We start from the raw sequence: 115343 nt of genomic DNA, 5'->3' as shown, positions 1-115343 counted from the left end.
CCACGACGGTTCCCGTCCCGCCGACCGTGCGGTGTAGGCGGTGACGAGGTCCCGGACGAGCGGCCCCAGCGACGAGCCGTCGCCGGCGATGTGGTGGAGGACCACGGCGAGCACGTGCTCGTCGTCGGCGATCCGGAAGAGCCGGGCGCGGACGGGAACCTCGCCGGTGACGTCGAAGCGCCTGCCCGCGAAGCCGGCGAGGCGGGCCGGGGCGTCGGAGTCGGTCGCGTCCTCCGGCCCGAGGTCGAGCGGAACGTCGCCGACGGCGAGGATGCGCTGCTCGCCGACGCCGTCGACCTCGGGGTACACCGTCCGGAGCGTCTCGTGCCGCGCGACGACGTCCCGCACGGCCGCGCGCATCGCGTCGACGTCGAGCCTGCCGGACAGCCGCACGGCGAGCGGGATGTTGAACACCGCCGAGTCCGGATCGAGGCGGTTGAGGAACCACATGCGCTGCTGCGCGGGAGAGAGCGGGATCCGGTCGGGTCGCGGGCGCCGCGGCAGCAGGCCGCGGGCGGCCGCCGGCGCGGCCTCGACCCGGGCCGCGAGCGACGCGACCGTGGTGGCGTCGAACAGGTCGGCGGCGGAGACGGTGACGTCGAGCGCCGCCCTGATCCGACCGATCACGCGAGTGGCGAGCAGCGAGTTGCCGCCCAGGTCGAAGAAGTCGTCGTCGACCGAGACCCGCGGCACCCCGAGCACGTCGGCGAACGCCTCCGCGACGGCCGCCTCCGCGACGGTGGCCGGCGCCCGGTACGGGGCCGACGCGATCTCGGGCTCGGGCAGGGCCGCGCGATCGAGCTTGCCCACCGGCGTCAGCGGAATGGCCTCCAGCGCGATCACCGACGACGGAATCATGTGCGACGGAAGCCGTTCGGCGACGAAGGCCGTGAGCGCGGCGGCGTCGATCGCGGAACCGGGGGCGGCGTGCACGTAGGTGACGAGACGGGTCTCCCCCGTCGCACCCCGGTGACCGACGGTGGCGGCGAAGTCGACCGTGGAGTGCGCGGCGAACGCCGCATCGATCTCACCGAGCTCGATGCGGAAGCCACGCACCTTGACCTGGAAGTCGTTCCGGCCCAGATACGAGATGCCCTCGCGGGCCGAGCGCGGGGACCGCACCAGGTCACCGGTGCGGTACCTCCGGGCGCCACCGGGCGCGGCGACGAAGCGCGCGGCCGTGAGTCCGGGACGATCGTGATAGCCGCGGGCGAGGCCGGGCCCGGTCAGGTACAGTTCGCCGGCCGTGCCCGCCGGCACGGGCCGAAGGCGGGAATCGAGGACCTCGGCGGCGACTCCGCGAATCGGCCGGCCGATCGTGACGGGTTCGCCGGGCCGAAGCGGCCCGGAGATGTTCGTCATGATCGTGGTCTCCGTGGGGCCGTACCCGTTGTGGAACCGGCGGCCGGGCGCCCAGCGCGCCACCAGGTCCGGCGGGCACGCCTCGCCGCCGACCACCACCACCCCGAGGTCCTCCAGGCCGGCGGGCTCCACCGAGGCGAGGGCCGCCGGGGTCACGAAGGCGTGCGTGACCCGCTCGCTGCGCAGCAGTCCGGCCAGCTCGTCGCCGCCGTACACGGAGGGCGGGGCGACGACCATCGTCGCCCCGGCACCGACGGCGAGCAGCAGCTCGAGCACCGACGCGTCGAAGCTGGGGGACGCGAAGTGCAGGGTGCGGGCGCCGGGGGTGAGGTGGTAGCGCTCGACCTGCTCGGCGCAGAAGGCGGCGAGCCCGGCCTGGGTGACCACGACGCCCTTCGGCTGTCCCGTGGAGCCCGAGGTGTAGATGACGTAGGCGGGATGGTCGGGGCGCAGCGGCCGCACCCGGTCGACGAAGGCGAGCGGGTCGGCCGGGCAGGCGTCGAGTTCCGTCCGGATCTCGGCGCCGTCCAGGACGACGGTGTCGAACCCCTCGGGGACGACGTGCCGGTGCCCGGCCACCGTGAGGGCGAGGCGGGCGTTCGAGTCCGACAGCATGTAGCGGACCCGATCGGCCGGGTAGCGGGGGTCCACCGGGACGAACGCCGCGCCCGTCTTGGCGACCGCCCAGACGGCGAGAACGGACCGGATCGAGCGGGTGAGCAGCACCGCGACGCGGTCCTCGGGGCCGATTCCCCGCGCGATGAGCAGGCGGGCGAGCCGGGACGACTCGGCGTCGGCATCGCGGTAGGTGAGGGTGCGTCCCTCCGACGTGAGCGCCGGCGCGCCGGGATCGCGTTCGACGGCGGCCGACAGCAGGTGCGGCAGCAGTGCCGTGGGCGTCCGGCGGCGCGAACCGCGGAGATTTCCGCGGACGGTTCGGTCGATCACCTTCATCGGCTCTCCCCTCCGAATTCCGGAGCCGTTGCGCGCGTGCGCATCCCGGCTCCGTTCACCGCCGGGGTGTCAAGAACTACGGCGACGCCCGCCCTCCCCCGGCGGTCGCCGCTCCACTGCGCCTCGCGCACCGGAACCCCGACGATTCCCGGCGCTAGAGCACTTCGTCACCATTCCACACGAAAACAAACCGTGCCACCTGTACGTATGTCCGGTAACTAAGTTACCGACGGGTAGACCGGCATTCCGGACAGGAGTCGCCGGCCCGGCGAGAGCGTAGGCGCGGCCCCGGCGCGACGTTCGTCGCGCGACACAGCGTCGCCCCGCACGGGACGAACGGCCCGGACCGCCGCACCCGACCGCGGCGGGGAGATCCCGGCCCTCGCGCCGGATCCGCCTCGCCGCCTGCAGGTTCCGGCGGCGCGAGGCGAAGGACCTCGGCACCGCCTCCGGGCCGTTCGGCACCGCCTTCCGGCCGTTCGGCCGTTCCGACCGCACCACGAACCCCGCCAAGGCTAGACAATGCACACGTTTCATCCAACTGTTGGACAGCAGACGTTCGATGTCGAATGTGAGCTCGAACACGGCCGCCGCTCACCCATGGGTCAGCGATCCACGCCGTCGCATTCCGGGCAGGAGCCGCCGGACGTCCAGCGCGCCAGCAGCGGCCCGAGACGAGCGCACGCACTCGGCCCGGTCATCTCCCAATGCGAGGTCGGCAGGTCGTGCCGGTGCACGCCGCCGGAGACGTACGGTGACCAGTCCCGGCCCGATTCGGGATCCGGCACGGTCTGCGGCGCGGCGCCGACGAAGAGAATGCGTCCCTCGTACCGGGCCGGCACGTGCCGCTCGAGCGCCTCGAACGAGCAGTCGATGCTCGTGAGGACGGACGAGGCGAGGGTGGGATCGATCTCGTCGGCGAGCATCCCGATGTCACCGAGGGCGTACGCCGGTTCCCCGCCGCCGGCGCGGTTCGCACCGAAGGCCGCCGCAGCCACCGCGACCGGATCCACCGGGCCGCGCACGGCGTCGGGCAGATAGGCGTCGAGCAGCACGAGCGAACCGACCTCGAGTCCGGCTCGCTGGAGCTGGACCGCCATCTCGTGGGCGATCACCCCGCCGAGGGACCATCCGACCAGGTGGAAGGGACCGTCCGGATGGACCCGCCGGACCTCCGAGACGTACCGCGCCGCCCAGGACTCGATCGAATCCGGTAGGTCCGACTCCCCGGACAGCGCCGGGGACTGCAGTCCGTAGACCGCACGGCCCGGCTCGACGTAGCCGGCGAGCGAGGCGAAGCTCCAGGCGAGGCCGATCACCGGATGGACGAAGAACACCGGATCGCGTCCGTCGTCGCCCTCGCGCAGCGGCAGCAGCACGTCCAGGGAGGAGTCGGCGGACCCGCTCGCCGGCGGCTTCTCCCCCGCCGACTGCTCGATCCGGGCCGCAAGGTCCCCCACCGTCGGATGGGCGAACACCCACTCGAGCGGCACCGGACGGCCGAGCCGGCGCGCGAGCTCCCGCGTCGCCCCCACGGCCACGAGCGAGGATCCGCCGAGGACGAAGAAGTCGTCGTCGGATCCGACCCGGTCCGCAGCGAGGACGTCCGCGAACACCTGCGCAACCGCACGCTCGACGGGCGTCGCCGCAGCCCGGTAGGACGCCCGCTCGGGCATCGGCGCGGGCAGCGCGCCGCGATCGACCTTGCCCGTCGTTCCGACGGGGAGCCGGTCCAGGCGCATGATCGAGGCCGGCAGCATGTAGTTCGGCAGCTCGTCCGCGAGCGCGCTCCGCAGGGCCCCCAGGTCGAGGTCCGACTCACCCTGCGCGGCAACGACATACGCGACGATCCGAGCGCCGGTCGCGGCGTCGTGGTGCACCGTCGCGACCGCGGCCGCCACGGCGGGCAGACGCAGCAGCGCCGCCTCGATGTCTCCGAGTTCGATCCGGAAACCGCGCAGCTTGACCTGGGAGTCTCCGCGGCCCACGTGCTCGAGGACGCCCGCAGGGGTCCACCGGGCCAGATCACCGGTGCGGTACAGACGGCCCCCGGCCCCGAAGGGGTCGGCAACGAACCGGTCCGCGGTCGCCCCGGGGCTGCCGCTGTAGCCCCGCGCGAGTTGCCGGCCCGCCAGGTAGAGCTCTCCGGTCACTCCCACCGGCACGGGCCGCAGCCGCCGGTCGAGTACGTACACGCGGGTGTTCCACCCGGGCACCCCGATCGGCACCTGGTCGGTGTCCGCGCCCGTGACCCGGTGCGCCGTCACCGACACGGCCGCCTCGGTGGGTCCGTACAGATTGACGAGCTCCGCCCGGCTCGACCGGCGCCACGCCCCGGCCACGGCACCCGGTAGCGTCTCCCCGATCGAGAGCACCCGCCGCACCGAGGTCGGCAATTCTCGGTCTGCACCCGCGATCAGGGCGCTCAGCAGGGACGGAACCAGGTACAGCGTCGTCACGAACTCGCGCTCGACGAGCGCGAGCAGGCGGAGCGGATCGCGGCGAGCCTCGGGATCCGCCACCACCAGCCGGCCGCCACATGTCGTGGCGCCCCAGAACTCCCACACCGACAGGTCGAACGTCGCCACCGTCCGCTGCACCGTCACCTCGTCCGGACCGAACCCGAACTCCGCATGCATCCAGCGCAACTGGTTGACCACTGCGCCGTGGGCCACCGCCACGCCCTTGGGCACCCCGGTCGATCCCGACGTGAACAGTATGTAGGCGAGGTTCGAGGGCCGCAGCGGCGCACTGCGATCGGCGTCGGTCACCGGGGCGGCCGAGTACCGCGACAGGTCCACACTCGAGGTATCGATCACCGGGATCGGCTCCGGCACAACCTCCCTCGCGACGCGCGTGGACACCGCCGTCGCGAGCACCGTCGCCGGCCGCGCCGCCTCGACCATGCGGGCCAGCCTGGTGATCGGCAGCGACGGGTCGAGCGGAACGTACGCGCCCCCGGCGGCGGACACCGCGTACATGGCGACGACGAGGTCCACGGAGCCGGGCATCATCAGACCGACCCGGGTCTCCGGCCCGACGCCGGCCGCCACCAGCGCGCGGGCCAGCCGGGCGACGCGAGCGCCGAGTTCCCCGAAGGTCAGCTGCACGCCGTCCCCGACGAGCGCGACCGCCCCCGGGCGTTCGTGCACCTGGTGCTGGAACAGCTCGGGGAGGCAGCCGCCGCCCGCAACCTCGACCCGGGTGTCGTTCGCCGCCTCGAGCAGCGCCCGCCGCTCGTCGGCGCCGAGCAGATCGGCGTCGCCGACCGCCCGGTCGGGAACCGAGACGAGTTCGCCCAGGATCCGAACGAACCGGTCCGCGATGGACGCGGCCGCGCGTACGTCGAAGAGATCGGTGGCGTAGGACAGATGCCCGCCGATACCCGCGGGCGTCCCGTCTGCGCCGTAACTGTCGCCGACGATCAGGTGCAGGTCGAACTGGGCGATCTCCCCTGCGACGTCGACCGGAGCCGCCACCAGGTCCGGGAGTTCGAAGGCGACCGCTCCGAGGTTCTGGAACGACAACCCCACCTGGAACAGCGGATGCCGCGCCATGGACCGGGCCGGCGCCAGCGCCTCGACGAGTCGTTCGAACGGGACGTCCGCATGGGCCAGGGCCTGAATGTCCTGCTCCCGGACCTGCGCGAGCAGCGACGCGAAGGAGACGGCGGGATCGACCCGCGTGCGGAACACGAGGGTGTTCACGAACATCCCGATCAGGTCGTCGAGGGCCGCCTCACCCCGACCGGCCACCGGGGTGCCCACCGCGACGTCCTCGGTGCCGGACAGCCGGGCCAGCAGCACCGCGAAGGCCGTGTGCACGACCGTGAAGGGAGTGGTCCTCGTGGCCGCCGCGAGCGCGGCCACCCTGCCGTGAAGGTCCGCGTCGATCGTGACGGGAACCCGGTCTCCCCGGTAGGACTGCACCGGAGGCCGCGGCCGGGTCGTGGGCACGGGCAACTGGTCGGGCAGCCCGGCCAGTTCGTCGGCCCAGTAGGCGAGCTGGCGGGAGACGCGCGAGGCGGGATCGGCTTCGCTGCCCAGCACCTCCCGCTGCCACAGCGTGTAGTCCGCATACTGCACCGGCAGCGGCCGCCATGCGGGTTCGCGGCCCTCCCGTCGCGCGCTGTACGCGAGGGCGAGATCCCGCACGAGCGGCGCCACGGAATAGCCGTCGGCGGCGATATGGTGCACCACGACGAGCAGGACGTGTTCGGCCGGGGACACCCGAAACAGCCGCACGAGAACCGGAACGGACCGGGTGACATCGAATCCGACCGCCGCCGCCGACCGGACGGCGGCCTGGAGCTCCGATTCGTCGACGTCCGCCGGGCGCAGGGCCGGCACACCGGCGCCCGCGGGCAGAATCTGCTGGACCGGGACCCCGTCGACCTCGGGGTAGACGGTCCGGAGGACCTCGTGCCGGGCGACCACGTCGGCGACCGCCGACTGCAGCGCGGCCGGATCCAGCCGTCCGGTCAGCCGCACGGCCATCGGGATGTTGTAGGCCGCCGCGGTCGCCTCGAACCGGCTGAGGAACCACATCCGCTGTTGGGCCGGCGACAGCGGGATCCGCTCCGGACGCGGCCGGGCCGCCAGGGCGGGCAGGCCGCCGGACCCGACGTGCCGTTCCACGGCTGCCGACAGCGACTCGATCGTCGACGCCTCGAAGATCACGCGGACGGGCACCGACGCGCGCAGCGCCGACCCGATCCGGGCGACCACACGCGTGGCGATCAGCGAATTCCCGCCGAGCGCGAAGAAGTCGTCGTCGAGACCGAGCCGCTCCGCGCCGAGCACTTCACCGATCACCGAGGCGACGGTCTTCTCGATCGCGGTGGTGGGCCCCCGGAACTCACGGACGGCCGGGACCGGTTCCGGCAGGGCCCGGCGATCCACCTTTCCGGATGTGGTGAGCGGGAGTTCCCCGAGCACGGTCACCACGTCGGGCACCATGTACCGCGGCAGCAGGCGCCCCACTGCCGCGCGAACGGCGTCCGCGTCGGCCTCGGCGCCGTCCGCGGACACGACGTACGCGGCGATCTGCGCGCCGTGGGGCCCGTCGTGGACGGTCACGACGGCCTGCGCCACCTGCGGCTGCGCCAGCAGTGCCGCCTCGATCTCCCCCAGCTCGATCCGCAGACCGCGCACCTTCACCTGGAAGTCGTTGCGGCCCAGGAACTCGAGCGTACCGTCCGGCAACCACCGGACCCGGTCACCGGTGCGGTACAGCCGCGCCCCGCCGGGGTGCGCGACGAACCGCTGCGCGGTCAGATCCGGGCGGGCATGGTAACCGCGGGCAAGTTGCACCCCACCGAGATACAGCTCCCCCGGCACCCCGATCGGCACCGGGTTCAGCCGCTCGTCGAGAACATGCGTGGTGGTGTTGCGGATCGGACGGCCGATCGGCACGGTGCCGGCATCGGTGCGACGTCCGGCACAGCGCAGCACGGTCGCGGTGACGGTCGCCTCGGTCGGGCCGTACGTGTTGTCCAGCAGCGCATCCGAGCGTTCGGCGAACCGGGCCGCGAGCTCTCCCGGCAGCGCCTCGCCACCGACGGACAGGTACTTCAGCGTCGCCGGCAGTTCGAGTGCGGGATCGGCGAGGAACACGGCGAGCATCGCCGGAACGAACTCGAGGATGCCGACGGCCCACTGCCGCGACAGGCGGGCCAGGTACTCCGGGTCGCGATGGCCTCCCGGTGCCGCGACCACGAGCCGCGCACCGACCTGCAGCGGGAAGAACAGCTCCCACACCGACGCGTCGAACGTGATGGGGGTCTTCTGCAGCGCCGTGTCCCCCATGCCGAATTCGTAGCGCTCGCGCATCCACGTCATCTGGTTGACGACGGCGCCGTGGGTGACGGCAACGCCCTTGGGCCGGCCCGTCGACCCGGAGGTGTAGATCACGTAGGCGATGTTCGCCCGATGCAGCGGCGCCAGGCGCTCGTGGTCGGCGAACTCGGTGACCGGCGCCGGGGCGAAGTCCGATTCGTCGACCACGAGGGCCGGGACGGAATCGGGGAGCGTGCCCCGATCGCGCGTCGTGGTCAGCACCACCACCGGCTCGGCGGTGGCCAGGACGTATGCCGTTCGCTCGGCGGGGTGTTCCGGGTCGAGCGGCACGTACCCGCCACCGGCCCGGAGAACCGCATAGATCCCGACCATCATCTCGACCGATCGGCTCATGTGGACGCCGACCAGCCGATCGGGCCCGACGCCGCACGCGACGAGGCGCCGGGCGAGCCGGTCCACCCGAGAGGCGAACTGCGCGTAGGTCAGCGCGGTGTCCTCGAAGACGACCGCCGTCGCGTCGGGGGTGCGCCGCGCCTGCCGGGTGAACGCGTCCAGCACCAACCGGTCACCGAGCGGCGCGGCGGTCCGGTTCAGCTCGTCGAGCCGGGCACGTTCCTCCGCGGTGCGCAGGTCGATGCCGCCGACCGGAACGCCCGGATCGTCCGCCGCCGCCTCCAGGATCGACGCGAGTCGCGCGGCGAACGTCCGCACGGTGTCCTCGTCGAACAGGTCACACGCGTAGACGACGGATCCGGCGACCCCGTCCCGCCGCCCCTGCTCGTCGCGCATCTCGGTCAGGTGGATCTCGAGATCGAGTTTGGCGCCGCCCGTGGCCGTCCCGACCGGCGCGATGTGCAGGTCCGGCAATGCGATCTCGGAGCGGGTGAAGTTGTGCACCACGAGCAGCACCTGGAACAGGGCCGAATGCGCGGTGGACCGGACGGGATCGAGGATCTCCACGAGCCGTTCGAGCGGAACGTCGGGGTTGCCGAAGGCGGCGAGGTCGACCTCCCGCACGCCGGCGAGAAGCTCGGAGAAGGTGGCGTCCGGGTGGATCCGAGTGCGCAGCACGAGGGTGTTGCCGAACATCCCCACGAGATCGTCGAGCGCCTCCTCGCCGCGGCCGGCGACCTGTGCCCCGACGGGAATGTCGTCGGTACCGGACAGGCGGGCCAGCAGGACCGCGAGCGCGGCGTGCGCGAGCATGAAGAACGTCACGCCGTGATCCCGGGCGAGCCGATCGAGCCGGGCGGCCAACGCCTCGTCCAGGGTGAAGTCGACGCTCGCGCCGCGCCCGGTCTGCACGGCGGGCCGCGGGCGGTCGGTGGGCAGTTCCACCAGGTCCGGCAGGTCCGCCAGCGCCGTGGTCCAGTAGTTCAACTGGCGCGCGAGCACCGACTCGGGGTCGTCCTCGGAGCCCAGCACGTCCTGTTGCCACAGGGCGTAGTCGGCGTACTGCACCGGCAGCGGAGTCCACTCCGGTGCCCGGCCCGCTCTGCGGGACAGGTACGCGGTGGCCAGATCCCGGGCCATCGGGGCCCGGGATCCGCCGTCGCTCGCGATGTGGTGAACGACGACGACCAGCACGTGGTCCCGGTCGGTGAGCCGCAACAGGGCCGCCCGGACGGGTACCGCACCGGTGACGTCGAACCCCCGGGAGACGAGGGCGGCGATCCGCGGGTGCAGGTCGTCCTCGGCCACGTCCTGTGCCGCCAGATCGAGCGGTACGTCCTCGAGCGGAACGATCACCTGGAACGGTCCGGAGTCGGAGTCGGGGAAGACGGTGCGCAGGGCCTCGTGCCGGGCGAGCAGGTCGCGCAGGGCGGCCTGCAGCGCCGGCACATCCAGCGCCCCGGTCAATCGCAGCACGAGCGGGATGTTGAAGGCGGCGGAGTCCGGGTCGAACCGGTTGAAGAACCACATCCGCCGCTGCGCGAGCGACAGCGGAATCCGCTCGGGGCGCGGCCGGGGGCGCAGGGGCATCCGGGACGGGACCGCGACCGGATCCCCCATCCGCGCCGCCAGGGCCGACACGGTCGGCGCTTCGAACAACGTCCGCACCGGGACCCGGACGCCGAGGGCGGCCTCGAGCCGCGCGATGACCTGCATCGCGAGCAGCGAGTTGCCGCCGAGCGCGAAGAAGTCGTCGGCGCGGCCGACCCGCTCGACCCCGAGCACCGCCCCGTACACGTCTGCGACCGTTTGCTCGTCGGACGTGGCGGGGGCGCAGTACTCGGCCGACTCGGGCAGCGGCACCGGCAGTGCCCGCCTGTCCAGCTTGCCACCGGGAGTGAGGGGCAGGGCGTCGAGCACGACGATGTGGCCGGGCACCATGTGGTTCGGCAGTTCCCCGGCGAGGAACTGGCGCAGGTGCGCCGGGTCGGGCACGGCGCCGGCCGCGCCGACGACGTAGCCGACGAGCCTGTCCCCGCCGCGCGGATCGGTGTGCAGCACCGTGGTGGCCTGCGCGACGGAGGGGTTCCGTTCCAGTGCGGCGTCGATCTCGCCGAGTTCGATCCGGAATCCACGCAGCTTGACCTGGAAGTCGCTGCGCCCGAGGTACTCCAGTTCGGCGACCGCGCCGGTGCTGCGCCATCGGACCATGTCGCCGGTCCGGTACATCCGCGTGCCCGGCGCTCCGAACGGGTCCGCCACGAACCGTGCCGCCGACAACCCGCTGCGCCGGTGGTAGCCCCGCGCGAGAGCGGCCCCGGCCAGGTACAACTCGCCGGCCACGCCGGACGGCACCGGCCGCAGCCGGGAGTCCAGCACCAGGGCGGCCACCCCCGGTACGGGCCGGCCGACGGTGACCGGGCGCCCGGGCTGCAGCCGCGCGAACGACGAGATGATCGTCGTCTCCGTAGGCCCGTAGCCGTTGAAGTAGCTCCGTCCCGGCGCCCACCGCGCCAGCAGTTGCGGCGATGTCACGTCCCCGCCGACGGACACGACCTCGAGACGGTCGAGTCCTGACGGATCGACCGTCCCCAGCACCGCCGGCGTGACGATGGTGTGGCTGACCCGTTCGGCCCGAAGCAGTTCCGCGAGTTCGGGTCCGCCGACGATCGTCGAGGGCACCACGACCAGGGTCGCGCCCTGGGAGAACGCGGCCATCCACTCGAGCACCGACGGATCGAAGCTGGGCGAGCACACGTGCAGGAACCGCGACCGTGACGTCACGCCGTACAGCGTCACCGCGGCACCGAGCAGCGGGTCGAGACCCGCGTGGGTGACCACCACACCCTTGGGGTGCCCGGTCGACCCCGACGTGTAGATGACGTACGCCGCGTGCTGCAGCGACAGCGGCCGTACCCGCTCGGCGTCGGACATCCGGGCGGCGGATCGTGTCGCGACGGCCCGCACGACCTCGGGATCGTCCAGTTCCAGCCGGGGCGGGGACGCGGGCAGCGCGGGGGCGTACGAGGTGGTGGTCAGGCACACCGCCGCACCGGAGTCGGCGAGCATGTACCGGACCCGCTCCGCCGGATAGGACGGATCCACCGGAAGGTGCGCGGCGCCGGCCTTCGCGACCGCCCACACGCCGAGCACCATCTCGTAGGAACGCGGGAACGCCAGCGCCACCACGTCCTCGGGGCCGACGCCGCGTGCTGCCAGTTCCCGCGCGAGCCGGGACGACGACTCGTCGAGTTCGCGGTAGCTGATCGTGCGGTCCTGGTACCGGACGGCCGGCGCCTCGGGGTCCCGGGAGACCGCCGCCGTCAGGATCTCGGCGAGCGTGCGGGCACCGCTCGGTGCGTCGTCCGGGGCACGGGTGAGCCGGTCGGCTTCGTCGTCGGCAAGGAGCGCCAGGTCACCGACCGGCACGGCCGGGTCCGCCACGGCGGCGGCCAGCAGCCGCACGAACCGCCGCGCGAATCCGGCCACCGTCTCGTCGTCGAACAGGTCCCTGGCGAAGACGAAGTCCGCCGACATTCCCGCCGGTCCCCCGCCGGGGTCCGTGTGTTCACGCAGCGTCAACGACAGATCGAACTTCGCGGTGGTCGCATCGAACGGCACCGCCGCCACGCTCAGGTCCGGCAGCTCGAGACCCGCGGGGGGCAGGTTCTCGAAGGCGATGGCCACCTGGAACAGCGGGTGCCGCGCGGTCGAACGCTCCGGAGCGAGCAGTTCCACGACGCGCTCGAAGGGGATCTCCGCGTGGGTGAACGCCTCCAGGTCGCTCTCGCGGACCCGCGCGAGATGCTCCGCGAACCCGGAACCGGGATCGACCCGGGTGCGCAGCACCAAGGTGTTGACGAACATGCCGACCATCTCGTCCAGCGCGGCGTCACCGCGGCCGGCGACCGCGGTACCCACGGCGATGTCATGCGACGACGACATCCGGGCGAGGAACACCGCGAGCGCGGTGTGCAGGACCATGAACAGGGTCGACCCGCACTGCTGTGCCAGTTCCCCCGCCCGCCGGTGCGTCGGGGCATCGATATCGAACGCGACCCGGCCGCCGGCGAAGGACTGCACCGGCGGGCGGGCCCGATCCGTCGGGAGGTGCAGTTCCGCGGGGAGATCCGCGAGGACCCGCCGCCAGTACTCCGCCTGTGCCGAGAGGGGACTGTCCGCGTCCCGCTCCGATCCGAGCACCTCACGCTGCCACAGCGCGAAGTCCGCGTACTGCAGCGGCAACGGCTCCCATCCGGGCTCCCGGCCGGCGGCCCGCGCGGCGTACGCGGTCATCAGATCGCGCGTCAACGGCGCCATCGACCAGCCGTCGGCGCTGATGTGGTGTGCCACGAACACGAGCACGTGCTCGTCGTCCGCGACCCGGAACAGCCGCACCCGGAACGGCACCTCGGCGGTCACGTCGAATCCGGTGGCCACCACGTCGGCGATCCGGTCGGCCAGCTCCGTTCCGGGCACCGATTCCGACGCCCAGTCGGGCGTGTATCCGGCGGCGGGAACGACCGTCTGGTACGGGCGCCCGTCCGTTTCGGGATACCTGGTTCGCAGGATCTCGTGCCGGACCGCGATGTCGGACACCGACTTTCGCAGGGCATCGACGTCGAGCCGGCCCGTCAGCCGGATCGCCACCGGGATGTTGTCGGCCGCGGAGGCCGGATCGAACCGATTGAGGAACCACATCCGCTGCTGCGCGAACGACAGCGGTACGCGGTCCGGGCGCTCCCGCGCCACCAGCGGAACAGCGTGTGCCGCCGCGCCACCCGACTCCAGATGCGCCGCCAATGCCGCCACGGTCGGCGCCTCGAACACCACCGGCACCGGCACCCGGGTCTCCAGGGCCGCACCCAGGCGCGCCACCAACCGGGTCGCGAGAAGCGAATTTCCCCCCAGTTCGAGGAAGGAGTCGTCCACGCCGACGCGCTCGCGCCCGAGCACCTCGGCGAACACCGACGCGACCGTCTCCTCGACCGGGGTGCGCGGCGCCCGGTATTCCCGCTCGGCGAACACCGGTTCGGGCAGCGCCGCCCGATCGAGCTTGCCCACCGGGGTCAGCGGCACCGCGTCGAGCACCATCACCAGGGCCGGCACCATGTGGCCGGGCAGCGTCTCGGCCAACCCGGCGAGCACCGCCGGCGCGTCCATCCGGGTTCCGGCCGCGGGCAGCACGTACGACACCAGTGCCGTCTCCCCCGACGGCAGCACCTTCCCGACGGTCGCGGCGAACTCGATGTCCGGCCGGGCCGTCAGGGCGGCGTCGATCTCACCCAGTTCCACCCGGAACCCGCGGATCTTGACCTGGAAATCGCTGCGCCCGAGATACTCGATCGGGCCGTCGGCCGCGCGGCGCACCAGGTCTCCCGTCCGGTACATCCGGGTTCCCGGATCCGACCCGAACGGATCGGCCACGAACCGCTCCGCCGTCAGTCCCGGCCGGCGGTGGTAGCCGCGCGCCACCTGGGCGCCCGCCAGATACAGCTCACCCACCACACCCGGCGGCACCGGCCGCAACCGGCCGTCGAGCACGTACGCCGCCAGTCCCGGGATCGGGGTGCCGATCGTGATCGGCTCGCCCGCCACCAGCGGCGCGCTGCTCGTCGCCAGGATCGTCGCCTCGGTCGGCCCGTACGCGTTGAAGAACCGCCGGCCGGGACCGGTCCACCGGCTCACCAGCTCCGGCCCGAAGGCCTCCCCGGCCGCCACCACCACCCGCAGGTCCGTCAGGCCCGTGGGATCCACCGAACTCAATGCCGCCGGCGTGATGAACACGTGGGTCACCGCGTCGGCCGCCAGCACCTCGGCCAGGTCGGCACCGCCGCCCACCGACGCCGGCGCCACCACCACCGTCGCACCCGCGGAGAACCCGATCAGCAACTCGAGCATCGAGACGTCGAAACTCGGCGAGCACACATGCAACACCCGCGCGTCCGCGCCGACCCCGTAGTGCTCCCGCTCGGCGGAGATCACGCCGGCGATCCCGGCATGGGTGACCGCCACCCCCTTCGGGCGGCCCGTGGAGCCGGACGTGTAGATCATCCAGGCGAGGTCCGGCCCTTCGAGCGCGCGCGTCCGGTCGGCGTACGAGACGGGATGCCCGGGCAGCTGCCCGACCTGCCCGGCCACCGCCGCATCGTCGAGCAGCACCTGTTCGACTCCGGCCGGCACCGCGGCCGCGAAATCGCGCACCGTCATGCACAGGGCCGCGCCGGAGTCTGCCAGCATGAATTCCACCCGCTCGAGTGGGTAGCGCGGGTCGACGGGGACGAACGTCGCGCCCGACTTCGCCACCGCCCACAACGCGAGCACCGACTCCACCGAACGGGGTATCGCCACCGCGACCACGTCGCCCGGCCCGACGCCCCGGCCGATCAGCCACCGCGCCCACCGCGACGACCTCTCGTCCAGCTCGCGATACGACAGGGCGGGGCCACCGGCGGCGCCCACCACCGCGGGATGGTCTCCGCGTTCCTCCACCGCGGAGGTCAGCAGAGTCGGCAGCAGTGCCACGCGCGTGGCCCGGCTACGCGACCGGCCCGGTTCCCTGCGCCGCACCCCCGGCTCTCGCCTCACGCGCCCGGACCTCGATCTGCCCGGACCGGGCTCCTGCGTTGCACTACGGATACAGCTCCTTCCACACGCGGGAAGAGCATGGAGAACTCGTCCCGCCCGGGAGGAATCTACCGGCCGGTATTCAGTTCCGCATACTCCATGGGTCGACGGCGGCCACTGTCGTCCACTGCCCACCCGCGGCAACGGACCCCGGCGGGACCTCGTCGCGGTCGGTGACGACCACGACCCCGAGGTCGTCACCCGGTGCCTCGTTCAACGCGTCTACCAGCGAAGACGGCACGAACGCGTGGGTTACCCATTCGTCGGCCACGACGGCGGCGAGGTCGGCGCCGGGCTCGGGCACGATCACCACCGCCCCCGCGATCCCGGCAGCCAGGATCGCGAAGATGCGCCACTGCTCCGCCGTGAGGTCGCACACCAGCGACCGCGATTCGTAGTCCAGCTTCAGCGCGGCCGCACCGCCGCGGACCACGGCGACCAGTTCGCCGTGGTAGAGCACGCGGCCGGCCACCCACAGCGCGGGGTGCTGCGGCTGCAGGACCCGGACCCGCTCCGAGTAGTCGACCGGCCGGTGGGACAGCGTGTCCACGGCGGCCACCGTCGCCGGGTCGTCGAGGCACACCCAGCGCGCGGCGGCGGACCGACGGGCGTCCGACCCGGTCGTCGTCAACCCGAGCCCGGGTGTCTCCGCAGGCGTGGCGGAGCCGGACACGGCGGGCACGATCGCGGCACCCGCCTTGGTCACCGCCCAGAGCGCGGTGATCAGCTCGGGGCCCGCCGGCACGGCGACCGCGACGCCGTCGCCGGGCCCGACGCCCTCGGCGATGAGATACCGAGCCCACTGCGACGACCGGCGGTCGAGGTCGAGGTAGGTGACCTCGACGCCGTCCGCGACGAACGCCGGGGCCTCGGGATCGGACTCCACGGCGACCTGCCACTCCTGCGGCACCGTCCGCTCGACGCGGTCGGGGACCGCCACCGGCTCGGGCTCGATGACCGTGGGCGCCGTGCGCTCGGTCTCGGTGCGGATGTCGATGTCCCCGACCACCGCGTCGGAGGTTTCCGCGACGGCGCGCAGGACGGTCACGAAGCGTTCGGCGAACGTCGCGACGGTGCCGGCGTCGAACAGGTCCACGGCGTAGGTGAACCCGACGTGCATGCCGGCGGCCGAGCCGCCCGGGTGCTCACGCGGATCGACGGTCACCTGCAGGTCGAACTTCGCGGCGAGTTCACCGGCGTCGAGGGCCTCGACGGTGAGACCCGGCAGTTCGAGGCGCGCGGCCTCGGTGTTCTGGAACGACAGCACCGTCTGGAACACGGGATGCCGGGCCGGGGAGCGCACGGCCACCACGTCGTCGACCACCCGCTCGAACGGCACGTCGGCGTGGCCGAACGCCTCGAGGTCGACGGCGCGGGCCCGGTCGAGCAGCTCGGCGAAGGTCGCCGCCGGGTCCACATCCGTGCGCAGGGCGAGGGTGTTGACAAACATCCCGACGAGGTCGTCGAGGCGCCGGTCACCGCGGCCCGCGACAGGCGTGCCGACGACGATGTCGTGGGTGCCGCTGAGCCGGGCGAGCAGCACGGCGAGCGCCGCGTGGACGACCATGAACAGCGACGCCCGGTGCTCGAGCGCGAGGGCGTCGAGCCGCTGCCGGATCTGCGCGTCGACCTCCACCGCCACCGTGCCGCCGCGCAGCGACGGCTGCGGCGGCCGGGGCCGGTCCGTGGGCAGATCGAGCAGTTCGGGCACCCCGGCCAGGCGCGAACGCCAGTAGGACAGCTGGGCACCGGCCGGCGACTGCGCATCGTCGGCGTCACCGAGGACCCGACGTTGCCAGAGCGCGTAGTCGGCGTACTGCACCTCGAGCGGCGCCCAGGCCGGCGTGCCGCCCGACAACCGCGACGCGTAGGCGGTCATCAGATCCCGTGCCAGCGGCGCCAGCGACGCACCGTCGGCGGAGATGTGGTGGACGACGAGAGCGAGCACGTGGTCGTCGGCGCCGACCGAGACGATCCGGCCGCGCACCGGCACCTGCGCGGAGACGTCGAAGCCCTCGGCGGCGAGGGCGACGACCTCGGCGAACGCCTCCTGCTCGGACGCCACCTCGACCGGCACGACCGCGGGCACCACCGCGTCGGCGTCGAGGACGTGCTGGTAGGGCCCCGTCTCGTCCTGCGGGTACCGGGTGCGCAGCGACTCGTGCCGCTCGATCACGTCGCGCACCGCGGCGGTGAGCGCCGCGGTGTCGAGGCGGCCACGCAGCCTGATCGCGAGCGGGATGTTGTAGCTCGCGGAGGCGGGATCGAGCTGGTTGAGCACCCACATGCGTTGCTGGGCGAGCGAGAGCGGCACCCGATCGGGGCGGGGCCCGGCGGTCAGCGCGGGCCGGGGCGCCGATTCCGCGTGCGCGTCGGCCCGGGCCGCGAGTTCGGCGACGGTCGGTGCCTCGAACAGTTCGCGGATCGCGAGGGCGGTTCCGAGCGACTCGTTGATCCGCGCGATCACCCGCGTCGCGATGAGCGAGTTGCCGCCGAGCTCGAAGAACGAGTCGTCCGCACCGGCCCGCTCGACGCCGAGCACGTCGGCGAACACCTGCGCGACGGCGCGTTCGGCGGCGGTGGCCGGTTCGCGGCGCCCGCCCGCGGTGGTGGCGGTCGCCTGCGGCACCGGCAGGGCGCGCCGGTCGAGCTTGCCGTTGACGGTGAGCGGCAGCTCGTCGAGGACGACCACGAGGTCCGGAATCATGTAGCCGGTGAGGAAGGCACCGAGCTGCTCGCGCACGCGGGCCACGTCGACGTCCGCGCCGGCGCGGGGCACGACGTAGCCGACGAGCCGGTCGCCGAGACCGTCGTCGCGGACCACGGCGACCGCCTGGGCCACCGCGTCGGCACGCAGCAGCGCCGCCTCGACCTCGCCCAGCTCGATGCGGAAGCCCCGCAACTGCACCTGCGCGTCGCTGCGCCCGGCGTACTCGAGCTCGCCGTCGGCGTTCCACCGCGCGACGTCGCCGGTGCGATACAGCCGGCCCGCCCCGAAGGGGTCGGCGACGAACCGCGCGGCGGTCAGTCCCGGCCGACCGAGGTAGCCGCGGGAGAGCTGGTCACCGGAGACGTACACCTCGCCCGGCACCCCGACCGGGACGGGCTGCAGCCGCCGGTCGAGCACCCGCAGCCGCAGCCCCGGCAGGGAGCGGCCGATCCGGCTGGCGGCACCGGGGCGCGCGGCGCCGCGGTCGAGGGCCAGGAACGACACGTGAACCGTGGTCTCGGTGATGCCGTACATGTTGACCAGCGTCGGCGCCACGGGCCGGCGCCCGTACCAGCCGTCGAGCTTGCCGAGGTCGAGCGCCTCGCCGCCGAACACGACGTATCGCAGTGCGAGCGGATCGGCGTCGGGACGCTCCACGGACGCGACCCGGTCGGCCTCGTCGAGCTGAAGGAACGCCGAGGGGGTCTGGTTGAGCACGGTGACCCGCTCTGCCCGCAGCAGCTCGAGGAACTGTTCGGGCGAGCGTGAGGTCAGGTAGTCGACGACGACGAGCCGGCCGCCGTACAGCAGCGGTCCCCACAGCTCCCACACCGTGAAGTCGAATGCGTAGGAGTGGAACAGCGTCCACACGTCGTCGGCACCGAACCCGAACAGCGGTTCGGCGTTGTCGAACAGGGTCAGCACGTTGCGGTGGGTGACCGCGACGCCCTTGGGGAGGCCGGTGGAGCCGGAGGTGTAGATGACGTAGGCGCGGTTGTCCGCATGCAGCGGCGCGCTCCGCTCGGCGTCGGTGAGCGGCCCGGACGGCGCGTGCGGGTCGTCGTCCTCGATGTACACCCGGGGCAGGCCGACGTCCGGCAGAGCGTCGCCGTCACCGGTGGTGGTGGTGACGACGCAGCGCGGACGTGCGTCCTCGAGCATGTACCGCAGCCGCTCCGCCGGATACGTGGTGTCGGTGGGCAGATACGCGGCACCGGACTTGAGCACCCCCAGCAGCGCCACGATCAACTCGGCCGACCGGGGCAGCGCGACGGCCACGAGCTCCTCCGGGCCCGCCCCGGCCGCGACGAGCCGGCGGGCGAGGCGGTTGGCGCGCGCGTCGAGCTCGGCGAACGAGAGGGTGCGTCCGGCGAACGTGACGGCCGGGGCGTCGGGGCTGCGGCGGACGACGGCGTCGAAGCGGTCGGCGAGGGTCGCCGCTGCGGGCACCCGGACCCCGGACCCGAGCGTGCTCCACTCGGTGAGGATCCGCTCGGCCTCGGCGTCGTCCAGGAACGGCAGCGCGCCGACCGGGGTGGCGGCGTCCACGGTGACGCCGCGCAGGATCCGGGTGAACCGGTCGGCGAGGGACCGCATGGTGGGGGCGTCGAAAAGATCGGTGGCGTAGGCGAGTTCGACGGTCATCCCGCCGGGGGCGCCGCGCTCCGAGAGCTGCTCGGCGACGGTGACCTGCAGATCGAACTTCGCGATGGCCGTGTCGAATTCGACCCCGGAGATGCTCAGGTCGGGCAGCTCCAGGGCGGACTGCGGCAGGTTCTGGAAGGTGAGCATCACCTGGAACAGCGGGTGCCGGGCCTGCGAGCGGGGCGGGTCGAGCACCTCGACGAGCCGTTCGAACGGCATGTCGGCGTTCGCGAACGCCTCGAGATCCGTGCCGCGCACCCGGGCGAGCAGGTCGGCGAACGGCTCACCGGGTTCGACGGCGGTGCGCAGCACCAGCGTGTTGACGAACATGCCGATCAGGTCGTCCAGGGCGGCCTCGCCGCGGCCCGCGACGGGGGTGCCGACGGCGATGTCGTCGGTGCCGGACAGCCGGGCCAGCAGCACGGCCAGCGCCGTGTGCACCACCATGAACACGCTCGCGTTGTGGGTGCGGGCCAGGTCGGCGAGCGCCGCGTGCAGTTCGGCGTCGATCGGGACACGAAGGGCGGCACCGTGATTGGACGCAACGGCGGGACGGGGCCGGTCCACCGGGAGGGTGAGTTCCTCGGGCAGGTCGGCGAGCTGCGCGCGCCAGTAGGCGAGCTGCCGCGACAGCACGGATTCCGGATCGTCCTCGTCGCCGAGCACCTCGCGCTGCCAGAGCGCATAGTCGGCGTACTGAACCGACAACGGCGGCAACGGATTCGGCTCGTCACGGGTGCGCGCCCGATAGGAGGCGACGACGTCACGGGTCAGCGGCGTCATGGAAAAACCGTCGCCGGAGATGTGGTGCACGACGAAGACGAGCACGTGCTCCTCGTCGGAGATCCGCAGCAGCGCGACGCGCCACGGCACGGCGGCGGTGACGTCGAACCCGGTGCCGACCAGCTCGAGGACGCGAGCGGGAACGTCCTCGGCCGCAACCTCGACGGGGGCGAGATCCGGCAGTACCTCGGCCACCGGCAGTACCACCTGGTAGCCGTCGCCGTCGGTCTCCGGGTAGACGGTGCGCAGCGACTCGTGCCGGGCGACGAGGTCGGCGACCGCGCCGCGCAGGGCGTCGACGTCGAGACGCCCGGCGAGCCGGATCGCGACGGGGATGTTGTCCACCGCCGACTCGGGCGCGAACCGGTTCAGGAACCACATGCGCTGCTGGGCGAGCGACAACGGGATCCGCTCGGGGCGGTCGCGGGCGACCAGCGCCACGGCACCCGAGCCGGCCTGCGACTCGAGCCGCGCCGCGAGCGCCTCCACCGTCGGCGCCTCGAACACCAGCGGCACCGGCACCCGGGTGTCGAGGGCCGCGCCGAGCCGGGCGACGAGCCGGGTGGCGACGAGGGAGTTGCCGCCGAGGTCGAGGAACGAATCGTCGAGACCGACCCGCTCGACGCCGAGGACGTCGGCGAAGACGTCGGCGACGGCCTGCTGGGCCGGGGTCTGCGGCGCCCGGTACTCCCGGACCGCGAACACCGGGGCGGGAAGGGCCGCGCGGTCGAGCTTGCCGACGGGATTGAGCGGCACCTCGGCGATGGGGACGACCGCCGCCGGGAGCATGTAGTCGGGCAGGAAGCCGGCCGCGAACTCGACGAGAGCGCCGGTGTCGAGGTCCGCGCCCCCGGCGGCCGGCACGACGTAGGAGACGAGCGCGGTCTCCCCGGAGGGCAGGGCGCGGCCCACGGTGGTGGCGAACTCGACGTCCGGGTGCCGGACGAGGACCGCGTCGATCTCGGTGAGTTCGATGCGGTAGCCGCGGATCTTGACCTGGAAGTCGGAGCGGCCGAGGTACTCGATCACACCGCTGTCGTCCCGGCGCACGAGGTCGCCGGTGCGGTACATGCGCGCCCCGCCGTCCGCGAACGGGTTGGCGACGAACCGGTCGGCGGTCAGGCCCGGACGGGCGTGATACCCCAGCGCGAGCTGTGCGCCCGCCAGGTACAGCTCACCGGTGACACCGGCGGGGACCGGGCGCAGGTGCGTGTCGAGCACGTATGCCCCCACGCCGGGGATCGGGGTACCGATGCGGATCGGCTCGCCCGGGTGCAAGGGGGCACTGCTCACCGCCAGGACGGTCGCCTCGGTCGGCCCGTATCCGTTGAAGAAGTCGCGGCCGGGCGCGGCCCAGCGCTCGACGAGATCGGGACCGAAGCTCTCCCCCGCCACCACGACCACGCGCAGGTCGTCCAGGCCCTGCGGGTCGACGGACCCCAGCGCCGCCGGGGTGATGAAGGTGTGGGTGACGCGCTCGGCCGCGAGCAGCTCCGCCAGGTCCGCGCCGCCGACGATCGTCGGCGGCGAGACCACCAGGGTCGCGCCGGCGGTGAAGGCGCTCAGCAGCTCGAGCATCGACACGTCGAAGCTGGGCGAGCAGATGTGCAGCACCCGCGCCTCGGCGGTGACCCGGTAGTGCTCGCGTTCGGCGGTGATCAGGCCGGCGATGCCGGTGTGCGGGACGGACACGCCCTTCGGCAGGCCCGTCGACCCGGAGGTGTAGATCATCCAGGCCGGGTGCAGCTCGGACAGCGGCCGGATCCGATCGGCGTACGACACCGGGTGGCCGGGGCGGGCGGCGATGTCACCGGCCACGCCGGGATCGTCGAGCGCGGTCCACCGCACCGAGCCCGGCAGGTCCGCGGCGAAGGCCGTGAGGGTCAGGCCGACGGCCGCGCCGGAGTCGGACACCATGTGCAGGACCCGCTCGGCCGGGTACTTCGGGTCGACGGGCAGGAACGTCGCCCCCGACTTCGCCACCGCCCACACGGACAGGACGGACTCCGCCGAGCGGGGCACGGCGACCGCCACCACGTCGCCCGGGCCGATGCCCCGCTCGATCAGCAGCCGCGCCAGCTGCGACGACTTCTCGTCCAGCTCCCGGTACGTGAGCGTCGCCCCGCCCGCCGCGACGACCGCCGGGTGATCGCCGCGTTCCTCCACGGCCGATACCAGCAGTTGCGGCAGCAACGTCGCCTGGGTGCGGGTGCGGGAGCCCCGCTGGGGGCGGGTGGGGGCGGGACGGCGGCTGCGGGCGGGGCGTTCGCGGCGCTCGACGGCCGGCGACTGGGGAGCGATCGCCGGATCGCTCCCGCCCAGGCTGCCGTCGTGTCGAGAAGACCGCATGTAGATGCCCACATCCTTCGCTTCGGTTCCGTTGCTCGCGCGCGAACGAGCAAGCATAGTCACTGCGCCCGGCGCCCTCGGCGGGACCGTACCGGCCGGTAGCCGCCACTCGTTCATCCACCGATGCGCCCGCGACGTTACCCTCGGGCCCCCGCCGGGACCGGACGCGGTGAGGCTCCCCCGACGAAAAGGGGAGCCTCACCGCGGCGGGCCGGACCTCAGGCGACGACGACCCGATGGGCCGTGCGCCACCGCTCGAGCAGGTCCTCCGGCGCCCGATCGACCACGACCACCACCGCCAGATCCTCGAGCCCCCCGGGTTCGAGTGTGTCGAGCGCGTCGGCGGTCAGGTGGGCATGGGTGACCCACTCGTCGTACAGGGCGGCGTCGAGTGCCTCCCCCGAGTCGGCGCCCTCCGGCACCACGACGACCGTCGCGCCGGTGGCCGTGACCAGCAGCGGCTCGAGCGCACCGGCCTCCGCCGCGGTCGACCCGACCGCGGCGCTGCGCGACTCGTAGGTCAGGCCGTACTGCTCGCGCAGCTCGCCGATCCGGTCGATCAGCTCGGCCTGGGTGAACGTGCGGGTCGCGGTGACCAGGGCCGGGCTCTCGGACCCGACGACCCGGAGCCGGTCCGCGTACGAGACGGGGTGTGCGGCCTGCCCCGCCTGCTCGGCGCGCAGCTGCTCGTCGTCGAGCGGCAGCCACGTGACGGTGCCGGGCAGGCCGGCGGTGAGTTCCGCCACGGTCAAGCCCAGCGTCACCCCTGCGGCGCCCGGCGCCCCGACGAACGGGCCGCCGGGATCGACCATCAGCAGGGCCGCGCCGGTCTTGGCGACCGCCCACTGCGCCACCACCGACTGCACCGACCGCGGGACGGCGACGGCGACGACGTCGCCGGTGCCGATGCCGCGCGCGATGAGCAGCCGCGCCAGCCGTGACGAGCGCGCGTCCAGCTCGCGGTACGGCACCTCGGTGCCGTCGACGGCCACGGCCGGGGCTTCCGGATCCTCCTCGACCACGTGGGCCAGCACGGCGGCGAGCGTGCGGCCGGTGCTCGCGGCCGGAGCCTGCGCCGGCTCGGCCTCGGCGACGAGGTGTGCCCGCTCCGCGGCGTCCATGAGGTCGATGTCCCCCACCGCCGCCTGGGCGTCGGCCACGAAGGCGTCGAGGACCCGCACGAACCGCTGCGAGAGCACGGTCACCTCCGTCTCGTCGAAGTACCGCTCCAGGTACTTGAAGGTGAACACGATCTCCGACTGCGCGAGGGTGAGCAGCGTCAGCGGGTAGTGGGTCGCGTCATCGAGCCGGACGTCCGTGACGGTCATGCCGTCGAGGTCCGTGGCGGCGGAGGACAGCGCGGCCCGGTCGATCGGGTACGACTCGAACACGAGCAGCGTGTCGAATCCGATCCGCCCGCCCGCCCGCTGCTGGATCTCGGTCAGACCCAGGTAGTGGTGGCCGAGCAGTTCCGCCTGCTGTGCCTGCACGCGGCGCAGCAGCTGCGCGACGGTCTCGTCGTCATCGGTGTCCACCCGCACCGGCAGGGTGTTGATGAACAGGCCGACCATCGACTCGACGCCGGGCAGCTCGGCCGGCCGGCCGGACACGGTGGCGCCGAAGGTCACGTCGGAGCGTCCCACGATCCGGCCGAGCAGCACCGCCCAGGCCGCCTGCACCAGGGTGTTCACGGTGACCCCGAGGCTCGCGGCCAGGGCGGTCACCGCCGCGGCGCGTTCCTCGTCGAACACCACGTGCACCGAGGAGATGGCGTCCGCGTCGGGATGCCGCACCGACGGGGCGAGGACGGTCGGCTCCTCGACGCCGGCGAGTGCCTTCGCCCACACCTCGAGCGACGCCTCCCGGTCCTGCTCCGCCAGCCACTCGAGGAACTCCCGGTAGGAGCGGACGGCCGGGAGCGCGGTGGTGTCCCCGTGCGTGACGTACAGCGCCATGAGGTCCTGCATGAGGACCGGCATGGACCAGCCGTCGAGCAGGATGTGGTGGACCGTCACCGCGAGCAGCGAGCGGCCCTCGGCCACGTCGACGAACAGGAACCGGATCAGCGGGGCGGTGCCGAGGTCGAAGCGCCGGACCTGCTCGTCGCGCAGGATGCGGGCCAGCTCGGCGTCGCGGGCGTCCTCGGCGAGGCCGCCGAGGTGCTCGTGCCGCCACTGCACCTCGACGTCACCCAGCACCAGCTGCACGGGATCGCCGCTGTCGGTGACGAACACCGTCCGCAGGTTCGGGTACCGGTCCAGCAGCGCCTGCGCCGCGGCGCGCAGCCGCTCCGGATCGACCGCACCGCCGAGTTCGAGCACCGCCTGCATCGTGTAGACGTCCACGCTCGCCTCGGTCATGAGCGCGTGGAAGTGCAGACCCGCCTGCAGCGGCGACAGCGGCCACGCGTCGGTCACCGACGGGTACCGCGACTGCCACACGTCGAGGTCGTGCTGAGCGACCGACACGAGCGGCACGTCCGACGGGGTCAGGCCCCCGGCGCCCGGCTCGCGGACGTGGCGGGCCAGCGCAGCCAGGGCCTCATGCCAGTGCTGTGCCAGCTCCTCGATCTCCGAGCGCTCGACCACCCCGGCGGGGAAACCGAAGCGCGCCTCGAGCTGCGGGCCCTCCGGGCGGTACGACACGGTCGCCGCGACGTCGATCGTCGCGGTGACGGGCAGGCCGGCGGGGCGGACCGTGAGGTCGCCGAACGCATCGGCCGGCGCCCACGCACCGCCCGGGACCGGCTCGCCGTAGTGGAACGCAACCTGCGGCCGCGGAGCGCCGAGCTCCCCTGCGGAATCGGGGTCGAGGTGCCGCAGCAGACCGAAGCCGGCACCACCGTCGGGCAGGGCCCGCAGCTGTTCCTTGACCGCCTTGACGGCGGCGCCCATCGCCGGTCCCCCGGCGAACGCGTCGTCGAGGTCGATTCCCTCGAACCCGGCACGGAACGGGAATACGGTGGTGAACCATCCGACGGTCCGGGACAGGTCGGCACCGGGGACCACGGCCGCATCGCGTCCGTCCCCGTCCACCGCGAGCAGCGTGGACGTCTCGTCGATGCCCCGGTCCCGGCGCCACCGCACCAGCGCGAGGCCGAGCGCGGTGACCAGACCGTCGCGGACGGTGCCGTGGAACCGCTCGGGCACCGCGGTGAGCAGCGCCTCCGTGTCCGCGGCGGGGACGGTGCCGCGCACGTGCTCGACCGTGGCGCCGAGATCGACGGCCGGGTCGAGCGGGCGGTTCCCGATCGGGAAGTCCGGTCCGTCGAGGATCGAGCGCCACAGTGCGAGTTCCGTGCGGCGCTCGGGCCGGCCGGCCGCCTCGACCAGCCCGTGCGCCCAGCGGCGCAGGGAGGTACCGACCGGGGGCAGCACCACCGGGCGTCCGGCCGCGAGGGCGTCGTACGCGGCGGCCAGATCGTCGACCAGGATGCGCCAGGACGCGTCGTCGGCCACGAAACGGTGGGCGACGATCAGCAGCGTCTCGCCGCGCCCGTCGTCGATGCGGACGAACTGCACCATCCGGCCCGTGGCGGGGTCGAGTCGCTCGACGGCCGCCCCGAGGGCCCGCTCGGCGCGGGCCCGCACGTCGTCGGCCGCGTCCGTTTCCGGTTCCGCCTGCGCCAGCAGGGTTTCCGGGTCGACGGTGCCGGTGGCACGCACCCGCAGGGCGACGGCGCCGTCGGCGTCGTGCTCGACGATCGCACGCAGCGCGTCGTGATGGTCGACGAGCACGCCGATTGCCCCGGCCAGGGCGTCGTGGTCGACGCCGGAGGGCAGGGTCACCGCCGTGGCCACGGCGAGTCGTTCGACGTGGCCGGCGGCGTCGAGCGCGTCACGCATCGCCGGCGTCAGCGGGACGTCGCCGACACCGCCACCGGGCAGTTCCGCGGGTGCACCCGCCCCACCGCCGGTGAGGGTGGCGACCTCCGCCAGACCCGCGACGGTCTTGCGTTCGAACACGTCCCGCGGGGTGAACACCACCCCGCGGGCCTTCGCGCGCGAGACCAGCTGGATCGAGACGATGCTGTCGCCGCCGAGGGCGAAGAAGTCGTCGTCGAGACCGACCTGTTCGAGACCGAGCACCTCGGCGAACACCCGCGCCACGGCCTCCTCCGTGACGGTGGTCGGGGCCCGGAACTCCCTGGCCTCGAACACCGGCGCCGGCAGCGCCTTGCGGTCGAGCTTGCCGTTGACGTTCAGCGGCAGCGCCTCGAGCAACACGAACGCCGCCGGCACCATGTACGACGGCAGGTCCCGCCCGAGTTGCGTGCTCACGTCGGCGACGTCGAGCACGACGCCGGGCTGCGGCACCACGTAGGCGATCGCCTGCGGTCCGACCCGGTCGTCCTCGCGGACGATCACCGCCACGTCCCGGATACCGTCGACGCCGCGCAGCGCGGCCTCGATCTCGCCGAGCTCGATGCGGAAACCGCGAATCTTGACCTGGAAGTCCGTGCGTCCGACGTACTCCAGGCGACCCGCCGGATCCCACCGCACCAGGTCACCGGTGCGGTAGAGCCGTTCGCCGTCCCCGAACGGCGAGGCGACGAACCGCTCCGCCGTCAGATCCGCCCGGCCGTGGTAGCCGCGCGCCAGCTGCGCACCCGCCAGGTACAGCTCACCGGGCACGCCGGCCGGGACCGGATTCAGCCGCGCGTCGAGCACGTACACCCGCGAATTCCACTCCGGGACACCGATCGGCACCGACACCCCGGTGGCGTCGTCGACCTCGTGGAAGGTCACCGACACCGCGGCCTCGGTCGGACCGTACAGGTTGTCCAACCGGGCCGTGTTGTGCGCCAGGAACCGTCGCGCCGTCGCCGCCGGCAACGCCTCACCGATCGCGAGCACCCGTCGCACCGACGCCGGGAGCCGGTCCTCGCCGTCGACGAGGAGCGTCTCGAGCATCGACGGCACCACGTGCAGGGTGGTCACGGACCGCTCCGCCGTCAGGGCGTTCAGATAGCCCGGGTCGCGGTGCCCGTCCGGCGCGGCGATCACCAACCGGCCACCGGAGACCAGCGCCGACCAGAACTCCCACACCGACAGATCGAACGTCGCCGCCGTCTTGAGCAACACCGCATCGTCGGCACCGAGCGCGTACTCCGCCCGCTTCCACACCAACTGGTTCACGATCGCCCCGTGCGGCACCGCCACACCCTTCGGCCGACCCGTCGAACCCGACGTGAAGATCACATACGCCGTGTTCGACGCCCGCAACGGCGACCGCCGCTCCGCATCGGTGACCGGAGCGTCCGACAGTTCGTCGAGGTCGAGGGTGTCGAGAGTGAGCGTCGGGATCGTCTGTCCCGGTACCACGAAGCCGTCGCGCTCGGTGGTCAGCACCACCACCGGAGCCGCGACCTCGAGAATGTACCCGGTCCGCTCCGCCGGCTGATCCGGATCCACCGGCACATACGCACCACCGGCCTTGGCCACGGCGTACATGCCCACCAGCAACTCGACCGACCGGCGCATCGCCAGCGCCACCGTCGACTCCGGCCCCACACCCAGCGCAACAAGCTGCCGCGCAAGACGATTGACCCGGGCATCGAACTCGCCGTAGGTGAGCGTCACACCCTCGAACACCAACGCCGGCGCGTCGGGAGCGCGCCGCACCTGCTCGTCGAACAGATCCACCAGCGTCGCCGGCCCCCCGACCGCACGAGCGGTCTCGTTCCACGCCTCGAGCACCCGCACCCGCTCGGCCACCTCGAGAATCTCGATATCCCCCAGAGCCACCGACGGATCCGCCACGACCGCCTCGAGCACCCGCACGAACCGCTCCGCGAACACCACGACGGTCGGCTCGTCGAACAGATCCGTGGCGTACGTGAGCACGCTCGTGATCCCCTCGGGGGCGCCGTCGTCGGCGTACCGGTCGGTGACCACGAGATGCAGGTCGAACTGCGAGGTCTGCAGGTCCGCGTCCACACCGGAGACGGTCAGTCCCGGCAGCTCGAGGCTCGTCGTCGCGAGGTTCTGGAACGACAGGCCCACCTGGAACAGCGGATGCCGCGCCGTCGACCGCTCCGGATTGAGCACCTCCACGAGCCGCTCGAACGGCACGTCGGCGTTCGCGAAGGCCTGCAGGTCCCGCTCCCGCGCCTGGTCGAGCAGGTCGGCGAAGGACTCGCCGGGCTCGACCCGGGTGCGGAAGACCAGCGTGTTGACGAACATGCCGATCAGATCGTCGAGTTCACGCTGACCGCGGCCGGCGATCGGCGTGCCGATCGCGATGTCGTCGGTGCCCGACAGCCGCGCGAGCAGCACCGCGAACGCGGCGTGGACGGCCATGAACAGCGTCGCCCCCCGGCCCCGCGCCAGCTCGACCAGTCGCCGGTGCAGGTCGGCGTCGATCGTGAAGTCGATCTTCCCGCCCGCGAAGGACTGCACCACCGGCCGCGGCCGGTCGGTCGGCAGATCCAGCTGGTCCGGCAGATCCGCCAGGGCCTGCTTCCAGTACGTCACCTGCTTCGCGGCCACCGACGCCGGGTCGTTCTCGTCGCCGAGCACCCGCCGCTGCCACAGGGCGTAGTCGGCGAACTGCACCGGCAGCGGTGCCCAGTCCGGAGCGTTCCCGGTCGACCGGGCGACGTACGCCGCCACGAGATCGCGGGTGAGCGGCCCCATCGAGGAGCCGTCCGCCGAGATGTGGTGGACGACGAAGGCGACGATCATCTCGTCCTCGCCGACGGCGAACAACCGCACCCGGATCGGGGCCTCCGACGTCACGTCGAAGCCGGTGTAGGCCAGCTCGCGGATCCGATCGGCGACCTCGTCCCAGGTGGTGACGACCGGTGTCAGGTCCGGGACCACCGCCGTCACCGGCAGCACGACCTGGACCGCGCCGTCGTCGGTCTCCGGGTACGCCGTGCGCAGCACTTCGTGCCGGGTGAACACGTCCCGGATCGCGTCCTGCAGCGCCGCGACGTTCAACCGGCCCGAGAGCCGCAGCGCCACCGGCAGGTTGTAGGCCGCCGACTCCGGGTCGAAGCGGTTGAGGAACCACATGCGCTGCTGGGCGAGCGAGAGCGGCACCCGTTCCGGCCGCGGCCCGGCCACCAGTGGCACGGAGCCGCCGGATCCGGCGTGCTGCTCGACGTGCGCCGCGAGCGCCTCGACCGTCGAGGCGTCGAACAGCACCCGCACCGGCACCCGCGAATCCAGCGCCGCACCCAGGCGCGCCACCAGCTGCGTGGCGATCAGCGAGTTACCGCCGAGCGCGAAGAAGTCGTCGTCGAGACCGACCCGGTCCACGCCGAGGACCTCGGCGAAGATGCCCGCGACGATCTCCTCGATCGGAGTCGTCGGGGCCCGGAACTCCCGCGCGGCGAACGTCGGCGCGGGCAGCGCCTTGCGATCGAGCTTGCCCGAGGTGTTCAGCGGGAACTCCGCGAGCACCACGATCGCCGCGGGCACCATGTACGACGGCAGCGTCCGCGTCACGAACGCGATCACCTCGCCCGCGTCCACCTCGTGGCCCGGCGCGGGAACGACATAGCCGGCGAGCTGGTCGCCGGTCGGGGTCGGCACCACCAGCACCGCGGCCTGGTTCACCGACTCGTGCGCCAGCAACGCCGTCTCGATCTCGCCGAGCTCGATGCGCTGACCGCGGAACTTCACCTGGAAGTCGGTGCGGCCGATGTACTCGAGTTCCCCGGTTTCGTTCCAGGTGACCAGGTCGCCGGTGCGATACATCCGCTCCCCCGGCGCCCCGAACGGGTTCGCGACGAACCGGTCGGAGGTCAGGTCCGGGCGGCGGACGTAGCCGCGGGCCAGCTGCACGCCCGCCAGATAGAGCTCACCCGGGACCCCGACCGGCACCGGCCGCAGCCGGCCGTCGAGGACCAGCACCCGCACGTTCCACTCCGGGACGCCGATCGGCACCACGTCGACCGGACCGGTGGCCGGCGCCTGCCAGAAGGTGGCCGACACCGCCGCTTCGGTCGGGCCGTAGAGGTTGTCGATCGCGGCCGTGCTGATGCGCCGCACGCCCTCGATCGTCTCCGGCGGCAGGGCCTCGCCGATCACGAAGATGTGCCGCAGCGTGGCGCACGACTCCCGGTCGACGTGGGCGGCGAACACCGTGAGCATCGACGGTACGAAGTCGGTGATCGTCACCTTCTCGCGGGCGATGACGTCCGCGACGTACACCGGGTCGCGGTGGCCGTCGGGTGTCGCCACGACCAGCTTCGCCCCTACGCTCAGCGGCATGAAGAAGCCCCACAGCGACACGTCGAACGTCGTGGCCGTCTTCTGCAGGTAGACGTCCTGCGCCGTCATCTCGAACTCGTCGAGCATCCACGCCGTCTGGTTGACGATGGCGCGGTGCGTGACGGCGACGCCCTTGGGCCGGCCGGTCGAGCCGGACGTGAAGATGGCGTAGGCCGTGTTGTCCGGGCGCAGCGGCGCACGCCGGTCCCGGTCGGTGACGGGCGCGTCCGAGACCGCCGACAGATCCAGCTCGTCGACGAGGACGGCGTCGACGGTGAGCCCGTCGGGAACGGTGAACTCGTCGCGGGCGGTCGTGACGATGCACACCGGGTCGGCCGTGTCGAGGATGTGCCGGACACGGTCGACCGGGTGATCCGGATCGATCGGCACCCATGCGCCGCCGGCCTCGACGATCGCGTACATGCCCACCAGCAGGTCGAACGACCGCCGGATCGCCAGGCCCACCAGGGACTCCGGCCCCACCCCCTGCGAGATCAGGTGCCGCGCGAGGCGATTGACGCGGGCGCCGAATTCGGCGTACGTCAGCTCGGCACCTTCGTAGGCCAGCGCCACCGCATCCGGGGTGCGCCGGGCCTGCGCCTCGAACCGGGACAGGAGCAGTTCGGTGCCGTCGAGGGCGTGGTCCGAGTCGTTCCACCCGTGCAGGATCTGCTCGAGTTCGGCCGCGTCGAGCAGATCGACGTCGCCGACGGGCAGCGCCGGCTGCTGTGCGATCGCTTCGAGGACCCGCACGAACCGCGACAGCAGCGTCTCGACCTGCTGCACGTCGAACAGCCTGCGCTGGTAGCGCAGGTCGAGTTCCATGCCGGATCCGACATGGATGAACAGGCTCAGCGGGTAGTGGGTGGCGTCGTTCGTGCCGACGCCGGTGACCGACATGCCGTCGATCGACGCCGCCTGGTCGGCCAGGCCCTTCTCGTCGAGCGGGTAGGACTCGAACACCGTGAGGGTGTCGAACGCCACGGTCGGCCCGGCGACCCGCTGGATCTCGGTGAGACCCAGATGATGGTGTTCGAGCAACTCGGCCTGCTCCTGCTGCAGGCGCTGCAGGAACCGCTCGATCGGCTCCTGCGGATCGAACGTCACCCGCACCGGCAGGGTGTTGATGAACAGGCCCACCATCGACTCCACGCCGGGCAGGTCCGCCGGCCGGCCCGACACGGTGGCGCCGAAGACGACGTCGTCGCGTCCGGTCGACCGGCCGAGCAGCACGCCCCACGCCGCCTGGACGAGGGTGTTGACGGTGACGCCGAGCCGGGCCGCGGCCGAGGCGATCTCGGCCGTGCGGGCGTCGTCGAGCAGCAGCCGCACGCGGTCGGCGCCCTCGGCGCCGGGGTGCCGGTCGGTCGCCGGAGCGAGCAGCGTCGGCTCCTCGAACCCGTCGAGCACCCGGGCCCACGTGGCGCGGGAGGCGTCGAGGTCACGCTCGGCGACCCACGCCAGGAACGACCGGTAGGAGCGGGCCCGCGGCAGCGGCGACGCATCCCCGCGGGTGGCGTACAGCATCATCATGTCCTGCATCAGCAGCGGCATCGACCAGCCGTCGATGAGGATGTGATGCACGGTCACGCCGAGCTGGTAGCGGCCGTCGCCGAGCGACGCGAGGACGAACCGGATCAGCGGCGCCTCGTCCATCGCGAACCGGCGCGCCTGCTCCTCCCGCCAGAACGGGACCGTCGCGCGCACGCCCTCGGCGGCGACGAGCTGCGACAGGTCGGCCTCACGCCACGGCACCCGCACGTCGGAGAGCACCACCTGCACCGGGGCACCGGCGGCGTCGGTGACGAACACCGTCCGCAGGTTCGGGTACCGGTCGAGCAGCGCCTGCGCCGCACCGCGCAGCCGCTGCGGATCGACCACGCCGTCGAGGTCGAGCACGGCCTGGATCGTGTAGACGTCCACGCTGGATTCGTCCATGAGGGCGTGGAACAGCAGGCCCGACTGCAGCGGGGACAGCGGCCATACGTCGGTCGCCGACGGGAAGCGCGCCTCCCACGCCTCGAGGTCCTGCTGGGTCACCGACACGAGCGGCACGTCCGACGGGGTCAGGCCGCCGGCGCCGGGCTCGCTCGCGTACCGGGCCAGCGCCGCGAGCGCGTCCACCCAGTAGGCGGCGAGGGACTCGATCTCGTCCGGGCCGAGAAGGCCGGTCGGGAAGGCGAATCCGGCCGCGAGCTGCGGTCCGTCCGCACCGTCGGACACGATCGCGTTGATGTCGACGACGGCGTTGGCGGGCATGTCCGCGTCGAGGGCGGCGTCGACCCCACCGAGCGCGTCCGTCGGAACCCAGCCGATCGCGGCGAGTTCCTCGGGCACGTCCGCGGCGGACACCCGGCCGAGGTAGTTGAAGCTCACCTGCGGCTGGGTGGTGTATGCGGACAGGATCTGCGAGCCGACCGGATCGAGGTGGCGCAGCAGGCCGTAGCCCATGCCCTTGTCCGGGATCGCCAGGAGCTGTTCCTTGACGGCCTTGACGGCGGATCCCATGGCGGTGCCGCCGGCGAAGGCGTCGTCGACGTCGATGCCGGTCAGGTCCACCCGCACGGGATGCGCGCTGGTGAACCAGCCGACGGTGCGGGACAGGTCCGCACCCGGCACGACCGACTCCTCGCGGCCGTGACCCTCGAACTTCAGCAGCGCGGACGTCGCGTCGACGCCGCGGTCGCGCCGCCACCGGGTCAGCGCCAGGCCGAGCGCGGCGATGAGCCCGTCGTTGACGCTGCCGTGGAACAGCGCGGGCACCGCGGTCAGCAGCGCCTCGGTGTCGGCCGCGGGGATGTTCACGTCGAGACGCTGCACGGTCGACGCGACGTCGACCGCCGGGTCGAACGCGCGGCCGCCGAGCAGCGGGTCCGGCCCGTCGAGCACCGACCGCCACAGCTCCAGCTCCGCCCGGCGTTCGGGCGCGCGCGCGGCGTCCACCAGACCGTGGGCCCAGCGGCGCAGCGACGTGCCGACCGGCGGCAGCGCGACGTCCTGTCCCGCCGCCACCTGGCCCCACGCGACGGCGAGGTCGGGCAGCAGGATTCGCCAGGAGACGCCGTCGACCACGAGATGGTGGGCGACGACGAGCAGCACGCCGGGGCGTTCGCCGGGTCCGAAGTCGAACCACACGAACCGCAGCACCCGTCCCTCGGTGGGCGCGAGCCGGTCGAGCGCGGCGTCGAGCTCGCGCGACGCGACCGCGGTGAGCGCGGCGGCGTCGATGTCGGCGGGCACCTCGACGCGGGTGACGAGTTCGTCGGCGTCGACCGTGTCCGCGGCACGCACCCGCAGCACGGGGGCGCCGTCGGCGTCGTGCTCGAGGATCGACCGCAGCGCGTCGTGGTGGTCGACGACGGCGCCGATGGTGCGCACCAGCACGTCCCGGTCGATGTCCTTCGGCAGCGTCACCGCCACGGACTGGGAGAAGCGGTCGAACCCGCCACCCCAGCCGAGCACCTCGCGCATGATCGGCGTGAGCGGCACCTCGCCGACGCCGCCGCCGGGCAGTTCCTTCAGACCGCCGGGGCCCTCGCCCGCGGTGGTGCGGGTCGCGACCTCGGCGAGACCGGCGACGGACCGGCGCTCGAACACGTCACGCGGCGTGAACACGACGCCGCGGGCCTTGGCGCGCGAGACCAGCTGGATGGAGACGATGCTGTCGCCCCCGAGCGCGAAGAACGACTCGTCGACGCCGACCCGGTCGAGGCGCAGCACCTCGGCGAACACCTCGGCGATGATCTCCTCGAGATCATTGCTCGCGGCCCGGAATTCGCGCTCCTCGAGCTCCGGTTCGGGCAGCGCGTCGCGATCGAGCTTGCCGACGGGGGTCAGCGGGATCTTGTCGAGCACGACGAGCGCGGAGGGCACCATGTGCGTCGGCAGCGAGCGGCCGACGAACTCGGTCAGCGCGGCGGTGTCGATCGTCGCGCCCGCCTTCGGCAGCACGTAGGAGACGAGCACGGTGCCGCCGGAGGGCGTCGTGCGGCCCAGCGTGGCCGCGAACTCCACGGTCTCGTGGGACGTCAACGCCGAGTCGATCTCGCCGAGTTCGATGCGGAAACCGCGCACCTTGACCTGGAAGTCGCTGCGCCCGACGAACTCGAGTTCGAGCCGGTCGTCGTCCATGACGCGCCAGCGCACCATGTCGCCGGTGCGGTACATCCGCGCGCCGTCCGCCGTGAACGGATCGGCGACGAACCGTTCCGAGGTGAGCACCGTGCGCCGGTGGTAGCCGCGGGCGAGGGCGGCACCCGACAGGTACAGCTCACCCGCGACACCCACGGGGACGGGCCGCAGCCGCGAGTCGAGGACGAGGGCGGTCGTGCCGCGCACGGGGCCGCCGATCGTGATCGGATCCCCGGGCCGCACGTGCGCATAGGTGGAGATGACCGTCGCCTCGGTCGGACCGTAGCCGTTGAGCAGCGTGCGGCCGGGCGCCCACCGGTTCACCAGCTCCGGCGGCAGGGCCTCACCACCGACCACGACCACCTCGAGGCTGTCGAGGCCCTCGGGGTCGACGGTGCCGATCACCGCGGGGGTGATGATCGTGTGGGTGGGGCGTTCGGTGCGGAACAGTTCCGCGAGGTCGGGGCCGCCGATGATCGTCGACGGCACGACGACCAGCGTCGCGCCCTGGGAGAACGCCGCGATCCACTCCATCACCGACGGGTCGAAGCTCGGCGACATGATGTGCAGGAACCGCGAGCGGGACGTCAGGCCGTACAGGTCGATGATCGTGTCCAGCAGCCCACCGAGGCCGGTGTGGGTGACCACGACGCCCTTGGGCCGGCCCGTCGAACCCGACGTGTAGATCAGGTAGGCAGGGTGCTGCGGGCGCAGCGGCCGGACACGGTCGGCGTCGGTGATCGGTGCCGACGAGCGGGCCGCGACGTCCGGTGCGAGACCGGGATCGTCGACGACCAGCCACTCGGCGTCGTCGGGCAGGCCGGCCCGGTGTGCGGTTCCCGTGATACCCAGGGCCGCACGGGAATCGGAGAGCATGTAGCGCACGCGCTCCGGCGGGTACGACGGATCGACCGGCACGTGTGCGGCGCCGGCCTTCGCCACCGCCCACACCGCACGGACCATGTCGTAGGAGCGCGGGAACGCCACGGCGACGATGTTCTCGGGGCCTACGCCGCGCTCGACCAGCAGCCGCGCGAGCCGGGACGAGTCCTCGTCGAGCTCGCGGTAGGTGATCGACCGTCCCTCGTACCGCACGGCGGTGGCGTCCGGGTCCAGGGACGCGCCGGCCGTGAGGAGGTCGGCGAGGGTTCCGCCGCTGACGACGTCGGTGCCGCGGACGTGGGTCAGCCGCTCGAGCTCGTGCGGCGCGAGCAGCGGCAGGTCACCGACGGGCAGGGCCGGGTCGGCCAACGCCGCGTCGAGGAGGTGCGCGAAGCGGGCGGCGAACCCCTCGACGGTGCCGGCGTCGAACAGGGACCGCGCGTAGGAGAACTCGGCGGAGATCCCGTCCGGTCCGCCCTCGGTGGTGGTGTGCTCCCGCAGGGTCAGTGCGAGGTCGAACTTGGCGCTGTCCACGTCGAACGGCACCGTGGACACACTCAGCTCGGGCAGCTCGAGTCCGGTCTCGGGGAGGTTCTCGAACGACATGGCGACCTGGAACAGCGGGTGCCGGGCCGTGGACCGCTCGGGGTTGAGGATCTCGACGAGCCGCTCGAACGGAAGATCCGCGTGGGCGAACGCCTCGAGATCGCTCTCGCGGATGTGCCCGAGATGCTCGGCGAACCCGGCGTCGGCGTCGATGTGGCTGCGCAGCACCAGGGTGTTGACGAACATGCCGATCATCTCGTCGAGTTCGGCCTCACCGCGGCCGGCGATCGGCGTGCCGATCGCGATGTCGTCGGCGGCGGACATGCGCGCGAGGAACACCGCGAGGGCGGTGTGCATGACCATGAACAGCGTCGTGCCGCTGCGCCGGGCGAGGTCGGCGGCCTGCCGGTGGGTGGCCGCGTCGATGCGGAACTCGACCGTGCCGCCCTCGAAGGCCTGCACCGACGGCCGCGGCCGGTCGGTGGGCAGGTTCAGCTCGTCGGGCAGGCCGGCGAGCGTCCGCTTCCAGTAGTCGGCCTGCGCGGAGACGAGGCTGTCCGGATCGTCCTCCGATCCCAGGACCTGCCGCTGCCACAACGCGAAGTCCGCGTACTGCACCGGCAGCGGCGCCCGGTCCGGTTCGTGCCCCGCCGCGCGCGCGACGTAGGCGATCATCACGTCCCGCGTCAGCGGTGCCATGGACCAGCCGTCGGCACTGATGTGGTGCGCGACGAACACCAGCACATGGTCGTCGCCGGCGATCCGGAAGAGCTTGGCGCGCAGGGGGATCTCTTCGGTGACGTCGAAGCCGGCGGAGACCACCTCGGTGACCCGGGCGACGAGGTCGGCCTCGGAGACCGGTTCGGGCGTGAGATCGGGTGCGGCCTCGGCGACCGGGAGGACCACCTGGAAGGCGTGCCCGTCGGACTCCGGGTAGACGGTGCGCAGCACCTCGTGCCGGGCGACGACGTCGCGCACCGCGGCCCGCATGGCGTCCACGTCGAGCGTTCCGGTCAGCCGGACCGCCACCGGGATGTTGTTGACCGCCGACCCGGTGTCGAAGCGGTTGAGGAACCACATGCGCTGCTGCGCCAGCGACAGCGGGATCCGGTCCGGCCGCGGCTGCGGCACCAGCGGCGGACGACCGCCCCCGCCGGCGTGCTGCTCGACCGCGACGGCCAGGGCCTCGACCGTGGGCGCCTCGAAGACGACCCGGACGGGGATCTTCGCGTCGAGCGCGGCCCCCATGCGGGAGACCACCTGGGTGGCGAGCAGCGAGTTGCCGCCGAGCTCGAAGAAGTCGTCGTCGACGCCGACCCGGGCGAGGCCGAGCACCTCGGCGAACACGCCCGCGACGATCTCCTCGACGGGGGTGCTCGGAGCGCGGAACTGCCGCGCCTCGAACACCGGTTCCGGCAGCGCCTTGCGGTCGAGCTTGCCGTTGACGTTCAGCGGCAGCGCCTCGAGCACCACGAACGCCGCCGGCACCATGTACGACGGCAACGCGCCGGCGAGCCCGGACTTCACGTGCGCGATGTCGAGCACCGCGCCCGTCTCCGGAACCAGGTACGCCACGAGCTGCGTGCCCGCCCGGTCGTCCTCCCGGGCGATCACCGCCACGTCGCGCACCTCGTCGGCGCCGCGCAGCGCGGCCTCGATCTCGCCGAGCTCGATGCGGAATCCGCGCACCTTCACCTGGAAGTCGCTGCGGCCGAGGTACTCCAGGCGGCCGGTGGTGTCCCACCGGACGAGGTCGCCGGTGCGGTAGAGCCGCTCGCCGTCGCCGAACGGGGAGGCGACGAACCGCTCCGCCGTCAGATCCGCCCGGCCGTGGTAGCCGCGCGCCAGCTGTGCACCGGCGAGGTACAGCTCGCCGGACACGCCGACCGGCACCGGATGCAGGCGCCCGTCCAGCACGTAGACCCGCGAGTTCCATTCCGGCACACCGATGGACACCGAGGCGCCTGCGTCGCCCACCACGTCGCCCGCGGTGATCGACACCGCGGCCTCGGTCGGGCCGTAGAGATTGACCAGCTGCGCGCTGTTGTGTCGCAGGAACCGCTGCGCCGTCGCCGCCGGCAGCGCCTCACCGATCGCGAGCACCCGGCGCAGCGACCTCGGCAGCATCCCGTCGGAGTCGACGAGCAGCGCCTCGAGCATCGACGGCACCACATGCAGGGTGGTGACCTCCTGCTCGGCCATCAGGGCGTTCAGGTAGCCGGGATCGCGGTGACCCTCCGGCGCGGCGATCACCAGCCGGCCCCCGGAGACCAGCGCCGACCAGAACTCCCACACCGACAGGTCGAACGTCGCCGCGGTCTTGAGCAGCGCCGCGTCCTGCGATCCGAGGCCGAAGTGCTCGCGCTTCCACAGCAACTGGTTCACGATCGCGCCGTGCGGCACCGCCACACCCTTCGGCTTGCCCGTCGAACCGGAGGTGAAGATCACGTACGCGGTGTTCGACGCCCGCAGCGGCGCCCGCCGCTCGGCGTCGGTGACCGGAGCACCGGCGTAGGTCGACAGGTCGGCCGTGTCGATCGCCAGGCGCGGGACAGACCTGTCCCCCGGGATCTCGACCGCGTCGGCGGTCAGCACCACCACCGGAGCCGCGGCATCCAGGATGTACCCGGTCCGCTCGGCCGGCTGATCCGGGTCGAGCGGCACGTACACGCCACCGGCCTTGGCGACGGCGTACATGCCGACGAGGAGCTCGATCGACCGGCGCATCGCCAGCGCCACCGTCGACTCCGGGCCGACCCCCGCCGAGATCAGGCGACGGGCAAGCCGGTTGACGCGGATGTCGAACTCGCCGTAGGTGAGCGTCTCACCCTCGAAGAACAGGGCCGTGGCGTCCGGAGTCCGGCGCACCTGCGCGTCGAACAGGTCGGGCAGGGTCACCGACGCGTCCACGGCGTGATCGGTGTCGTTCCAGCCCTCGAGCACCCGGAGCCGCTCGGCGTCGTCGAGCAGCGGCACATCGCCCACCGGGAGCGACGGGTCCGCCACCACCGCTTCGAGCAACCGCAGGAAGCGGCGGGCGAAACCGGCCACCGTGGACTCGTCGAACAGGTCCGTGGCATAGGTGAAGAAGCCGGTCACCCCGGCCGCGGCACCGTCCTCGGCGTGCCGGTCGGTGACGATCAGATGCAGGTCGAACTGGGAGATCTGCATGTCCGCGTCGACGTTCGCGATGGTCAGACCCGGCAGCTCGAGCCGGGACTGGGCGACGTTCTGGAACGACAGGCCCACCTGGAACAACGGGTGCCGCGCGGTGGAGCGGACGGGGTTGAGCACCTCCACGAGCCGCTCGAACGGCACGTCCGCATTGGCGAACGCCCCCAGGTCGGCCTCGCGGGCCTGTGCCAGCAGGTCCTCGAACGCCGCATCCGGCTGGACCTGCGTGCGGAAGACAAGGGTGTTGACGAACATGCCGATCAGATCGTCCAGCGCCCGCTCGTCACGCCCCGCGATGGGCGTGCCGATCGCGATGTCGTCCGTGTCGGACATCCGCGCGAGGAACACCGCGAGGGCGGTGTGCATCACCATGAACAGCGTCGTGTTGCTGCGACGGGCGAGGTCGATCAGCCGGGCGTGCAGCTCCGGATCGACGGCGAATCCGGTCCGGGCGCCGGCGAAGGACTGCACCGCCGGGCGCGGCCGGTCGGTGGGCAGGTCCAGCTGGTCGGGCAGACCGGCCAGCGCGTTCTTCCAGTACGCCACCTGCTTCGCCGCAACCGAGTCCGGATCGTCCTCGGACCCGAGGACCTCCCGCTGCCACAGCGCGTAGTCCGCGTACTGCACCGGCAGTGGCGCCCACGCGGGGAACTCGCCCTGCGAACGCGCGATGTAGGCCTGCATCAGGTCCCGGGTGAGCGGGCCCGCCGACGAACCGTCGGCCGAGATGTGGTGGACGACCAGGGCGAGCACGTGGTCGTTCGCGGCGAGCCGGAACAGCCGCACCCGCAACGGCACCTCGATGGTGACGTCGAAGGTCGTGGCGCCGAGTTCCCGGACGGCCGCGACGATGTCGTTCTCGCCGACCGCGATCGGGGTGAGATCCTGTTCGGCCTGGGCGGCGGGCACGACGACCTGGATCGGGCCCTCGGCCGTCTCCGGGTAGTAGGTCCGCAGGATCTCGTGCCGGGTGACGAGGTCACCGACCGCCGCCTGCAGCGCCGCGACGTCGAGCGTTCCGGTCAGCCGGATCGCCATCGGCACGTTGTACGCGGCGGTGTCCGTGTCGAAGCGGTTGAGGAACCACATCCGCTGCTGGGCCAGCGACAGCGGGATCCGCTCGGGACGCTGCCGCGCCTCGAGCGGCCGCCGGGCGTCGGCGCTCTGGTGCTGGACGGACACGGCGAGCGCCTCGACGGTGGGCGACTCGAACAGCGCGCGGATCGGCACCCGGACATCGAGCGCGGCACCGAGCCGGGATGCCACCTGGGTGGCGAGCAGGGAGTTGCCGCCGAGCTCGAAGAAGTCGTCGTCGAGACCGACCTGTTCGAGACCGAGCACCTCGGCGAACACCCGCGCCACGGCCTCCTCCGTGACGGTGGTCGGGGCCCGGAACTCCCGGGCCTCGAACACCGGCGCCGGCAGCGCCCTGCGGTCGAGCTTGCCGTTGACGTTCAGCGGCAGCGCCTCGAGCACCACGAACGCCGCCGGCACCATGTACGACGGCAGCTGCTGCGACAGGGCCGACTTGAGCTCCGCCGCATCGAATTCCGCACCGGCGGCCGGAACCACGTACGCCACGAGCTGCGCGCCCCCACGCTCGTCGTCCCGCGCGATCACCGTCACGTCGCGCACCTCGTCGATGCCGCGCAGCGCGGCCTCGATCTCGCCGAGCTCGATGCGGAATCCGCGCACCTTCACCTGGAAGTCGCCGCGGCCCACGTAGTCGAGCTCGCCGCCCCCGTCGCCCGTCCCGATCCACCGGACGAGATCGCCGGTGCGGTAGAGCCGTTCGCCGTCCCCGAACGGGGACGCGACGAACCGCTCCGCCGTCAGATCCGCCCGGCCGTGGTAGCCGCGCGCCAGCTGCGCACCCGCCAGGTACAGCTCGCCGGGCACGCCGGCCGGGACCGGATTCAGCCGCGCGTCGAGCACGTACACCCGCGAATTCCACTCCGGGACACCGATCGGCACCGACACCCCGGTGGCGTCGTCGACCTCGTGGAAGGTCACCGACACCGCGGCCTCGGTCGGACCGTACAGGTTGTCCAACCGGGCCGTGTTGTGCGCCAGGAACCGTCGCGCCGTCGCCGCCGGCAACGCCTCACCGATCGCGAGCACCCGTCGCACCGACGCCGGGAGCCGGTCCTCGCCGTCGACGAGGAGCGTCTCGAGCATCGACGGCACCACGTGCAGGGTGGTCACGGACCGCTCCGCCGTCAGGGCGTTCAGATAGCCCGGGTCGCGGTGCCCGTCCGGCGCGGCGATCACCAACCGGCCACCGGAGACCAGCGCCGACCAGAACTCCCACACCGACAGATCGAACGTCGCCGCCGTCTTGAGCAACACCGCATCGTCGGCACCGAGCTCGTACTCCGCCCGCTTCCACACCAACTGGTTCACGATCGCCCCGTGCGGCACCGCCACACCCTTCGGCCGACCCGTCGAACCCGACGTGAAGATCACATACGCCGTGTTCGACGCCCGCAACGGCGCCAACCGCTCCGCATCGCCGACCGGGCCGTCCGCGAACACCGACAGATCCGCCGCATCGAGTTCCAGAGTGCGGACAGACCTCTCCCCCGGCACCTCGAACGCGTCCCGCCCAGTGGTGAGCAGCACTACCGGGGCCGCGGCGTCGAGGATGTATCCGGTCCGCTCGGCCGGCTGATCCGGATCGACCGGCACATACGCACCACCGGCCTTGGCCACCGCGTACATCCCGACCAGCAACTCCGTCGACCGGCGCATCGCCAATGCCACCGTCGACTCGGGTCCCACCCCGGCCGCAATCAGGCGCCGGGCGAGCCGGTTGACGCGCGCATCGAACTCGCCGTAGGTGAGCGTCTCGCCCTCGAAGAACAGGGCTGTGGCCTCGGGAGCGCGCCGCACCTGCTCGTCGAACAGATCCACCAACGTCGCCGGCCCCCCGGTCGCATGAGCGGTCTCGTTCCACGCCTCGAGCACCCGCACCCGCTCGGCCGCCTCGAGAATCTCGATATCACCCAGCGCCACCGACGGATCGGCCACAATCGCCTCGAGCACCCGCACGAACCGCTCCGCGAAACCGGCCACGGTGCCCTTGTCGAACAGGTCCGTCGCACATGTGAACGTCGCGTCGATGCGGGCGGGCGTCCCGTCCTCGTCGTAGCGGTCGAAGACCGTCAGCTGCAGGTCGGTCTTGGCGAGCTCGAGTTCGAAGTTCGTCGGCGAGACGGTCAGCCCCGGCAGCTCCAGCTTCGTCTGCGCGAGGTTCTGGAAGGACAGGCCCACCTGGAACAGCGGGTTGCGGGCCGTCGAGCGCACGGGGTTGAGCACCTCGACCAGGCGCTCGAACGGCACGTCGGCGTTCGCGAACGCCCCCAGGTCCGTCTCGCGCACCTGGGCCAGGAACTCGTCGAACGCGACGTCGGACTGCACTCGGGTGCGGAAGACCAGCGTGTTGACGAACATGCCGATCAGATCGTCGAGCACCCGCTCGCCCCGGCCCGCGATCGGCGTGCCGATCGCGACGTCGTCGGTGCCCGACAGCCGGCCCATCAGGGTCGCCAGGGCGGCGTGGATCACCATGAACAGCGTGGCGTTGTGCCGGCGCGCCAGCTCCTGCAGGCCCCGGTGGACGTCGGCGTCGACGGTGAAGTGCAGCGATTCGCCGCGGAAGCTCTGGCGAGGGGGCCGCGGCCGGTCGGCCGGGAGATCGATCTGGTCGGGCAGACCGGCCAGGGTCCGCTTCCAGTACTCGACCTGCCCGGCGGCGACGGAGTCGGGGTCGTCCTCCGAACCGATGACGTCACGCTGCCACAACGCGTAGTCCGCGTACTGCACGGGCAGCGGCTCCCAGCCGGGCGCCTCGCCGCGGGAACGTGCCTCGTAGGCGATCGTGACGTCGCGCGCGAGGGGCGCCATGGAGGCGCCGTCGGCGGAGACGTGGTGCACGACGAACGCCAGGACGTAGTCGGAGTCGGTGATCCGGAAGATCCGCGACGCCACCGGCACCTGCCGTGTCACGTCGAAGGTCGTGGACATGAATGCGACGATCTCGCCGGTGAGGTCGTCCTCGGTGACGTCGTACGGCGTCAGGTCGGGCAGCGCGTCGTCCACGGGGAGCACGATCTGGTGCGGCTCGCCGTCCGGGTCCGGGTAGTAGGTGCGCAGCATCTCGTGCCGGCCGATCACGTCGCGGACCGCCGCCTGCATCGCGGCCAGGTCGAGCTCACCCTGGAGCCGCACCGCGAAGGGGATGTTGTCCACCGCGGAGGAGGTGTCGAACTGGTTGAGGAACCAGTAACGCTGCTGGGCCAGCGACAGCGGCAGCCGCTCGGGACGCGGTGCCGCCTCGAGCGGGCGCCGGGCGCCGGTACCGATCTGGCGGCCGACCTCCGCGGCGAACGCTTCGACGGTGGAGGTTTCGAACAGCAGCCGCAGCGGCACCGACGCATCGAGCGCCGCACCGATCCGCGAGACCACCTGCGTGGCGATCAGCGAGTTGCCGCCGAGGGCGAAGAAGTCGTCGTCGAGGCCCACCCGGTCGAGACCGAGCACCTCGGCGAACACACCCGCCACGATCTCCTCCACCGGAGTCGTCGCGGCCCGGAACGCCTTGACCTCGAACACCGGCTCCGGCAACGCCTTACGGTCCAGCTTGCCCGACGCGTTCAGCGGCAGCGCGTCCAGTTCCACGAACGCCGACGGCACCATGTACGACGGCAGGTGCGCCTCGAGGGCACGGCGGGCGAGGGTGTGGTCGAACGTCCCGGCCGCGGGGACGACGTACGCCACCAGCTGCTCGTTGCGGACCATCGCGACCGCCTGGACCGCCTCGGTGTGTTCGACGAGCGCGGCCTCGATCTCGCCCAGCTCGATGCGCAGGCCGCGCAGCTTGACCTGGAAGTCCGTACGCCCGATGTACTCGAGTTCCCCGCCCTCGGTCCACGTCACCAGGTCGCCCGTGCGGTACAACCGCTCCCCGGGCGCGCCGAACGGCGACGCGACGAACCGGTCGGCCGTCAGGTCCGCCCGACGGACGTAGCCGCGGGCCAGCTGCACCCCGGCCAGGTACAGCTCCCCGGCCACCCCCACCGGGACCGGGCGCAGCCGGGCGTCGAGCACGTACACCCGCGTGTTCCACACCGGCGCACCGATCGGCACCGACACCACGTCCGCGTCGGTCACCTCGTGGAACGTCACGTCCACCGCGGCCTCGGTCGGCCCGTACAGGTTGTGCACGCTCACACCCGGGACCAGCGTCCGCATACGCGCCGCGACCGCGCCCGGCAACGCCTCACCCGATGCGAAGACGTAGCGGAGCGCGGAGAGGCCGGCCACGGCCGGTTCGGCGACGAACACCGCCAGCATCGACGGCACGAAGTGCGCGACCGTCACCGACCGTGCGCGCATGACCGCAGCGAGATACCCCGGGTCACGGTGGCCGTCCGGCGCCGCCACCACCAGCCGCGCCCCGACCTGCAACGGCCAGAAGAACTCCCACACCGACACATCGAACGTGAACGGCGTCTTCTGCAACACCACATCCTCGGCGGTCAGCCCGTACCGCCCCTGCATCCACACCAGACGATTGACGATCGCCGCATGCGAGACGCCCACACCCTTGGGCCGGCCCGTCGACCCCGACGTGAAGATCACATACGCCGTGTTCGACGGCCGCAACGGCGCCGTCCGGTCCGCGTCCGCGAGCGGCGTATCGGAATACTCCGACAGGTCCACCGCGTCGACGCACAGGACAGTCGTCTCCCCCGGCGCCTCGAACCCGTCCCGCGTCGTGGTCAGCACTACCACCGGTTCCGCCACCTCGAGGATGTAGCCGTTGCGCTCCGCCGGCTGATCCGGATCCACCGGCACATACCCGCCCCCGGCCTCCACGACCGCATACATCCCCACCAGCAGATCCACCGACCGGCGCATCGCCAACCCCACCAGCGACTCCGGCCCCACCCCCACCGACACCAGATGCCGCGCCAACCGGCGCACCCGCCCGGCGAACTCGCCGTACGTCAACGACTCGTCCCCGAACACCACCGCCACCGCCTCCGGCGACCGGCGCACCCGCTCCTCGAACAACCCCACCAACGTCACCGACGGCACCGGATGTGCCGTGTCGTTCCACACCTCGAGCACCCGCGACCGCTCCACCGGCTCGAGGATCTCCAGGTCGCCCACCGCCACCGACGGATCCGCCACCACCTCCTCGAGCACCCGCACGAACCGCGCCGCGAACCCCGCCACCGTCGCCGCATCGAAAAGATCCGTCGCATAGGTGATCCCGACCGCGTATCCGGCGGAATCGGCTGTCTCGGCAGCCGTTTCGGCGAGGGAGAACTGCAGGTCGAACCGGGCGGTCGCGGCGTCGAAGTCGAGGCCCGAGACGCTCAGGCCCGGCAGCTCGAGGGACCCCATCGCCTGGTTCTGGAAGGACAGCATCACCTGGAACAGCGGGTGCCGCGCCGTCGACCGGGCGGGATTGAGCACCTCCACCAGCCGCTCGAACGGCACGTCCGCGTGCGCGAACGCGTCGAGGTCGGTCCCGCGTACCCGCGCGAGCAGGTCCGCGAAGGACTCCCCACCCTCGACCCGGGTGCGCAGCACCAGGGTGTTGACGAACATGCCGACCAGGTCGTCGAGTTCCTGCTCGCCGCGGCCGGCCACCGGGGTGCCGATGGCGATGTCGTCGGTGCCCGACAACCGCGCCAGCAGCACCGACAGCGTCGCGTGCACCACCATGAACGGGGTGACGTTACGCTCCCGCGCCACCCGTCCGATCGCGGCATGGAGTTCCGGTCCGAGCGAGAACTCGTGCACCGCACCCGAATTGGATGCGAACGCCGGCCGGGGCCGGTCCGACGGCAGGTCGAGCTGCTCGGGCAGCCCGGCGAGCGCGCCGGTCCAGTACGCTTCCTGGCTCGCGATCACCGAGTCCGGATCGTCCTCCGATCCGAGAACCTCCCGCTGCCACAACGCGTAGTCGGCGTACTGCACCGGCAGGGGCTCCCACTCCGGCTCCCCACCGGTGGCGCGCGCCGAGTACGCCACCACCACGTCACGCGTGAGCGGCCCCATGGAGAAGCCGTCGGCCGCGATGTGGTGCACGACGAGGACGAGAACATGCTCGGTCGCGGACACCTCGAACAACCGCGCCCGGAACGGCACCTGTGTCGACACGTCGAAGCCGGCCGAGGCCATCGTCAGGACCTCGCCGAGCAGCTCGGCCTCGGACACCGGGATCGGCGACAGATCGGGAATCACCCGCGAGGTCGGCAGCACCTGCTGGTACGCCACCCCGTCGGCGTCCGGGTACACCGTCCGCAGGGACTCGTGACGGGCCAGCACGTCGGCGACCGCCACCTGCAGCGCGTGCCGGTCCAGCAGTCCGGACAGCCGGATGGCCAGCGGGATGTTGTTCACCGCGGAGTCCGGTTCGAACCGGTTGAGGAACCACATCCGGCGCTGCGCCAACGACAGCGGGACCCGCTCCGGTCGGGTCCGCGCCACCAACGGCGCTCGGCTGCCGGAGGCGTCGGCCTGCTCGAGGCGCGCGGCCAGGGCGGCGACCCCGGACGCCTCGAACAGCGTCCGCACCGGAATCGTGGCGCCGAGCGCCGCGCCGAGACGGGAGATGACCTGCGTGGCGACGAGCGAGTTGCCGCCCAGTTCGAAGAAGTCGTCGTCCAGCCCGACGCGGTCCACGCCGAGGACGTCGGCGAAGACCCGCGCGACGATCTCCTCGACCGGGGTGGTCGGCGCCCGGAAGACGCGGGCCTCCTGCTCCGGTTCCGGCAGTGCACGCCGGTCGAGCTTGCCGCCGGGCGTCAGCGGGATCGAGTCCAGGACCACCACCGCATGCGGCACCATGTAGCTCGTCAGGAACTGCGCCACGGAATCCCTGACGGCGGCGCCGTCGAGTTCGGTGCCCGGTTCGGGGACGACGTACCCGACGAGCTGCTCACCACGCTGCCCGTCCCGGCGCACCGTCGCGACCGACTGGGCGACACCGGCGCACCGCGCGAGGGCCGCCTCGATCTCACCGAGTTCGATCCGGAAGCCGCGGATCTTCACCTGGTCGTCGGCCCGGCCGACGTACTCGACCACACCGGCCGCCTCGTCGCCGGGAGAGCCGAACCACCGCACCACGTCACCGGTGCGGTACATCCGGCTGCCGTCGGTGGCGTACGGGTCTGCCACGAACCGCTCGGCCGTCAGCCCGGCCCGACCCAGATACCCGCGGGCCACCTGGATTCCCGCCAGATACAGCTCGCCGGGGACGCCGACCGGCACCGGCCGCAACCGGTCGTCGAGAACGAGCACCCGCATGCCGCGGACGGGGCCGCCCATCACCACCGGATCACCGGGCAGCAACGCGTCGCTGATGTTCGACGCCACCGTCGACTCGGTGGGACCGTAGGCGTTGAAGAACGCGCGGCGCGATCCGTCGGGCAGGATCGTCGCCCAGCGCGACACCAGGCCCGGGGAGCACGCCTCGCCGCCCGTGATCACCACGCGGACGCAGTCGAGGCCCGCAGGGTCCACCGAGCCGAGGGCAGCGGGGGTCACGAAGGCATGGGTGACCGCTTCGTCCGCCAGCAGGCCGGCGAGTTCGGCGCCGCCGTACACGGAGGTCGGCGCGACGACCATCGTCGCGCCCGCGCCGAACGCCAGCAGCAGTTCGAGAACCGACGCATCGAAGCTCGGCGACGCGAAGTGCAACGTCCGGGAGTCGGCGGTGACGGAATACCGTTCCACCTGTTCGGCACAGAAGTTCACCACGCCGGCATGCGCGACGACCACACCCTTCGGCGTGCCCGTCGTGCCGGAGGTGTAGATGACGTACGCCGGATGCGCCGGAAGCAGCGAGCGTACGCGCTCGGCGTCGGACACCGGTTCCGACGGCAGCCCGGCGCCGGCCTCGACCGCCTCCTCGAGCACGAGCCAGGACACCGTGCCCGGCAGCGCGCCGGCTGATTCGGCCGATGTGATACCCAGCGCCGCACCGGAATCCGACAGCATGTACGCGATCCGCTCGATCGGGTACGTCGGGTCCACGGGGACGAACGCCGCTCCGGACCGGACGACCGCCCACAGCGCGACCACCGACTCGATCGACCGCGGGACGGCGAGCGCCACACGGTCTTCCGGTCCGATGCCGCGGGAGATCAGCAGCCGCGCCAGGCGCGACGACGCCGCATCCAGCTCCCCGTACGACACGGACCGGCCGTCGAACCGCAGGGCCACGGCGCCGGGATCGCGCCGGGCGGCGGCGGACAGGATCTCGTCCAGCGTGCCGGCGGGCTCGGCCGGTGCGCCGTGCACCGACGTCAGCGCCCGCCGCTCGGGCTCCGACAGGAACTCGACGTCGCCCACCGCCCGCGCCGGCTCGGCCGCGACGGTCCCGAGCACCCGCAGCAACCGCCGCACGAACGAGGCGATCGTCGCCTCGTCGAACAGATCGGTGGCGTACCGCAGGTCGCAGGCGAGGCCACCCGGCTCGCCGTCCTCGTCGACCGTTTCGACGAAGATGAACGACAGATCGTACTGGGACTGTTCGAGATTCGCGGTGACCGGGCTGATCGCGAGGTCGCCGAGCTCGAGGGTGGTCTGTTCGAGATTCTGGAACGCGAGCATCACCTGGAACAGCGGGTGATGGGACTGCGACCGGACCGGATCGAGCACCTCCACGAGCCGCTCGAACGGGACGTCCGCGTGCCCGAACGCCGCGAGGTCGGACTCGCGCACGCGCGCCAGGAGCCGGGTGAACGGCTCGCCCGGCGCGACCTCGGTGCGCAGCACCAGGGTGTTGACGAACATGCCGATCAGGTCGTCGAGTTCCTGCTCACCGCGACCGGCGATCGGCGTGCCGATGGTGACGTCCGCCGAGCCCGACAGGCGGCTGAGGACGGCCGCCAGGGCGGCGTGCACCACCATGAACGGCGTCGTCCGGGTGTCCTGCGCCAGCCGGACGAGACCCCGGTGCACCGATTCGTCGACGGTGAAGGCGTGCACCGAGGCACGGTTGGTGGCGACGACGGGCCGGGGCCGGTCGGTCGGGAGGTCCAGCCGCTCGGGCACACCGTCGAGACGGCGCGCCCAGTACTCGATCTGCTGCGTGACGACCGACTGCGGATCGTCCTCCGAACCGAGGGCCTGCCGCTGCCAGATGGCGTAGTCGGCGTACTGCACGGCCAACGGCTCCCAGGCGGGTGCCTCGTGCCGGGTACGGGCGTCGTAGGCGACCATCACGTCCCGCGTGAGCGGACCCATCGAGAAGCCGTCCGCTGCGATGTGGTGCACCACGAGCACCAGCACGTGCTCGGTGTCCGAGACCTGCAGCAGACGGACGCGAACGGGCACCTCGGTCGTGACGTCGAACCCGGCCGCGACGGTGCCCGCCACCGTCGACACGATCTCGGACTCGGTCACCCTCGCCGGCGTGAGGTCCAGTTCCACGCCGGAGGCCGGCAGCACCTGCTGGTAGCCGACCCCCTCCGTCTCCGGGTAGACGGTGCGCAGCACCTCGTGCCGCGCGACCACGTCCGACACGGCCGCCCGGAGCGCGTCGACGTCGAGCGTCCCGGACAGCCGCAGTGCGACCGTGATGTTGTTGACCGCCGAGCCGGGATCGAGGCGGTTGAGGAACCACATCCGCCGCTGCGCCAGCGACAGCGGCACCCGCTCCGGCCGCACCTGCGGCACCAGCGGAGGCCGGTGGGAGTCGCCGGCGGCCATCGCCGTGTCGACGAGCGTGGCGAGCTGCGCGGCGGTCGGGGCGTCGAAGAACTCCCGCACGTCGATGCGGACCTTGTGGTCGGCGTTGATACGTGCCACGACGCGCGTCGCACTCAGCGAGTTGCCGCCCAGGGCGAAGAAGTCGTCGTCGACGCCGAGACGCTCGACGCCGAGCACGCTCTCGAAGGCCGCGACGACCGTCTCCTCGGTGGGAGTGCTCGGTGCGCGGTATTCGGTTGCCAGAGAACTGAAGTCGGGCTCGGGCAGGGCCCTGCGCTCGAGCTTGCCCGACGCGTTGAGAGGGAACTCGGTCATCTCGACGAACAGCGACGGCACCATGTAGTCCGGCAGCCGCCGGCGCACGGCCGCGGCCAGTTCGGTGCGGTCGATCGGTTCGCCGTCGGTGACGAGGTAGCCGACGAGGTGGTCGCCGAGCGTCTCGTCGGAGTGCACGACGACGACCGCCTGCCGGACCCCGGGATGGTCGAGCAGGGCGGATTCGATCTCGCCGAGCTCGATGCGCAGGCCGCGCAGCTTGACCTGGAAGTCGGTGCGGCCGACGTACTCGATCAGGCCCTCGGCGTTCCACCTGACCAGGTCACCGGTGCGGTACATGCGGTCGCCGGGCGCACCGAACGGGTCGGCGACGAAGCGGTCCGCGGTCAGGTCGGGTCGGCGCAGGTAGCCGCGCGCGAGCTGGATGCCCGCGAGGTACAGCTCTCCCTCGACACCCTGCGGAACGGGTCGCAGGCCCTCGTCGAGGACGTAGAGGTCGGTGTCGGCGACGGCCGCACCGATGGGGACGACCGCGTCGTCGCCGTGGGTCGCGTAGTAGGTGACGTCGACCGCGGCCTCGGTCGGGCCGTACAGGTTGTGCAGCCCGGCCGTGGAGATCCGGTGGAATCGGGCGACGGTCTGCGCGGGCAGCGCCTCGCCCGAGGCGAAGACATACCGCAGCGAGGTGACGGCCGCGGCGGTGGGCTCGGCGAGGTAGACCGCGAGCATGGACGGGACGAAGTGGGCGACCGTGACCCGGCGCTCGATCATGGTCTGCGCGAGGTAGGCGGGGTCGCGGTGGCCGTCGGGCCTCGCGATCGACAGGCGCGCCCCTACCTGCAGCGGCCAGAAGAACTCCCACACCGACACGTCGAACGTGAACGGCGTCTTCTGCAGCACGACGTCGTCGCCGCGCAGCCCGTACTCGGCCTGTCGCCAGGCGATGTTCGCGACGATGGCCCGGTGCTCGACCGCGACGCCCTTCGGGCGGCCGGTGGAGCCGGAGGTGAAGATGACGTACGCGAGACTGTCGGCGGTCAGGGGGCCGAGCCGCTCGTCGTCGCGCACCGGGTCCGCGGATACGTCCGCGAGGTCGAGGGTGTCGACGAGCACCACGGGCACCGACCCGGGCAGATCCACCCGGTCGCGGGCGGTGGTGACCACCGCGACGGGTTCCGCGGTGTCGAGGACGTAGGCGATGCGGTCGGCGGGGTGATCCGGGTCCAGCGGCACGTAGGCCCCGCCGGCCTTGACGATCGCGTACATGCCGACGAGCAGGTCGAAGGACCGCCGCATCGACAGGCCGACGCGCGCGTCCGGGCCCACGCCGAGCCCGATCAGGTGCCGCGCGAGCCGGTTGACGCGGGCGTCGAACTCCGCGTAGGTCAGGGTCTCGCCGTCGAACTCGAGGGCGACCGCGTCCGGGGTCGCCTCGACCTGGGCGTCGAAGCGGCCCGCGAGGGTGCCGAGGTCGGGGCCGGCGGGGGCGGCCGCCGCGTCGCCGAGGACGGACGCGGCGTCGGCGAGGAGCCGGTCGAGCACGGCGGGCAGCCCACCGTCGGCGAGAAGCGCGGGCGCGAGGTTGGACAGCACGACCGGGACCAGCGCTTCGATACCGAGCACGCCCCCCATCGCGGCGTCGAGGGTGGCGATCTCCTGCTGGAGCCGGCTGTAGGTCAGCTGCGTGTCACCGTGGGCGAGGGCGACGCGGTCGGGCTCGCGGTCCACGACTCCGGCCAGCAACCGGGGCAGGTCTGCGATCGTCAGCGCCTGCTTGCCCGACGTGCCTTCAGCCATCTACTTCATCCTCCGATACCTCTGCGTGTCGCACACAGTCGTGCGCGCTCCGTCGACCCCGCGGCCACCTCGGTGCCCACGGGGTCGGACGACAGTCGATGTTCGATTATCCCGGTCGGACCGACAGCAAACGAAGCGCCCAGGTCAGAGCCCCCTACCGGTGATCTCGTCGGCCGCCGCGAGCACGGATCGGACCAGTTCGGCGAACCCGTCGGCGCCCAGCGCGGGCAGGACGCCGGGGATGAGGGTGTTCAACACCACGGGCACGAGCGCCTCCGCGGTGAGTGCCCCGCCCGTCGCGGTCGCCGTCGCGGCCAGTTTCTGCGCGAACTCCCCGAAGGTGACGTCCCGGCCGCCGTGGCTGAGCGCCACCGTGTCGGGGGCGGTCTCGGCGGCGGCGGCGACCAGGTCCGGCAGGTCCGCCACGGTCCGGGGCTTGCGCGGCGCGGCCACGCGGGCCCGTTCGGCCTCGGTGAGGATGTCGATCGCGCGCAGCCGCACCTGGGGGTCCGACGTCACCGCGTCCAGGACGCGGGTGAACCGCTCGGCGAACAGCTCGACCGTCTCCCGGTCGAACAGCGCGGTCGCGTAGGTGAAGATCACGTCGAGGCCGCCGAGGCCACCGCCGGGCGCGAACTGCTCGACGAAGGTGCACTGCAGGTCGAACTTCGCCTGATGGGCACCCGCCTCGAGCGGGGTGACCGCCAGTCCGGGCAGCTCCAGCGTTCCGGTCTCGATGTTCTGGAACGTGAGCATCACCTGGAACAGCGGCGTGTACGAGCTCGACCGCTTACGGCCGACGGCGTCGACGAGCCGCTCGAACGGCACGTCGGCGTTGCCGAACGCCGCCAGGTCCTTCTCCTTCGCCTGGGCGAGCAGGTCGGCGAACGTGTCCCCGCCGGCCACGCGGGTGCGCAGCACCAGCGTGTTGACGAACATGCCCACCAGGTCGTCGAGAGCTTCCTCGGCGCGGCCGGCGGTCGGGGTACCGACCGCGACGTCCTCGGCGGACGCGAGCCGCGACAGGAGCACCGCGAGGGCGGCGTGCACGACCATGAACACCGTCGCGTTGTGTTCGCGGGCGGTCTTCTCGATGCGCTGCGCGAGCGCCTCACCGATGGTGAACGCCACCGCGTCGCCCTGGGTCGACTGCCGCGCCGGCCGCGGCCGATCGGTCGGCAGCGCGAGCAGCTCGGGGCTGCCGGCCAGCTCGGCGGTCCAGTACCCGAGCTGGCGGGACAGCTCGCTGTCCGGGTCGTCCGGGTCGCCGAGCACCCGCTGCTGCCACAGCGTGTAGTCGGCGTACTGGACCGGCAGCTCCGCCCATCCGGGCACCTGGGCCTCGGCGCGGGCGGCGTACGCGACCATCACGTCGCGCACGAGCGGCCGCATCGAGTAGCCGTCGGCGCTGATGTGGTGGGCCACCAGGGCGAGCACGTGCTCGTCGTCGGCGACGCGGAACAATCGCGCCCGCACCGGCGGGGTCGGTGCCGTCACGTCGAAGCCGGCGCCGAGGACGCCGGTGAGCCGGTCGACGATCTCGCTCTCGGGCACGGGCACCGGGGACAGGTCCGGCAGCGCCTGCGCCGTCGGGAGCACCACCTGGACCGGGCCGTCCTCCGTGTCCGGGTACACCGTGCGCAGCACCTCGTGCCGGGCGATCACGTCGGCGACGGCGGCGCGCAACGCGTCGACGTCGAGGGAGCCGCTGAGCCGCACCGCGACGGGGATGTTGTAGGCCCCCGATCCCGGATCCACCTGGTTGAGGGTCCACATCCGCTGCTGCGCGAGCGAGAGCGGAACCCGGTCGGGCCGCGGCTCCGGCACCAGCGGCGGCCGGGCGCCGCGGCCGACGGACGGCTGGATCCGCCCCGCCAGCGCCGCGACGGTCGACGCCTCGAACACGGTCCGCACCGACACCCGGGTGTCGAGCGCGGCGCCGAGCCGGGAGGCCAGCTGCGTCGCGAGCAGGGAGTTGCCGCCGAGCTCGAAGAAGTCGTCGTCGAGGCCGGCGCGTTCGATGCCGAGAACCTCGGCGAGGATGCCGGCGACGATCTCCTCCACCGGGGTGGTGGGGGCCCGGAACTGCCCGGCCTCGAACTCCGGTTCGGGCAGTGCCCTGCGGTCGAGCTTGCCGTTGGTGTTCAGCGGCAGTGCCTCGAGGACGACGAACACCGACGGCACCATGTACGACGGAAGCGCCTGCGCCAGCGCGGTCTTCGTCGCGGCGGCGTCGAGTTCGGCACCACCGGCCGGAACCACGTAGGCCACCAGCCGATCTCCGACGTGCGGGTCGTTGCGGACGAGGACGGCGACGTCCCGCACCTCGGCGCGGGCGCGCAGCACCGACTCGATCTCACCGAGTTCGATGCGGTAGCCGCGCACCTTGACCTGGAAGTCGGCGCGGTCGCGGTAGACCAGTTCGCCGCCGCGGTTCCAGTGCACGATGTCGCCCGTGCGGTACATCCGGCCCCCGCCGAACGGGTCGGCGACGAACCGGTCGGCGGTCAGGTCGGGACGGCCGTGGTAGCCGCGCGCCAGCTGGGCACCGGCCAGGTACAGCTCGCCGGCGACCCCGACCGGCACCGGACGCAGGCGCGCGTCGAGCACGTGGACCCGGGTGTTCCACTCGGGCACACCGATCGGCACGACCGTGGTGTCGGCGTCGTCGGTCTCGTGCACGGTGACGGACACGGCGGCCTCGGTCGGCCCGTACAGGTTGAACAGGACCGCCGCGTTGTCCGCGCGGAACTGCTGCGCGGTGGCCGCCGGCAGCGCCTCGCCGATGGCGAGCACGCGGCGCAGCGACGACGCGAGCTCCCCGCCGGCTGCGGTCATGAGCATCGAGAGCATCGACGGCACCGAGTGCAGCGTGGTGACGCGCTCGTCGCGCAGCAGCCGCAGCAGGTAGTCGGGATCGCGGTGCCCGTCGGCGGTGGCGATCACCAGGCGCGCGCCGGAGGTGAGCGCCGACCAGAACTCCCACACCGACAGGTCGAACGTGGCGACGGTCTTGAGCAGCACCGCGTCGTCCGGTCCGAGGTCGAACGCGTCCCGCTTCCACAGCATCTGGTTGACGACGGCGGAGTGCGGAACCGCCACCCCCTTGGGCCGGCCCGTCGACCCGGACGTGAAGATCACGTACGCGGTGTTCGCGGCGCGCAGCGGCGCGCGGCGCTCCGCCGCCGTCACCGGCGCGTCCGGCAGCCCGGACAGGTCCACGCGGTCGAGTTCGACCACCGGCACGCCGGGCACGTCGAACCGGTCCGCCGCGACCGTGACCACACAGGTGGGGGCGGCGGTGTCGAGGATGTAGGCGTTGCGCTCGGCCGGCTGATCCGGATCGAGGGGCACATACGCGGCGCCGGCCGTGGCGATCGCGTACATGCCGACCACGAGTTCCGGCGAGCGTCGCGCGACGAGCGCCACCCGATCCTCCGGGCCCACGCCCAGGGCGATCAGGTGCCGGGCGAGGCGGTGGACTCGGGCGCCGAACTCGCCGTACGTGACGGCAACGCCCTCGTACACCAGTGCGACCGCGCCGGGATCCCGGCGCACCTGCTCGTCGAACAGGTCGACGAGCGTTGCGGCCGTGCCGGTCTCGTGGACGGTGTCGTTCCACGCCGTCAGGACGTCGTGCTGTTCGCGCGCGAGCAGCAACGGGTGGTCACCCACCGGCACGTCCGGCGCCTGCACGAGTGCACGGAGCAACTGCTGGAAGCGCTCGGCCACGGCACGGGCGGTGGACTCGTCGAACAGGTCGGTGGCGAACGTCAGGATCGCGTCCATCCCCGACGGGGCGCCCTGCTCGTCGTACCGGTCACTGACGATCAGGTGCAGGTCGAACTGCGACGTGCCGCCCTCGAGGTCGATCGGCGCGACGGTCAGGCCCGCCAGTTCCAGTGCGGTGCGCTGCTGGTTCTGGAACGAGAAGCCCACCTGGAACAACGGGTGCCGCGCGGTCGAGCGAGCCGGGTTGAGCACCTCCACGAGCCGCTCGAACGGCACGTCCGCATGCGCGAACGCCTGCAGGTCGGTTTCGCGGGCCGCCGCGAGCAGTTCGTCGAACGAGCGGCCGCCGTCGACGGAGAGCCGGAAGACCAGCGTGTTGACGAACATGCCGATCAGGTTCTCGACGGCGGCCTCGCCGCGGCCGGCGATGGGCGTGCCCACCGCGATGTCGGCGGATCCGGACAGGCGGGCGAGCAGCGTGGCGAACGCGGCGTGCATCGCCATGAACACGGTCGCGTTGCGGGCGCGGGCGAGATCGCGCAACGCGGCGTGCACGTCCGCGTCCACGGTGAACTCGACCCGGTCGCCGCGGAACGACTGCTGCGCCGGACGCGGCCGGTCGGTGGGCAGGTCGAGCTGGTCCGGCAGGTCGGCGAGCGCGGTCCGCCAGTGGTCGAGCTGCCGGGCGGCGAGCGACTCGGGGTCGTCCTCGGAGCCGAGCAGTTCCCGCTGCCACAGCGCGTAGTCCGCGTACTGCAGCTCGAGCGGCGCCCACGCCGGTTCGGTGCCGGCGGCCCGGGCGGCGTACGCGGTCATCACGTCGCGGGCCATCGGGACCATCGACGAGCCGTCGGCGGCGATGTGGTGCACCACGGTGACCAGGACGTATTCGGCGGGCCCGAGGCGCAGCAGCGCGATCCGCAGCGGGACCTCGCGGGTGACGTCGAAGCCGGTCGACGCGAGTGCGCGCAGCCGCGACTCCAGCTCGGCCGCCGGGACGTCGACCGGCTCGAGGTCGATCGGCACCGCGGTGGCGGGCCGGATCTCCTGCACCGGACCGGAGTTCGTCTCCGGGTACACCGTCCGCAGCGTCTCGTGGCGGGCCACCAGGTCGGCCACGGCGGCGCGCAGCGCGGCGACGTCGAGGTCACCGGTCAGCCGCAGGGCCATCGGGATGTTGTAGGCCGTCGACTCCGGGTCGAAGCGGTTGAGGAACCACATGCGCTGCTGCGCCGGCGACAGCGGGATGCGTTCCGGACGCGTCCGCGCCGTCAGCGGCACCCGGCCGCCGCCGGTGGCGTCCTGCTCGACCCGCGCCGCGAGCGCGGCGACGGTCGACGCCTCGAACAGGGTCCGCACCGGAACCTGCGCGTCGAGCGCCGCCCCGAGCCGCGAGACCACCTGCGTGGCGATCAGCGAGTTGCCGCCGAGCTCGAAGAAGTCGTCGTCCGCACCCACCCGCTCGACGCCGAGCACCTCGGCGAACGTGCCGGCGACGATCTCCTCGACCGGGGTCGACGGCGCCCGGAAGACCCGGGTCTCGAACACCGGTTCCGGCAGCGCCCGGCGGTCGAGCTTGCCGTTGACCGTCAACGGAATCGCGTCGATCACCACGAACGCCGACGGCACCATGTACTCCGGCACCAGCGCGCCCACCCCGGCGCGCAGTTCCTCGACGTCGACGGTCGCGCCGTCCGCCGGCACCACGTACGCGACGATCCGCGCCGCCCCGGGGGCGTCCTCGCGCACGATCACCGCGGCCTGCCCGACCGGCTGCTGGGCCAGCACGGCCGACTCGACCTCGCCGAGCTCGATCCGGAAGCCACGGATCTTGACCTGGTCGTCCGCGCGGCCGAGGTACTCGAGGTCACCCGAGACCGCCCAGCGCGCCACATCGCCGGTGCGATAGAGCAATCCGCCGTCGGCGGAGAACGGATCGGCCACGAACCGGGCCGCGGACAGGTCCGGACGGCCCAGGTATCCGCGGGCCAGCTGCCCGCCGCCGACGTACATCTCACCGGCCACGCCCACCGGGACGGGGTTGAGACGGGTGTCGAGGACGTAGACCCGCAGGCCCGCGATCGGCACGCCCACGATGCTCGCCGAACCGGCCTCGGCCAGGTCCGCACCGATCTCCCGGTACGACACGTGCACCGTGGTCTCGGTGATGCCGTACATGTTCACCAGCCGCGGCGAGGTGTCCCCGTGCCGGGCGAACCAGCCCTCCAGGCGGCGCGGCTCGAGCGCCTCACCACCGAAGATCACGTACCGCAGGGCCAGCTCGCCACCGGTCCCGCCGGCCGTGCGGTCCGCCTCGGCGAGCTGGTAGAACGCCGACGGCGTCTGATTCAGCACCGTCACACCCTCGCGAACGAGCAACTCGCGGAACGCCTCCGGCGAGCGCGAGGTGAACCAGTCCACGACGACGAGGGTGCCGCCGTACAGCAGCGGACCCCACAGTTCCCACACCGAGAAGTCGAACGCGTACGAGTGGAACATCGTCCACACGTCCGACGGGCCGAAACCGTAGACCGACTCGGTGTTGACCATCAGCCGCACCACGTTCCGGTGCGGGATCAGCACGCCCTTCGGCCGGCCCGTGGACCCGGAGGTGTAGATGACGTACGCGAGGTTCGTGGCGTCGAGCGGCGCGGTGCGCTCCTCGTCGCGGATCGGCGCGTCGTCCACCCCCGACAGGTCGACGGTGTCGAGCTCGACCACCGGCACCGCGGTGGGCACGTCGACCCCCGTGCCGGAGAGGGTGAGCACCGCGGCCGGCGCGGCGTCGGTGAGCATGAACTCGATCCGGTCGGCCGGGTAGTTCGGGTCCACCGGCAGATACCCGCCGCCGGCCTCGAGCACCGCGACGAGCGCGACCACCAGATCCAGCGACCGCGGCAGCGCGACCGCCACGAGCGACTCCGGACCCACACCCACGGAGATCAGGTGCCGGGCCAGTCGCCGCGCCCGGGAGGCGAACTCGGCGTAGGTGAGCGCCTCGTCGCCGAACCGCACCGCGATGTCGCCGGGTGCGGCGGCGACGCGCGCCTCGAACATGTCCACCAGCGTCGCGTCCGCCGGGGCGACGTCGTCGCCCAGCGAGTTCCACCGGGAGACCACGAGCTCGCGCTCGAACTCGTCGACGATCTCGATGTCACCGACCGCGACCGACGCGTCGGCCGCCACGGCCCGCAGGATCCGCAGCAGCTGCTCGGCGAACGCGGCGACCCGCAGCTCGTCGAACAGGTCGGTGGCGTAGGTCACGGCGGCATCGATGCCGGCGGCCGAGCCGTCCGGGGCCACCTGCTCCGAGAAGGTGAACTGCAGATCGAACTTCGCCGTGGGCGGGTCGTAGTCGAGCGCCTCCAGAGCGAGGCCGTCGAGTTCGAACTCGGCCTGTCCGATGTTCTGGAAGGTCAGCGCCACCTGGAACAGCGGGTGCCGGGCCTGGGAGCGTTCCGGATCGAGGATCTCCACCAGCCGTTCGAACGGCACGTCCGCGTGCGCGAAGGCATCGAGGTCGTTCTCGCGCACCGCGCTCAGCAGGTCCGCGAAGGACTGCCCGCCCCGCACGTCGGTGCGCAGGACGAGGGTGTTGACGAACATGCCGACGAGGTCGTCGAGGGCGGCCTCGCCGCGGCCGGCGACCGGCGTGCCGATCGCGATGTCCTCGGTCGCGGACAACCGGGCCAACAGCACCGCGAGCGCCGCGTGCACGACCATGAACAGCGACGTGTTCTTCTCGTGCGCGAGGTTCTGCAGGCGGTCGTGGAGCGCCTCCTCGACGCGGAAGCGGCTGGTGCGGCCGTGCCCGGAGGCCCGCTCGGGACGGACGCGATCGGAGGGCAGGTCGAGCTGGTCGGGCAGGGCGGCGAGGGTGCGCTTCCAGAACTCCACCTGCTCGGCGGCCACGGATCCCGGTTCGTCCTCGGAGCCGAGCACGTCGCGCTGCCACAGGGCGTAGTCCGCGTACTGGATCTCGAGCGGTGCCCAGCCGGGCAGCTCACCGCGGGTGCGGGCCGCGTAGGCGACCATCACGTCGCGGGCGAGCGGACGCACCGAGAACCCGTCCGTGGCGATGTGATGGGCGACGAACAGCAGCACATGCTCGGTCCGGCTCAGCTCGAAGACCACCGCGCGGAAGGGCACCTCGGTGGTGACGTCGAATCCGCGCGTCACCAGTTCGCGGGCGCGGTCCGGCAGGGCCTGCGCGTCGATGCGTTCGATCACGAGCCGCACCGGGGACTCCGGCAGGATCTGCTGGTAGCCGGTGCCGTCCACGTCGGGGTAGACGGTGCGCAGCACCTCGTGGCGCTCGGTCAGGTCCCGTATCGCCCCGCGCAGCGCGGGCACGTCGAGGGCGCCGGTGAAGCGCACGCCGATCGGCACGTTGTTCACCGCCGACTCGGGGTCGAAGCGGTTGAGGAACCACATGCGCTGCTGCGCCGGCGAGAGCGGGATGCGCTCGGGCCGCTCGTACGGGACCAGCGGCGTGCGGCGGCCGGCGCCGGCCTCCTGCTCGGCCCGCACCGCGAGGGCCTCGACGGTCGGGGCATCGAACAGGGCCCGCACCGGGATCGACGCGTCGAGCGCCTCGCTGAGGCGGGCCGCGACCTGCGTCGCGACGAGCGAGTTGCCGCCGAGGTCGAAGAAGTCGTCGTCGCGGCCGACCCGCGGCACGCCCAGTACCTGGGCGAACACGCCCGCGACGATCTCCTCGACCGGGGTCCGCGGCGGGGTGAAGGTGCGCACCTCGAAGGTGGGGGCCGGCAGCGCGCGCCGGTCGATCTTGCCGCTGGCGTTCAGCGGGAACGCGTCCAGTGCGACGAACGCGGAGGGCACCATGTACGACGGCAGCGTGGCCGCGAGCGCGTCCTTCGCCTTCGCGGGATCGAACTCCGCACCCGGCTCGGGGACGACGTAGCCGACCAGCTGCGGCCCGAAGCGCGGGTCCTCGCGCACCACGGCGACGGCCTGGCGCACCTCGTCGAGGGCGGTGAGCTGCGACTCGACCTCCCCGAGTTCGATGCGCAGCCCGCGTAGCTTGACCTGCAGGTCCGTGCGGCCCAGGTAGTCGAGCTCGCCCGCGGCGGTCCACCGCGCGAGGTCGCCGGTGCGGTACATCCGCTCGCCGGCGGCCCAGGGGTTCGCGACGAACCGCTCGGCCGTCAGATCCGCGCGGCCGTGATAGCCGCGGGCCAGCTGGACACCGGTGAGATAGAGCTCGCCGGCGACGCCGACGGGCACGGGGTGCAACCGTTCGTCGAGCACGAGCGCGTCGGTGTTCCACACCGGCGTACCGATCGGCACCGCCCCGGCGTCGTCGGCACCCGCCGTGCGGTGGACGGTCTGGATCGTCGTCTCGGTGGGTCCGTACAGGTTGTGGACGGGCGCGTCGTTCAGTGCGCGGAACCGTGCGACGGTTTCGGCCGGAAGGCTCTCGCCGCCGCAGAAGACCTGGGTCAGGGACGCGGCGGTCGTCCGGTCGAGGTGTTCGAGGACCGCGTCGAAGACGGCGGGCACGAACTGGGCCACCGTGACGGCGTGACGCGCGATCGCCGCCGCCATTCCGGCGGGGTCGCGGTGCAGGTCGGGCGCACCCACCACGATCCGCGCCCCCACCAGCGGGGGCAGGAAGATCTCCCACACCGAGGCGTCGAAGGTGGCGGGGGTCTTGAGCAGCAGGACGTCGCCGGCCGTCGGGCCGAACCGGTCCCGCATCCACAGCAGCTGGTTGACCACGGCGGCGTGCGGCACGGCCACGCCCTTCGGCCGACCGGTGGAGCCGGACGTGTAGAGCACGTACGCGAGATGCTGCGGCCGCAGCGGCGCGAGCCGGTCGGCGTCGGTCAGCGGCGCGTCGCCGTACGGCGCGGTGTCGGCCTCGTCGAGCGCCACGACCGGCACCGCGTCCGCACCGGGCAGGCGGTCCCGCCCGGACCTGGTGAGAACCAGGACGGGCGAGGCGGATTCGAGGACGTACGTGATCCGGTCCGCCGGCTGGTCCGGGTCGAGCGGGACGTAAGCGGCCCCGGCGGCGAGGACCGCGTGGATCGCCACGAGCGTCTCCGTGGAGCGGCCGGCGGCCACCGCGACCACCGTGTCCGGTCCCGCGCCGCGCGCGACGAGATACCGCGCCAGCGCGTTGACCCGGGAGCCGAACTCGCGGTAGGTCAGCGCCGACTCACCCGACTCGATCGCCACGGCGTCGGGGGTGCGGGCCGCCTGCTGGGCGAGGAGATCGACCAGCGTGGCCCCGCAGTCGAGCGTGCGGCGGGGCCCCCGCGCGAGCTGCTCGACCGCGTCGAGTTCCGCGCCCGGCAGCATCGGCAGGTCGCCGACCGGCACGTCGGGCTGCTCGGTCACCAGCCGCAGCAGCCGGACGAACCGGTCGCCGACGGCGGCCACGGTCGGGGCGTCGAACAGGTCGGTGGCGTAGGAGATCTCGACGGCGAGGTCGCCCGCGTCGGTGCCGGCCGCCTGACCCTCGAGGATCGTGACCATGAGGTCGAACTTCGACACGCCCGCGTCGAGGGGCAGCTGCGCGACGGACAGCCCCGGCAGTTCCAGGGCCACGTCGCCGATGTTCTGGAACGCCAGCATGACCTGGAACAGCGGAGTCCGGGCCTGGGTGCGTTCCGGCGCGAGCACGTCCACGAGACGCTCGAACGGCACCTCGGCGTGCGCGAAGGCCCCGAGGTCGACCTCGCGCACCCGGGCGAGCAGTTCGGCGAAGGTGTCGGCAGTGTCCACCTCGGTGCGCAGCACCAGGGTGTTGACGAACATGCCGATCAGGTTGTCGAGCGAGCGTTCCCCGCGGCCGGCCACCGGGGTGCCGACGGCGATGTCCCGGGACGTGCCGAGGCGGGCCAGCAGCAGCGCCAGGGTCGCGTGGACCACCATGAACACCGTCGCGCGCTGTTCCCCGGCGAGCCGGCCGAGCGCGGCGTGCAGCGACTCGTCGATGGTGAGGCGATGTGTCGCACCACGATTCGTCGCGACCGCGGGCCGCGGCCGGTCGGTCGGCAGGTCGAGCCCGTCCGGCAATCCGTCGAGCGCCTGCTTCCAGTACTCGAGCTGACGGGTGACGACGGAGTCCGGGTCGCCCTCGGAGCCGAGCACGTCGCGCTGCCACAGGGTGTAGTCGGCGTACTGGATCTCCAGCGGCTCCCAGGCGGGCTCGTTGCCGAGCGACCGGGCCGCGTAGGCGACCATGATGTCGCGGGTGAGCGGCCCCATCGAGAAGCCGTCGCCGGCGATATGGTGCATGACCGCGACGAGCACGTGCTCCTCGGGACTCAGGCACAGCAGGCGCACGACGATCGGGACGTCGGTGGACACGTCGAAGTGGGTGGCCGCCAGCGCCCGCAGCTCGCCGGGGAGCTGCGCCGGCTCGATCCGCACGGGCTCGAGCGAGACGCGAACCTCGGACGGGGCGAGCACCTTCTGGTAGCCGTACCCGTCGAGGTCGGGGTAGACGGTGCGCAGCGACTCGTGGCGGGCGAGGACGTCACACACCGCTTCCTCGAGCGCCGGGACGTCGAGCCGGCCGGACATGCGGACGGCGACGGGGATGTTGTTCGCCGTCGAGTCGGGATCGAACCGGTTGAGGAACCACATGCGCTGCTGGGCCAGCGACAGCGGCACCCGCTCGGGCCGGGGCTGCGGCACCAGCGGGGCCCGTCGCGCCGGGCCGTCGTGACCGTCGATCCGGGCGGCCAACGTCTCGACGGTCGAGTTCTCGAACAGCAGCCGCAGCGGCACCGACGCATCGAGCGCCGCACCGATCCGCGAGACCACCTGCGTGGCGATCAGCGAGTTGCCGCCGAGGGCGAAGAAGTCGTCGTCGAGGCCCACCCGGTCGAGACCGAGCACCTCGGCGAACACACCCGCCACGATCTCCTCCACCGGAGTCGTCGCGGCCCGGAACACCTTGACCTCGAACACCGGCTCCGGCAACGCCTTACGGTCCAGCTTGCCCGACGCGTTCAGCGGCAGCGCGTCCAGTTCCACGAACGCCGACGGCACCATGTACGACGGGAGCATCTGCCCCACCGCCGACCGGGCCGCGCCCTCGTCGAACACGGCACCGGCGGCCGGCACGACGTACCCCACCAGCTGATCCGACCGGACCAGTACCACTGCCTGCTCCACCGCCGGCACGTGCAGCAGCGCCGCCTCGATCTCGCCCAGCTCGATGCGCAGGCCGCGCAGCTTGACCTGGAAGTCCGTACGCCCGATGTACTCGAGTTCCCCGCCCTCGGTCCACGTCACCAGGTCGCCCGTGCGGTACAACCGCTCCCCGGGCGCGCCGAACGGCGACGCGACGAACCGGTCGGCCGTCAGGTCCGCCCGACCGACGTAGCCGCGGGCCAGCTGCACCCCCGCCAGGTACAGCTCCCCGGCCACCCCCACCGGGACCGGGCGCAGCCGGGCGTCGAGCACAAACACCCGCGTGTTCCACACCGGCGCACCGATCGGCACCGACACCACGTCCGCGTCGGTCACCTCGTGGAACGTCACGTCCACCGCGGCCTCGGTCGGCCCATACAGGTTGTGCACGCTCACACCCGGCAGCACCGACCGCACCCGGGCGGCGACGGCGGCGGCGAGGGCCTCACCCGACGCGAAGACGTACCGCAACGACGAGATCCCGCCGACCGCGGACTCCGCGACGAACACCGCCAGCATCGACGGCACGAAGTGCGCGACCGTCACCGACCGTGCGCGCATGACCGCAGCGAGATACCCCGGGTCACGATGGCCGTCCGGCGCCGCCACCACCAGCCGCGCCCCGACCTGCAACGGCCAGAAGAACTCCCACACCGACACATCGAACGTGAACGGCGTCTTCTGCAACACCACATCCTCGGCGGTCAGCCCGTACCGCCCCTGCATCCACACCAGACGATTGACGATCGCCGCATGCGAGACGCCCACACCCTTCGGCCGGCCCGTCGACCCCGACGTGAAGATCACATACGCCGTGTTCGACGGCCGCAACGGCGCCGTCCGGTCCGCATCGGTCAACGGCGCATCCGACAGCGCCGCGACGTCCACCGCGTCGACCGCCAGCACACGCACCGCCGACTCCGCCGGCGCCTCGAACCCGTCCCGCGTCGTGGTCAGCACCACCACCGGTTCCGCCACCTCTAGGATGTAGCCGTTGCGCTCCGCCGGCTGATCCGGATCCACCGGCACATACCCGCCCCCGGCCTCCACGACCGCATACATCCCCACCAGCAGATCCACCGACCGGCGCATCGCCAACCCCACCAGCGACTCCGGCCCCACCCCCACCGACACCAGATGCCGCGCCAACCGGCGCACCCGCCCGGCGAACTCGCCGTACGTCAACGACTCGTCCCCGAACACCACCGCCACCGCCTCCGGCGACCGGCGCACCCGCTCCTCGAACAACCCCACCAACGTCACCGACGGCACCGGATGTGCCGTGTCGTTCCACACCTCGAGCACCCGCGACCGCTCCGCCGGCTCGAGGATCTCCAGGTCGCCCACCGCCACCGACGGATCCGCCACCACCTCCTCGAGCACCCGCACGAACCGCGCCGCGAACCCCGCCACCGTCGACGCATCGAAAAGATCCGTCGCATAGGTGATCTCGGCGATGAGCCCGTCGGCGCGGCCGTCGTCCGAGGACTCGGACAGCGTCAGCTGCAGGTCGAACTTCGCCACCGAGGTATCGATGGCCTGCGTCTCCAGGACGAGACGGGGCAGCTCCACGTGGGTCGACCCGAGATTCTGGAAGGCCAGCATGACCTGGAACAGCGGGTGCCGCGCCGTCGACCGGGCGGGATTGAGCACCTCCACCAGCCGCTCGAACGGCACGTCCGCGTGCGCGAACGCCCCGAGCGCCGCCTCGCGGGCCCGGGCGAGCTGCTCGGTGAACGGCCGGTTCGGGTCCACCTGGGTGCGCAGCACCAGGGTGTTGACGAACATGCCGACCACGTTGTCGAGTTCCTGCTCGCCGCGGCCGGCCACCGGGGTGCCGATGGCGATGTCGTCGCTGCCCGACAACCGCGCCAGCAGCACCGACAGCGCCGCATGCACCACCATGAACAGGGTGGTGCCCTGCCGGCGCGCGACCTCGTCGAGCGCGGAGTGGATCTCGGAGGACACGACGAATCGTTCGGTCCCGCCGCGGAACGACTGCCGTGCCGGCCGGGGCCGGTCCGACGGCAGGTCGAGCTGGTCGGGCAGCCCGGCGAGGGTGTTGCGCCAGTACGCGAGCTGATCGGCGATCAGCGACTCCGGGTCGCCCTCGGAGCCGAGCAGTTCGTGCTGCCACAGCGTGTAGTCCGCGTACTGCACCGGCAGCGGCGGCCACGCGGGGCGCTCCCACTCGATGCGCGCGGCGTAGGCGGCCATGACGTCGCGCGCGACGGGTCCCATCGACCAGCCGTCGGCGGAGATGTGGTGCATGACGATCGCGAGCACGTGCTCGGTCGGGCCGATCTCGAACAGGTGGGCCCGGATGGGCACCTCGCGGGTCACGTCGAACCCGGTGGATGCCAGCGCCGAGATCTCCTGCTGCAGATCCTCTTCCGTGATCAACGTGGGCGTCAGGTTGGGCACCGCCGTGGCGGCGTCCGTGACGACCTGCATCGGCCCGTCCGGCCCTTCCGGGTAGACGGTGCGAAGCGACTCGTGCCGGTCGATGACGTCCATGATCGCGACCTGCAGCGCGGTGATGTCGAGCTCACCGGACAGCCGCAGGGCGAAGGGCAGGTTGTAGGTGGCCGACTCGGGCTCGAATCGGTTGAGGAACCACATGCGCTGCTGGGCCAGGGACAGCGGGATCCGGTCGGGGCGCGGCCGGGCCACGAGCGGGATGCGCCGACCGGCGCCGGCCCGGTGTTCGACCCGCGCGGCCAGCGCGACGACGGTCGACGCCTCGAACAGCAGGCGCACGGGCACCTGGGTGTCGAGGGCCGCGCCGAGCCGGGACACGAGTTGTGTCGCGACGAGCGAGTTGCCGCCGAGTTCGAAGAAGTCGTCGTCCAGTCCGACGCGGTCGATACCGAGGACGTCCTCGAACGTGCCCGCGACGATCTCCTCGATCGGCGTGGTGGGGGCGCGGAAGGTCCGCGCCTCGAACACCGGCTCGGGCAGTGCCTTGCGGTCCACCTTCCCGTTCGGGGTGAGGGGGACGATGTCGAGGACGACGCACACCGAGGGGACCATGTAGGACGGCAGGAATCCGGCGACGTACTCGGTGAGTTCGTCGCTGTCGAGGCCCGCCTCGCCGTGGACATAGGTGACGAGAGTGGTCTGGCCCGAGGGCGTCTCGTGCCCGATCGTGGTGGCGAAGTCGACGGCGGGGTGGGACAGGAAGGCGGCGTCGATCTCACCGAGCTCGATGCGGTAACCGCGGACCTTGACCTGGAAGTCGGTCCGTCCGGCGTACACCAGCCGGCCCTCGTCGTCCCACCGCACGACGTCCCCGGTGCGGTACATGCGCTCGCCCGGCGCGCCGAACGGGGAGGCGACGAAGCGGTCCGCCGTCAGCGCCGGTCGCCGGTGGTAGCCACGGGCGAGGGCGTCCCCGGTCAGGTACAGCTCGCCGGACACGCCGACCGGGACGGGGTGCAGACGCGGGTCGAGCACCAGGGCACCGACGCCGGCGACGGGCGTGCCGATGGTGATGGGCTCCCCGGGGCGCAGTTCGCCACGGGTGGTGACGATCGTGGTCTCGGTGGGGCCGTACGCATTGAAGTAGCGGCGGCCCGGAGACCAGCGGGCGACCAGGTCGCCGGTGGAGACGTCGCCGCCGACGTTGAGGACGCGCAACGTGTCGAGGTCGCGGGGGTCGACCGAACCGAGCACGGCGGGAGTGATGACGGCGTGGGTCACCCCGTGCGCCTTGATCAGGTCGTGCAGTTCGGTGCCGCCCAGCACGTTCGCGGGGGTCACCACGAGCTCGGCGCCGGAGGCGCCGGCCATCAGCCACTCGAGCACCGACGGGTCGAAGCTGGGCGCGCACACGTGCAGCACCCGGGACCGGTCGGTGACGCCGTAGAGTTCGACGCTCTCCTGGACCAGCGCGGCGAGCCCGTGGTGGGTCACGGCGACGCCCTTCGGCAGGCCCGTCGAGCCCGAGGTGTAGATCATGTACGCGACGTGGTCCAGGCGCAGCGGGGCGAGCCGGTCCGCGTCGCGGACGGGCGCGGCGGACGCCCGCGCGATCGCCGCGACGGTCTCGGCGTCGTCCAGGGCGTTCCAGTCGAAGTCCGCGGGCAGCCCCGGCAGGTGCCCGGCGGTGGTCAGGCCGAGCACGGCGCCGGAGTCCCCGACGATGTGCCGGATGCGCTCGATCGGGTGCGCGGGATCGATCGGCACGTACGCGGCGCCGGTCTTGGCTACGGCCCACACGCAGTGCACCATCTCCGCCGAACGCGGGAATGCCAGTGCCACAATTGTTTCGGGACCGACGCCACTGTCGATGAGGACGCGCGCGAGACGATTGGACCACTCGTCGAGCTCGCGGTAGGTGAGAGCGGAGTCGCCGCACCGGACGGCGACCGTGTCGGGAGCGAGATCCGCACCGGCCGTGAGCAACTCGACGAGCGGCCGCTCGCTGCGGTGGAGCCCGGGGCCACGGACCGAGGCGAGCCGCGCCGACTCCTCGGGCGCAAGGATGTCGATGTCACCGACGGGCGTGGCGGCGTCGGCGACGATCGCCTCGAGGATCCGCACGAAACGCTGCCCGAAGACGTCGACGGTGTCGGCGTCGAACAGGTCGGTCGCGTACTCGAACACGGCGTCGACACCGGCCGGGCGGCCCGCGTCGTCGGTGCGCTCGACGAGCCACAGCTGCAGGTCGAACTTCGCGATCGGTACGTCCAGCTCGGCCGCGGTGGCGCGCACGCCGGAGAACGAGATGTCGCGCGTGCCCGGAGATTCCACGGCGAGCGCGGCCTGGAACAGCGGGTGACGGGCCGTGGAACGGGGCGGCTTGAGGACCTCCACGAGCCGCTCGAACGGGACGTCCGCGTTGGAGAAGGCGCTCAGGTCGGAGTCGCGGACCCGGTCGAGGAGTTCCTCGAAGCGCGCCCCCGGATCGACCCGGGTGCGCAGCACCAGCGTGTTGACGAACATGCCGATCAGGTCGTCGAGGAGACGATCGCCGCGGCCGGCGACGACGCTGCCGACGGTGATGTCGTCGGATCCGCTCAGCCTCGACAGGAGCACGGCGTAGGCGGAGTGCATCACCATGAACAGCGACGCCTGATGCGAGCGGGCCACCTCGGCCAGCCCCCGGTGGGTCTCGGGCGAGATCCCGAAGCGGCGCTTGCCGCCCCGGTAGGAGGCGACCGCCGGGCGGGGCCGGTCCGCGGGCAGGTCGAGCTGATCCGGGATGCCCTCGAGTTCGCGGGTCCAGTAGGCGATCTGCTGCGCAGAGATCGAGTCCGGGTCGGATTCGAGACCGAGCACATCGCGCTGCCACAGCGCGTAGTCGGCGTACTGCACCGGCAGCGGGGACCAGGCCGGTTCGGAGCCGGCGGCCCGCGCCGCGTACGCGGCCACGATGTCGCGCACGAGCGGCTCGAAGGACGATCCGTCCGCGGCGATGTGGTGCAGCACCATCGCCAGGACGAACTCGTCGTCCGCCAGGCGATACAGCGCGATCCGGAACGGCAGGTCGACGGTGACGTCGAATCCGCGCTCGGCCAGCGCCACGACCCGGGCGAGCAGATCGGACGCGGCGATGTCGAGGACGGGCACACGGCTGTCGACGTGTTCGACCGGCAGGATCACCTGCTGCGGTTCGCCGTCGACCGCCGGGTAGACGGTGCGCAGCGTCTCGTGCCGGGCGACGACGTCGCCGAAGGCGGCGTCGAGGGCAGCGGGATCGAGCGGACCGGTCAGCCGCACCGTGAAGGGCAGGTTGTAGGCGGCGGTGCCGACGTCGAACCGGTTGAGGAACCAGATCCGCTGCTGCGCCGTCGAGAGCGGCAGCACGTCCGGCCGCGAGCCCGCCACGAGCGGCCGGCGGGCCCCGGACCCGGACTGGCGCGCCACCCGGGCGGCGAGACCCACGACGGTGGACGACTCGAACAGCACCCGCACCGGCACCTGGGTGTCGAGTGCGGAGCCGATCCGGGAGACCAGCTGAGTGGCGACGAGCGAGTTGCCGCCGAGTTCGAAGAAGTCGTCGTCGAGCCCGACCTCGGCGACTCCGAGGACCTCGGAGAACGTCTCGGCCACGATCCGTTCGGCGGCGGTGCGCGGCGCCCGGAACATGCGGGCGCTGTTGAACACCGGCTCGGGCAGGGCCTTGCGGTCGAGCTTGCCGCTGGTGTTGAGCGGGAACGCCTCGAGCACCATCAGCGAGGCCGGCACCATGTACGACGGGAGCGCCCGCCCGAGCGCCTCGGTCAGCGCCTCGGCGTCGATCGCGTGCCCGGGGGCGGCGACGAGGTAGCCGACGAGCTGGTCGCCCGTCGCCGTGGGCACCACGAGCACGACGGCCTGCGACACCTCCGGGGCGGCGAGCAGGACCGTCTCGATCTCGCCCAGCTCGATCCGCTGGCCGCGGAACTTGACCTGGAAGTCGGTGCGGCCGATGTAGTCGAGGTATCCGCCACCGTCCGCGCCGAGGCGCCACAGCACGAGGTCGCCGGTGCGGTACATCCGGTCGCCGGGCGCACCGAACGGATCGGCGAGGAACCGGTCGGCGGTGAGGTCGGGGCGGCTCAGGTAACCGCGCGCGAGCTGGACACCGGCGAGATACAGCTCGCCGGGCCGGCCGGGCGGCACAGGGCGCAGCCGGTGGTCGAGGACGTAGGCGCGGCTGTTCCACTGCGGCACGCCGATCGGGACGGTGGTCACGTCCTCGGGTCCGGCGCGGTGGTAGGTGATCGAGACCGCGGCCTCGGTGGGTCCGTAGAGGTTGTGCAGCTGCGCGTTGCACAACTGGGCGAACGCCGCGGCCGTCTCCGCCGGCAGGGCCTCGCCGATCACGAACACGTGCCGCAGCGTGTCGCACGAGCCGGGGCGGGCATTGGCGACGAACACGGTGAGCATCGACGGGACGAAGTCGGTGACGGTGACGCCGTGCTCGGCGATCTTGTCGGCCACGTACATCGGGTCGCGGTGGCCGTCCGGGGTGGCGACGACCAGGGTCGCACCGACGCGCAGCGGCATGAAGAAGCCCCACAGCGACACGTCGAACGTCGTCGCGGTCTTCTGCAGGTATACGTCGGACGCCGACAGCGCGTACTGGTCGTTCATCCACCGGATCTGGTTGTCGATCGCCCGGTGGGTGACGGCGACGCCCTTGGGCCGCCCCGTGGAGCCGGAGGTGAAGATGACGTAGGCGGTGGTGTCGAGGCGCACCGGCGCGAGCCGGTCGGCGTCGGCGAGCGGGCGCGTGTCCAGGCCGGTGAGGTCGAGGCGGTCGATCTCGACCACGTCGAGGCCGGCAGGCAGGTCCACCTCGTCGCGCGCGGTCGTGACCACGCAGACGGGCCGGGCCGTCTCGAGGATGTAGGCGGTCCGGTCCGCGGGATGGTCCGGGTCGATCGGCACCCAGGCGCCGCCGGCCTTGACGATCGCGTACATGCCGACGAGCAGTTCCAGGGAGCGCCGCACCGACAGCCCGACCAGGGACTCGGGTCCCACGCCGCGGGCGACGAGCAGCCGCGCGAGCGCGTTCGCGCGGGCGTCGAACTCGGCGTACGTCAGGCTCTCGCCCTCGTACACGAGGGCCGGGGCGTCCGGTGTGCGCGCCACCTGCTCCTCGAACGCCTCCAGCAGCGTGCGGTGGTCGAGGGGGTGCTCGGTGCGGTTCCACTCGGTGAGCACCTGGGCGGTCTCGGTGCCCGTTCCGAGGGGCAGGTCCCAGACGCGCCGGTCGGGATCGGAGGCGACGAACCGGTCGAAGAACTCCACGAACCGGGAGTGGTGCGCACGGGACTCCTGCGCGCCGTAGAGGTTGGGGTTGGACTCGAAGTCGATGTGGGTGTGCGTGCCGCCGCTCTTGTAGACGTTGACGCCGAGGTCCTCGATGAGACCGGTGGACAGGATGTTGATCCGTCCCACCATGTCGCCGAGGCGGACCTCGTTGTCGAACAGCATGATGTTGATCCACGGCCCGAAGAACGTCGAACGGCCGCCGGCCGCGTTGCCGGCGTCGCGGACGATGTCCTCGTGGCGGTACCGCTGGTGCCGCAGCGCACCGGAGACCGCGGCGGTGGCCGCCTCCACGAGCTGCCGCACGGTGGTGCCGGAGTCCACGTCGAGCCGCAACGGCACTACGTTGGAGACCATGCTGCCGGACCGGCGCAGCACCGCGGTGGTCCGCGCGGCGACGGGCAGGCTGAGCACGACGTCGGTGCGGCCGGTCATCTGGGCCATGTAGGCGGCGAAGGCGGCGATGACCGCGGTCGCGAGGCTGGTGTTCTCGCGTTCGGTGAAGCTGTCGACGAGCCGCTCGACGCGGTCGCCGAGGGCGGCGCTGTCGATCCGGCTGACGGGGGCCGGCGGGGCGGTGCGGCCGGCCAGGCTGGTGGGTTCCTCGATGCCCTCGATGACCGTCGACCAGTACTCGCGGTCGGTGTGGAACCGGGGTGAGTTCCGGTACGCGATCTCGGCCTCGTACACGGTGCGCACGTCCGAGGCCTTGTTGGGGCTGGGCTCGGCGCCTTCGACGGCGGCGGTGTAGAGCTCCGCGATGCGCGTCATGAAGGTGGCGGCACCGAAACCGTCCAGGGCGAGGTGGTGGACGCGGTTGTACCAGAAGTAGCGGCGCTCGCCGATCTGCAGGACGGTGGCCACGATGAGCCGGTCCTTGAGCACGTCGACCGGCGTGCTGCGGTCGGCGCGCATCCATTCGAGCGCGGCCTCGCGAGGGTTCTCCGCCGCCCGCAGGTCGACGAACCCGAGCGGCGCCTCGAGGCTGGGATCGACCAGCTGGTAGGGCTGCGCGTCGACCTCGAGGAAGCGCAGGAAGCCGGACCCCATCTCGAGGGCGGCGCGGGCGCTGGACTCCCGGAGCAGGTCGACATCGAGGTCGCCGACGAGCTCGACGTACTGGGCGATGTTCGCGGGCACGGAAGGATCGACGTGTTGCGCGAACCACATCCCGAGCTGCGCCGGGGAGAGGGGGAAGGCACCGTCCGGCACGTTCGCCGCGTTCGTGTTCGTCGCACCCGATCCGCCGACACCCAGCGAGTCCAAACCCCAACCTCTCTCTCACCGTCGGACGCAGGCCCGACCGTCGCGCCCGGTGGCCCGGGCGAGCACCGTGCTCAGGTATATCTGCAGTTCAGGGGAGGAGCGTTACACGGCGGACAACGGCGCGAACGCCGCGAGACCCGCCGGGACAACGATCCCCCCGCCTGTCGGCGCGGAGCTGCCCGAGCAGGTTACTCGCCGGTCGCCTTCCGGCCGCGTGACTTGCGCACCGGACCAATCTACAGGGTCGGTAAGGTCGGCTTCATCTTCGCTGCCGGGGGTGTCGGAGCCGTCACCACAGCACGGCGATGACGACGTTGAGGACACCGAGAGCACCGGCCGCGTGTGCGAGGGCGGCGGTCGAGCCCGGGTTCTGCCGTTCCTTCTTCATGCCGACGATCGCGAGGACGAGGATGACGACGGCGACGACGAGCTTGATACCGATCTTCATGTGGTTCAGGTCGGCGTCGTTCGCCTCGTTGAGCCCGACCAGTGCGAGACCGGTCACCACCTGCAGGATCGCGCCGTGCAGCATGCCGGCCACCACGCGCGGTTCCTTGATCACGGCGAGCCAGGAGCCGATGATCCCGGCGAGGCCGATGAAGTGCAGGATGAGGAAGATCTTGATCGCGACGTCCATGCGGCCATCGGATCACCCGAGCAGGACGGATGTCCAATCAGGCTCACCCCACCGGATGCGCCGTCCGGTGACGCGGGTCACCGCGGCTCCTTCCGCTGCCCCGCGTACCAGTCGAGCAGCTCCGGCGCGTCGACCGCGCTGCGATCCACCGTGCGCGCCGCGTCGGCGCCCTGGAAGAGCCGCTTGATCGGCACCTCGAGCTTCTTGCCGGTGCGGGTGTGCGGCACACCGGGGGCGGCGACGATGTCGTCGGGGACGTGCCGCGGCGAGGCCTGCTCCCGGATTGCCGCGCGGATCTTCTCCCGCAGCTCGTCGTCGAGCTCGACCCCGTCGGCGAGCACCACGAACAGCGGCATCCAGTAGCCGCCGTCCGGCTGCTCGGCGCCGATCATGAGCGCCTCGACGACCTCCGGGAGTTTCTCGACGGCCTGATAGATGTCGGCGCTGCCCATCCGGACGCCGTGCCGGTTGAGCGTCGAGTCGGAGCGCCCGTGCATCTCCACGGTCCCGCGCCCGGTGATCGTGATCCAGTCGCCGTGCCGCCACACCCCGGGATAGACGGAGAAGTACGCCTCGCGGTAGCGGTGCCCGTCCGGGTCGTTCCAGAAGCGGACCGGCATCGACGGCATGGGTGCGGTCACCACGAGCTCCCCGACGTCGTCGCGGACCGGGCGACCGTGTTCGTCGTACGCGTCGAGTGCGACGCCGAGGTACGGCACCGACAGCTCGCCCGGCCACACCGGGACAGTGCGTACCGCGCCGACGAAGGCCGACACCACGTCGGTGCCGCCGGTGATGGACATCACCGGGACGTGTTCGCCGACGTTCTCCGCCAGCCACCGCGACGAGGACGCGGGCAGCGTGGACCCGGTGACCCCGACGGCCCGCAACGCGGACAGGTCGTGGTCCCGCCGGGGTACGACGCCCGCCTTGATACAGGCGAGCACGTAGCCGGGACTCGTGCCGAGGACGGTGACCCGTTCCTCCGCGGCGATCCGCCACAGCCGGTCGACCCGCGGGTGTGACGGGCTGCCGTCGTAGCAGACGATCGTGGCCCCGACGAGCAGCCCGGCCGCCTGGAAGTTCCACATCATCCAGCTCGGGCTGGTGTACCAGAGGAAGGTGTCGTCGGGCCCGAGGTCGGTGTGCAGCGAGACCGCCTTGAGATGCTCGAGCACCACCCCGCCGTGCCCGTGCACGATGCCCTTCGGCAGGCCGGTGGTCCCGGAGGAGAACACGACCCACAGCGGATGGTCGAACGGCACCGGCTCGGGGTCGAGGGGATGGTCCCCGAGGGTCGCCGCCTCCCAGGTGAGCGCGCCTTCGAGGTCCTGCCGCGGACCACCGAGCCGGGGCACCACGACGGTCAGCGCCAGCGACGGCAACCCCTCCCGCAGCCGGGCGACCGCCTCGGCGCGGGGGTGGGTGCGGCCGGCGAACCGGTAGCCGTCGGCGGTGATGAGGGCAGCGGGGTCGAGTTGCCCGAGCCGGTCCAGGGCTGCGGGAGCCGAGTAGTCCTGGCCGCAGGCCGCCCACACGGCGCCGATGCTCGCGGTGGCGAGCAGCGCGACCACGGCCTCCGGGATGTTCGGCAGGTAGCCGACGACGCGGTCACCGACGCCGATGCCGTGCTCGCGCAGCGTGGCGGCCAGCGCGGCCGCCTGCCTGCGCAGTTCGGCCCAGCCCAGCTCGGTGCGTTCCCCGTCCTCGCCGACGTACACGATTGCCGGGCGGTCGTCGCGCGCGTGTCGCAGGGCCTGCTCCACGTAGTTCAGTCGCGCCCCGGGGAACCAGACCGCGCCGGGCATCGAGGCGTCGGCCAGCGCCGGTCCCGGATCGGTGCGCGACCGCACGTCGAACCAGTCCCACACGTCCTGCCAGAACCGCCCGAGATCGTGGACGGACCACCGCCACAGAGCGTAGTAGTCGGGAAGAGAGAGGCCGTGGCGCTGCTCGACCCACCGGGTGAAGGCGGTGATGCGGGCGTCGGCGACGTCCTGTTCGGTGGGGGTCCACTGCGGCGGCACCGGGGTGTCGGTCATGCCGTCGCACCCCCTCGGTGATCGCCCGAGCGGGCCTCGACGGAGCGGTGCAGGATCTGCTCCGCGTGTCGCAGCACCGGCGCGTCGACCATCCGGCCCTCGAACTGGAACACCCCCCGCTCCTCCGGCACCGCCGCCAGCACCCGCCGCGCCCACGCCACATCCTCCGCGCTCGGCGCGTATGCGGACCGGATCACCGCCACCTGACCGGGGTGGATCGCCACCTTCGCATCGAACCCGACCGCCACCGCGTCCAGCGCCTCCGCCCGCAACCCGTCGTGGTCCCTGATGTTCAGATACACCGAGTCCAGGGCGAACCGCCCGTACGCCTTCGCCGCCAGCAACGCCTGCGACCGCACGTGCCGCGCCACGTCCCGATACGTCCCGTCGCCCCGGCGGGACGACTGCCCACCCAGGCCGACCACGAGATCCTCCGCACCCCACATCAGACCGACCGTGCCCGCCGCCAGGGCGATCTCGTCGACCTTCAACGCCCCCAGCGGGGACTCGATCAGCGCGATCACCTCCCGCGGCGCCAGCGACGTCACCTGCTGCGCCGACTCGCACTTGGCCGGCATCACCCGCATGTAGTCGGTGGCCGCCAGCGCCTTCAGGTCCGCCTCGTGATCGTCGGTGCCGACGGGGTTGACCCGCACCACCGTCCGGGCCGGATCGAGCGGGGTGTCCTGCAGGCACCGGCGCGCGTAGTCCTTGTCCCCCGGCGCCACCCCGTCCTCGAGATCGAGGATCACCACATCCGCCGTCGCGGCCGCCTTACCGAACCGCTCCGGACGATCGGCCGGACAGAACAACCACGCCGGGCCGCCGACGCTGTACATAGAGACCTCCTCGATCGGGTGATCTCTTCGATGATGCGGCCCGGGCACCGCACTGTCAGCACAATCGTGACCCGAGCGCGGGACGGGTGGTCGTCCGCGCGGGAATTCCGCGCGGACGACCGGCAAGAGCGCGGATCCGTCAGGCGCCGGCCGCTGCCTCCGACTGCCCGGCCGCTGCCTCCGACTGCCCGGCCGCTGCCTCCGACTGCCCGGCCGCTGCCTCCGACTGCCCGGGCGCTGCCTCCGACTGCCCGGAGCGGTGCAGGATCTGCTCCGCGTGTCGCAGCACCGGCGCGTCGACCATCCGGCCCTCGAACTGGAACACCCCCCGCTCCTCCGGCACCGCCGCCAGCACCCGCCGCGCCCACGCCACATCCTCCGCGCTCGGCGCGTATGCGGACCGGATCACCGCCACCTGACCGGGGTGGATCGCCACCTTCGCATCGAACCCGACCGCCACCGCGTCCAGCGCCTCCGCCCGCAACCCGTCGTGGTCCCTGATGTTCAGATACACCGAGTCCAGGGCGAACCGCCCGTACGCCTTCGCCGCCAGCAACGCCTGCGACCGCACGTGCCGCGCCACGTCCCGATACGTCCCGTCGCCCCGGCGGGACGACTGCCCACCCAGGCCGACCACGAGATCCTCCGCACCCCACATCAGACCGACCGTGCCCGCCGCCAGGGCGATCTCGTCGACCTTCAACGCCCCCAGCGGGGACTCGATCAGCGCGATCACCTCCCGCGGCGCCAGCGACGTCACCTGCTGCGCCGACTCGCACTTGGCCGGCATCACCCGCATGTAGTCGGTGGCCGCCAGCGCCTTCAGGTCCGCCTCGTGCTCGTCGGTGCCGACGGGGTTGACCCGCACCACCGTCCGGGCCGGATCGAGCAGGGTGTCCTGCAGGCACCGGCGCGCGTAGTCCTTGTCCCCCGGCGCCACCCCGTCCTCGAGATCGAGGATCACCACATCCGCCGTCGCGGCCGCCTTACCGAACCGCTCCGGACGATCGGCCGGACAGAACAACCACGCCGGGCCGCCGACGCTGTACATAGAGACCTCCTCGATCGGGTGATCTCTTCGATGATGCGGCCCGGGCACCGCACTGTCAGCACAATCGTGACCCGAGCGCGGGACGGGTGGTCGTCCGCGCGGGAATTCCGCGCGGACGACCGGCAAGAGCGCGGATCCGTCAGGCGCCGGCCGCTGCCTCCGACTGCCCGGCCGCTGCCTCCGACTGCCCGGCCGCTGCCTCCGACTGCCCGGCCGCTGCCTCCGACTGCACCGAGCGGTGCAGGATCTGCTCCGCGTGCCGCAGCACCGGCGCGTCGACCATCCGGCCCTCGAACTGGAACACCCCCCGCTCCTCCGGCACCGCCGCCAGCACCCGCCGCGCCCACGCCACATCCTCCGCGCTCGGCGCGTACGCGGACCGGATCACCGCCACCTGACCGGGGTGGATCGCCACCTTCGCATCGAACCCGACCGCCACCGCGTCCAGCGCCTCCGCCCGCAACCCGTCGTGGTCCCTGATGTTCAGATACACCGAGTCCAGGGCGAACCGCCCGTACGCCTTCGCCGCCAGCAACGCCTGCGACCGCACGTGCCGCGCCACGTCCCGATACGTCCCGTCCCCCCGGCGGGACGACTGCCCACCCAGGCCGACCACGAGATCCTCCGCACCCCACATCAGACCGACCGTGCCCGCCGCCAGGGCGATCTCGTCGACCTTCAACGCCCCCAGCGGGGACTCGATCAGCGCGATCACCTCCCGCGGCGCCAGCGACGTCACCTGCTGCGCCGACTCGCACTTGGCCAGCATCACGCGGGAATAGGGGGTCTTCGCGAGGGACTCGAGATCGGCGAGGTGGTCGGCCGTGCCGGCCGGGTTGAGCCGCACCACCGTCCGGGCCGGATCGAGCGGGGTGTCCTGCAGGCACCGGCGCGCGTAGTCCTTGTCCCCCGGCGCCACCCCGTCCTCGAGATCGAGGATCACCACATCCGCCGTCGCGGCCGCCTTACCGAACCGCTCCGGACGATCGGCCGGACAGAACAACCACGCCGGACCACCCACGGAGTCGACGGAACCCATGCTTGTCCCCTATCCCTTCTGCGTGTCGTCGGCGGGCCGGCATTGCACGAGTGTCTGGCGCACCGCGACCGCGACGACGTCGCCGTGCTGGTTGCGGGCCGTGTGCTCGAGCGTGACGATCCCCTGCCCCGGACGGGACTTGGACTCGCGCTTGTCGGTGACCAGGGTCTCGGCGTACAGGGTGTCGCCGTGGCGGACCGGCGCGGGGAACTTGATCTCCGAGAAGCCGAGGTTGGCGACGATCGTGCCCTGGGTCAGCTGCGCCACCGACAATCCGACGAGGGTGGACAGGGTGAACATCGAATTCACCAGGCGCTCACCGAATTCGGTGCCCTCACTGTAGGCGGCGTCGAGGTGCAGCGCCTGCGTGTTCATCGTCATCGTGGTGAACGCGACGTTGTCGGCCTCGGTGACGGTGCGCCCGGGGCGGTGCTCGTAGACCGTGCCGACCTCGAACTCCTCGAACCACAGTCCCCGCTGGGTGACGCGTCGCTGAGCGCTCACAGGCCGAGCTCCCGCGCCACGAGCATGAGCTGGACCTCGGTGGTGCCCTCGCCGATCTCGAGGATCTTGCTGTCCCGGTAGTGCCGGGCCACCGCGTACTCGTTCATGAAGCCGTAGCCGCCGTGGATCTGCGTCGCGTCGCGCGCGTTGTCCATCGCCGCTTCCGACGCGACCAGCTTGGCGATGGCAGCCTGCTTCTTGAACGGCTTGCCCGCCAGCATGAGGGCCGCGGCGTCGTAGTAGGCGGCGCGGGCGGCATGGGCCCGTGCCTCCATCCGGGCGATCTTGAAGGCGATCGCCTGGTTCCGGCCGATGGGACGGCCGAACGCCTCGCGCTCCTTCGCGTACTTGACGGACTCGTCGACGCAGCCCTGCGCCGCGCCGGTGGACAGGGCGGCGATCGCGATGCGGCCCTCGTCGAGGATGCGCAGGAAGTTCGCGTAGCCGCGGCCGCGCTCGCCGAGCAGGTTCTCCGCCGGCACCCGCACGTCGGTGAAGCTCAGCGGGTGGGTGTCCGAGGCGTTCCAGCCGACCTTGTTGTAGGCGGGCTCGGCGACGAAGCCGGGCGTGTCGGTGGGCACGACGATCGTGGAGATCTCCTTCTTGCCGTCGCGTTCGCCGGTGACGGCGGTGACGGTCACGATCTCGGTGATGTCGGTGCCGGAGTTGGTGATGAACTGCTTGCTGCCGTTGATGATCCACTGGTCACCGTCGAGCTTGGCGGTGGTCTTGGTGCCGCCGGCGTCGCTGCCGGCGCCGGGCTCGGTCAGGCCGAACGCGCCCAGCGCCCGTCCCGCGGCGAGCTGCGGCAGCCACTTCTGCTTCTGCTCCTCGGTGCCGAAGCGGTAGATCGGCATCGCGCCGAGCGAGACGCCGGCCTCGAGGGTGATGGCCACGGACTGGTCGACCTTGCCGAGTTCCTCGAGCGCGAGGCACAGCGCGAAGTAGTCTCCGCCCTGCCCGCCGTACTCCTCGGGGAACGGCAGCCCGAACAGGCCGAGGTCGGCCATGCCCGCGACGACCTCGTACGGGAACGTGTGGTTGGCGTCGTGCTCGGCGGCGACGGGTGCGACGACGGTCTGCGCGAAGTCTGCGACGGTGTTCTTCAGGTCCCGGTAGTCCTCGGGAAGCTGTCCGGTGGAGAGGTAGTCGGTCATCGGGGTGTCCTAGCTGTCGGTGGTGTCGGTGGGGGCGGGAACGGAGTGGGTGGGAACTCCGCTGCCGGGGACGACGCGGGCGAGGAGCTGGTCGACCTTGACCTGGTCGCCGGGGGCGACGAGGAGTTCGACGGTGCCGTCGACGGGCGTGGTCAGGGCGTGTTCCATCTTCATCGCCTCGACGACGACGACGGTGCTGCCGGCGGTGACGGTGGCACCGTTCTCGACGGGGACGGCGATGACGGTGCCGGGCATCGGGCTGGTCAGCTCGGCCTCGCCGGCGTGGGCGTCGGCGTCGCGGATGTTCGGTTCGCGGGCCTCGCGCACCGGCCAGGTGCCGCCGTCACCGGCGAGCCACAGCTGCCCGTCGCCCTCGGCGACGAGGAACTCCGAGCGCACCCCGTCGAGGGTGACGGCGAGGCGGCCGGCGTCGAGCCGGGCGGTGAGTGCCCGCTCGGGGCCGTCCTCGATCCGGGCGGTGGCGGCCTCCGGGGTGCCGGTGAGGTGCACGTGATCGGTGCGGGTGGGGGTCTGCAGCCGCACGGTGGTCGGCGCGGGTCCTCCGACCCGCCAGCCGGTGGGCCGGTCCCACGGGTCCACTGCCGACGTCGTGGACGTCGCGGGCCAGCGGCGCAGCCAGCGGTGCGCGGCCGCGGCGACGAGCACCGCGTCGGGGGTGTCCGGGGCGGTGTAGTCGTCGAGGCGGCGATCGAGCAGCCCGGTGTCGAGGTTGCCGGCCTGCACGTCGGGATCGGCGAGCAGGAAGCGGGCGAAGTCGATGTTGGTGACCACCCCGAGGACCGCGGTCTCGGCCAGGGCCCGGTCGAGCCGGCGCAGCGCGGCGGCGCGGTCGGGTCCGTGCGCGATCACCTTCGACAGCATCGGGTCGTAGTCGCTGCCGACGACCGTGCCCACCTCGAGCCCGGAGTCGACGCGGATGCCCGCTGCGGTGACATTTCCCGTCGCTGCGCTCGCCCCGGTGACATTTCCCGTCGCTGCGTTCGCCCCGGTGTCGGCCTGGGCGCCGGGTTCGTCGAGCCCGACGACGGTGCCGCCGGTAGGCAGGAATCCGCGGGCGGGGTCCTCGGCGTAGACGCGGGCCTCGATCGCGTGCCCGGTCAGGGTGATGTCGTCCTGTTCGAAGCCGAGCGCCTCGCCGGCGGCGACGCGCACCTGCCACTCCACCAGGTCCAGTCCGGTGACCAGTTCGGTGACGGGGTGCTCGACCTGCAGGCGGGTGTTCATCTCCATGAAGAAGAACTCGTCCGGCGCGTCCGCGGAGACGATGAACTCCACCGTGCCGGCGCCGGTGTAGTCGACGCTGCGGGCGGTGTTGCACGCGGCCTGCCCGATCCGGGCGCGGGTGGCCTCGTCGAGCAGCGGCGACGGGGCCTCCTCGATCACCTTCTGGTGGCGGCGCTGCAGGCTGCACTCACGCTCGCCGAGATGGACGACGTTGCCGTGGGTGTCGGCGAGGATCTGCACCTCGATGTGCCGTGGGCGCTGCACGAACCGTTCGAGGAACAGGGTGTCGTCACCGAACGCGGAGGCCGCCTCGCGCCGCGCGGAGGCGAGCGCCTCGGCGAGCTGACCGGATTCGGTGACCAGGCGCATGCCCTTGCCGCCGCCGCCGGCGGACGGCTTGATCAGCACCGGGTATCCGATGTCGCCGGCCGCGGCGATCAGCTCGTCGTCGGTCAGGCCGGGCCGGGAGATGCCGGGCACGACCGGGACGTCGAACGCGGCGACGGCGTTCTTGGCGGTGATCTTGTCGCCCATGACCTCGATGGCCTTGGCGGGCGGGCCGAGGAACACGATCCCGGCGTCGGCGCAGGCCTGCGCGAAGCCCGAGTTCTCGGACAGGAAGCCGTAACCGGGGTGGATCGCCTGCGCACCGGTGCGCCGGGCCGCGTCGATCACCTTGGCGATGTCGAGGTAGCTCTCGCGCGCGGCGGCGGGGCCGAGGCGCACCGCGGTGTCGGCCTCACGCACGTGCCGGGCGCCGGCGTCGGCGTCGCTGTACACGGCGACGGACCGGATGCCCATGCGGCGCAGGGTCCGGATCACCCGGACCGCGATCTCCCCGCGGTTGGCCACCAGTACGGTATGGAACATCCCGGCTCGGCCGGTGGTATCGAACATGTTCATGTGCCTCACATCCGGAAGACGCCGTAGGAGACCGGCTCGAGGGGTGCGTTCGCGCACGCCGACAGGGCCAGGCCGAGAACTTCCCGCGTGTCGGCGGGATCGATGATGCCGTCGTCCCACAGCCGCGCGGTCGAGTAGTAGGGGTTGCCCTGGTGCTCGTACTGGGCGCGGATCGGCGCCTTGAACGCCTCCTCCTGCTCGGCGGTCCACGGGGTGCCGGACGCGTCGAGCTGTTCCGAACGCACCGTCGCCAGGACGGAGGCGGCCTGCTCGCCGCCCATCACCGAGATGCGGGCGTTGGGCCACATCCACAGGAAGCGCGGCGAGTACGCCCGCCCGCACATCGAGTAGTTGCCGGCGCCGTAGGAGCCGCCGACGACGACGGTCAGCTTCGGCACCCGCGCGCACGCGACGGCGGTGACCATCTTGGCGCCGTGCTTGGCGATGCCGCCGGCCTCGTAGTCCCGGCCGACCATGAAGCCGGAGATGTTCTGCAGGAACAGCAGCGGGATCGAGCGCTTGTCGCACAGCTCGATGAAATGGGCGCCCTTCTGGGCGGATTCACCGAACAGCACGCCGTTGTTGGCGACGATGCCGACCGGGTGGCCGTGGATCCGGGCGAAGCCGGTGACCAGGGTCTTGCCGTACTCGGCCTTGAACTCGGAAAAGCTCGAGCCGGGCCCGGCGGGGTCGCCGTCGACGATGCGCTCGATGACCTCGTGCACGTCGTAGGGGGTGCGCGGGTCGGTGGGCACCACGTCGTACAGCTCGGCCGGATCCGCGGCGGGCGCGAAGGTCGGCGCCACGTCCCACGGCCGGGGGTTGCGGGGCCCGAACGTGGCGACGATGTCGCGCACCCTGTTCAGCGCGTCGCGGTCGTCCTCGGCGAGATGGTCGGTGACACCGGAGACCTTCGAGTGCAGGTCGCCGCCGCCGAGTTCCTCCGCGGTGACGACCTCGGCGGTGGCGGCCTTCACCAGCGGCGGGCCGCCGAGGAAGATGGTGCCCTGGTTGCGGACGATGACGGCCTCGTCGCTCATCGCGGGCACGTAGGCGCCGCCGGCGGTGCACGAGCCCAGCACCGCGGCGATCTGCGGGATCCCCTTGGCGCTCATGGTGGCCTGGTTGTAGAAGATGCGGCCGAAGTGCTCGCGGTCGGGGAACACCTCGTCCTGCCGCGGCAGGAACGCCCCGCCGGAGTCGACCAGGTAGAGGCAGGGCAGCTGGTTCTGCAGCGCGATCTCCTGCGCCCGCAGGTGCTTCTTGACCGTGATCGGGTAGTAGGTGCCGCCCTTGACGGTGGCGTCGTTGGCGACGATCACGCACTCGCGGCCGGACACCCGGCCGATGCCGGCGATGATGCCCGCGCCCGGGCACTCGTCGTCGTACATGCCGTTCGCGGCCAGCGGCGCGATCTCGAGAAACGCGCTGCCGGGGTCGAGCAGGGCGTCGACGCGGTCCCGGGGCAGCAGCTTGCCGCGGGCGACGTGCCGATCCCGCGCCTTCTCACTGCCGCCGAGGGCGGCGGTCGCGAGCATGTCGCGCAGCTCGGCGACCAGCTGGACGTGCTGGTCGCGGTAGGTCCGCGGAGCGGTTGTTGGGGGGGTTGTCACAGTACCGTCCTCGCCATGGGGGTGAACGCCTGAGTTAATACTCGATAACTGAAAATAAGGTTAGCTGTGATTAACTGAGTTGTCCAGACCACATCAGGAAGGAAGGGTGCGGCCGATGACCGAGCTGAAGCCGGACACCGACGAGCAGCTGCTCACCGCGCGCGGCCGGGCCAAGGCCGACCGGCGGCGGCAACTGCTGCAGGCCGCGGCACGGCTCGTCGCCGAGCGCGGCTTCAACGGCGTGCGCCTCGAGGATCTCGGCGCGGCGGTGGGCATCAGCGGTCCCGCCGTCTACCGGCACTTCCCCAACAAGGACGCGCTGCTCGTCGAGCTCCTGGTCGACATCAGCCGCCGCCTGCTGGCGGGCGGTACCGACGTGATCGACCACACCGACGAGCCCCGGCGCGCACTCGACCGGCTCGTGGACTTCCACCTCGACTTCGCGCTCGGGGAGCCGGACCTGATCCGCGTCCAGGACCGGGAGCTGCAGTCCCTCCCGGAGGACGCCCGCCGGGAGGTGCGCCAGACCCAGCGGCGGTACGTCGAGCTGTGGGTGGGCGTGCTGCGCCGGCTCGACCCCGCCCTGGGGGAGTCCGACGCTCGGACCATGGCCCACGCGGCGTTCGGGCTCATCAACTCGACGCCGCACAGCGCCGACCGGGCCTCTCCCGCGGCGACCCGGGCGGTCCTGCGGCGCATGACCCTGGCCGCGCTCGGTGCTGATCGGCCGGGCACCGCGGCCTCCGGGACCTGAACAGGCACGGAGACCCCGTCCGGATCTCCGGACGGGGTCCCGTTTCGCCGCTGTTACCGGACCCTGCTCCTCGTCATGGAGGTGTAGGCCAGCGTCAGCACCGCGGCCACGGCGATACTGATGATCCAGCGGATCCAGTCGATACCTTCGGTGTCGCCCTGGTCGCTGATCATGCCCCAGATCCAGTAGCCGAGCAGGGCACCGATGATGCCGATGACGATGGTGATGAGCCATCCCATCGCCTGCTTCCCCGGTATCACCAGGCGTGCGAGCACACCGATGACCGCGCCGAAGATGATCGTGCCGATGATTTCTCCCATCACGGGCTCCTCTCTCGGAACATCGAACCGTGGGGACGGTATGCCACAGGGTGCGCGGAATATGCGCACTTCGGGTGAATTCCGGTGAATCTTCTGCAAAAAGTTGCGCGGTCCCGGAGGTGCGCCCTGCCCGGCGGGCGAGGCGCACCCCACGATCAGGCGTCGTGGACGATGACGCCGCGGATGTTCTTGCCGTCCCGCAGGTCCTGGTAGCCCTGGTTGACCTCCTCCAGGCTGTAGCGATGGGTGACCAGCTCGTCGAGCTTCAGCTGGCCGGCATCGTAGAGCCGCAGCAGCCGCACGATGTCGTACTGCGGGTTCGCCGAGCCGAACAGCGAGCCCTTGATGGTCTTCTGGAACAGGGTCAGTTCCGTTCCGGACACGTGCACGGTCAGCTTCTCGGGATTGGCCAGGCCGGTGATGACGACGGTGCCGCCCTTGCCCACGATCGAGGTGGCCGCCGAGACGACCTCCTCGTCGACGGTGCCGACGAGGATCAGGGCGGCGTCGGCGCCCTGGCCCCAGCTCAGCTCGTTGACCTTCTCGGCCGCCTCGGCGGCGCTCGCGAAGGCGTGCGTGGCACCGAACTTCAGGGCGGTCTCGCGCTTGAACTCCACCGGGTCGACGACCACCACGTACTTGGCGCCCGCGTGCACGGCACCCTGGACGGCATTGACACCGAGGCCGCCGATGCCGTAGATCACGACGATGTCCCCGGCACGGACGTCCCCGGCGTACACCGCGGTGCCCCAACCGGACGGCACACCGCAGCCGACGAGCACGGCGGTCTCGAGCGGGAGCCAGTCGTCGACCTTGACCACCGAGTGCTGCGAGATGGTGGCGCGTTCGGCGAACGTGCCGAGCATGCACATCGCGCCGAAGTCGGTGCTGCCGGAGTGGAACCGGAACGAGCCGTCCGGCATGCAGCCCTCGAGGATGGTGGCGCCCATGTCGCACAGGTTCTGCCGGCCCGTCGAGCAGTACCGGCAGGTGCCGCAGTTCGGGATGAAGCTGCACACCACGTGGTCACCGGGCTTGACCTTGGTGACGCCGGGGCCGACCTCCTCGATGATGCCGGAACCCTCGTGGCCACCGACGATCGGGAAGCGCGGGGGCAGGTCCCCGTCGGTCAGGTGCAGGTCCGAGTGGCACAGGCCCGCCGCGGTGTACTTGATCAGCACCTCGCCTGGGCCCGGGCCGTCGAGGTCGAGTTCCATGATCTCGAACGGCTTGCCGGTCTCGAGCAGGACTGCGGCTTTGGTCTTCATCGTTGTTCTCCTTGAGGGTGGCGGGTGACGGGGGTCAGAGGGCGATGTTCACGGCCTTGGTCTGGGTGTAGAGGTCCAGCGCTCCCGCGCCGAGCTCGCGTCCCCACCCGGACTGCTTGAACCCGCCGAACGGCATCGCGGTGTCGAAGCCGTTGTACTGGTTGATCCACACCGAACCGGCCTTGAGCCGCCGCGCGGTGCGGTGCGCCTTCGACAGGTCCCGGGTCCAGATGCCGGCGGCCAGCCCGTAGATCGAGTCGTTGGCCGCGGCGGTGATGCCCTCGTCGGCGTCGAACGGCATGGCGGCGACGACGGGACCGAAGATCTCCTCGCGCACCACGCTGAAGTCGGGCTGCACGTCCACCAGCACGGTCGGTTCGACGAAGAAGCCCTTGTCGCCCCAGCGCTTTCCGCCGGTGAGGGCGCGTGCCCCGTCGGTCAGGCCCTGGCGCAGGTAGCCGGTGACCCGGTCCAGCTGCTCCTGGGAGACCAGCGGGCCGAGCTGGGTGGCCGGGTCGAGACCGGGGCCGATCTTCACCTTGCTCGCCGCCTCCGCGACGGCCTCGGTGAACTTCTCGAAGATGGGACGCTCGACGAACAACCGGGTGCCGGCGACGCAGCACTGGCCGTGGTTGAACAGCCACGCATCGAGCGATCCGGCGACGGCGGCGTCGAAATCGGCGTCGGCGAAGACGATGTTCGGGCTCTTGCCGCCGAGTTCGAGAGAGACCTTCTTCAGGTTTCCCTTGGCGGCGTCGACGACCTTCTTGCCCACCTCGGTGGACCCGGTGAAGGCGATCTTGTCGACGTCGTCGTGGGCGGCGAGCGCGGCGCCGGCGTCGCCGAAGCCGGGCACGATGTTCACCACGCCGGGCGGGAAGCCGGCCTCCTCGAAGATCTCGGCGAGCAGCAGCGCCGTGAGCGGGGTCTGCTCTGCGGGCTTGAGGATGACCGTGTTGCCGGCGGCCAGGGCCGGCGCGAGCTTGAACGCGGCCATCAGCAGCGGGAAGTTCCAGGGCACGATGAGCCCGCACACGCCCACCGGCTCGCGCAGCGTGTAGGCGTGGAACTCACCGCCGGGCACGAACGGCATCGTGACGTTGACCGTGCTGCCCTCGATCTTGGTGGCCCACCCGGCGTAGTAGCGGAAGATGTCCGCCGACCACGCCGTGTCCACGGCCGCGGCGATCACGGCGGACTTGCCGTTGTCGAGGGCCTCGAGCTGGCCGAACTCCTCGGCGCGTTCGGTGAGCAGATCACCGACCCGCCAGATCATGCGCTCGCGCTCGGCGGCCTTCATGGTCGGCCAGGGGCCCTCGTCGAACGCCTTGCGGGCGGCCCGCACGGCCCGGTCGACGTCCTCGGCGGCGCCGTGGGCGACGTCGGTGAGCTTGTCCCCGGTCGCGGGATCGTAGGTCGCGAAGACGCGGCCCGAGGCGGCGTCGACCCATTCGCCGCCGATGTAGAGCTGCCTGGTCCCGGAGAGAAACTCCCGGACCCGCGGAGCGACGGTGTGCTCGGCAACAGCTGTCATGCCCAACCTCCTGAAGTAGTGTGACACGGGTCATACTGCTTCGGGCAGGCCTGCGGGAACTGTTCAAGGATTGGACAGTGCGCACATGCGCATACGACGGTCAGCCGGCGATGCCGAGGGCGCGGATCCTGCTGTAGAGCGTGGTGCGGCTGATGCCGAGCCGCGCCGCGGCGTGCACCTTGTTGCCGCCGCTCTCGCGCAGCGCCTCGATGATGGCCTCCCGCTCGGCGCGCTCGCGCCCGCCCAGGCGTGAGACCCGGCTCGTCGCGCGGTACTCGACCGGCAGATCCTCCACCCGTACCGGCAGCGGCGACTCCCGCTCCGGGATGGCGGCCAGCACCGCCCGCAGCTCGGCGAGGTTGCCGGGCCACGAGCGTTCCGACAGCGCCGTCAGGGCACTGGGGCCCAGGCGCAGGTCCGGCCGGTCGAGTTCCCGGGCCAGCGCGGAGGCCAGGTCGCCGAGTTCCCGGATCCGTTGCCGCAGCGCGGGCACCCGGACCTGACCGGGGCAGCGCGCCAACAGTTCTCGCACCGGCGGGCGGACGTCGTCCAGGGGGTCCGCGGTGAGCACGAGGCGGGCTGCGGCCGGGTCGGAGAGCATCGACGAGAGCAGCGCCAGCACCGGATCCGGCGCCAGGTGCACGTGTTCGACGACCACGACGCCGCCGTCCGCCCCAGCGGCGACCGACAGCAGCCCGGCCGACCACTCGTGTTCGCCCTCGCCGACGATCCGGGCGGCGTCGAGGAAGGTGACGGTGTCACGTACGAGTTCCCTTGCGGCCCAGGTCCGTCCGCTCCCCGGCTCGCCGAGGATCGCCACGCCACCGGTGCGCTCGCGCAGCCGTCCGAGCCGCTGCCGCAGCCGCGTCGTCGCGTCCTGCGCGACGTCGCTGCGGGGCACGGGTTCCCGCGCGGCGGCGGCGTCGAGCAGGAACAGCGCCCCGCTGCCGATGCCCGGGATGCGGTCGATCCGCAACCGGGTGCGCCCGCCGGCGGACAACGCGAAGTCCATCGTGCGGGACTCCCCCGCCGGCAGGTCGACCGCGATCGCGCGCAGCGCCGCGTGGTCGGCGGGCACGAGCAGTTCCACGGCGGCCTTGTTGGTGAGCATGATGTCCTCACCCATGGCCGCGACCGCGACGCCGCGCTGCTGCGCGGCCCGCTGGAACGCATCGACCACCCGCCGGTCCGATTCGCGGGCCCCCTCGAGCAACCGCGCCTCGATGTCGCGGGCCGCGCGGGCGAGGAACGGCACGAACAGCGGATTGGCGATCTTGCCGGCGGCGGTGATGTCGAGGATGCCTTCGATGCGGCGGGTGACGGGATGCACGAGGGGGTGCCCGTAGCAGCTGAAGTCCTTGAGGGACTCGAGGTAGTGCTCCTCGCCGTGCACCACGAGGCTCTGCCGCACCTCGAACGGGGTGCCGAGAGCGTTGGTGCCGTAGGTGTCCTCGCTCAGGGTCGCGCCGGGGACCACGCCGATCTCCTCCATGGCGCGCTGCATGGGTGCCGCGTCGAACAGCCGGGCCACGATCCGGCAGTCCCGGTCCACGAGGAGGATGCAGCAGCCCGTGCCGGCGAGCTGCGTGCGCAGCTCGTCGAGCACCGGCCGGGCGGCGTCGAGCAGCCGCCCGGCCGCGTCCGAGGGGCCCAGCAGGGTCGGCTCGGGGAGCCGTCCCGGGTCGATCCCGCTCAACTGCGAGCGTTTCCAGGACAGCGCGATCTCCGGCCGCAGACCGTTCACCCCCGCTCGGCCTCCCCGAGCAGGGCCGTGGACAGCTCCCGCATCTCGACCTTGCGGATCTTGCCGGTGACCGTCATCGGGAACTCGTCGACGATGTGCACGTAGCGGGGGATCTTGTAGTGCGCGAGCTTGCCCGTGCAGTACTCGCGCAGCGACTGCGCGTCGAGCGGCGCCGCCCCCTCCCGCATCCGGATCCACACCATGAGCTCCTCCCCGTACTTCTCGTCGGGCACGCCGACGACCTGCGCGTCGAGAATGTCCGGGTGGGTGTAGAGGAACTCCTCGATCTCCCGCGGGTAGATGTTCTCGCCACCACGGATGACCATGTCCTTGATGCGGCCGGTGACCGAGACGTACCCGTCGGCGTCCATGACGCCGATGTCGCCGGTGTGCATCCACCGGGCCTTGTCGATGGCCTCGGCGGTCTTGTCGGGCTGGTTCCAGTAGCCGAGCATCACCGAGTAGCCGCGGGTGCACAGCTCGCCCGGTTCACCGCGCGGGACGGTCAGGCCCGTGGCCGGGTCGACGATCTTGACCTCGAGGTGCGGGCCGACGCGGCCGACGGTGGACACGCGCTGGTCGATGGTGTCGTCGCTGCGGGTCTGCAGGGACACCGGCGAGGTCTCGGTCATGCCGTAGCAGATGGAGACCTCGGTCATGCCCATCCGCTCGATGACCTGCTTCATCACCTCGACCGGGCACGGGGAGCCGGCCATGATGCCGGTCCGCAGGCTCGACAGGTCGTGGGTCTCGAAGGTGGGGTCGGCGAGTTCGGCGATGAACATCGTCGGCACCCCGTACAGGGAGGTGCAGCGCTCCTCGGCGACGGCGGCCAGGGTCTGGGCCGGGTCGAAGGCGGGTCCCGGGATGACCATCGTCGCGCCGTGGCTGGTGCAGGCCAGGTTGCCCATGACCATGCCGAAGCAGTGGTAGAAGGGCACCGGGATGCACACCTTGTCGTTCTCGGTGTAGTGGCACAGCTCGCCGACGAAGAATCCGTTGTTGAGGATGTTGTGGTGGCTGAGGGTGGCGCCCTTGGGGAATCCGGTGGTGCCGGACGTGTACTGGATGTTGATCGGATCGTCGGCCGACAGGTCACGCTGGGCGGCGTCGAGCCGGGTGCGGTCGTCGGCGAGTGCGGCGCGTCCGGACTCGGCGAGTTCGTCCCATTCGGGGTATCCGAGCAGCACCACGTGCTCGAGGTCCGGGCAGTCGCCGCGCACCTCGGAGATCATTGCGGCGTAGTCGGACGTCTTGAAACTCGGCGCGGAGATCAGCATCCGGATCCCGGCCTGGGTGAGCACGTACTGCAGTTCGTGCGAGCGGTAGGCGGGGTTGATGTTGACCAGGATCGCGCCGATCTTCGCGGTGGCGTACTGGACGAACACCCACTCCGCCCGGTTCGGCGCCCAGATGCCCACCCGGTCGCCCTTGCCGATGCCGGCGCGCAGCAGACCGAGCGCGAGGGCGTCGACCTCCGCGGCGAGTTCGGTGTAGGTCCAGCGCCGGCCGGCGGCGCGGTCGACGAGCGCGTCGCGGTCGCCGTGGCGGGCGACGGTGCGGTCGAAGTTGTCGCCGATCGTGTCCCCCAGCAGCGGGGTGTTCCACGCCCCCGAGGTGTAGCTGGGCAGTTCGGGTGTGGCGAAACCGGTCATGGGTGCTCCTGCAGTGTGCGCGGCCCGGGGCGAGCGAGGGGATCTCGTGGACTCGTCCACCATGCTCGCCGATCCGGCGCCGCAGGTGTTCGGATTCTGGACAGTTGGCGGTGCGGTGGCAGCACGAGGCGCCCTCCCCGGGGTGTCGGGGAGGGCGCCGGTGGGATCAGAGCGCTCGGTCGCGGGTCTCGACGAGAGCCTTGGTGCACACGAAGCTCAGCACGCCGAGCACGGAGAGCATGATGCCGATGGCGATGCCGCCGTAGGACGCCGCGAGGGGCGCGGCCAGCATGGGCGGAATCGCGCCACCCAGGACGCCGGCGAGGTTGTAGCCGAGTCCGGCGCCGGTGTACCGGTACCGGGTGTGGAACATCTCCGGCAGCAGCGCGCCGCACGGTCCGTAGGCGATGCCGAAGATGGCCAGGGTGACCATCATGCCGACGACGAACGCGACCGGCGAGCCGGTGTCGAGCAGCGGGAACAGCGCCAGCGCCCACACGACGGAGAAGCCGCAGGAGATCATGATGACGCGCCGGCGGCCGACCCGGTCGGAGTAAAGGGCGGAGAGCACGATCGCGGCCCCGAAGACGAACGAGGCGGCGATGCCGACGGTGAGGACGAACGGCCGGGAGAAGCCGAGGGTCTTGGTCGCGTAGCTGGTCAGGTACGCGGTGCCCATGTAGAAGAAGGCGAACATGATCGCCAGTGCGCCGGCCGAGAGGAGGATCTCCTTGGTCTGGTAGCGCAGGGCGTCGAGGAACGGCAGGGTGCGCTTCTCGGCCGGGGCGGCGGCGCGGGCCTCGCTCTCGGCCCGGAACACGGGGGTCTCCTCGATGGCGAGGCGCATGTAGAGACCGATGGCCACGAGAACGATGCTGAACAGGAACGGGATTCGCCAGCCGTAGTTGAGGAAGGCCTCGTTGGTGTCGCCGAGGGCCAGGCCGGTGAACAGGAAGGTGGCGCTCGACAGGGCGAAGGCGATGGCGGGGCCGAGCTGCGGGAACATCGCGTACAGGCCGCGTTTGCCCGGTGGCGCGTACTCGGCGGTGAGCAGCGTCGCGCCGGCCCATTCCCCGCCGACGGCGAAGCCCTGCGCGAATCGCAGCAGCACGAGGATGATCGGGGCGGCGACGCCGATCGTCTCGGCACCCGGCAGCAGCCCGATGAGCAGGGTCGAGATGCCCATCAGCAGCAGCGTGGAGACGAGGGTCTTCTTGCGGCCGATGCGGTCGCCGAAGTGCCCGAACAGCATGGCCCCGACCGGGCGGGCGATGAACGCGACGGCGAAGGTCGCGAACGAGGCGACCGTGCCGGCGGTGGCGCCGAGAGCCGGGAAGAACACCGTCGGAAAGACCAGGGCTGCGGCGGTTCCGTAGATGAAGAAGTCGTAGAACTCAATGGTGGTGCCGATGCAGCTGGCGATGGCGACGCGTCGGATGCCGGGTCCACCCGGGGCGGGGGCGGTCGGCGCGGCGGGCTTCTGTCCCGCCGGTACCACGGGGGGTTCGGCCCCCGGTGTCGACACTGTGGTCACGTCTGTCCTCCGTATTTCCGTCCGAGCCGCGGCGGCCCTGCGCCGCGCGATGGAAGGAAAGGTAGTGATCCGTCTCACTCCCCCACTACCCCCGAAAGGGGGGTGGCTGTGAGCCGGATCACGTAGTTCGCCGAACGAAGGACTTGATCGTCGCGGGGCGTCCACCCTGCACCACGCGCGGTTGTCCGCTCGGATTCCGGGACACCCGGTGGCCGAACAACTTTCACGCCGTCTACGCTCCGTTCATGGCGACGACGACCTGGGACCCGCACGCCCCGGGGATCCTGGCACTACCGTCGGGCCGGTACGTCCGGGGCCGTGGCGTCCGACGTCCCCTTCCGGCCGGACCGCTGCCCGCCCTCGGGGTGTACCTCGCGGGCCGGACGCCGCCGGCGGTCCCGTGGGACGCCCGGTGGATCCGGTGGCCCGACTTCCGCCTCCCCACCGACCCCGGCGCTGCCCGCCGGATACTGCACGAGGCGTGGCAGCGGTGCGCGACCGAACGCGTCGAGGTCGCCTGCGGCGGTGGCCGGGGGCGCACGGGCACCGCCCTGGCCTGCCTCGCGATCCTCGACGGCGTACCGCCCGGCGAGGCCGTCGCCTATGTGCGCGAACACTATTCGCACCGGGCGGTGGAGACGCCGTGGCAGCGGCGCTTCGTCGCTGCGTTCCGGTGACCGGCGGCGCCGGTCAGCGGCCGGCGGCGCCGGTGAGTTCGGCGCGCATCTCGCTCCACACGGTCGCGTACGAGTCGATGTTCGGCGCCGTCGCCCACGCCAGCGCGCCGGACTTGATCTTCCCGAGCGCCTCGGCGAACAGGTCCTGATACCGCGACAGGCGCGGAACGAACGCCGACACGTCGTCGAAGAGGTTCTGCGCCTTGCGATCCAGCTCGATCAGTTCGTCGAGGAAGTTGGCGGATTCCGGGTCGGCGAGCAGCGCGGAGAGCTCTTCGTCGAGCGGGCCGAACTGCTCGAACAGCTCCGCGAGAGAATCCTCGTCGATCGAGACGCGCTCCGCGTCGAGCTGATCGGTCAGTTCCGCGACCCCTGCGTCGGTCAGGGAGATGCCGTTGCCGGTCTCCTTCGCCTTGCCCTGCGTGACCAGCGCGTCGTACGCCGCCCGCCCGGACGCGACCGACACCCCCAGATGCGCCGCGATCATCTCGGCGGTGACGGTCTCCTTCAACCGCACCGTTTGCAGCAGAGCCAGCTCGTCGACATTGCCAGCGAACGCCATCGTGTCTTCTCCTCGTCGCCCGGTCGCGGGCGGTACGTGTCACCCGGTCGGGCGGAGTACATGATTTGGCGCTTCCGGTCGCGATGTCAACCGCCCACGCGGGTACGTCACACTCTCGCCCCTACAACTCCCCCACCGTCGCGGAATCGAGCCGGTCCGCCCGCGTCGTGTCCTTCAGGTCCACACCGGAACGCCCGAGCCGGCGCGCCCCGTCGACCAGCCCCGCGACGACACGCGCGGCCGCGGCGTACCCGAGTCCCTCCGGGGGGTGGATGTTGGACACGCAGTTCCGCTCGGCGTCGGCCCGACCGGGACGCGGCTCGTGGGTCAGGTACACCCCGAGGCTGTCGGCGACCGACAACCCGGGCCGCTCCCCGATCAGGACCAGCAGCGTGCGCACCCCCAGGGCGGCGCCGATGTGGTCGCCCAGCGCCACCCGTGCCGACGTCGCGATCACCGGCGGCGCCACGGACAGGTGCCGCGGCAGGGCCGCCACGACGGCCTCGAGCAGGGCGACGCCGTGCTCGGCCAGGGCTCGCGGCGAGAGCCCGTCGGCGAGGACCACCCCGACGTCGGCGCCGGTGCCGGGGACCGCGGACAGATCCTCGGGCAGGCGGCCCAGGTCCGGGCGGCGCAGGTACTCGCCGCGATCGCTCACCCGGCTGGTGACGACGATCGGCGCGCCGAGTCCGACGCGTTCGACGTCGGTGGCCAGCGCCGGCACGTCGAGGGGCTGGTGCACCGCGTCGCGGGCCGCGGCGTGCGCGGCCCGGAACTCGAGCACCCGAGCGGTCGGGAGGCCGTCGCCGGCCCGGCCGAGCCCGATGCGGGCCTGGGTCGCCGACCGCAGCGGTGCCCAGAAGTCACGGTCGACGGACCCGCTCACGCCGCACCTCCCGCGAGGGCGCGCAGCGGGGAGGCCGCCGCGTCCACCGGCAGGATGTGCCCGGCTCCGTCCACCATGCCGAGACCGGAGAGCCACCGCTCGAACTCGGGGGCGGCGCGCAGGCCCAGCGCGCGACGCACGTACAGCGCGTCGTGGAACGACAGGCTCTGGTAGCCGAGCATGACGTCGTCGGCTCCGGGCACCGCGATGACGAACGCGGCGCCGGCCACCCCGAGCAGGGTCAGGAGGGTGTCCATGTCGTCCTGGTCGGCCTCGGCGTGGTTGGTGTAGCAGACGTCCACGCCCATCGGCAGGCCCAGCAGCTTGCCGCAGAAGTGGTCCTCGAGGCCGGCCCGAACGATCTGCTTGCCGTCGTAGAGATATTCGGGGCCGATGAACCCGACCACCGTGTTGATCAGCAGCGGGTCGAGCGCCCGGGCGACGGCGTACGCGCGGGTCTCGAGGGTCTGCTGGTCGACGGGGCGTCCGCCCGTGCCGAGGTGCGCGCCGGCCGACAGCGCCGAGCCCTGCCCCGTCTCGAGGTACATGACGTTGTCGCCGACGGTGCCGCGCCCCAGAGCGCGACCGGCCTCGTTCGCCTCCCGCAGCAGAGCCAGGTTCACGCCGAAGCCGGCGTTCGCCCCCTCGGTGCCGGCAATGGACTGGAACACCAGGTCCACCGGGGCACCGGCCTCGATGAGGCCGAGCGTGGTCGTCACGTGGGACAGGACGCAGGACTGCACCGGGATGTCGAAGCGCAGCCGCATCTCGTCGAGCAGGTGCAGCAGGTCGGCGGTGGCCTGTGGCGAGTCCGTGGCCGGGTTGATGCCGATGACGGCGTCGCCGCAGCCCATCAGCAGCCCGTCGAGGGTCGCGGCGGCGATGCCGCGTGGATCGTCGGTGGGGTGGTTGGGCTGCAGCCGGGTGCCGAGCCGGCCGGGCAGTCCGACGGTGGTGCGGAACGCCGAGGTGACCTCGATCGCGCGGGCCACCGCGATCAGGTCCTGGTTGCGCATGAGCTTGCTGACGGCGGCGACCATCTCGGGGGTCAGGCCGGGCGACATGGCGGCGAACGCCGCGGCCGCATCGGTTTTCGTGACGGTGTCGAGAAGCAGGTCGCGCAGTCCCCCGACCGTCAGGTGCTGCACGGACCGGTAGGCGTCGCGGTCGTGATCGTCGAGGATCAGCCGGGTGACCTCGTCGGTCTCGTACGGCACCACCGGCTCGGCGAGGAACACGTCGAGCGGGATGTCGGCGAGGACCCACTGCGCGGCCGCACGCTCGGCGTCGGATTCGGCCGCGCAGCCGGCGAGTTCGTCGCCGGAGCGGCGCGGGGTGGCCTTGGCGAGCAGGTCGACGAGGCCGTCGAAGGTGTAGGTGGTGCCGGCGAGATGCTGGGTGTAGACGCTCACTTCAGCTCGGCCTCCGCCTCGGCGAGCGCGGCGAACTCCTCGTCGGGCGAGTTCGCCACCAGCCGGTGCCGGCTGTAGAGCCCGAAGTAGGCCATGAACGCGGCGAAGGCACCGAGGGTCCACAGGGCGGCGACGGGATCGACCAGGAAGGTGGCCACGACGGCGGCCGCGGCCACGACCAGCGCGAAGGAGGTGGTGACGACGCCGCCGGGGGTGCGGTAGGGCCGCGGCATGTGCGGTTCGCGCCGGCGCAGCACGATGTGGCTGACCATCATCAGCACATAGCTCACCGCGGCGCCGAAGACGGCCATGTTGAGCAGCATCGCTCCCTCGCCGGTGAGCGAGAGCGCGAACCCGATCACGCCGGGGACGATCAGCGCCAGCATGGGCGCCTTGCGCTTGTTGGTCAGCGACAGGCTCGTGGGGAGGTACCCGGCGCGGGAGAGCGCGAACGTCTGCCGCGAGTACGCGTACATGATCGAGAAGAAGCTCGCGATCAGGCCGGCGAGCCCGATGTAGTTGACCACCTTCGCTGCGCCGGTGTCGCCGAGGGCCTCGACGAGCGGGTTACCGGATGTGGACAGGGCGTCGGCGCCGAGCGCGCCGGTGGCCAGGAACAGCACGGTCGCACCGGTGACGAGCAGCACCAGCATGGACACGATGATGCCCTTGGGCACGTTCTTCTCCGGCTCGGTCGCCTCCTCGGCGGCCAGGGGCACACCCTCGACGGCGAGGAAGAACCAGATCGCGAACGGCACGGCCGCCCAGATGCCGAACAGGCCGAAGGGAAGGAACGACGACGCTCCGGCGGCGGTCTCGTCGACGGCGATGTCGGTCAGGTTCGCGGTGTCGAACAGCCCGACGGCGGAGACGGCGAACACCACGAGCCCGACGAGAGCGATCGCCGTGATCACGAACATCGCCTTGAGCGCTTCGCCGGCGCCGGTGAGGTGGATGCCGATGAACACCGCGTACACGGCGAGATAGATCCACCATCCGTCGGTGATGCCGAACAGGTTCAGCGACTCGACGTACCCGCCGATGAACGTGGCGATCGCGGCCGGGGCGATCGAGTACTCGATGAGAATTGCTGTGCCGGTGGCGAATCCACCCCACGGTCCGAGGGCGCGGCGCGCGAAGGTGTAGCCGCCGCCGGCGGCGGGCAGCGCGGAGGACAGCTCGGCCATGCCGAGCACCATCGCGAAGTACATGGCCGCGATGACCACCGAGGCGACGAGCAGACCACCGAATCCGCCCTCGGCCAGGCCGTTGTTCCAGCCGGCGTAGTCACCGGAGATCACGTAGCTGACGCCGAGGCCCGCGAGCAGCACCCAGCCCGCCGAACCCTTTCTCAGAGTGCGCTTTTCGAGATACGCACGACTCTCGGCGTGGAAGTCCGCGCCGTCGTGGTGGGCCGGGGTCTCGGCCCCGGTCCTGGGCGGGTCGGTCAACGACATGATCTCTCTTCTCGACGGAGGATGGCGACGTGTCGAGCGGGCACGTCGAGGACACCGCGCGTACTCACGGTACGAGCGGTAGGTACACACCGCGTCAGTACGCGGTCACGGAAGTGTTACGAGGAGGCGCCCCGGGGCGTCGGCACCGGGCACGCGTCGGCGGCCTCGGCCACGACGGTCGGCTCGGCGGCCGGCTCCGGACGGGCGCCGGCGGCCCACCGCTTGCCGAGCAGGGGTGTGTCGCGGGCGAGGGCGTCGTTCTCGTCGGCGGTGAAGGCGCGGCCGCGGCTGAGGAAGCGCAGCCCCTCGGGCGATTCCAGGCTGAACCCGGAGCCGCGGCCGGGCACCACGTCGAGAACGAGCTGCGTGTGCTTCCACGCCTCGAACTGGGACCCGGAGATCCACACCGGGACGGCGTCGGCGCCCGCGGGCAGGTCACCGGCCGTCGCCCCCACCTTCAGCCGCAGGTCCAGCACCCCCAGCAGCACGTCCAGGTCGCCGACGACGAAGTCGCCGTCCGGGTAGCACATCGGCGCCGACCCGTCGCAGCAGCCGCCGGACTGGTGCATCATCAGCGGCCCGTGCCGCTCGGCGAGACGGCGCAGGAGAGCAACCGCGTCGGCGGTGGCGACGAGGCGGAGCGGGACGGACATGGGGTGCCTTCCGGTTGTCGGCTTGCGCCTCCCCCGAGCGAATGTATCGCTCACCTCGACTGATCGAGTGGGCGATACATTCGCTCGACTCGGGGCAGGGCGGAATGGGAACGGCGCCTGCCACGTCGCAGGGGGGATGACGTGACAGGCGCCGGGTCTTCGGATCAGAAGAAGCCCTGGGCCTTCGGCGCGTAGGACACCAGGAGGTTCTTCGTCTGCTGGTAGTGGTCGAGCATCATGTGGTGGTTCTCGCGGCCGATGCCGGACTGCTTGTAGCCACCGAACGCCGCGTGCGCCGGGTACTGGTGGTAGGTGTTGGTCCACACCCGGCCGGCCTGGATGGCGCGGCCGGCCCGGTAGGCGACCCCGCCGTCGCGGGACCAGACGCCGGCTCCGAGGCCGTAGAGGGTGTCGTTGGCGATGGAGATGGCGTCGTCGAAGTCCTGGAAGGACGTCACGGAGACCACCGGTCCGAAGATCTCCTCCTGGAAGATGCGCATCTTGTTGTGGCCGCTGAACACCGTCGGCTGGACGTAGAAGCCGCCGGACAGATCGCCGCCGAGGTCGGCGCGCTCGCCGCCGGTGATCACCTGCGCGCCTTCGCTCTTGCCGATCTCGATGTAGGACAGGATCTTCTCGAGCTGATCGTTCGACGCCTGGGCACCGATCATCGTGTCGGTGTCGAGCGGGTCGCCCTGGCGCACGGCCTTCGTGCGCACCGCGGCCAGCGACAGGAAGTCGTCGAAGATGTCCTGCTGGACCAGGGCGCGCGACGGGCAGGTGCACACCTCGCCCTGGTTGAGGGCGAACATCGTGAAGCCCTCGAGCGCCTTGTCCTGGTAGTCGTCGTTGACCGAGAGCACGTCGGAGAAGAAGATGTTCGGGCTCTTGCCGCCGAGCTCGAGGGTGACCGGGATCAGGTTCTGCGAGGCGTACTGCATGATCAGGCGGCCGGTGGTGGTCTCGCCGGTGAACGCGATCTTGCGGATGCGCGGGCTCGAGGCCAGCGGCTTGCCGGCCTCGACGCCGAAGCCGTTGACGATGTTCACCACGCCCGGGGGCAGCAGGTCGCCGATGACGGAGATCAGGTACAGGATCGAGGCGGGCGTCTGCTCGGCCGGCTTGAGGACGACGGCGTTGCCGGCGGCCAGGGCGGGGGCGAGCTTCCACACGGCCATCAGGATCGGGAAGTTCCACGGGATGATCTGGCCGACGACGCCGAGCGGCTCGTGGAAGTGGTAGGCCACGGTCTCGGCGTCGATCTCGGAGATCGAGCCCTCCTGCGCCCGGATCGCGCCCGCGAAGTAGCGGAAGTGGTCGATCGCCAGCGGGATGTCGGCGTTGAGGGTCTCGCGGATCGGCTTGCCGTTGTCCCAGGTCTCGGCGAGGGCGATCGACTCGAGGTTCTCCTCGAGGCGGTCGGCGATCTTGTTGAGCAGGATGGAACGCTCGGCGACGGACGTCTTGCCCCAGGCCGGCGCGGCGGCGTGGGCGGCGTCGAGGGCCAGCTCGATGTCTTCCTCGGTGGACCGGGCCACCTCGGTGAACGGCTGACCGGTGACCGGGGTGACGTTCTCGAAGTACTGACCCTTCACAGGCGGTACCCACTGGCCGCCGATCCAGTTGTCGTAGCGGGACTGGAAGGACATCAGGGCGTCGGGCGAGCCGGGACGGGCGTACACGGTCATCGGTGTTCACTCCTCGGATGGTCTGGCACCCCCCATGCGGGGCGTGTGATCCGGAACACTACGAACGTGTGGGTTGCAACTACGTTGCGTAGCTCCGAACCTCAGATCCCGAGCTGACGGTCCAGCAGCTCGATCCGGGCCTTGACCTGGGCGAACAGCGTCGAATGCGGATCGAGGGTGGTCAGGTACGCCTCCCACGCGGCGATGTCGTCGCGCCCGTGCACCGACGCGGTCCACCGCGCGAGCAACTGGGCGTCGCCGGCCCGGAGCAGCGCGGCCTGCACCCGGGCGCGCAGCTCGTCCCGGATCTCCTCGATGCCGGGCGCGGCCGATCCGGGCAGCACCGGTCCGGCATACAGACGCACCGCCGTCGCCACATCGCCGCGGTCGAGTGCGCCGCGGACCTCCGCGACGTCGGTGACGAGTTCGCCCAGGAGCCGGTATGGGCGCGAGCCGAGCCCCTCGGGTCCGAAAACCTTTCGCAGGCGCGACATCTCGGCACGGATGGTGACGGAGTCGAGCTCGGCCTCGTCGAGCAGCACCGCAAGCCGGTCCGAGCTCAGGCCCTCGGGGTGTTCGGCGAGCAGCAGCAGGATCTCGGCGTGGCGCTGGGAGAGCGGGATCCGTTCGCCGTCGCGGTGCAGAGTGGGCCGGCCCGACCCGAACGTGTCGAGGCTCGTCCGGGCAGCCGACAACAGCCGCGGCGAGCTGAGCAGGTGCAGCCGCAGTTCCGACTCCGCGGCGGCGACCGTGGCCCGCACGAGCTGCAACACCTCCGGCGCGGCGACGCGGAGCCCACCGGTGATGTCGATGGCGCCGAGGATCCGGCCGGTGCTCGGGTCGTGCACCGGCGCGGCCGAGCAGCTCCATTCGTGCACGGTGCGGTTGAAGTGCTCGGCGGCGACGATCTGGACCGAGTGGTCGACAGCGAGAGCGGTGCCGGGCGCGTTGGTGCCCACCCGCTCCTCACTCCAGTCGGCGCCCTCGACGAAGCTCATCGACAGCGCCCGGTCACGGGCGGCGTGATCACCCTCGACCCACAGCAGCCGGCCCTGTTCGTCGCTGATCGCGACGAGCAGCCCGCTGTCGGCGGCGTCCTCCACCAGCAGCTTGCGCACGACGGGGCGGATCAGCGCCATCGGGTGCCCGGCCCGGTACCGCTCGAGGTCCAGGCCCGTGAGCAGGCTCGGCTGTTCGACGGCGTCGGGACTGATGCCGTTCCTGCGGCTGCGCAGCCAGGATTCGCGGACCACCGAGCGCACGGAGGCAGGTACGACCGACGTGTCGGCCGCGTCGAGGAACGAGCTGTGCGCCGAGGACGCGCGTTGCGCCAGCTGCGACGGGTCGTCGCCGGGCCGCAGCGCCACCCAGGGGTTGGCCGAGCCGGATCGTTCGTCGGTCATGCGCTGCTGCTCATCTGCCGGTTCCTCCTCCGAACAACTGTAACCCGAGTCACAAGCACGTCCGGGTGCCCACCCGTTCGGCCAGCATCACGGCCGTCGCGTGCGGCCCACGGCTGGGCACCTGCGGGAACACGGACGTGTCCACGACGCTCAGCCCCTCGGCGGCGTGCACCCGGCACCGCTCGTCGACGACGGCCGAGGCGTCGCCGCCCATCCGGCAGCTTCCGGACAGGTGCAGCGACGTCCCGAGGTGCCGCTCGAGCCACGCGTCGCCGGGGTCGAATGCGTCCGGGTCGAGGCCGGTGCGGTCGACGACGTCCGGCATCGCCGCGAGCAGGTGCGCGGCGCGCGCCACCCCCTCGCGCAGGTCGGCACGGTCGGCCGGGTCGTCGAGGTAGCGGTAGTCCAGCAGCGGCGGCCGGAACGGGTCGGCCGGGTCGAGCCGGATCGCGCCGCGGCTGCGGGGCCTCGTGAGCACCACCCCCAGGACCGGGTCGGCGACGCCGCTACCGGGGACGGACGCGGCGAACGGTGCGGTGTAGGGGCGCAGCTCGAGGTTGCCGGCGTGCAGGACGACCTGCAGCACGGGGGCCGGCCCGGGCAGCGGTGCGCGGTACCGGTAGGGGACGGCGACCTCCGGATGGTCGGTGTAACCCGTGCCCACACCGGGGATCTCGATCCGGGGGGTGATGCCGTGACGGGTGAGCTCGGCGCCGTCGCCGATGCCGGAGAGCATGAGCAGCTGCGGGGAGCCGATCGCACCGGCGGCGAGCACGACGTGGCCGGCACCGACGGTCTCGCCGTCCTCGGTCTCGACACCGACTGCGCGCGCGCCCGAGAGCACGACCCGCCGCACGCGCGTTCCCGTGCGCACGGTCAGGTTCGGCCGGGCCAGCGCCGGCAACAGGTACGCGTGGGCGGGTCCGACGCGCATCCCGTCTCGGATGTTGAGCGGGACGGGGCCCACCCCGTCCGGGCCGGGCGCGTTGAGGTCGTCCACACGGCGATGGCCGGCGGCGAGCGCCGCGTCGTGGAACGCGGCGCTGGCCGGGTGCAGCCGCTCCCGGGGCGTGCGGGCGACGGGCACGGGGCCGGCCGCGCCGTGCCATCGCCGGCTCACTCCGGTCTCCACGGCGTCCGCCGCGTCGGCGTCGGTCTCGGTGGCGCGGAAGTGCGGCACCACCCGATCGAACGACCAGGACGGCGGCCATGCCTCGAAGTCGTCCGGGCGGGCCCGCACGAAATACGCGCCGTTCACTGCGCCGGAGCCGCCCAGCAACCGGCCGCGGGCGACGACGGAGCGACGACGTCCGGTCAGCCGGGCCGGGTAGGCGCAGGTCCACGGGCTGTCCGGACCGACGGGCAGGACGGTCGCGTCGAGCACCGCGGGCGGGGTGTCGGCGGTCGTGCGGTAGCCGGGGCCGGCCTCGAGCAGCAGGACCGTCCGGTCGGGGTCCTCGCTGAGCCGGGCGGCCAGCACGCAGCCGCAACTGCCGCCGCCGACCACGACCACGTCGGCGTGCACCGGATCGGCCATGGATGGGGGTACCCCGGCTCAGCCCCGGATGCGGGGCGCGAGCGCCGCCGGATCCCGGGCCTCGACCGCGCCCCACCACAGTCCGGCGCCGTAGGCGATGTCGTCGAGGCGCTTGTAGAACACGTAGCGCAGGGGGTCGAGGCCGCCCTCCTCACGGTGGCCGTACCAGTCCCACAGCCCCTCGGCGACGGCGAAGCCGAGGACCGCGCGACGCACCTTCGGCGAGACCACGGCGGCGACGAGCGTGACCGGCCAGTAGTGCCGGCACAGCGCGGAGGCGACCTGCCACATCCCGCCGACGAACCCCTGCGCGGTGAGCACCGCCGCGATGCGGGTCGGCTGGTCGAGTTCGGTGAACATCCGCCGCAGCCGGAGCATCGTCACCGACAGCGACGCGACCGAACCGACGACGCCGAGGCGGGTGCGGCTCGCGGCGGCCACACACGCGAACAGCATCGACCCCGACATCGACATGGTGGGCACCGAGCCGGGGTGCCGGCTCGCGAGGGGCGCCGCACCCGTGCCGTAGAAGGCCTTGCGGGTGAACCACTTCCGGAATCCGACGCGGTGGTCGTGGGCCACGTGCGCCACCGGTTCGTAGCGCAGCCGCCAGCCGGCCTCCTGCAGCCGCCAGCACAGGTCCACGTCCTCGGCGACGTGCATGGCCTCGTCGAAGCCGCCGGTCGCGGTGAGCACGTCGCGGCGGACGATGATCGCGGCGCTCGGTACGTACGAGACCGGGCTGCCGGACTTGACGGCGGCCTCGCGGCGGCCGAGATCCAGCGACGAGCGCGCGTGTTCGTAGCGCCCCAGGGCGCCCTTGTCGGGCTCGAGCGCGACGACGCGCGGGGCCACCAGGGCCACCGCAGGGTCGGAGAAGTGCCCGAGCATCACCTCGAGCCATCCCTTCCGCGGTACCACGTCCGAGTCGAGGAATGCGACGAACGGCGTTGTGGCGGCGCGCAGTCCGGTGTTGCGTGCCGCGGCCGGACCACGGGATCGCTCGTGCCGCAGCACCCGGACCGACGCCCTGGCCGGGGCGGGCACCGGGACGTCGGAGCCGTCGTCGACGACGATCACCGTCAGTCCCTCGACGGCCGCCAGCAACCGCTCGAGCCCGGCCGTGTTGTTCTTGACGGGAATCACGACGGTGACGTCGGACGTGGCAGGCAGGGCCGTGGGACGGGGGTTTCCGACTCCGGAGTCGAGCAGCCGCCGCGCCACGACGGCGGTCTGCGAGTCGACGACCTTCACGTAGCCGTCGCCGATCATCGCCGCGGCCGCCGGGGCGAGCTTGAGCATGCGGGTGGGCGAGCCGCCGATGAGCACGCGGCCGTCGGAGTAGGCGCGCACCCGCGGGTCGATACGGACGCCGAATCCGTCGGGCAGTCGGGCCGTGCTCGTCAACGGAGTCTTCCTTTCCCATCCGGCTCCCACCGGGTTACCTGTGCCGTTGCTCGATCGACGAGTTCGGCGAACCATCGTGCCCCCTGCGCCGCGCTCGCGGGCGTCGGATCCCCCAGCACGCCGTTCGCGGACACGGCGACGATACCGCCCTCGCGCATCCGTGGCATCAAGTCGGCGAGGGTGCCGGTGTTGCCCATCTCGGCGCGGGCGGTGTCCACCACGCGCGGGTCGAGGTGCAGCAGCAGGCTGGTCTCGGTGACCCCGGCGTGGGCGTCGCCGCCGGGCACGGCGAACGGCAGCCACGCCACGTCGCGGCCCTCGTAGCGCAGCAGGGACACCGCCCTGGTCAGCGGGTGCACGTTGCCGCCGTGCCAGTTGACGAACAGCAGGCGCGCGGCCCACCGGCACACCGAACGACCGTATTCGACGAGGACGGTCTCCATCGCCTCCGCGCCGAGCGAGACGGTGCCGGGGAAGCCCTCGTGCTCGCCGCTGGACCCGTACTCGAGGGCCGGCGCGACGAGCACGCCCGGCAGGGCGGCCGTCAACGCGCGGGCGATGCGGGTGTCGGTGTCGAGCGGTAGGTGCGGCCCGTGCTGCTCGAGCGCGCCGACGGGAACCGCGACCGTGGCCCGGCCCGGTTCGAGGTCGGGCCAGTAGGCGGTGGCGAGTTCGCGGGTCACCGGTCCGATGGTAGGGGTGCACCCTCCGGGTCGCCGTCGGCGGTGGCGAGAGCGCGCTCGACCCGGGCCAGCGCCCCCTGCCAGTGGGCGCGCTGAGCAGCGCGTTCGCCCGGGCCGGCGAGGCGCTCCTGATGGAAGCGGAGCACGGTGCCGCGGGGCGCGGCCGAGACGGCCACCTGCACGGTACTGTCGTGGTTCCAGCCCGCGGGCCGCCAGGTCAGGCGCACCCGGTCCCCCTCGTGGCGGCTGCGCAGCTCCCCCGTGACACCGTCGTCGCTGCGCCACTCGGCACCCGGGGCGCGCGGGACCGTCGCGCCGCGGCCGAGCCACAGCTCGGGTGTGCCGACGAGCAGCCGCCACACCGCGTCGATCGGATGCGGCAGGGTCTTCGACACCCCGATCTGCCATCCGGCGTCCTTCGTCTGTCCGACCGGCATCACTTCTCCTTCTTCCGATGGGCACGAACCTTGTCACGGTTGCCGCACCGCGCCATCGAGCACCAGCGCCGCGTTCCCGCGCGGGAGGTGTCGGCGAAGACGATGGCGCAGTCGTCGGCGGCGCACCGCTTGATGCGCTCGGCGTACGGACCGGTCAGCAGGCCGATCGCGTCGCGGGCCAGCGTCGACAGCACCTGACTGCCGGTGACGGGAGTGACCACGCCGGGCGGGCGCAGCTGCGGGGCGATGTCCGGCCGGGCGGCGGCCGCGTCGAGGGCGGCACCGTCGGCGGCCGCCGGCCCGTCTCCGTCCGCAGACCGGTTCGCGGTGCGCCACAACACCTCGCGTAGTTCCTTGGCGCGGATCAGATCCTCGGCGGTGACGTCGACCGCTGCCGCGGCGACGGCCCGCCCGAGCAGGTGCGTCGCGACCCAGCGCGCGAGGTCGCCCGGGGCGTGCAGCGTCTCCCACCGGGCCCGCTCCCCCTCGCCGCCGGTGTAGAGCAGATCCAGGCACGGCGCTCCGGTGTCGACGACGAACTCGGTGCCCTCGGCGGAGCGCATGTCGACCCGACTCACGTAACTACATTAACCAGTTACACGTCCTTACGAGGAGTTTCCGTCCGTTCGGCGGTCGGTGCGGACAGAATCGAGACACCGCAAGCGGAAGGCAGGCCGATGAGCAAGCTGCTGTACTCGGCGACGATGTCGGTCGACGGATTCATCGCCGGTCCCGGCGGCGACATGTCGTGGCTGGTGCCGTACCTCGGACCGGATCCGGCGATCGACGAACTCGTCGGCGAGATCGGCGCGCTCCTCGTCGGCAGCCGCACCTTCCGCGGCGACGACCCGCACAAGGGCACACCCGCCGAGGGCGAGGCGTTCGGTGGCGGCTGGAGCGGACCGCAGTTCGTGCTCACCCACCACCCTCCGGCCGAGCCGGTCCCGGGCGTGACGTTCGTCGGTGACCTCCACGCGGCCGTGGCCGCGGCCACCACGGCCGCGGGCGGGAAATACGTCAACGTGCTCGGCGCCGACGTCGCCCGGCAGTGCCTCGAGGCCGGCCTGCTCGACGAGATCTTCGTCTGCATCGCGCCGGTCCTGCTCGGCGACGGCGTCCGGCTGTTCGACCGCCCGGGCGGAACCCCGCTCGCGCTGGAACGTCTCGTCGCGACCCGCGGGCCCGTCGCGACCGACATCCGGCTGCGGGTCGTGCGGTGAGGCCGCTATCCACCTTCGACAGGACTCTCGTCGCCGGACGGCGGAGGGAGCCGGATCCCGGCGACGAGGCCGTGATGATCGGAGCCGGGCAGCTCGATCCGTTCGAGGGCGGTCGCCGTGGCGCCCCGCGTGAGGATGTGATCGATCCCGACGAGGGCCGGGTAGCGGCGGTCCGCCGGATACGTCGGCACGAGCCCGCCGCCGACCCGGTCCGCGGCGTGCACGTACCCGTCGTCGAGCAGGTCGCGGAAGCGGGTGTGCGAGTACGTCGCGTTGAAGTCCCCGCTGACCACGACCGGGGCCGTGCCGGACACCGACTCGAGCTCCGCGTCCAGTCGTTCCAGCTCGGCCGCCCACGCCGGAGCGGGTGTCAGGTACGGCGGTGCGGGATGCACCGCGTACAGGATCAGCGGGCGTCCGGGACCGGTGTCCAGAGTCGCGGTCAGGTTCGTCGGCCCGAACCCGTCGAGCTTCCGGCCGGCCGAGACGGGAAACCTGCTGTAGATCCCGGCGCCCGCACCGCCGGTCGGCGTCGGGGCCAGGAAGCGATGCGGTAGCAGGTCGTCGAGCCCCGCGACCTGCAGCGCGGCCACCGCGCCGTCGGTCAGCTCCTGCACGGTGAGGACGTCGATCTGTCGCTCGCGCACCGTCCGGACCAGCGCATCGGAGTCGGCCTGCCCGACCATGAGATTGGCCTGCATCACGCGGATGGTGGGACCGGATGCGGCGTCCGGCCCGTCGCCCGGGACGCCGGGCAGGTACAGCGGTCCCAGGGTCCATGCGCCGGCCGCGACGACGACGAGTGCCGACGCCAGCAGTACCGGTCGCCGGGCGAGCGCGGCGGCGATCGCGCCCGCCACCGTCCCGAGCAGCAGGTACGGACCCAGCGACGCCCATGCGATCACGGCGTTGTTCTCCACGTCCGACGCGAAGGCCATGAGCGCGGTGAGCCCTGACGCCGTCGTGACGACCGCGAAGAGGACGGCGATCCGTCGCGCCGGCGGCGGCCTCACCATCCGGCGTGACGGTAGGGCCGGATTCTGCGGCGGGGCCGTACCCGCAGCAGGTGCCGCCGCCACAGGGCTCGGCGCCCCTGCACCACCACCGCGGGCGGCGGCTCCGAGGCAGGGACCGATTCCGAGTCAGGGACCGCACACGCCCGATCGATCGCCTCGAGCGCGGTGGCCAACGCCTCCGCGTCCCCACCGACGTCCGGGTGCAGCCGTTCGGCCGCGGTCCGGCGCGCCCGGCGGCGTTCGCGCTCTGCTTCGCTCACCATCATCACAACCTCGCATGCCGCAACCGCGCCGAGTTGCCGACCCCGATCCGGGACACCCGCCGGCACCGTGACCGGGCAAAGCCGGCGTGCCGCCGGCGATCCTCGGTATCGCGGGCCTCCCTCCGGGGCGGGAGTGTGCAGCGACGTCCGCGCCCCGAACACACCCGCGTCCGTGATTCCGGCGCGCGGGGGGGGCCGCGTCGCCGAGGGCCTCATCGGCGGGCTCAGTTGTTCGGACCGAGGCTCGGCCGGTCGTCCGTCGTCGGAGGAACAGTCGGTTCCATGGCCGCCGGAGCGGATGCCGCAGCCTCGGTCAGCGGTACACCGGGGGCAGTGCCGGTGCCCGTACCCGAACCCCGGTGGGCCGCCTTCTTCGCCAGCGCCTCGACCCTGTGCTGCACCTGAGGCACCTTGTCCTTCGCGGTCTGCGTCGCACCGCTCACCTTCTCGTGCACCGCGGGGTTGTGCCAGAGGCCGAGGGACTGATCCCTCATCTTCTCGTAGGTCTGCCGCCCGGCACGGGTACCGAGGACGAAGCCCACGGCCGTCCCGGCGGCGAAGATCACTGCTCGGACCATGATTTCTCTCCCTTGTTGGACGAGTGCCGAGATTCGATTCGAAGGCCGCGACGAATTCCTACGGACCGGCCGCCTCTACCCGGTCGGCACCGCCACCGCCGCGGGTACGGCAACCGACGGCGTGTGTCCCGGCGCAGACCAGCACTACGACCACCGCCCACAGCAGTGATCCGAACACCCATATGCCGACGGTGATCCCGCTGCCCACCCACAGGCCGTCGAGCACCGCGATCGACAACGGCCGCAGCACCAGCGCGTCCTCGTCACCGACAGCTTTCCCCTGCATTCGACCGCTCCTCGCCCTGTCCCCCTGTGAACCGCGAGCCCCTGACCCTTCTCAGCGCCGTCCCCTCACCCCGCAACCGCGATCGATCCCCCTGTCCTGGGAAGCCGATCCGAGGTAAGCCGGCCACCCCGTTGCCATCCGGAAACTGCTGGGGCAAGACCGAGTTCAGGACCGGAGAGGTGGTGGTACCGATGTCGCCGCGCACGTGGATCGCCGGAGGCCGCCCGATTCGTCGATCCACCGCCGTATCGAACTGCTCGTGCCCGAGATCTCACCGAGCGCCCCGCCGAGGTCCGCACCGGCCCGTGCGCGAATACAACAGCACCATCGCAACCCTCCGGTCCCGGTCCCCTGCCAGGACCGGCCTGGCACGTGGCCCTGCAACACATCCCGGAGTCGGCGACCGCCCGCCCTGTCACCCGTCACAACGATAGAGCAGGCAGCGGGGCTGTCGCAGAGGAACGGAGCCCACATATTCTGGGCGGACCCTGGACTCGCCGGTAGTCCGCGCGGCAGCACGGGCGGGCCGAGGTCGCCGACAATGTCGTTGTCGGGATCGTCGTTGTCGGGATCGTCGTTGCCGGGATCGCCCGCACCGGCGCGTCCGGGGACACCACGGCGACGACAGGATCGGAGGGCCGGAAGTGGTTGTCACGACACTCGGCCGACGTCGGATCCTCGGCTACCGGGCCGCGGCCCAGGGACTCGACCGGACCTCCGCCGGGCGAGATCGGGTGCTTGCGCTCGGGGTCCAGGACACCCCGTACGGATCGGCCCGCGACGCGCTCGCCGCACGATCGGACGACGCCGCGGCAGAACATGATTCACTCGTCCTCGTATGGTCGTGGCGCGGGGCGCCGCACCTGCATCGGCCCGGGGATCTCGCGTTTCTCGCCGCGGCCCTCTGGCCGGTGAACGACACCGACGCCACGACACGTATCGGGACCGGGCAGATCCGCGAGGGCGCCCAGCGCGGCCTGCGCGCATTCACCGAGGCGGCCGAGGCCATGGGCGCCGCGCTCACCGGCCCGATGACCAAGGGAGAGCTGAGTGCGGCGGTCAGCGCGGCGGTTCCCGCCGACCTCACCTATCACTGCCCCTCGTGCAGAACCCGACACATCTCCGGTGCGCTGTTCCAGCAGGTCGGTCTCGCGGCGCGCGTGCGGGTCTGCCCACAGGGCCGCAGCACCCACCTCGACGTCCTGCCCGAAGGGATCGGACCCGATGCGGTGCCCGAGCGCGCCGAGGGCACCGCTGCCGCCCTGCACCGGTACGCCGACGTGCTGGCGCCGGTCACACCGGCCGGGCTGGCGGCCTTCCTGGGCACCGACATCGCAACGATTCGCGCGGTCCTGCCCGACGATCTGGTTCCGGTGAACGGCCCGGCCGGGAAGGGCCTGGTGCCGGCCTCGGCGGTCGCTGACCTGGACGGGGCCGCCGACGTGCGAGCGACCCGCCTGCTGCCGCCCGGCGATCCGTGGCTGCAGGCCCGGGACAGAGAGTTCCTGGTCCCGGACCGAGCGCGCCGGAAGGCGATCTGGCGCCCGATCGGCAGCCCCGGTGTCGTCCTCGTCGACGGGGAGATACGAGGGATCTGGCGGGCGAGGGCCACGCCCCGGGACACGCTCGCGGTGTTGGTCGAGCCGTTCGAGCCGCTGTCCGTGCGGACGCGGGACGAACTCGAGGCCGAGGCACAGCGACTGGCCCGCGCCCGGGAGCGCACCGGCGCGACCGTGGGGTATGCCGGCTGACGATCCGGCGACCGCGCCCGGACGTGCCACCGGATGTCGGGGTCGCCGTCGACAATGAACCGGTACCCCTGTCGATCCGGCCCCGTCCCGTTCGTCGTCATGTCGTACGGCAACCCTGCCGCACAGGACACTCACCCAACGAGAGGTGCTCACCATGAAGTACATGCTGCTGATCAACGCCGCATCGGCCGACGCGAGCGACCAGTGCAGCGTCGAGGAGTGGATGGTCTACGACAAGCAGATCCAGGAGACCGGAATCGTCGTTGCCTCGGAGTCGCTCGCGGACCTGACCACCGCGACGACCGTGCGGGTCGGCCCCGACGGTGCGCGTGCCGTCACCACCGACGGGCCGTTCGCCGAGACGCGCGAGGTCCTCGGGGGCTTCTACGTCGTCGACGTGCCCGACCTCGACGTCGCGCTGGACTGGGCGGCCCGCTGTCCCGGGGCGCGCGGCGGCGGATCCGTGGTGGTGCGGCCGATCGCCGACTTCGGGCAGTGACCGCGACGGACGGGCCGGGCGCCGGCGCCCGGGTCGACGCCGCCGTGGAAGCGGTGTTCCGGGAGGAGCGCGGTCGGCTGCTCGCCGCGCTCGTCCACCGCTTCGGCGACCTCGACCTGGCCGAGGACGTCGCCGCCGAGGCGATCGAGGCGGCGCTGGTGCACTGGCCCGTCCGGGGCGTACCGGCCAAGCCGGGGGCCTGGCTGCTGACGACGGCGCGGCGCAAGGCCGTGGACCGGCTCCGGCGGGATCAGGTGTACGCCGCCCGGCTCGCCGTTCTGCAGGTGGATTCGGAACGGGCCGCCCCCTCCCGCACCCCGGACACCGGCAGTGAGATGCCCGACGAACGCCTGCAGTTGTTCTTCACCTGTGCCCACCCGGCGCTGCCGGCCGAGGACCGGGTGGCACTGACCCTGCGATGCCTGGCCGGGCTCGAGACACCCGAGGTGGCGCGCGCCTTTCTCGTCCCGACCGCGACGATGGCCCAGCGGATCGTACGGGCGAAGAAGAAGATCCGGCAGGCCCGCATCCCGTTCCGGGTGCCGGATCCGGACGAGTTGCCGGAGCGACTGCCGGGCGTGCTACAGGTGCTCTACTCGGTCTTCACCGAGGGATACGTAGCCAGCTCGGGGCCGGACCTGCAACGTCTCGACCTCGCCGAGGAGTCGATCCGGCTGGTCCGGATCCTGCGCCGACTGCTGCCCGGCGAGCGGGAGGTGACCGGGCTGCTCGCTTTGATGCTGCTGATCCATGCGCGACGCGCCGCCCGGACCGGCCCGGACGGCGAGATCGTTCTGCTCGCGGATCAGGATCGCGCACGGTGGGACCACGCCCTGATCGCCGAGGGCACCGCCCTCGTGCCCGTGGCGCTGACCGGCGGCCCGCCGGGTCCGTACGGAGTGCAGGCCGCGATCGCGGCGCTGCACGACGAGGCCCCCGACGCCGCATCCACCGACTGGCCGCAGATCGTCGCGCTCTACGACGTCCTGTCCGCCCTGGCACCGTCGCCGGTCGTCGCGGTGAACCGCGCCGTGGCGGTGGCGATGCGCGACGGTCCCGAGGCCGGCCTGGCGCTGCTCGACGCACTCGCCGACGAGCCCCGGCTGCGCGGCTACCACCCGTATTCCACCGCGCGCGGCGAACTGCTGCACCGGCTCGGCCGCGACGACGAGGCCGCCGTCGCCTACCGGCGGGCGCTCGAGCAGGCCGGAACCGAACCCGAACGGGAGCACCTGCGCCGGCGTCTGGACGAGACCGGCCGGTCGTGACCGGGACGAACCCGCGTCCATTCGGGCGCCGACACCGCCCGCACCGGCACCGCCGGTGCAGTTGACCCCGGCCGGCTGCCGGCCGAACATCGCAGCCCGAGCATCGAACCGGCGCTGGTGCCGGCGGTCGGCCCCCGATCGCCTCGGGGGCCGGGGAGGACGGTCAGTGGGGGGCGGCGGTCGACCCACCGGAGCGATTGCCGAACGGATGGCGCCAATCGGGTGAGTTGGACGGCGAGCCCCCGGGCGGCGGCGGGACGGCGCTGCCGGGCTGCGGTGCGGAGGGCTGCGGTGCGGAGGACCGGTCGTACTCGTGCCTCGCAGCGGTGGTCTCGAGACGGGATTCTTTCAGTTCGCGGCGAGCGAGCCGACCTCGACGCGAGGTCCGCTGCGCACCGGCGAGCAGGAGACTCAGCCCGACCGCTCCGATCGCACCGACGACGATGCCGTAGAGGAACAGTGCCCCGGTCGAACCGGTGACGTGGTACCCGAAGACGACGAAGCTGTCGTCGGTCAGTGCATGGGCGGCGCCGGTGTTGCCCAACACCCCGGCCACACCGATGATCACGGCGGCGAGGAGAACGACGAGTCCGAAGATGATGAGCATGACGGCCTCCATGGCCAGGGGAGTGTGTATCTCTCCAGTCAACGCCGGGTTCGCACCGTTGTCGACCCGGCTGTCGTGGAAGTCGTTGCTCCTGCGGCTAGCCGTCGAAGCCGCTGCGGGCGGCCCAGCCCGACGCGGCGAACGACTGTCGCAGGGCGGCGCGCAGGTCCGCTTCACCCGCAAGGGCTTTCATCGCGGACCGGTACTCGTGCGGGCGCCGGCCGACGAGTGCGGCGAACCCGGCACAGTGGCGCAGGAGCGCGGCGAACAGCGCCTCCTGGGACTGCAGCGGCAGCGGCGGCGCCCCCGGCGGCGCGAGGGCGCCCCACTTCGAGACGTACACGCCGAAGGACGCCGGCCGCTGTCCGCCGTCGATCTCCAGCCGGCACTCGTCCGCGGTCACGGTGCGTCGCGTGTAGTTCGGCTCCGTCGCATCGAGGCACGCGAGCTGGTCTCGGTCGAGCAGCGACGCGAACACCGGGGTGCCGGTCCCCGGCCGCCGGAACGCGGTCGCCGCAACGTAGCCGGGCACGCTGACGTGGGCGCTGTGCCCGACGGCGATGCCCTCGACCGTCGCGCGCAGGAACGGCACGGTGGTGTCGACGTTTCCGGCCGTGAACTTGCGTCGCACGACCGCCGGGCACGCGTTCGAGCCCACCGCGACGACGAGGTGCCGGTCGCCGACGCCGGCGACGCCGGCCCGGCGCAGCGCCTCGTCGAGCGTCGAGTCCTCGCGCCCGTCCAGCCGTGCCGCACCGAGGCCGGCTCCCGGCAGGGGACGTGCCCGGTGATAGCCGTCCTCCCGGAGCAGGCCACTGCCCGGCGCGGCCGTCCCGGGATAGAGCCAGGGGGCGGCCGCGAAATCACCACAGTCCGTTCCGGCGGCAGAAGCCACCTTCCCAGTATGGCGCCGCGAACGCGCGGTACCCTCCGGCCGTGCAGATCGAACCGCGTCCCATCGACGACGCCGAGGTGCAGTCCCTGATCGACGAGGTGCAGCTCGAGTACGTCCGTCGCTACGGCGGACCGGACCACACGTCGCTGCATCCGGAGGAGTTCACCCCGCCGCACGGCGTCTTCCTGCTCGCCCGCGGCGGCGGTGCGCCGGCGGGGATCGGTGGCTGGCGGGCCCGCGACTCGGCGCATCCGGGACTGCGCGACGGCGACGCCGAGATCAAGCGCATGTACGTGCGGGAAGGCGCCCGCCGCCGGGGCGTGGCCCGACGGATCCTGGCCGAACTCGAACGCACCGCCGTCGAGGCGGGCCGGCGTCGGATGGTGCTCGAGACCGGCACCGAGCAGCCCGAGGCTCTCGCCATGTATGCCGCCGCCGGATACGAGCCGCTGCCCGAACGGTTCGGCAAGTACGCGTACTCCGCATCGTCGCTGTACTTCTTCAAGGACCTCGCGCTGCCCGGCGACGACGCGCCCCGCGTCCGTCCCGCACTCGCGGCGGAGCTGCCGGTTCTTCAGGACATCGAGCGCGCGGCCGGCCGCGCGTTCGCGGACCTCGGAATGGACGCCGTCGCCGCCGACCCGCCGCCCACGCTCGAGGAGCTGCACGAGTATGTGACCGGCGGGCGCGCCTGGGTGTGCCTCGACGGCCACGACCGCCCGGTGGCATAACCTGCTCGCCGATGTCGTCGACGGCACCGCCCACATCGAGCAGGTGTCGGTGCATCCGGACCATGCTCGCCGCGGGCTCGGCCGGGCCCTGATCGACCACCTCGCCGGCTGGGCGCGTGTCCGCGAACTGCCCGCCCTGACGCTGACCACCTTCGCCGACGTCCCGTGGAACGGGCCGTACTACCGGCGGCTCGGCTTCCGGTACCTGCGCGACGACGAACTCGGCCCGGGGCTGCGGCAGATCCGGCGCGACGAGGCCGCCGGGGGTATGG

Annotated in this window: 46 protein-coding genes (2 of these 46 cut by a window edge); 8 read left to right on the top strand and 38 right to left on the bottom strand. The window is 72.1% G+C overall.

What is annotated here, in order from left to right; translation table 11 throughout:
• The 14 genes from JYA75_RS13475 to JYA75_RS13410 form a co-directional block, all read right to left on the bottom strand.
• A protein-coding gene (locus tag JYA75_RS13475; RefSeq protein ID WP_203330101.1) for a non-ribosomal peptide synthetase crosses the window boundary here: on the bottom strand, nt 1–2316 show its start. It extends 3501 nt beyond the left edge of the window; 2316 of the gene's 5817 nt are visible here — the first part of the coding sequence; its start codon is at nt 2314–2316; its stop codon lies beyond the left edge, outside the window.
• A 605-nt stretch (nt 2317–2921) separates the two neighbouring features.
• The gene (locus JYA75_RS13470) at nt 2922–15032 is read right to left on the bottom strand and encodes a non-ribosomal peptide synthetase (protein ID WP_239010584.1); all 12111 of its coding nucleotides are present in this window, start codon (nt 15030–15032) and stop codon (nt 2922–2924) included.
• 184 nt (nt 15033–15216) lie between these two features.
• The gene (locus tag JYA75_RS13465) at nt 15217–22620 is read right to left on the bottom strand and encodes a non-ribosomal peptide synthetase (RefSeq protein ID WP_239010583.1); all 7404 of its coding nucleotides are present in this window, start codon (nt 22618–22620) and stop codon (nt 15217–15219) included.
• A 218-nt stretch (nt 22621–22838) separates the two neighbouring features.
• On the bottom strand, nt 22839–52382 hold the full coding sequence (locus tag JYA75_RS13460; protein ID WP_203330100.1) for a non-ribosomal peptide synthase/polyketide synthase: 29544 nt from the start codon (nt 52380–52382) through the stop codon (nt 22839–22841).
• A gap of 144 nt (nt 52383–52526) precedes the next feature.
• Entirely contained in the window at nt 52527–73316 is a 20790-nt protein-coding gene (locus JYA75_RS13455) for a non-ribosomal peptide synthase/polyketide synthase (RefSeq protein ID WP_203330099.1), read from the bottom strand.
• A gap of 289 nt (nt 73317–73605) precedes the next feature.
• Nucleotides 73606–73953: a hypothetical protein gene (locus JYA75_RS13450; RefSeq protein WP_006939718.1), complete on the bottom strand. Its 348-nt coding sequence runs from the start codon at nt 73951–73953 to the stop codon at nt 73606–73608.
• 77 nt (nt 73954–74030) lie between these two features.
• Nucleotides 74031–75995: an acetoacetate--CoA ligase gene (locus tag JYA75_RS13445; RefSeq protein ID WP_185712889.1), complete on the bottom strand. Its 1965-nt coding sequence runs from the start codon at nt 75993–75995 to the stop codon at nt 74031–74033.
• The gene (locus JYA75_RS13440; protein WP_185712890.1) at nt 75992–76834 is read right to left on the bottom strand and encodes a CoA ester lyase; all 843 of its coding nucleotides are present in this window, start codon (nt 76832–76834) and stop codon (nt 75992–75994) included. Before JYA75_RS13440 ends, JYA75_RS13445 begins: the two co-directional genes overlap by 4 nt.
• 139 nt (nt 76835–76973) lie before the next feature.
• Entirely contained in the window at nt 76974–77885 is a 912-nt protein-coding gene (locus tag JYA75_RS13435) for a CoA ester lyase (protein WP_203330098.1), read from the bottom strand.
• A gap of 139 nt (nt 77886–78024) precedes the next feature.
• Nucleotides 78025–78924 carry a CoA ester lyase gene (locus JYA75_RS13430; protein ID WP_239010582.1) on the bottom strand — a complete coding sequence of 300 codons (900 nt, stop codon included), beginning with the start codon at nt 78922–78924 and terminating at the stop codon, nt 78025–78027.
• A 9-nt stretch (nt 78925–78933) separates the two neighbouring features.
• Nucleotides 78934–79428 carry a MaoC family dehydratase gene (locus tag JYA75_RS13425; protein WP_006947103.1) on the bottom strand — a complete coding sequence of 165 codons (495 nt, stop codon included), beginning with the start codon at nt 79426–79428 and terminating at the stop codon, nt 78934–78936.
• Nucleotides 79425–80585 (bottom strand): acyl-CoA dehydrogenase family protein, encoded by a 1161-nt coding sequence (locus JYA75_RS13420; protein WP_006947101.1) that lies wholly within the window; start codon nt 80583–80585, stop codon nt 79425–79427. The genes JYA75_RS13425 and JYA75_RS13420 overlap by 4 nt, the downstream gene beginning before the upstream one ends.
• A 9-nt stretch (nt 80586–80594) precedes the next feature.
• Nucleotides 80595–82727 (bottom strand): acetyl/propionyl/methylcrotonyl-CoA carboxylase subunit alpha, encoded by a 2133-nt coding sequence (locus tag JYA75_RS13415; RefSeq protein WP_203330184.1) that lies wholly within the window; start codon nt 82725–82727, stop codon nt 80595–80597.
• Between the two features lie 11 nt (nt 82728–82738).
• Nucleotides 82739–84271: a carboxyl transferase domain-containing protein gene (locus JYA75_RS13410; protein WP_239010581.1), complete on the bottom strand. Its 1533-nt coding sequence runs from the start codon at nt 84269–84271 to the stop codon at nt 82739–82741.
• 190 nt (nt 84272–84461) lie between these two features.
• Here JYA75_RS13410 and JYA75_RS13405 point away from each other — a divergent pair, with 190 nt between their 5' ends.
• Nucleotides 84462–85100 carry a TetR/AcrR family transcriptional regulator gene (locus JYA75_RS13405; RefSeq protein ID WP_006947096.1) on the top strand — a complete coding sequence of 213 codons (639 nt, stop codon included), beginning with the start codon at nt 84462–84464 and terminating at the stop codon, nt 85098–85100.
• Nucleotides 85101–85153: 53 nt separating this feature from the next.
• Here JYA75_RS13405 and JYA75_RS13400 read toward each other — a convergent pair whose 3' ends face one another.
• The 6 genes from JYA75_RS13400 to JYA75_RS13375 all read right to left on the bottom strand — a co-directional run bounded on the left by JYA75_RS13400 (nt 85154) and on the right by JYA75_RS13375 (nt 93119).
• Nucleotides 85154–85420, bottom strand: coding sequence for a GlsB/YeaQ/YmgE family stress response membrane protein (locus JYA75_RS13400; protein WP_006947094.1), 267 nt, complete (start codon nt 85418–85420; stop codon nt 85154–85156).
• A gap of 155 nt (nt 85421–85575) precedes the next feature.
• The gene (locus JYA75_RS13395) at nt 85576–86688 is read right to left on the bottom strand and encodes an NDMA-dependent alcohol dehydrogenase (protein ID WP_006947092.1); all 1113 of its coding nucleotides are present in this window, start codon (nt 86686–86688) and stop codon (nt 85576–85578) included.
• A 34-nt stretch (nt 86689–86722) separates the two neighbouring features.
• The gene (locus JYA75_RS13390; RefSeq protein ID WP_006947089.1) at nt 86723–88222 is read right to left on the bottom strand and encodes an aldehyde dehydrogenase family protein; all 1500 of its coding nucleotides are present in this window, start codon (nt 88220–88222) and stop codon (nt 86723–86725) included.
• Nucleotides 88223–88322: 100 nt separating this feature from the next.
• The gene (locus tag JYA75_RS13385; protein ID WP_168579866.1) at nt 88323–89966 is read right to left on the bottom strand and encodes a helix-turn-helix domain-containing protein; all 1644 of its coding nucleotides are present in this window, start codon (nt 89964–89966) and stop codon (nt 88323–88325) included.
• A complete protein-coding gene (locus tag JYA75_RS13380; protein ID WP_203330097.1) occupies nt 89963–91621 on the bottom strand; it encodes an AMP-binding protein in 1659 nt (552 codons plus the stop codon). The genes JYA75_RS13385 and JYA75_RS13380 overlap by 4 nt, the downstream gene beginning before the upstream one ends.
• 166 nt (nt 91622–91787) lie before the next feature.
• The gene (locus JYA75_RS13375) at nt 91788–93119 is read right to left on the bottom strand and encodes an MFS transporter (protein ID WP_043800490.1); all 1332 of its coding nucleotides are present in this window, start codon (nt 93117–93119) and stop codon (nt 91788–91790) included.
• A 281-nt stretch (nt 93120–93400) separates the two neighbouring features.
• On the opposite strand from JYA75_RS13375, the gene JYA75_RS13370 reads away from it, so the two are divergent.
• Nucleotides 93401–93832: a protein-tyrosine phosphatase family protein gene (locus JYA75_RS13370; RefSeq protein WP_050036401.1), complete on the top strand. Its 432-nt coding sequence runs from the start codon at nt 93401–93403 to the stop codon at nt 93830–93832.
• Nucleotides 93833–93845: 13 nt separating this feature from the next.
• Here the strand turns inward: JYA75_RS13370 and JYA75_RS13365 are convergent, their stop codons facing one another.
• The 12 genes from JYA75_RS13365 to JYA75_RS28815 all read right to left on the bottom strand — a co-directional run bounded on the left by JYA75_RS13365 (nt 93846) and on the right by JYA75_RS28815 (nt 106535).
• Entirely contained in the window at nt 93846–94394 is a 549-nt protein-coding gene (locus tag JYA75_RS13365) for a hypothetical protein (protein ID WP_006930889.1), read from the bottom strand.
• 121 nt (nt 94395–94515) lie between these two features.
• Nucleotides 94516–95280, bottom strand: a complete 765-nt coding sequence (gene eutC, locus JYA75_RS13360) for an ethanolamine ammonia-lyase subunit EutC (protein ID WP_203330096.1) — start codon at nt 95278–95280, stop codon at nt 94516–94518.
• Nucleotides 95277–96692 (bottom strand): ethanolamine ammonia-lyase subunit EutB, encoded by a 1416-nt coding sequence (locus JYA75_RS13355; RefSeq protein ID WP_029544950.1) that lies wholly within the window; start codon nt 96690–96692, stop codon nt 95277–95279. Before JYA75_RS13355 ends, eutC begins: the two co-directional genes overlap by 4 nt.
• Entirely contained in the window at nt 96689–98149 is a 1461-nt protein-coding gene (gene eat / locus JYA75_RS13350; protein ID WP_029544952.1) for an ethanolamine permease, read from the bottom strand. The genes JYA75_RS13355 and eat overlap by 4 nt, the downstream gene beginning before the upstream one ends.
• 116 nt (nt 98150–98265) lie before the next feature.
• On the bottom strand, nt 98266–98802 hold the full coding sequence (locus JYA75_RS13345) for a DUF779 domain-containing protein (protein ID WP_203330095.1): 537 nt from the start codon (nt 98800–98802) through the stop codon (nt 98266–98268).
• A gap of 164 nt (nt 98803–98966) precedes the next feature.
• Nucleotides 98967–100490 carry an aldehyde dehydrogenase family protein gene (locus JYA75_RS13340; RefSeq protein WP_006930896.1) on the bottom strand — a complete coding sequence of 508 codons (1524 nt, stop codon included), beginning with the start codon at nt 100488–100490 and terminating at the stop codon, nt 98967–98969.
• A 101-nt stretch (nt 100491–100591) separates the two neighbouring features.
• Complete coding sequence (locus tag JYA75_RS13335; protein WP_006930898.1) at nt 100592–101893, bottom strand: helix-turn-helix domain-containing protein; 1302 nt, start codon at nt 101891–101893, stop codon at nt 100592–100594.
• A 49-nt stretch (nt 101894–101942) separates the two neighbouring features.
• On the bottom strand, nt 101943–103430 hold the full coding sequence (gene mftG / locus JYA75_RS13330) for a mycofactocin system GMC family oxidoreductase MftG (RefSeq protein ID WP_050035553.1): 1488 nt from the start codon (nt 103428–103430) through the stop codon (nt 101943–101945).
• Between the two features lie 18 nt (nt 103431–103448).
• A complete protein-coding gene (gene mftF, locus JYA75_RS13325) occupies nt 103449–104837 on the bottom strand; it encodes a mycofactocin biosynthesis glycosyltransferase MftF (protein WP_029544959.1) in 1389 nt (462 codons plus the stop codon).
• The gene (gene mftE / locus JYA75_RS13320; RefSeq protein WP_006930905.1) at nt 104834–105520 is read right to left on the bottom strand and encodes a mycofactocin biosynthesis peptidyl-dipeptidase MftE; all 687 of its coding nucleotides are present in this window, start codon (nt 105518–105520) and stop codon (nt 104834–104836) included. The genes mftF and mftE overlap by 4 nt, the downstream gene beginning before the upstream one ends.
• Nucleotides 105517–105957 carry an SRPBCC domain-containing protein gene (locus JYA75_RS13315; protein ID WP_029544963.1) on the bottom strand — a complete coding sequence of 147 codons (441 nt, stop codon included), beginning with the start codon at nt 105955–105957 and terminating at the stop codon, nt 105517–105519. The genes mftE and JYA75_RS13315 overlap by 4 nt, the downstream gene beginning before the upstream one ends.
• The gene (locus JYA75_RS28815; RefSeq protein WP_235431079.1) at nt 105957–106535 is read right to left on the bottom strand and encodes a CGNR zinc finger domain-containing protein; all 579 of its coding nucleotides are present in this window, start codon (nt 106533–106535) and stop codon (nt 105957–105959) included. The genes JYA75_RS13315 and JYA75_RS28815 overlap by 1 nt, the downstream gene beginning before the upstream one ends.
• 99 nt (nt 106536–106634) lie before the next feature.
• Here JYA75_RS28815 and JYA75_RS13305 point away from each other — a divergent pair, with 99 nt between their 5' ends.
• Entirely contained in the window at nt 106635–107177 is a 543-nt protein-coding gene (locus tag JYA75_RS13305) for a dihydrofolate reductase family protein (RefSeq protein WP_050035557.1), read from the top strand.
• Between the two features lie 5 nt (nt 107178–107182).
• On the opposite strand, the gene JYA75_RS13300 is transcribed toward JYA75_RS13305, so the two are convergent.
• From JYA75_RS13300 to JYA75_RS13285, 4 genes are all read right to left on the bottom strand, one after another.
• A complete protein-coding gene (locus JYA75_RS13300; RefSeq protein ID WP_043800515.1) occupies nt 107183–108193 on the bottom strand; it encodes an endonuclease/exonuclease/phosphatase family protein in 1011 nt (336 codons plus the stop codon).
• Nucleotides 108187–108456: a hypothetical protein gene (locus tag JYA75_RS13295; protein WP_144415034.1), complete on the bottom strand. Its 270-nt coding sequence runs from the start codon at nt 108454–108456 to the stop codon at nt 108187–108189. Before JYA75_RS13295 ends, JYA75_RS13300 begins: the two co-directional genes overlap by 7 nt.
• 224 nt (nt 108457–108680) lie before the next feature.
• Nucleotides 108681–109034, bottom strand: coding sequence for a YtxH domain-containing protein (locus tag JYA75_RS13290; RefSeq protein ID WP_050035562.1), 354 nt, complete (start codon nt 109032–109034; stop codon nt 108681–108683).
• Nucleotides 109035–109092: 58 nt separating this feature from the next.
• A complete protein-coding gene (locus JYA75_RS13285; RefSeq protein WP_006930920.1) occupies nt 109093–109320 on the bottom strand; it encodes a hypothetical protein in 228 nt (75 codons plus the stop codon).
• Between the two features lie 644 nt (nt 109321–109964).
• Between JYA75_RS13285 and JYA75_RS13280 the strand changes: the two genes are divergently transcribed.
• From JYA75_RS13280 to JYA75_RS13270, 3 genes are all read left to right on the top strand, one after another.
• Complete coding sequence (locus JYA75_RS13280) at nt 109965–111071, top strand: crosslink repair DNA glycosylase YcaQ family protein (protein WP_203330093.1); 1107 nt, start codon at nt 109965–109967, stop codon at nt 111069–111071.
• A 154-nt stretch (nt 111072–111225) separates the two neighbouring features.
• Nucleotides 111226–111570, top strand: a complete 345-nt coding sequence (locus JYA75_RS13275) for a YciI family protein (RefSeq protein WP_029544974.1) — start codon at nt 111226–111228, stop codon at nt 111568–111570.
• Nucleotides 111567–112838, top strand: coding sequence for a DUF6596 domain-containing protein (locus JYA75_RS13270; protein WP_050035564.1), 1272 nt, complete (start codon nt 111567–111569; stop codon nt 112836–112838). Before JYA75_RS13275 ends, JYA75_RS13270 begins: the two co-directional genes overlap by 4 nt.
• Nucleotides 112839–113001: 163 nt before the next feature.
• Here the strand turns inward: JYA75_RS13270 and JYA75_RS13265 are convergent, their stop codons facing one another.
• Both JYA75_RS13265 and JYA75_RS13260 read right to left on the bottom strand, forming a co-directional pair.
• Nucleotides 113002–113445 carry a hypothetical protein gene (locus tag JYA75_RS13265; protein ID WP_050036402.1) on the bottom strand — a complete coding sequence of 148 codons (444 nt, stop codon included), beginning with the start codon at nt 113443–113445 and terminating at the stop codon, nt 113002–113004.
• Nucleotides 113446–113542: 97 nt separating this feature from the next.
• Entirely contained in the window at nt 113543–114340 is a 798-nt protein-coding gene (locus tag JYA75_RS13260; protein ID WP_185712895.1) for a hypothetical protein, read from the bottom strand.
• A 41-nt stretch (nt 114341–114381) separates the two neighbouring features.
• On the opposite strand from JYA75_RS13260, the gene JYA75_RS13255 reads away from it, so the two are divergent.
• Nucleotides 114382–115071 carry a GNAT family N-acetyltransferase gene (locus tag JYA75_RS13255; protein ID WP_239010580.1) on the top strand — a complete coding sequence of 230 codons (690 nt, stop codon included), beginning with the start codon at nt 114382–114384 and terminating at the stop codon, nt 115069–115071.
• 43 nt (nt 115072–115114) lie between these two features.
• Nucleotides 115115–115343 carry the 5' portion of a GNAT family N-acetyltransferase gene (locus tag JYA75_RS28810; protein ID WP_239010579.1) on the top strand. 38 nt of this gene lie beyond the right edge of the window, so the window shows 229 of its 267 coding nt (coding positions 1–229); the start codon lies at nt 115115–115117; its stop codon lies beyond the right edge, outside the window.

Origin of the sequence: Rhodococcus sp. PSBB066, from assembly GCF_017068255.1 — a bacterium.
Lineage (GTDB): Bacteria > Actinomycetota > Actinomycetes > Mycobacteriales > Mycobacteriaceae > Rhodococcus > Rhodococcus aetherivorans.
Note: the sequence above shows the minus strand (reverse complement) of the source record. Positions and strands in the feature narration are given on the sequence as shown.

Coding starts and splice junctions, on each gene's coding strand:
- JYA75_RS13465 (WP_239010583.1), bottom strand. CDS start 22,620: ATGCGGTCTTCTCGACACGACGGCAGCCTGGGCGGGAGCGATCCGGCG.
- JYA75_RS13460 (WP_203330100.1), bottom strand. CDS start 52,382: ATGGCTGAAGGCACGTCGGGCAAGCAGGCGCTGACGATCGCAGACCTG.
- JYA75_RS13450 (WP_006939718.1), bottom strand. CDS start 73,953: ATGGACGTCGCGATCAAGATCTTCCTCATCCTGCACTTCATCGGCCTC.
- JYA75_RS13445 (WP_185712889.1), bottom strand. CDS start 75,995: ATGACCGACACCCCGGTGCCGCCGCAGTGGACCCCCACCGAACAGGAC.
- JYA75_RS13440 (WP_185712890.1), bottom strand. CDS start 76,834: ATGTACAGCGTCGGCGGCCCGGCGTGGTTGTTCTGTCCGGCCGATCGT.
- JYA75_RS13435 (WP_203330098.1), bottom strand. CDS start 77,885: ATGTACAGCGTCGGCGGCCCGGCGTGGTTGTTCTGTCCGGCCGATCGT.
- JYA75_RS13430 (WP_239010582.1), bottom strand. CDS start 78,924: ATGGGTTCCGTCGACTCCGTGGGTGGTCCGGCGTGGTTGTTCTGTCCG.
- JYA75_RS13420 (WP_006947101.1), bottom strand. CDS start 80,585: ATGACCGACTACCTCTCCACCGGACAGCTTCCCGAGGACTACCGGGAC.
- JYA75_RS13415 (WP_203330184.1), bottom strand. CDS start 82,727: ATGTTCGATACCACCGGCCGAGCCGGGATGTTCCATACCGTACTGGTG.
- JYA75_RS13410 (WP_239010581.1), bottom strand. CDS start 84,271: ATGCTCGCGACCGCCGCCCTCGGCGGCAGTGAGAAGGCGCGGGATCGG.
- JYA75_RS13405 (WP_006947096.1), top strand. CDS start 84,462: ATGACCGAGCTGAAGCCGGACACCGACGAGCAGCTGCTCACCGCGCGC.
- JYA75_RS13400 (WP_006947094.1), bottom strand. CDS start 85,420: ATGGGAGAAATCATCGGCACGATCATCTTCGGCGCGGTCATCGGTGTG.
- JYA75_RS13395 (WP_006947092.1), bottom strand. CDS start 86,688: ATGAAGACCAAAGCCGCAGTCCTGCTCGAGACCGGCAAGCCGTTCGAG.
- JYA75_RS13390 (WP_006947089.1), bottom strand. CDS start 88,222: ATGACAGCTGTTGCCGAGCACACCGTCGCTCCGCGGGTCCGGGAGTTT.
- JYA75_RS13380 (WP_203330097.1), bottom strand. CDS start 91,621: ATGACCGGTTTCGCCACACCCGAACTGCCCAGCTACACCTCGGGGGCG.
- JYA75_RS13370 (WP_050036401.1), top strand. CDS start 93,401: ATGGCGACGACGACCTGGGACCCGCACGCCCCGGGGATCCTGGCACTA.
- JYA75_RS13365 (WP_006930889.1), bottom strand. CDS start 94,394: ATGGCGTTCGCTGGCAATGTCGACGAGCTGGCTCTGCTGCAAACGGTG.
- eat (WP_029544952.1), bottom strand. CDS start 98,149: ATGTCGTTGACCGACCCGCCCAGGACCGGGGCCGAGACCCCGGCCCAC.
- JYA75_RS13345 (WP_203330095.1), bottom strand. CDS start 98,802: ATGTCCGTCCCGCTCCGCCTCGTCGCCACCGCCGACGCGGTTGCTCTC.
- JYA75_RS13340 (WP_006930896.1), bottom strand. CDS start 100,490: ATGACCGTGTACGCCCGTCCCGGCTCGCCCGACGCCCTGATGTCCTTC.
- JYA75_RS13335 (WP_006930898.1), bottom strand. CDS start 101,893: ATGACCGACGAACGATCCGGCTCGGCCAACCCCTGGGTGGCGCTGCGG.
- mftG (WP_050035553.1), bottom strand. CDS start 103,430: ATGGCCGATCCGGTGCACGCCGACGTGGTCGTGGTCGGCGGCGGCAGT.
- JYA75_RS13315 (WP_029544963.1), bottom strand. CDS start 105,957: ATGCCGGTCGGACAGACGAAGGACGCCGGATGGCAGATCGGGGTGTCG.
- JYA75_RS13305 (WP_050035557.1), top strand. CDS start 106,635: ATGAGCAAGCTGCTGTACTCGGCGACGATGTCGGTCGACGGATTCATC.
- JYA75_RS13300 (WP_043800515.1), bottom strand. CDS start 108,193: ATGGTGAGGCCGCCGCCGGCGCGACGGATCGCCGTCCTCTTCGCGGTC.
- JYA75_RS13295 (WP_144415034.1), bottom strand. CDS start 108,456: ATGGTGAGCGAAGCAGAGCGCGAACGCCGCCGGGCGCGCCGGACCGCG.
- JYA75_RS13290 (WP_050035562.1), bottom strand. CDS start 109,034: ATGGTCCGAGCAGTGATCTTCGCCGCCGGGACGGCCGTGGGCTTCGTC.
- JYA75_RS13285 (WP_006930920.1), bottom strand. CDS start 109,320: ATGCAGGGGAAAGCTGTCGGTGACGAGGACGCGCTGGTGCTGCGGCCG.
- JYA75_RS13275 (WP_029544974.1), top strand. CDS start 111,226: ATGAAGTACATGCTGCTGATCAACGCCGCATCGGCCGACGCGAGCGAC.
- JYA75_RS13265 (WP_050036402.1), bottom strand. CDS start 113,445: ATGCTCATCATCTTCGGACTCGTCGTTCTCCTCGCCGCCGTGATCATC.